This window comes from Pseudomonas sp. TE36184 (assembly GCF_054060055.1).
The window spans coordinates 2,907,553-3,018,428 of sequence record NZ_JBSSCU010000001.1 but is presented as its reverse complement, the minus strand read 5'-3'; the positions used below and the strand labels follow the sequence as shown (position 1 = coordinate 3,018,428).

Genomic DNA, 110,876 nt, shown 5'->3' with positions numbered 1-110,876 from the left:
ATGGAACAGGCCGCGTTCATCGGTGCGCTATTCCAGTTTGGTGGCGTGTTGAGTGCGGTCGGGGTGGGCTGGGCGATGGACCGGTTCAACCCGCACAAGGTCATCGGCACGTTCTACCTGCTGGCCGGGGTATTTGCCTACGCGGTAGGGCAGAGCCTGGGCAATATCACCGTGTTGGCGACCTTGGTGCTGATCGCCGGAATGTGCGTCAACGGTGCGCAATCGGCGATGCCGTCCCTGGCCGCACGCTTCTACCCGACCCAGGGCCGCGCCACCGGCGTGTCATGGATGCTCGGTATCGGCCGCTTCGGCGCGATCCTCGGCGCGTGGATGGGCGCCACCTTGCTGGGCCTGGGCTGGAACTTCGAGCAGGTGCTCACCGCGCTGGTGATCCCCGCCGCATTGGCCACGGCCGCCGTGGTGATCAAAGGCATGGTCAGCCATGCCGACGCCACCTGAAGACACGCGCATTTCCTGTGGGTGCAAGAAAGATTAGCTAGACAACAATCGGTTCGATAATCGAACACTGTGTCGATTATCGGATTGTTTGGCTTTTTGCCCCGGCTTAATCTTCAAGCACTTCGGCGCCACCTTCGCGCCTTTTTCGATCCACACCGGGAGCCCGAACCCATGGCTGAAATTCTTGCGCTGCGTGACGCGGTGAAGCGATTTGTGAACGACGGCGATACTGTCGCACTGGAAGGCTTTACCCACCTGATCCCTACGGCAGCGGGTCATGAAATCATTCGTCAGGGCAAGAAAGACCTGACGCTGGTACGTATGACGCCTGACCTGATCTACGACCAGTTGATCGGCGCCGGCTGCGCCCGCAAGTTGATTTTTTCCTGGGGCGGCAACCCTGGCGTGGGTTCCCTGCATCGCCTGCGTGATGCGGTCGAGAAACACTGGCCGCAACCCCTGGAGATTGAGGAACACAGCCACGCCGACCTGGCCAATGCCTACGTCGCCGGTGCTTCCGGCCTACCGTTCGCGGTGTTGCGCGCCTACGCCGGTTCCGATCTGCCCAAGGTCAACCCGTTGATCAAGACCGTCACCTGCCCATTCACCGGCGAAGTGCTGGCGGCGGTGCCGTCGGTACGTCCGGACGTCAGCGTGATCCACGCGCAAAAGGCCGACCGCAAGGGCAATGTGCTGCTCTGGGGCATTCTTGGCGTGCAGAAGGAAGCGGCGCTGGCCGCCAAGCGTTGCATCGTCACCGTCGAAGAAATCGTCGACGACCTCAACGCGCCGATGAACAGCTGCGTGCTGCCGACCTGGGCGCTGACGGCGGTGTGCCATGTGCCTGGTGGCGCGCACCCGTCCTATGCCCATGGCTATAACCAACGCGATAACCGTTTCTACCAGGCCTGGGACCCGATCGCTCGCGACCGTGGGACGTTTACCGCCTGGATCGACGAATACATCCACGGCACTGCCGATTTCAGTGAATTCCAGGCCAAGCTGGCCGCCGCGCAGGAGGCCAAGTAATGGCTTACTCGACCAATGAAATGATGACCGTCGCCGCTGCACGCCGCCTGAAGAATGATTCGGTGTGTTTTGTCGGCATCGGCCTGCCGTCCAAGGCGGCCAACCTGGCGCGCCTGACGTCCTCGCCGGATGTGGTGCTGATCTACGAGTCCGGCCCGATTGGCGCCAAGCCCAGCGTATTGCCGCTGTCCATTGGTGACGGCGAGTTGGCGGAGACTGCCGACACTGTCGTCCCCACCGGTGAGATCTTTCGCTACTGGCTGCAGGGCGGGCGCATCGACGTCGGTTTTCTCGGCGCGGCCCAGGTCGACCGTTTCGGCAATATCAACACCACCGTGGTCGGCGATTATCACCAGCCCAAAGTGCGCCTGCCGGGTGCCGGTGGCGCGCCGGAAATCGCCGGTTCGGCCAAGAGCGTACTGATCATTCTCAAGCAGTCGGCGCGTTCGTTTGTCGACAAGCTGGACTTCATCACCTCCGTCGGCCACGGTGAAGGCGGCGATTCACGCAAGCGCCTGGGCCTGCCCGGTGCCGGTCCTGTCGGGATTATTACCGACCTGTGCATCATGGAGCCGGAAGAGGGCAGCCATGAGTTCGTGGTCACCGCGCTGCACCCCGGCGTGACCCGCGAGCAAGTGGTCGCGGCCACCGGCTGGGCGATCCGCTTTGCCGATCAGGTCAGCACCACCGCGGAACCGACGGCAGTCGAGCTGACCGCCCTGCGTGATCTCGAAGCCCGTACAGCGGCCGCCCACGGCCAAGCACCCGGAGAAGCCTGATGCGCGACGTATTTATCTGCGATGCAATTCGTACCCCCATCGGCCGTTTCGGCGGTGGCCTGTCCACAGTGCGCGCCGACGACCTGGCGGCACTGCCGATCAAGGCGCTGATCGAACGCAACCCTAGCGTGGATTGGCACGCCGTCGATGAAGTGTTCCTCGGCTGCGCCAACCAGGCCGGTGAAGACAACCGCAACGTCGCGCGTATGGCGCTGTTGTTGGCGGGCCTGCCTTCGAGCATTCCCGGCGTGACCCTCAACCGTTTGTGCGCTTCGGGCATGGACGCGATCGGCACCGCCTTTCGTGCGATTGCCAGCGGTGAAATGGAATTGGCGATTGCCGGCGGCGTCGAGTCGATGTCCCGCGCGCCGTTCGTGATGGGCAAGGCTGACACGGCGTTTTCGCGCAACATGAAGCTTGAAGACACCACCATCGGCTGGCGCTTCATCAACCCGCTGATGAAGGCTCAGTATGGCGTGGATGCGATGCCGCAGACCGCCGATAACGTCGCCGACGACTACCATGTGTCCCGCGCTGACCAGGACGCCTTCGCCCTGCGCAGCCAGCAACGCACCGCCGCCGCCCAGGCCGCCGGGTTCTTCGCCGAAGAAATCGTGCCGGTGCGGGTCGCCCATAAAAAAGGCGAAACCGTGGTGGAACACGATGAGCATCCACGGGCCGACACCACCCTGGAAACCCTGGCCCGGCTCAAACCGGTCAACGGCCCGGACAAGACCGTCACCGCCGGCAATGCGTCGGGTGTGAACGACGGGGCGGCGGCGCTGATTCTTGCGTCTGCCGAGGCCGTGAAAAAACATGGCCTGACCGCCCGTGCCCGAGTGTTGGGCATGGCCAGCGCCGGTGTCGCGCCACGGGTGATGGGTATCGGCCCGGTGCCGGCGGTTCGCAAGCTGGTGGAACGCCTGGGCCTGGCCGTCACCGATTTCGATGTGATCGAACTCAACGAAGCCTTCGCCAGCCAGGGCCTGGCGGTGTTGCGTGAATTGGGCATCGCCGACGATGCGCCCCAGGTCAACCCGAACGGCGGCGCCATCGCCCTCGGCCATCCCCTGGGCATGAGCGGTGCGCGACTGGTGCTGACGGCCCTGCATCAACTTGAAAAAACCGGCGGCCGCAAAGGTCTGGCGACCATGTGTGTTGGAGTGGGCCAGGGCCTGGCGCTGGCGATTGAACGCATCTAATAAGAGAGGACCGCTCCATGAGTGACAAGCCCGGTTACCGGCGCCCGCAAGCGGGTACTCAACCTGATTACCTGCACCCGGCCTACCAGTCGACGAACCTGCGTTCGCCGTCTCAGCCGTTGGTGTTCCTGCCCCATTCCCTGTCGGAAATCACCGGGCCGACCATCGGCGCCGAGCGCATCAACGAGAAGGACAACGACCTGACTGCGCAGCACGACGGCGAGCCGCAGGGCGAGCGCATCATCGTTCACGGGCGCGTGCTCGATGAAAACGGTCTGCCGGTGCCGGGCATCCTCGTGGAGATCTGGCAGGCCAACGCGGCCGGCCGCTACAACCACGCGCGCGATCTGCACGACGCGCCGCTCGACCCGAACTTCACCGGCACCGGGCGTACCGTCACCGACGCCGAGGGCTGGTACCAGTTCCAGACCATCAAGCCCGGCGCCTACCCGTGGGGCAACCACCACAATGCGTGGCGCCCGGCGCATATCCATTTTTCGCTGTTCGGCCCGAGCGTGCTGACGCGCCTGGTCACGCAGATGTATTTCCCCGGCGACCCGCTGCTCGAGTACGACCCGATCTACAACTGCGTACCGGACACCTCGGCCAAGCAACGCCTGATCGCCACGTTCGACCTGGAAAAAACCATTCCTTCCTATGCCCTCGGCTACCGCTGGGACATCGTCCTGCGCGGCCGCGACGCCACGCCGATGGAGAAATGAGATGAGCCTTTACGCGACCACGTCCCACACCGTCGGGCCGTATTACCACATCGGCCTGACCTGGCTGAACCGCGAAGCCCTGGCCAACGCCGCGACCCTCGGCGAACGCGTGGCGATCAGCGGGCAAGTGGTGGATGGCAACGGTGATGTCGTCAACGATGCCATGCTGGAAGTCTGGCAGGCCAATGCCGCCGGCAAGTACGACCACCCGGAGGACGACCAGGACAAAGCGCTGGACCCGAACTTCGAAGGCTTCGGCCGGGTGCCGGTGGATGCTGAAGGGCGCTTCCGCTTTACCACCGTCAAGCCGGGCAGCGTGCCGGGGCTGGCGGGCACGACCCAGGCGCCGCACCTGGTGGTGCTGGTATTTGCCCGTGGCCTGGTGAAACACTTGCTCACGCGGATTTATTTTGACGGTGAGGCGCTGAATGCGGATGACCCGTTGCTCGCGCGCGTGCCCACAGAGCGGCGCAGTACCTTGATTGCCAAGCCGGATGCGGACGGTGTGCATCAGTGGAATGTGGTGTTGCAGGGGACAGATAAGGAAACGGTGTTCTTTGATTACTGAGTTGGCTTGAGAACCTATCGGGGGCAAGCCCCCTCCCACACTTGAATGTATTCACACATCAAAGGTGGGAGGGGGCTTGCCCCCGATGAGGCCATTTCAGGCAACACCTATGTAAATGTCTACAAGCGGAACATGGCTGTTGCAAAGTGTGTCTAGGCTATAACCATTCCCACTGAGTGAAAAAAAATGACAACAACAACCAGTCACTACACCGGAGAAGAGCGCAGCAAACGGATTTTTGCGATTGTCGGGGCATCCTCCGGCAACCTCGTCGAATGGTTCGACTTCTACGTCTACGCCTTCTGCGCCATTTACTTCGCCCCGGCGTTTTTCCCCTCGGACGACCCCACGGTGCAACTGCTCAACACCGCCGGCGTGTTCGCCGCCGGGTTCTTGATGCGGCCCATCGGCGGCTGGCTGTTTGGCCGGGTGGCCGATAAGCACGGGCGCAAAAACTCGATGATGATCTCGGTGCTGATGATGTGCGCCGGTTCCCTGGTCATCGCCTTCCTGCCCACCTACAAAGACATCGGCGCCTGGGCCCCGGCGTTACTGCTGGTGGCGCGGCTGTTCCAGGGCTTGTCGGTGGGCGGCGAATACGGCACCACCGCGACCTACATGAGTGAAGTCGCGCTCAAGGGCCAGCGTGGGTTCTTCGCCTCCTTCCAGTACGTGACCCTGATCGGCGGGCAACTGCTGGCGGTGTCGGTGGTGGTGGTCCTGCAACAGATCCTCAGCGAAGACGAACTGCGCGCCTGGGGCTGGCGGATTCCGTTCGTGATCGGCGCCATCGCGGCGGTGATCTCCCTGCTGCTGCGTCGCAGCCTGAAAGAAACCACCAGCAAGGAAATGCGCGAAGACAAGGACGCCGGCAGCATCGCCGCGCTGTTCCGTGACCATAAAGCGGCCTTTATCACCGTGCTCGGCTATACCGCCGGTGGCTCGCTGATTTTCTACACGTTCACCACCTACATGCAGAAGTACCTGGTGAACACCGCCGGGATGCACGCCAAGACCGCCAGCTACATCATGACCGGCGCGCTGTTCCTTTATATGTGCATGCAGCCGCTGTTCGGCATGCTGGCCGACAAGATCGGTCGCCGTAATTCGATGCTGTGGTTCGGCGCGCTGGGTACCTTGTTTACGGTGCCGATCCTGCTCAGCCTGAAAACCGTCAGCAGTCCGTTCCTGGCGTTTGTGCTGATCACGCTGGCGTTGGCCATTGTCAGTTTCTACACCTCCATCAGCGGCCTGGTGAAAGCGGAAATGTTCCCGCCCCAGGTGCGCGCCCTGGGTGTGGGCCTGGCTTATGCGGTGGCCAACGCAATCTTCGGCGGCTCGGCGGAATACGTGGCCTTGGGTTTGAAATCCTTGGGCATGGAGAACACCTTTTATTGGTACGTCACCGGCATGATGGCGGTGGCTTTCCTGTTCAGCCTGCGCCTGCCGAAACAGGCGGCGTACCTGCATCACGATTTATAAAGGAGGCGTTATGACGCTGCGCACGAGCAACCAACTGTTCGACGCTTACTTCAGCGCTGAGAGCATGGCCGAGGTGTTCTGCGACCAGGGGCGCCTGCAGGGCATGCTGGATTTCGAAGCCGCACTGGCACGGGCCGAGGCCCAGGTCGGGTTGATCCCGCAGGCGGCCGTCGCGCCGATTGCCCAGGCGTGCCTGGCGTCGCTGTATGACGTCGACGCCCTCGGTGTGGCGATTGCCTCGGCGGGCAATTCGGCGATTCCGCTGGTGAAGGCGCTGGGCAAGTGGGTGGCCGGTGAAGACCCGAGTGCCGAACGCTATGTGCATTTGGGCGCGACCAGCCAGGATGTGATGGACACTGGCCTGGTCCTGCAACTGCGGCGCGCGCTGGCGTTGATCGAAGCCGACCTGGCTCGCCTCGGCGATATTCTGGCAGCCCAGGCCCAGCGGTATGCGGCTGTACCGTTGGCCGGGCGGACGTGGTTGCAGCATGCCACGCCGGTCACCCTGGGCATGAAAATCGCCGGTTGGCTGGGCGCGGTGACCCGCAGCCGCCAGCGCTTGATCGAGCTGAAACCGCGCTTGCTGGTGCTGCAATTCGGCGGCGCCTCCGGCACGTTGGCTGCGCTTGGCGAACAGGCAATGCCCGTTGCCCAAGCGTTGGCGGCGCAGTTGCAACTGACCTTGCCCGAGCAACCCTGGCATACCCAGCGTGATCGCCTGGTGGAGTTCGCCAGCGTGTTGGGTCTGATCGCCGGCAGCCTTGGCAAGCTGGGCCGCGATATCAGCCTGCTGATGCAGACCGAGGCGGCGGAAGTATTCGAGCCGGCGGCGCCCGGCAAAGGCGGCTCGTCGACCATGCCGCACAAACGCAACCCGGTGGGCGCCGCCGTGCTGATCAGCGCTGCGACCCGCGTGCCTGGCCTGGTGGCGACGCTGTTCAGCGCCATGCCCCAGGAACACGAACGCAGCCTGGGCCTGTGGCATGCCGAATGGGAAACCCTGCCGGAGATTTGCCGCTTGGTCTCTGGCGCATTGCAACAGGCGCTGCTGGTGAGCGCAGGGCTGGAAGTCGACCCCGAGCGCATGGCGCGCAACCTCGACCTGACCCAGGGCCTGGTGTTGGCCGAAGCCGTCAGCATCGTGCTCGCGCAGCGCCTGGGCCGCGACACCGCGCACCACCTGCTGGAGCAATGCTGCAAACGCGCGGTGGCCGAACAACGCCATCTGCGCGCCGTCCTCGCCGATGAGCCGCTCATTACCGCCGAGTTGTCGGCGACAGACCTGGACCGCCTGCTCGACCCGGCGCACTACCTGGGCCAGGCCCAAACCTGGGTCAGCCGCGCTGTAACCGAACACTTTGCACTGACTGCCTGAGGAGATTGCTGTGGCTTTTGTACAACTCGCCGAGGGCGAACTGCATTACCAACTGGATGGCCCCATCGATGCACCGGTGTTGGTGCTGTCCAATTCGCTGGGCACCGACCTGAATATGTGGGACACCCAGGTCCCGGCCTTTGCCGAGCACTTTCGCGTGCTGCGCTTCGATACCCGTGGCCACGGCCAATCCCTGGTGACCGAAGGCCCCTACAGCATCGAACAACTCGGCCGCGACGTGATTGCGCTGCTGGACGCGCTGGACATCCCGCGCGCGCATTTCTGCGGGCTGTCCATGGGCGGGCTGATCGGCCAATGGCTGGGGATTCACGCGGGGGATCGTTTGCAGCGCCTGGTGGTGTGCAACACTGCGGCCAAGATCGGTACATCAGACGTGTGGAACCCGCGTATCGAGATGGTCCTGCGCGACGGTGCGGCCGCGATGGTGGCGCTGCGCGACGCGTCGATTGCGCGCTGGTTCACCGCCGATTTCGCGGCGGCCAACCCGCAGCAGGCCAAGCGCATTACCGACATGCTCGCGGCCACCTCGCCCCAGGGCTACGCCGCCAATTGCGCAGCGGTGCGCGATGCAGACTTTAGCGAGCAACTGTCGGCGATCCACGTGCCGACCCTGGTGATCGCCGGCACTGAAGACGCTGTCACCCCGCCCGCCGGCAGCCACTTTATCCAGCGTCAGGTACAGGGGGCCGAGTACGCCGAGTTCTACGCCGCCCACCTGTCCAACGTGCAAGCCGGTGCCGCGTTCAGCGACCGGGTCATTCAATTTCTGCTGGCCCGCTGAGGAGTCTTTTGTGGACGAGAAACAACGTTACGCCGACGGCCTGCAAGTGCGCCGCGAAGTGCTGGGCGACGCGCATGTCGACCGCAGCCTGAATGCCTTGACCGAGTTCAACAGCGAATTCCAGGACATGATCACCCGCCACGCCTGGGGCGATATCTGGACCCGCCCCGGCCTGCCCAGGCACACCCGCAGTTTGATCACCATCGCCATGCTGATCGGCATGAACCGCGGCGAAGAACTCAAACTGCACCTGCGCGCCGCCGCCAGCAATGGCGTGACCCGTGCCGAGATCAAGGAAGTGCTGATGCAAAGCGCGATCTACTGCGGGATTCCGGCGGCGAATGCGACGTTTCATCTGGCCGAATCGGTGTGGGATGAATTGGGGGTCGAGTCGCGCGCTTAGTGCGACTCGGCACTGCACTCCTGGCGAGAGGCAACAGGTTGTCGAGGAGCGGTCGCTGACCGTCACGGGGCTGAGCGGTCAGGTCGACTCACAGGGAGCCGTAGCTTTTTCTCAGGGGCAGGCCCATTTCTTCTCGTAACGCGTTTTCGGTCAGTGGGTAAGGATTTGACGTGGTTGGCGCGGTTGCGGGGTCGTTGTCAAAGTCGAAGGGCGGACTGGCAGTTTCCAGGCCGACGACCTGGCGTTCATCATTGGGCTCCTGGGTGCGTGTGCCGTCCGGGCGGATAATTTCCGTATTGCCGAGAAATGTGCTGCCTGTGGCTGCGTTATAAGCGTGACCCAGTTCGTGGTACAGGGTCGTGGTGGTCGGCAGAAACACACGCGACTCGTCCGAGGCTTCTCTGGGGATGACCGGGTTATAGGTCACAAACGATTCTGTCGTGCCCGCGCCACGGACCCCATCGCGGATGATCGTAGGGTCCTGCCATTCTTCCAGGGGAACGCCCTCCGGCGGCACGACGATGTGAGTATCAGTGATATCTTGCATTATCGTGACTTTGACTCCGCTGCGCTCTGCGGCGGCGTCCAGTTCATTCAACATGTTCTGGCTGTTGGGAGAGCCTCGGTAAAACTCCAGGTCATCCTCAACCCGTTGCTTGAATGCCGGGGAACCTTCGATATCAATCGCCTTGCGCCCTGCATTTTCGGGCAATGGCACGGTCTCGATAAACTTGAATCCGAATGGCAATCCCAGGTGATCGCTGCGTTTACCGTACACAACGTCGTCGCTTGAGTTGGAATAGACGCTGTCTTGACCTCTACCCGTGTAGATATGGCTTCGGCCATAAGCGTTTATCTGATCATCGCCTTTGCCGCCGTGCATGATGTTGTGGCCGCTTCCGCCGTGCATCAGGTCGTCATCGTTTCCTCCGTCCATGTAGCTGGTTTTGCTGTCAGGACCGTAACCCGCATACATGCGGTCGTTGCCGTTCCCGCCGTACATGGTGTTATTGCCTGTGCCGCCCATCATGGTGTCATCGCCGTCGTCACCGCTGGCGTAACTGCTTGCGCTGCCCAGTTGGATGATGTCATTACCCGCGCCGCCGTAAACTTGGCTTTTACCACCTCCGGTCTGTATATGATCGTTACCTTCACCTCCATGGATTAGGGTGTAAGCCATCACATCAGGATCAATGCGAACGGTGTCGTCACCTTTGTTCGCCCTGATGGCTATCGCTGTCGCATCGCTGTTAGCAGCGGGCAGTAAATAACTTTTGCCATTTATCACGGCATTGAGTTGGCCGCGTTCGCCTTTGCTGATGTGAATGTCGTCCGCGCCATCGGCAGTATCGATTTTTAGAATCGTCACATTTTTTTTCCCGCTTTCCCCCTGATACGACGTGGTTGTCAGTGTGATATCGACATTTTTGTCACTGACAATCTTGCTGGTCTGGGGGGGAGGGCTGTTTACGAGTGCAGTGGCGCCTGGAGCTGGCGATCCGCCGGGGAGGGCATTAGGTTCGGGCGCTTTAGGCGCAACGGAAGAGGTTTGCATCGTCAATACTCTTTCTTGTGAGCGTCGGTGATTTACCGCCGATCAGTGGTGAAAAAGTTGGAGGGGTTCCCGCATGACGATAACTACTTCATTACAGCATGTATGAAAAAAGACAACGCACTGCCCGATAACGCACATCACTTGGAATCGGCGTCCCACACCCAATTCCACACCCCGGGCAGATGCACTTCTTCACTTGCTTGTTTCACGGTACGCGCCAATGCCGCCCGCTCCAGTGCTGCGTGATCGGTGTAGAACGGCTCGGCGGCGGTCTTCAGGCCGTCGATCCGGGCGCTGTCCATCAGGATCTGCAGGTACTCTTGCAGATGCCGCGCGGTGTAGCGGTTGATGTCGTGGAAGGTCACCACCACCGGTATCACGCCGTCGACTGTCGGCAATTCCCCCAAGGCGATGCGTTCGCGCACCACCGACAGCTGGCGGATCAGGTTCTCGCGGCGGCGCGGGCTGGCGTTGAAGCCCCAGATCTTGCCGTCGTTGGCGCTCAGGTCGGTCAACAACACCTTCATGCCGTGGCGCTGGTAGGCGGCGAAGGTGCGCCGGTCGTAGTTCCAGAAGGGCGGGCGCACCAGCGTCGGCGACACGCCGGTGATCGCGGCGATATCCGCAGCGCCCTGGCTGAGGGTGCGTTCAAGCTCAGCGTCGCTCAACCAGCGATGGTTGGTATGAAAGGCCGTGGCCGTGTGGAACGCCAGCACATGCCCGGCCGCGAACTCACGTTCCATGGTCTTGCGGCCCCGTGAACTGCCGCCGGAGCGCGAGGCTTCGGTCTGCAGAAAGAACACCGCCTTGATGCCCGGCAATACCGGGTTGTTTGCCAGGTCGGCCATCACCGAGCGGGTCGGGTTGTTGTACCCCGAGGCGCTGGGACCGTCATCGAACGTCAGCAGAAAACGGATCGGCGCCTGGGCCTGCAGGCGTTGTTCGGTCTGTGGCGTCAGCGCGATGGGCGCGCTGATGCAGCCGCTGAGGCTCAAGGCCAGGGCAAGCAAGGCGGATGCGATGGCGAAAGATTTCATGGGTGCGCAGGCTCGAATAAAACCCGCTGCTGGATGGGTCAGCAGCGGCAGGCGCGCACGATACCGCAAGATGCTCGGCGTGGGGTTAAAGGCTGACAAACGCGATCTGGTTTAACCTACGTATTGCGCTCGCAGTGGCCTACCCATTTCCTCGTTCAAAGCGTTTTCAGTGAAGGGCTTGGGGTTGGTGGTGATGGCTGGCGTGGCAGGATCGTTGTCAAAATCAAAGGCGGCTGCGCTGCTCTCAAGGCCGACGGCCTGGCGTTCACTGTTAGGTACTTCGTGCGCCTGCCCCTCGAATACTTCCTGCGTGGAACCCGTGAAGGCGGTGCCGTTGGCGGCGTTATAGGCGTGAGCCATTTCGTGGTAGAGCCCGATGATGGGCGGGTGAGTCGTGCCCGCCGAGGGGTTCAGTTGGGACCGGTTGTATTCAATGCGCGCGCGGTCAGCCCGAGACCCGGGTACTCCGTCGACCATGAACCCCCACTTGGGATCGTCGCCGACTACCGGCGCACGTTCGTCCTGCAGCAGGGCCAGGAGTTCCTGGCTGCCGTAGATGTACCCGCTGCCGTTCTCCTGCCGATCTTCCACAATCGTTACCGGGGCGCCGTTGCGATCGGCAGCCGCGTCCATCTCTGCGAGCATCTGCTGGCCTTGGGGAGAGTGGCGTAACAGCGCCAAATCGTCTTCGACCCGTTGGATGAACGCGGCAGATCCCTTGATCGCAAACCCCTTGATTGGGCCGGGGTGGGCAGGCACGGCGGTCAATAGCGAGCCATTGAGGTGGTTGATCGAGTCGCCGGGCTGGGCGTAGATCCGGTCGCCCGGTCGATTGGCGATGACGGTGTCATAACCGTCGCCGGTGTAGAAGGTGCTTCGGTCGTGGCCGATCAAGCGATCGTGCCCGGTGCCGCCATGCAACACCGTGTGGCCGGAGCCGGCGTACAGCCGGTCATTGCCGTTGCCGCCATCCAGATAGCTGGCTTTTCGGCGCGATCCCGCGCCCGCATAGAGGCGGTCATTGCCGTTGTTGCCATAGAGCACGCTGTTGCCGCTGCCGCCCATGAGCAGGTCGTCACCGTCATTGCCCTCGGCGTAGCCAAGGCCGCTGCCAAGGCGCACGACGTCGTTACCGTTGCCGCCGACTACGCGGGTGTCGCCACCGCCGGCCTGGATTCGGTCATTGCCGTCCCCCGCTTCAATCACGATGGGCTGCATGACGTTGGCATCAATGTGTACGTGGTCATTGCCGCCGTGGGTCTTCAGGTACAGGGTCAGCGGTTTGCCATCGTTATCGTGGCTGGCAAAACGATACAACCGGCCATTGAGGCGAATGTTCAACTGATCGTCAGAAGCCTGGCTGATGTGGACCTGGTCCGCGTCGTTGCCGGTTTCCAGGAGCAGGCTGTTGTTCAGGCTGAAGGAATAGCCGCGCTCCCATATCGACTGTCCGCTGGCTTTTAGATTGCCGTCATTCAGGAACGGGTGCAGATAGGTCTGGATCGAAGTGCCTGGGAGGAACTGCAAATGGGCAGGTTTGGCCAGCCCGTAGTGACCAGTGTCGAACGTTGCTACTGGGCGCGCTGCAGGTAAGGGCGGTACGCCATCGAGGAGGCGTGGGAGAAGGCGGGTACTACCGTTGAAAACATCCATGTGTGGTCCTTGTTTAAGCGCCAGGTATCAGCCCTGGCGCTTAACAGTGACCACCCGCAGCAAATCGTTCCCGCCAAGGTGTAATACGGCTTTACAGCAGACTGAGCGGGTAGCTGACGATCAAGCGGTTTTCATCGAACTCATTGTTGCTGAAGTCGCGACGGATGCTGGAATTGCGCCAGCGCAGCGTGAGGTTTTTCAGGGCGCCGCTCTGCAGCGTGTAGCCCAATTCGCTTTCGCGGCCCCACTCCTTGCCGTCGGTGATGGTGCCGGTATGCACGTTGCTGCCGCTGATATAGCGGTTCATCAAAGTCAGGCCCGGCACGCCGAGGGCGGCGAAGTTGTAGTCGTGGCGCACTTGCCAGGATTTCTCCTGGGCATTGTCGTAGCTGGAGTTGTAGCTGTCGTTGGCCAGGGTGCCGCCGCTGGTGCCGTTGACGCGCATCCACGCGCTGTTGCCGGTGAGTTTTTGCAGGCCGACATAGAAGGTGTTGCCGCCGTACTTGGCCGAGAACAGGCCGGACCAGGTCTTGTTGTCCAGGTCGCCGGCGCGGGCGCTGCCGTCGTCCTTGCCGTAGAAGAACCCGAGGTTGGCGCCCAGGGTCCAGTCGCCCACGGGTTGGCTATGGACCAGGTTGACGAACTGCTGGCGGTAGATGTCCTTGAGCTGGGCATTCCACAGGCCGACCTGGGTGCGTTTGTCGTTGAACGTGTATTCGCCGCCCTGGAAGTTGAAGCGGTCGGAGGTGAAGGCGGCTTTGCCGAACATCGACATGTCCGACATGCTGCTGTCGTCCCGCGGGCTGTTGGCGCGGAACTGGCCGCCGTAGAGGGTCAGGCCGTCGATTTCCTTCGAGGTGATCTGCCCGCCGCGCAGGGTTTGCGGCAGGGAACGGCCGTCGTCGGCGCGCAGGATCGGCAGCGTCGGCATCCATTCGCCGACCTTCAGTTCGGTCTTGGAAATACGCGCTTTGAACGCCACGCCGAGACGCCCGAATTCATCCGCAGGGCGGCCATCGTGGTCCAGCGGCAACAGTTGGGTGCCACCGGTGCCGCGCCCGCCATCGAGCTTCAATGAGTACAGCCCCAGCACGTCCACACCGAAACCTACGGTGCCCTGGGTAAAGCCGGACTTGGCATCGAGGATGAAACTCTGCGTCCATTCCTGTGCGCCACCCTGGGTTTTGGTGGGGTTGGTGAAATTGCGGTTGAAGAAGAAATTACGCAGGTTGAGGTTGGCGCTGGCGTCTTCGAGAAAACCGTGTTCTTCGGCGACGACGGGCAGGGCAAGACTGGCGATAGCGGTGGCCAGCAGGAGCCGGCGCGGGTGAAAAGTGCTCATGGTGGTGGGCCTGTTGTTATTGGGTTTATGCAGGTGGCGGCCATGGTGCGGGGCGGTGCGGGGGCGGTTCAATCGGGGGTGGGCGGGTTGTGGGCGATGATCGAACGCAAGTTGCCGGGCGCTGAGGCCCGGCATTTGCGGGTTATCGTTTGGGCAGGTCGAAGTGGGTCCAAGGCACCGCTGGCAGGTAGTGTTGCGCAGCTACGATCAGCGCCACCATCACCACCAGGAATACCACTTGCAGGGGGCTCCAGAAGGCCCAGTGCAAACCGTTCAGCCACGGGTAGCCTTCGCTGAATTTCTGGCTCATCTGACCGATACGCGTCTTGTGCAACAGGTTGATCAGGACCATACCCGCGTAGGTGAACATGCCCAGCACGCCGAGCATCAAGCCGCAGGCCACCAGCATGATCGCCTGCGGTACGCCGTGGCGAATGACCAGCCAGTAGTCATTGGGGTTGATTCGCTTGGGGATCAGGTACTGGCTCAGCCACACATCCAGAACCCGATAGGTTGAACTCATCCCGGCCCACATTTGGGTGACGCGAAAGCCAACGGCCGCCGGCACGAACGCCATCAGCATGAAAATGACCAGCGACATCCCGTCCATTCTGTCTGGCTTATCGTGGGCGATGCTCAGGCCAAGCCCCAGGGCGAAGACGGCCCATAGCCGGATAAACACCTGTGTGTAGATCGGCCGAGGTACGAATTTGCGCCAAAAGAACAGATCTGTTTGAGGCAGGCGCTCGACCAGTTGCGGATAGCGCCAGGTCAGTGTTTGCGCCAGGTGCTGGCAGGCGTTCCACTCGTTTTCGCCAAACCCATCGATCATGCGTTTGTGTTGCGTGGCGGACATCGGCGTCAGCAGCAGGCGCGCGGCCAGGGCATCGGCTGATGTGCGCCGCGTGTCCTGGGCCTTGTCTTGCAAGTTGGCGTAGAAACTTTCCTGCTCGCAACGCGACACCAATTCGCGCCATATCCACGCCGGTTCCGGGTACACGCCTTTCTGGTCGTCCCAGCCGAATGCCTGGCACACCCGCTCGAACAGCGGCACGCTCCATTGGGTTTCATGCAGCAGGTGCAGGACGATGCGCTGCCACTGCTGTTGCAGGTCGAACACCCGCAGCCAGGGTTGGTTGGTGTATTGATTGAGCTGGGTGATGAACTCGCGCTCGGCCTTTTGCTCCAGCAGTTCCAGCAAGGTGCGGCGGTAGTCTTGCAGCAGTTCGCCGGTCAGCGCTTCGTATTGCCAGGACGTCATCGCCACTTGCTGCCAGGGCGTCAGCCATTCCAGGTGTTGGGCGGCCCAACCGGCGATGGCGCTGCGTTCACCCGGTGCTTCGAAACAATGGCGCAACAGGCCGGCCTGGAACGCATCGGTGCAGCCCTGTTGCCGAGCCTGGACCCAGCGTTCATCGAGGTTACGCGCGTTGAGGTCGTCGAGCAGTGCCTGGGCCGGGTCCGGTGTGTGGGCTTCGAAGGGCGCAGGGCTGACGGGGCTGATGTTCATCAGTTCGGCCAGGTCATTCAGGTTTGCGTAGACCGCTTCGGCCACGGGCGCCTGGACGCGTTCTTCCTCTTCGTTATCAGCCCGCCAGCGTGCTTCACTCAGGGCGTGTTCATAGGCCTCGCGCAGGCGCTGGAAGCCTTGGGCGTCGTCGTCCGGGCGGCAGCTTTTCAGCAAGCGCGCATAGCTGCGCTTGATGCTGCGCTCGTCGGCGTCATCTGGCAGTTGCAGTACGGTCCAGCAATCCATCGGTGTTCCCTCAGCGCCAGAACCCGTTGTCGAGTTGCTCAAGTTGACGGGTCAGTTCGCTGCGAGCTTCGCGGATGCGGCGTTCGTCCTGGGTGTCGAGTACCTGCTGGAACTGTGCCGCCCAATGCCCTAGCTGTTCGCGCAGCTCGCCGAGGTTTTCCTGGTAGAGCCGTTCGAGGCGGGCGACGAGCACGGTGTTGACCTGCTGGTCGCGTGGGTGGACCTTCAATTGCGCCAGGGCTTGCAGGCGTTGCTGGATCTCCTGCGGGTTGAGCACGCCGGGGTTGTTCTCGATCACCAGCGAATGTTGCTCGCCGGTCAGCGGGATATTCACCTGGGCTTCCAGCAAACCGTTGTTGTCGTAGGTGAAGCGCACGTCCAGGGAGACTTCACCGGCCTTGCGCTTGGGCACGGGAATATCCAGTTGGCCCAGCTCGATGTTGTCTTTGACCAGGCGGCTTTCACCCTGGTAGATCTTCAGCAGCACGCGGGTCTGGTCATCGTGCAGGGTGACCACGCTTTTGACCCGGCTCACCGGCACGCTGCTGTTGCGTTCGATCAACGGCAGGTAATGGCCGCTTTCGATATGGCCGCCGTACTGGTTCGAGGTTTCGATGCCCAGGGTGTAGGGGCAAACGTCAGTCAGCACCACTTCTTCGAGGGCGGCAGAGCGCGCCTTGAGTGCGGCCTGGATCGCTGCGCCGTGGGCCACCACCTGGTCGGGATCGAGGCTGATGGACGGGAAACGCCCGAACAGGCCTGCGGCAAGCTTACGTACCAGTGGCATGCGCGTGGTACCGCCCACCAGCAGGATTTCATCCAGGTCGCCAACCCGAATCCGCGCATCGCGCAGGGCGCGTTCGATCGGCGCGCGCAGGCGCTCCAGCAGCGGCGTGTAGAGCTTGGCCAGTTCCTGTTGGGTGATGGTTTTCACCCATTGCTGGCCGTCGACACGCAGGGCGAATTCAGCACTGTCATCCTGGCCCAGGGCTTTGCGCACGCGCTCGGCTTCGCGGCGCAGGGCTTGCAGCACAGTGCTGGTGGGCGGGAAACCCGTGGCGTTACGTTGGCTGTCGACAAAGTGTTCGAGCAACAGGGTGTCGAAGTCTTCGCCACCGAGGAAGTTGTCGCCGGCGCTGGCGCGGACTTCCATCACCCCGTCGAACAGCTCGATGATCGACACGTCAAAGGTGCCGCCGCCGAGGTCGAAAACCAGGAACGAGGTTTCTTTATCACGCTGATGCAGGCCGTAGGCGAGGGCCGCGGCGGTCGGTTCGTTGATCAGTTTTTCAACGGTCAGCCCCGCCAATTCACCGGCGATGCGCGTGGCCTTGCGTTGGCCGTCGCTGAAGTAGGCGGGCACGCTGATCACCGCGTCGGTGACCGTTTGGCCGTAGGTACGCTCGATGTCCTCCTTGAGGCTTTTGAGCACCAGCGCCGAGAGTTCTTCGGGGCGAAACGAGCGGTCGCCCAGGCGCACTTCGGTGGCGCTGCCCATGTAGCGCTTGAACAGCGAGGTGGTCAGGTGCGGGTGGGTATGCAGGCGCTCTTTGGCGGCCTGGCCTACCAGGACGCGGCCTTGGTCATCCAGCCCGACCACGCTTGGGGTCAGCAACTGGCCCAGGGCGTTGGGCACCATTTCGGCGGCATCGCCGCGCCAGACTGCCGCAAGACTGTTGGTGGTCCCCAGGTCGATTCCTACGATCATTACGACAAGCTCCCTCTGTGGTCTGTAAGAATCTGTTACTGATTTTACCCTGAAAGGTTGAGCGATAGGCAAGGCGGGAGAGCGTTGTGGTCATAGCAAACACCGATGACCAGGCATAAAAAAACCGCTTCCAGTGAGGGAAGCGGTTTTGTCTACAGCGGTGTGATCAGAACAACTTCAACGCCGGTGCTTCTTCTTTCAACGGCTCGTTCTTCGCCGTTTGCTCGCTCCAGCCACCGCCGAGGGCCTTGTACAGGTTGACCTCGCTGGTCAACTGCGCGAGGCGGTCGGTGATCAGCGATTGCTGGGCACTGAACAGCTGGCGCTGGGCGTCGAGGAACGTCAGGTTGCTGTCGACACCAATGCGGTAGCGACGCTCGGCCAGGCGGTAGTAATCCTGGTTGGCGGCGACGAAACCACGCTGGGCCTCCAACTGCTCCTTGTAGGTCTCACGCGCGGCGAGGCCGTCGGAAACTTCCTGGAAGCCGGTCTGGATGGCCTTCTCGTAGTTTGCCACGTTGATCTCTTTCTGGATCTTCGAGTAGTCCAGGCTGGCGCGCAGGCTGCCGGCGTTGAAGATCGGGATGTTGATCTGCGGGGCGAACGACCAGGTGCCCGAGCCGCCTTTGAACAGACCGCCCAGGTCCGGGCTCATGGTCCCGGCGTTGGCTGTCAGGCTGATGCTCGGGAAGAACGCCGCGCGGGCGGCGCCGATGTTGGCGTTGGCTGCCTTGAGGTTGTACTCGGCCTGCAGGATGTCGGGGCGACGCTGCAACAGGTCCGATGGCAACCCGGTCGGCACTTCGCTGAGCAGGTTATCCGACAGCGGCTTGCTGACGAGATTCGCCGGCAGGCCGGTGCCGAGTAGCAGGGTCAGGCTGTTTTCGTCCTGGGCCACCTGGCGGGTATAGCGTGCCAGGGCCACTCGGGCGTTTTCCACCGAGGTGCGCGCTTGGCTCAGGTCGAGGGCCGAGGACACGCCGACTTCGTTGCTGCGCGAGGTCAGCTTGTAGCTTTGCTCGTATGCGCCCAGGGTTTCCTGGGTCAGCTTGAGCAATTCCTTGTCGGCCTGCCAGGTCAGGTAGGCGGTGGCCACACTGGCCACCAGGCTGATCTGGGTGCTGCGCCGCGCTTCTTCGGTTGCGAAGTATTTCTGCAGCGCTTCCTCGCTCAGGCTGCGGACACGGCCGAACAGGTCCAGCTCATAGGAGCTGATGCCCAGGGTGGCCGAGTACGAACTGCTGATGCCTGCTTTACCGGTTTGCGACATGCGTGCCGGTGTCCGCTGGCGGCTGCCGCTGCCAGTGGCCGATACGGCCGGGAACAGGTCGGCGCGCTGGATGTTGTACTGCGCCGCGTAAGCATCGATGTTCAAGGCCGCGACGCGCAGGTCGCGGTTGTTCACCAGTGCGGTCTGGATCAGCTGTTGCAGGGCAGGGTCATGGAAAAACTGCTTCCAGCCCTGTTCGGCGGCGGCCTGGTTCGGAGCCTGGGCCGACGAATACGCCGGGCCCTGCGGGAACTGCGCGGCCACCGGCGCCTCGGGGCGCTGATAGTCAGGTATCAGCGAGCAGCCACTGAGCACGAATGCCGTGACGGCTAAGGAAAGTAGCGACTTGCTCATTGGCCAGCCTCTTTAGGAGTTTGCTTGGGTTCAGTCTTTTTGCGTTCGCCCATGGCGGACACGGTTGCGAAGAACAGGGGCACCCAGAATATCGCCAGGACCGTGGCGGTGATCATACCGCCGATAACGCCGGTACCGATCGCATGCTGGCTGCCTGAGCCGGCGCCCGAGGAGATCGCCAGCGGCAATACGCCGAGGATGAACGCCATGGAGGTCATGATGATCGGTCGCAGACGCATGCGCGACGCTTCGATCGCCGACTCGACAATGCCTTTGCCTTGTTCGTGAAGCTCTTTGGCGAATTCCACGATCAGGATGGCGTTCTTCGCCGCCAGGCCCACCGTCACCAGCAAGCCCACCTGGAAGAACACGTCGTTGGACAAGCCACGCAGGCTGGTGGCGATCAACGCACCCACCACACCCAGCGGCACGACGAGTACCACCGCGATCGGGATCGACCAGCTTTCGTACAGCGCCGCGAGGCAGAGGAACACCACCAGCAGCGACAGGGCGTACAGCGCAGGTGCCTGGGAGCCGGACAGGCGTTCTTCATACGACAGGCCCGTCCAGGCGTAGCCGACACCCGCCGGCAGTTGCTTGGCGATACGTTCGACTTCGGCCATGGCTTCACCGGTACTGTAGCCCGGTGCCGGGGTACCGAGGATTTCCATCGCCGCCACACCGTTGTAGCGCGAGAGTTTCGGCGAACCGAAGATCCACTTGCCCGAAGCGATGGCCGACAGCGGCACCATCTTCCCGGAGCTGCTGCGCACGAACCATTTGTTCAGGTCTTCAGGGGACATCCGGCTGGCGGCCTCACCCTGCACGTACACCTTCTTCACTCGACCACGGTCGATGAAGTCGTTGACGTAGCTGCCACCCAAGGCAATCGCCAGGGTCTGGTTGATGCTCGACAGCGTAATGCCCTGGGCGCTGGCCTTCTCGTCGTCGACGGTGAGCTCGTACTGCGGCTCATCGTTCACGCCGTTGGGGCGCACACCGGCGAGGATCTTGCTCTGGGCGGCCATGCCCAGGAACTGGTTGCGCGCAGCCATCAACTTGTCATGGCCGACGCCGCCCTGGTCCTGCAGGAACACGTCGAAACCGGTCGCGTTACCCAACTCCAGTACAGACGGTGGCACGATGGCAAACACCATGGCGTCCTGGAACGTCTGCATGAAGTAACCTTGGGCGCGCTTGGCGATCTCGAACACCGAGGTGGACGCGTCACGCTCATCCCACGGTTTGAGCATCACGAATGCCAGGCCCGAGCTTTGACCACGCCCCGCGAAGTTGAAGCCGTTCACGGTAAAGACCGATTTCACGCCCTTGCCTTCGCCGGGTTCGCCTTCCTTGTCGTTGAGCAGGAAGATACGCATGTCGTCGATGACTTTCTGCGTGCGCTCGGCCGTTGAGCCGACCGGCGTCTGCACCTGGGCAAAGATCACGCCCTGGTCTTCGTCGGGCAGGAACGCTGCCGGGATCCGCATGAACAACCAGATCATGCCGGCAAAGATCAGCACGTAAACGAGGAACGCCGGAATCTTGTGCCTGATCATGTTCCCCACGCCGCGCTCGTAGCTCAGTACGCTACGGTCGAAGGTGCGGTTGAACCAGCCGAAGAAACCACGCTTGGGTTGGCCGTGCGTCTCGGGGTCGATCGGCTTGAGCATGGTGGCGCACAAGGCCGGGGTGAAGATCAGCGCAACCAGTACCGACAACGCCATGGCCGAAACGATGGTGATGGAGAACTGTTTGTAGATCACACCGGTGGAGCCGCCGAAGAATGCCATCGGCAACAGTACCGCCGACAGCACCAGGGCAATACCCACCAGGGCGCCCTGGATCTGGCCCATGGACTTGACCGTCGCCTCTTTCGGCGACAGGTGCTCCTCGGCCATCACCCGCTCGACGTTTTCCACCACGACGATGGCGTCGTCCACCAGCAAGCCGATGGCCAGGATCATGCCGAACATGGTCAGGGTGTTGATGGTGAAGCCGAACGCGGCCAGGATCCCGAAGGTACCCAGCAATACCACCGGTACAGTCATGGTGGTGATGATGGTGGCGCGGAAGTTCTGCAGGAACAGGAACATCACCAGGAACACCAGCACGATCGCCTCGACCAGGGTGTGTACCACACCGGAAATCGATTCGGTCACCACTGGAGTGGTGTCATACGGCACCACCGCCTTCATGCCTGGCGGGAAGAACGGTTCCAGGGACGCGACCGTGGCACGGATGGCCTTGGCAGTGTCCAGGGCGTTGGCGCCGGAGGCCAGCTTGATCGCCATACCGGACGCCGGGTTGCCGTTGAACTGCGCGCTGATGCTGTAGGTCTGGCCGCCCAGCTCGATACGCGCGACGTCCTTCAAGCGAACCTGTGAACCGTCGGTGTTGACCTTCATCAGGATATTGCCGAACTGCTCAGTGGTCTGCAGGCGGGTCTTACCGATGATGGTCGCGTTCAATTGGGTGCCGGGCAGGGCAGGCAGGCCGCCCAATTGGCCGGTGGCCACTTGTACGTTCTGTGCCGAGATCGCGGTGCTGACGTCTACCGGGGTCAACTGATAGTTGTTCAGCTTGGCCGGATCGAGCCAGATACGCATGGCGTACTGCGAACCGAATACCTGGAAGTCACCTACACCCGCAGTACGGGAAATCGGGTCCTGGATGTTGGACACGATGTAGTTGGACAGGTCGTCCTTGGTCATGCTGCCGTCTTCCGACACCAGACCGATCACCATCAGGAAGTTCTTCACCGACTTGGTCACGCGGATACCCTGCTGCTGCACTTCTTGCGGCAGCAGCGGGGTCGCCAGGTTCAGTTTGTTCTGCACCTGGACCTGGGCGATGTCCGGGTTGGTACCCTGGTTGAACGTCACGGTGATGGTCATGCTGCCGTCGGAGTTACTGTCCGATGACACATAACGCAGGTTGTCGATACCGTTGAGCTGTTGTTCGATCACCTGCACCACGGTGTCCTGCACGGTTTGTGCGGATGCACCTGGGTAGGTCACCTGGATATCAATGGCGGTCGGCGCAATCGCCGGGTACTGGTTGATGGGCAACTTCAGGATCGACAGTGCCCCGACCAGCATGATCACCAGGGCAATCACCCAGGCGAAAATGGGACGGTCGATAAAAAATTTCGACATGGATTACTCCCCTTTGCCAGCAGCAGCGGCAGCAGGAGCGGCGGTACCGGCAGGCTGGGCGTTGTCGGCGTCCTTGACCTTGACCTGGACGCCCGGCTTGACGTACTGCAAGCCTTCGGTGATCACACGGTCACCGGCGTTCAAGCCTTTTTCCACCAGCCAGTAAGCGCCGGCGGTGCGGTTGGCGACCAGCACGCGCTGCTCAACTTTGTTGTCCGCGTTGACCACCAACGCCGTCGGGATACCCTTGAGGTCTCGGGTCACGCCTTGCTGCGGTGCCAGGATCGCCTTGCTGTTCACACCGGCTTGTAACTGGGCGTGTACGAACATGCCAGGCAGCAGGGTGTGGTCAGGGTTGGGGAACACGGCGCGCAGGGTGACCGAACCGGTGGTCTGGTCAACCGACACTTCGGAGAACTCCAGTTTGCCGTCCAGGCCATAGCTGCTGCCGTCTTCCAGGGTCAGCTTGACCTTGGCGGCATTGGCGCCGGCTTTCTCCAGTTGGCCGCTTTCCAGGTCGCGGCGCAGCTTCAGCATTTCAGCCGAAGACTGCGTGACGTCGACGTAGATCGGGTCCAGTTGCTGGATCACCGCCATGGCATCGGCCTGGGCATTGCTGACCAGCGCGCCTTCGGTGACCGAGGAACGCCCGATACGCCCGGAGATCGGCGCGAACACCTTGGTGTAGCGCACGTTGATCTGGGCGGTTTGCACATTGGCTTCGGCGGTCATGCGGTTGGCCACGGCCGTGTCGTATTCCTGACGGCTGACGGCTTGCTCATCGACCAACTGCTTGTAGCGGTCGGAGATCGACTTGGTCTGGGACAGGCTGGCCTGTGCGCTTTTCAGGGTGGCGTCATAGACCGACGGATCGATCTGATAAAGCTGCTGGCCTTCTTTCACATCCCCGCCTTCCTTGAACAGGCGCTTGAGGATGATGCCATTGACCTGCGGACGGACTTCCGCGATGCGGTAGGCGGTGGTGCGGCCTGGCAGCTCGGACGTCAGGGTAAAGGCTTGCGGTTGAAGGGTGACCACGCCGACCAGAGGAGTTTGCGCGGGCGGAGCCGCCTCTTCCTTTTTGCATCCGCTGAGCAGCGATGCCAGGGCGACGGCAGTGACCAGAGCGGTAACAGCTGGCTTAAGTTGCATGAAGATCCTCGGGTCAGGCGCGCAGACTGCGCACAAGAAGGGTGGAAGGGTAAAAAACAAGCTGTGAGTAGATAAGTAGCTTGCTACGCAATATACTTACGTTCATGGTTGTTTGTAAACTCTTGACAGGCTTCGCGCGGTATTGACACAGCACCGCCCCGAGCCTCGATTTTAGTACGTTCGGCGCCCATGACGGTGTCGTCCCACAATTATTCAGATGCTCGTTAGCGCCTATTAAAGCAGCGTTACCGATAGTCCCACATGTTTTGATTGAGGTTTTATTGCCATGGTCCGTCGCACCAAAGAGGAAGCTCAGGAAACGCGCAGCCAGATTCTCGACGCTGCTGAGCAGGCCTTTTATGAGCGGGGTGTAGCGCGGACCACACTGGCGGACATCGCCGCGCTGGCCGGGGTAACGCGAGGCGCCATCTATTGGCACTTCAGCAATAAGTCCGACCTGTTGCAGGCATTGCTCGAGACCCTGCACGAACCCCTGGACGAGCTGGCCAGGGCCAGTGAAAGCGAGGATGAAGTCGACCCGCTGGGGTGTATGCGCAAGCTGCTGATTCATCTGTTCCATCAAGTGGTCCTGGACCCGAAAACCCGGCGCATCAACGAAATCCTGATTCATAAGTGCGAGTTCACCGATGAGATGTGCGACATGCGCCGTCAACGCCAGACCCACAGCCTGGAGTGCAACCTGCGTATCAGCCTGACCTTGCGTAACGCGGTCCATCGCGGGCAACTCCCGGAAAACCTCGACACCACGCGCGCAGCGGTGTGCATTCATGCCTACATCAATGGCTTGTTGGGCCAATGGCTGCTGGTGCCGGACAGTTTTGAGCTGCACCAGGAGGCTGAGCGTTGGGTCGATGCAGGGCTGGACATGCTGCGCTTGAGCCCTAGCCTGCGCAATTAAGTCAAAATATGTAATTGCATCCAATTGTTTCAACAGTAAAGCCTAAGGGCGGGCAATCGTCCTGCTGACTTATTGGTGGGATGACTTTATATACGGGCTGGCGGGTGGTTGAAAGATAGCCGCCTAAGTATTTTGTAGCGTTTTTGTTGCAAGGCTGTGAAGGAATGTTTCTCCGGACCGCTGAGATCTAATGTGGGAGGGAGCAAGCCCTCTCCCACATTTGATCCGGGGTGTTTTCCCGATCGGCGAAAAAAAGCCCCGGTTCTTGCGAGCCGGGGCTTTTTCGTTTCAACGCATCATAGCGCCAGGGTCGGGTAGTCGATGTAACCGACCGGGCCCTTGGCATAGAAGGTTTCCGGGTGCGCCTGGTTCAGCGGCGCATCGGCTTTCAGGCGTGCCGGCAGGTCCGGGTTGGCAATGAACGGTACGCCAAAGGCCACCGCATCCGCCTTGCCCGAGGCCAGCCAGGCGTTGGCGCTGTCCTTGGTAAAGCGTTCGTTGGCGATGTACACGCCGCCGAAGGCTTCTTTCAATTGCGGGCCGAGGCTGTCAGCGCCTTCTTTTTCACGCGAGCAGATAAAGGCGATGCCGCGTTTGCCCAGTTCGCGGGCGACGTAGGTGAAGGTTTCGGCCAGGTTGTCGTCACCCATGTCGTGGGAGTCGGCGCGCGGTGCCAGGTGGACGCCCACGCGGCCGGCGCCCCAGACTTCGATGGCGGCGTCGGTCACTTCCAGCAGCAGGCGCGCGCGGTTTTCCAGGGAGCCGCCGTAGTTGTCGGTGCGATGGTTGGTGCTGCTTTGCAGGAACTGGTCGAGCAGGTAGCCGTTGGCGCCGTGGATTTCCACGCCGTCGAAACCGGCGGCCTTGGCGTTCTCGGCACCGGTGCGGTAGGCGTCGACGATGTCGGCGATTTCAGCGGTTTCCAGGGCGCGAGGCGTTGGGTAGTCGGCCAGCGGGCGGACCAGGCTGACGTGGCCTTTAGGCTGGATCGCACTCGGTGCCACCGGGGTTTCACCGTTCAGGTAAGAAGGGTGGGAGATCCGGCCGACGTGCCACAGTTGCAGGAAGATCTTGCCGCCCGCGGCATGTACGGCCTTGGTCACATTGGCCCAGCCACGTACCTGATCGTTGGACCAGATGCCCGGGGTGTCCGGGTAGCCCACGCCCATCGGCGTCACGGACGTGGCTTCGCTGAGGATCAGCCCGGCGGAGGCGCGTTGTACGTAGTACTCGGCCATCAGCGCATTGGGCACGCGACCGGCGTCGGCACGGCAGCGGGTCAGCGGCGCCATGATGATGCGGTTCGACAGTTCCAGGTCGCCCAGTGTGATCGGATCGAAAATAGTCGTCATGGGATAACACCCTTCTCTTTAAGTTGATCAGTTGGTCGCAGGGGCCAGGTCGGCATCGCCGCTCTGACGGAAAGTGATCAGGGTCACCAGCAGCGCGAGGATCGCCAGGGCCGCGGCGGCCAGGGGCACGCTGGTCAGGCCGAAACCGTGGGCAATCACGCTGCCGCCGACCCAGGCGCCGAGGGCATTGCCGATGTTGAAGGCGCCGATGTTCAAGGTGGACACCAGGTTCGGCGCGGCCTTGCCGAAGGTCACCACGTTGATCTGCAGCGCAGGCACGGCGGCAAACGAGGCGGTGGCCCAGAGGAACAAGGTGATTTCGGTCGGGATCACCGCGATGCTGGTCCAGGTCAGCGCGGTGGAGACCACCGCCATGCTGATGAACACGCCGATCAGGGTGGCGGCCAGGCGTTTGTCCGCCAGCTTGCCGCCGATGATGTTGCCCACGGTGAGGCCCAGGCCGATCAGCAGCAGGGTCCAGGTCACGCCCTTGGGCGATACGCCGGTGACGTCGCCGAGCAGCGGCGCGACATACGTGAAGAGGGTGAACATGGACGCGGCGAACAGCGCAGTCATGGTCAGCGACAACCAGATGCCGGCGCCCTTGAGGGCGGCCAGTTCGGCGCGCATGTCGAGTTTTTCTTCATCGCGCTTGGCCGGCAGGAAGCGGATCAGGCCGATCAACGCGATCACGCCGATCACGGTCACCGCCCAGAAGGTCGAGCGCCAGCCGGCTTCCTGGCCCAGCGCCGTACCCAAGGGCACGCCCAGTACGTTGGCCAGGGTCAGGCCGGTGAACATCAAGGCCACGGCGGACGCACGCTTGTTGGCCGGCACCAGGTTGGCGGCGACCACCGAACCGATCCCGAAGAACGCACCGTGGCACAGCGCAGTGACCACGCGGGCAAACATCAGCACGTTGTAGTCGCTGGCCAGGGCGCAGAGCAGGTTGCCGATAATGAAAATGCCCATCAACGCGACCAGCGCGGCCTTGCGTGGCAGCCTGGCGGTGGCCAGCGCCATGAACGGCGCGCCGATGGCCACGCCGAGGGCGTAGCCGGTCACCAGCCAGCCGGCGCCGGGAATCGACACGCCCAAGTCCGCCGCCACATCGGGCAGCAAGCCCATGATGACGAACTCGGTGGTGCCGATGGCGAAGGCGCTCAGGGCGAGGATGAGGAGCGAGAGGGGCATGTGCGTGTCCTTGTTACAGTGGTGCGCGGATTTCAGAACTGAGCTCAGTGATGAGCGCAGTGAGGAAGGCTTGGATCGTTTCCTCGTTGCGTTTGAAAAAGTGCCACTGCCCGGCCTTCTGGCTGCTGATCAATCCCGCCCGTTGCAAGGTCGCCAGGTGGGCCGACACGGTCGACTGGGACAAGCCGCAGCGCTGGTCGATCTGCCCGGCGCAGATGCCGTATTCGTGGTTGTGCAGTTGCTCGGGGAATTGCACTTTCGGGTCTTTCAGCCAAGTGAGGATGTCTCGCCGTACTGGGTGCGCCAGGGCTTTTATTATTTCGTCGAGGTCGATGGACATGGCGGTTGCTCGGTGTCGTAAAGCGTTATATCGCGATGAGGCGAACTTTAAATCGGTATATCCCGATATTCCAATATGATTTCGGTCTTAGGCCAGACTGAATCGGTATATCGGGTTATAACGATGCGTTGACGGCAGTGATAGACTGCACACCATGAATTATCTCGCACATCTGCACCTGGGCGGCCAACTTCCTGCGCAACTGCTGGGCAGCCTCTATGGCGACTTCGTCAAAGGCCGCCTGCAAGGCCAGTTCAGCCCGCCGATCGAAGCGGCCATCCAGTTGCATCGTTCCATCGACCGTTTCACCGACAGCCATCCGCAGGTCGGCGAAGCGTTGTCGCGCTTTAGCCTGACGCGCCGGCGTTATGCCGGGATCGTCCTCGATGTGTTTTTCGATCACTGCCTGGCGCGGGATTGGGCGCTGTATGCCGAGCAGCCCCTGGAACACTTCACCTCCCAGGTGTACCGCGTGCTGGCGGCCGAACCGCAGTTGCCGGGGCGGCTGGCGCAGATTGCGCCGTACATGGCGGCGGATGATTGGCTGGGCTCATACCGCGAGTTCGCGGTGATGGAGCCGGTATTGCGGGGGATCTCGCGGCGCCTGACGCAGCCTGAGGAACTGGGCCATGCGATGCAGGAATTGCGCACGTTATACGAACCGTTGAGTGAAGACTTCCGGCTGTTCTATCCAGAGTTGCAAAAATTTGCACAAACCCAACTGACCACTGAGATCTAAATGTGGGAGGGGGCAAGCCCCCTCCCACATTGTTGACTGTGCTCGCTTCAGGCTGCGAATGCCGGCCGAACCGCAATCTGTTCTGCTTCCGGCAGCGGCCCGAACAACGCCTTCTGCACCGCCTGCTGCGCCTGGAACGCCAGCGCCGCGCGTTCCTGCCCGGCACAGGCAATCGGCGTGAGCACATGGATTTCCACATCGCCCTGGTCGTTGGCAAACAGGCGCATCAGGTGCGAGAGCAAATCGTCATCGCCAATGAACGGCGCCAGCGGGTCCACTTGCCCATCGCGCAGATACCGGATCGCCACCGGTTGCAGCGACACATCCGCCTCGATCGCACTGGCCAGCAGGCGCCCGTGAAAGGTGCGCAGGCTGCGCCCGTCGGTGGTGGTGCCTTCGGGGAACATCAGCAGCGGGTGTTGCTGCTCCAGGTGACGGGTCATCTGTTTGCGGATCAGTTGGCTGTCGCCTGAACCGCGGCGAATAAACAGGCTACCGGCCTTCGCCGCCAACCAGCCGGCCACCGGCCAGGTGCGGACTTCGGCCTTGGACAAGAACGACATCGGCGTGACCATGCCCAGCAGCGGGATGTCGGTCCAGGACACGTGATTGCTCACCCACAGCATCGGTGTCTGCGGCAATTCACCGTGTACCGTCACGCGAAAGGGCAGGGCGTTGGTCAGCCGCGACATAAAGAACCGCGACCAACGCTGACGGCGCACCATCGAGTTGGCCACCCCCAGGCGCTCGAACACACCGAACACACTGGCCATGCTCAAGCCCAGCGCCACCACCAACAGTACCCGGGCGATCCGCGCGTACACGCGCACGCGGCCCATCACATGGCCGCCTTGAAGTGGCGCGCATAACGCGGGCACAGCTCATCGCGCTTGAGCAGAATGAACACGTCGGCCACCTGGAAATCTTCATCCCAGCACGGCTCGCCGCAGATCTTCGCGCCCAGGCGCATATACGCCTTGAGCAGCGGCGGCATTTCCGCGATGACGTTGGACGGCAGGTCCAGCGCTGGCAGCGGTTTTTTCGGCTCGGCGCGCAGGTGTTCGTTGCACAGGTAGCGTTCGCGCAGGCGCTGCATGATCGCGTGGGCCTGGATGCCGCCATCGTGCATCGGGATGCTCGCGCAACCCATCAGGTAGCTGTAGCAGCCCTCGTTGAGCACTTCGGCCAACTCGCCCCACAGCACTGCAATGGTGCCGCCGTTGCGGTAGGCCGGGTCGACGCAGGTGCGGCCGATTTCCAGGATCGGGCCCTGCAAGTGCAGCAGGCCATGCAGGCTGAATTCTTCTTCGCTGTAGAACCGGCCCAGGGTGCTGGCGGCCTGGTGATCGAGCAAACGGGTGGTGGCCACCAGTCGACCGCTGTTCAAATCCCGCACGCCGATGTGGCTGCAGTGAACATCATAGTCATCCATGTCCAGGCCCAGTTCCGCGCCTTTCAGCTTGGCGTTGAACTCGCCGCTGAACACGTTGAACCGCAGGGCCTGGGCTTCTTGCAAAGCCTGGGCGCCGATCAGGCGTTCGGCTTGCAGACGGCGTTCATTGCCGGTGTCGCTGATGCGGGCGATCTGAGTCATGGCGAATCTCCGAGTGCCAGCCACGTTCCGGCCGGTCGACTTGTTTGTCCAAACTCAGGCTATGTAGGCTCGGTGTCATCTCCATGAAGTTACGGTGACGCTTAGATGACAGGCACTTATGTCGCCAATCTGTCATCGGCCTCGGCTAGGCTCGCGGGCTTGAATGCCCCCTTGAGTTCGTGTCCATGGTCAGAGGCTTGTTGTGCGTTGCCCTGTTGTTAGCCACCGTCACCACCCGCGCCGAAACCTGGCCTGACAAAGACTGGGCCAAGGGCACGCCGATCGAAGGTCCCGCTGTCGATGCCCTGAATGCCTACGCGTTTCCCCGGCGTGACGACGCCACGCGCCAAGGCATCCGCACCGACGCGCTGCTGGTGATCCGCGATGGTGAAGTCATCTACGAGCGCTACGCCATGCCCACCACCGCGAGCACGCCGCACCTGACCTGGTCGGTCAGCAAAAGCCTGATGGCCACCGTGCTGGGCGTGGCCTACGGCGAAAGCCGCTTCAAACTGAGCGACCCCGCCGCACGTTTCTACCCGCCGATGAAACAGCATCCAAGCGTGACGATGGCCGACTTGCTGCACTGGGCCTCGGGCCTCGATTGGCAGGAAGATTACGAATATGCCCCGCTGAAATCCTCGGTCGTCGCGATGCTCTACACCCGCGGCCGCGCCGACATGGCGGAGTTCGTCGCCGGCATGCACACCGCCCGCGCGCCGGGCGAGGCCTTCCGTTATTCCAGCGGCGACAGCAACCTGCTCTCCGCCGCGCTCAAGGGCATGCTCGGCCACAAGGCCTACATGAGTTACCCGTGGGATGCGCTGTTCAAGCCGCTGGGCATTCATAACGCCACTTGGGAAACCGATGCCGATGAAACCTTCGTCGCCTCGTCCTACGCCTACCTCACCGCCCGCGACCTGGCGCGCGTCGGCCTGCTGATGGCGCGCGACGGTCGCTGGCGGGAGCAACAACTGGTGCCGAAAGCCTGGGTCGATTTCAATCGGCAACCGTTCGATCACTACAAGGCCGGCCAGGACGAAGCCATGCCCGGCGGCCATTGGTGGCTCAACCGCGCCGTGCAGGGCGCCCCAAGACCCTGGCCCGACGCCCCCGCCGACACCTTTGCCGCCCTCGGCCACTGGGGCCAGGCGCTGTACGTCATGCCCGACGAACACCTGGTGATCGTGCGCTACGGCGATGACCGCGACGACAGCTACCGCCACAACGAACTGCTCAAACGCGTGCTGGCGGCGGTGCAGCCATGATCCGTCGTCGGCCGTTTACCAGTCTTTTCCTGCTGCTGTTGCTCGCCGTGCTGGGCTGGGGCTGGCACGAGCGCGTCAACCTGCAAGCTTTCCCCGACATCATCGCGGCGTATACGGCCAAGGAGTACTGCTCGTGCCGGTATGTGCAGAATAATCCCGCCGAGTATTGCCGGGGGTATGTGAAGCAGTACGTGCCGATCAGTGCGTTCACCGATGACCCGGAGCGCAGTGAAGTCAGCGCCAGTGGATTGGGGCGTACCCATACGGCCAGATGGTTGGGCGAACATCAGGGCTGCCGCCTCAACCCCTGACACGTCATCTCCGAGGTGGGGGCGGCTTTGTCAGCTACATTGCGCCCGGCAGGCGGCACAGTTAAGGTTCGTTCAGGTTTTCCGCCCCACGAGTCTTTAATGTTCAACGCGTCTGTCATCAAACCCCTGGCCTTCGCCCTGCTGGCCGCCGCCGCCGTGCCTGCCCACGCGGACTGGTACCTGGACAACGAGTCCTCGCGGCTGTCGTTCGTCACCACCAAAAACACCGAGATTGCCGAGGTGCAGCGCTTCCTGGTGCTGCACGGCAAGGTCGACCGCAACGGTGCGGCGCAGGTGGAAGTGGAGTTGGAGTCGGTCAACAGCGGCATCCCGCTGCGCGATGAGCGCATGCGCAATCAACTGTTCGAGATCAAGACCTTCCCCGAAGCGCTGATCAGCACGCAGATCAACCTGCAACCGATCAACGACCTGGCCCCCGGCGCGCAGTTGGAGCTGCGCCTGCCATTGAGCGTCACGCTGCATGGCAAGACCCACACCTACAACGCCGAGCTGCTGGCCACGCGCCTGGATGATCGGCGTTTCCAGGTGGTGACCCTGGAACCGCTGGTGTTGCGCGCCGAGGATTTTGAGCTGGTGCCGGGTGTGACGGCGTTGCGCAACGCGGCTGGGCTGGCGTCGATCAGTTTGGCGGTGCCGGTGGGTGCGGTACTGATCTTTACGGCGCGCTGACATGAGCGGCGCAGTGTTCCCGTGGCGCAGCGCCAACCGTTTCGAGTTGTTGATCGACGGGCCGAGTTTTTTCCCGCAAATGCTGGTGGACATTGCCCGGGCAGAGCATCAGGTGGATCTGGAGTTATACCTGGTGGAAGCCGGCGCCTGCGCTGAAGTCTTGGTGCAGGCGCTGGCGCAGGCGGCTGAGCGGGGCGTGCGGGTGCGCTGCCTGTTCGATGATTACGGCAGCCTGGCGTTCGCCCTCAGGTTGCGTAAGCGCCTGACCGACGCCGGTGTGGAACTGCGCTTTTACAATCGCCTGGAATGGCGGCGCTGGATGGGCAACCTGTACCGCGACCACCGCAAATTATTGCTGGTCGATCAAGGCATCGCCGTGGTCGGCGGTACCGGCGTCACCGATGAGTTCTGGACACCGGGGCAGGACAGCGCCGACTGGCATGAAGTGATGGTGCAGATCGACGGCCCGCTGGTGCTCGACTGGCAAGCGCTGTTCGACCGGCAATGGTTGGCCAACGACGACCGCCGCGCCTGGAAACCGGCCACCCATTTCGGCTTGCCGCACTTGCCCAAAGTACCGCCGACCGGGTCTGGTCTCGGCCGTGTTGCCTATGCCGACGCGCGCCAACACCGCGATATTCTGCACTCGCTGATCCGCGCGCTGAGCAGCGGCCACCGGCGCATCTGGTTGGCGACCCCGTATTTCCTGCCCACCTGGGGCGTGCGTCGGGCCTTGCGCCGGGCGGCGGGGCGCGGCGTGGACGTGCGCTTGCTGCTGACCGGCCCGCGTACCGATCACCCGTCCGTGCGCTACGCCGGGCACCGTTATTACCCGCGTTTGCTGCGCTCGGGCGTGCAGATCTTTGAATACCAGCCGTGCTTCCTGCACCTGAAGATGGTCTTGGTGGACGATTGGGTCAGCATTGGCTCGTGCAACTTCGACCACTGGAATTTGCGCTTCAACCTGGAAGCCAACCTCGAAGCGTTGGACCCTGCGCTGACGCTGGCCGTGGCCGGCAGTTTCGAACGGGATTTTGCCCAGAGCCAGGCGGTGAGCCTGGAGGCATGGAAGTCGCGGCCGTTGTGGCGGCGGGTGAAGCAGCGGGTGTGGGGGTGGATCGATCGGTTGGTGGTGAACCTGCTCAACCGACGCGGCTGACGCGCCCAACTCACCCAACGCGCTCAACTCGCTTAATTCGCTTAACTCGCTCAACGCGCTTAATTCGCTCAATTCGCTTAACTGTAGGAGCGAGCTTGCTCGCGAAAAACCTGAGAACAACGCGTTCATTCAGCATGAGCGCGTCATCGTTAACGGTCTTTTCGCGAGCAAGCTCGCTCCTACAGAGGGCGGGGGCGGGCGTTAGAGCAGCTCGAAGGTCTGCTGCTGCACATCCTGGGAGTCCAAGCCGATCTGCACATTGAACTCACCCGGTTCCGCCGCGAACTTGAGCTGGGTGTTGTAGAACTTCAAGTCTTCTTCGGTAATGGTGAAGTGCAACGTGCGCTCTTCGCCAGCCTTGAGCATGACTTTCTGGAAGTTCTTCAGCTCCTTGATCGGGCGGATCATCGAGCCGGCCACGTCCTGGATATACAGCTGCACCACGGTTTCGCCGTCGACCTTGCCGGTGTTTTTCACGGTGACGCTGGCGTCGAGCTTACCGCTCTTGTTCAGGGTGGTGGACGACAGCGCCATGTCCGACAGGCTGAACGTGGTGTAGCTCAAGCCATAGCCGAACGGGAACAGCGGCCCGGTGGTGTCATCGAAGTACTGCGAGGTGTAGTTGCCCGGCTTGCCTGGGGTAAACGGCCGGCCGATAGTCAGGTGGTTGTAGTAGGTCGGAATCTGCCCCACCGAACGTGGGAACGTGATCGGCAGCTTGCCCGACGGGTTGTAGTCACCGAACAGCACGTCGGCGATGGCGTTGCCGCCTTCGGTGCCGGCGAACCAGGTTTCCAGGATCGCGTCGGCTTGCTGGTTTTCTTCGAGAATCGACAGCGGACGGCCGTTCATCAGCACCAGCACCAGTGGCTTGCCGGTGGCTTTGAGGGCCTTGATCAGGTCGCGCTGGCTTTGTGGGATGTTCAGGTCGGTGCGGCTGGACGATTCGTGGGACATGCCACGGGACTCGCCCACCGCGGCGACCACCACATCGGCATCCTTGGCGGCCTTGACCGCTTCGTCGATCATCACCTGGGCCGGGCGGGTGTCATCCACCACTTCCGGGGCATCGAAGTTGAGGAAGTTGAGGTAGTCGACCACGGCCTTGTCGTTGGTGATGTTGGCGCCACGGGCATAGATGATCTTGCCCTTTTCACCGATCACCGCGTTGAGGCCGTCGAGCAGGGTCACCGATTGTGCCGGCTTACCGGCGGCGGCCCAACTGCCCATCATGTCGATGGGGGCCTTGGCCAGTGGGCCGACCAGGGCGATGGTCGCGGATTTTTTCAGCGGCAGGGTGTCGTTCTGGTTCTTCAGCAGGACCATGCTGCGGCGTGCTATGTCACGTGCATCGGCGCGGTGCAGACGGCTTTCGGCGTTGGTGTCGGCCGGGTCGTCCTCGGCCTTGCCGATGCGCAGGTACGGGTCTTTGAACAGGCCCATGTCGTACTTGGCGCCGAGCACTTCACGCACGGCGTTGTCGATGTCGCTCTGCTCGATCTCGCCGGACTTGAGCAGCCCCGGCAATTCCTTGCCATACAGCGAGTCGTTCATGCTCATGTCGATGCCGGCCTTGATCGCCAGCTTGGCGGCTTCACGTCCGTCCTTGGCCACGCCGTGCTTGATCAGCTCGAAGATCGCGCCGTGGTCGCTGACGGCCAGGCCCTTGAAGCCCCAGTCCTTGCGCAACAGGTCGTTCATCAGCCAGGTGTTGGCGGTGGCGGGCACGCCGTTGATCGAGTTGAGCGCGACCATCACACCGCCGGCACCGGCCTTGATCGCCGCGTGGTACGGCGGCAGGTAGTCCTGGTACATCTTGACCGGGCTCATGTCGACCACGTTGTAGTCGCGACCGCCTTCCACCGCACCGTACAGGGCGAAGTGCTTGACGCTGGCCATGATGCTGTCGGCATTCGCCGCGCTGCTGCCCTGGAAGGCCTTGACCATCACTTCGGCGATGCGCGACACCAGGTAGGTGTCTTCACCGAAGCCTTCGGAGGTGCGGCCCCAGCGCGGGTCGCGGGAGATGTCGACCATCGGCGCAAAGGTGATGTCGAGGCTGTCGGCTGCGGCTTCCTGGGCGGCAATGCGCCCGGAGCGGCCGATGGCGTTCATGTCCCAGCTGGACGCCAGGGCCAGGCTGATCGGGAAAATCGTGCGGTGGCCGTGGATCACGTCGTAGGCGAAGAACATCGGGATCTTCAACCGGCTGCGCATGGCCGCGTCCTGCATCGGACGGTTTTCCGGGCGGGTGATGGAGTTGAAGGTGCCTCCGATGCGGCCGGCGGCGATTTCCTTGCGGATCAGCTCGCGGGGCATTTCCGGGCCGATGCTGATCAGGCGCAATTGGCCGATCTTTTCATCGAGGGTCATCTGCTTGAGCAGGTCGCTGACGAAGGCGTCCTTGTCTTTAAGCGCAGCAGGCTTTGTTTCTGCCCAGACGGGGTGGGTGGCCAGAGTGGCAACAAGGCCGAGCAAACACAGCTTCTTCATGAATATCCTTTTTCGGCGCACTGCACAGCGGTTAGGCTGATCGGCCAAAATGTGGGGAGCGTCTATTGTTGTTCGGGTGTCGTTCAGAAAAATGCAGCACACTCTGAACTCTTTATCGCGCTGGGCATCTTTTTAGCTGATTGGCTCGATGCATTCCAGTAGTGGGGGCGGATTATGCCCCATGTGCGCGGTTTATAGGGCGAGTCGTCAAATTCCATCAAGGTTGGGCAGGAGAAACACCATGCAAGCAGCACAAGGTTACCGCTGGGGCTTGAAGGCCGCGGCTTTGCTATTGATCAGCACAGTGCTGAGCGGTTGTGGCATCAACACCATTCCGACCCTGGATGAACAGGCCAAGGCGGCCTGGGGCCAGGTGCAGAACCAGTATCAACGGCGTGCCGACCTGATCCCCAACCTGGTGGAGGTGGTCAAGGGTTACGCAACCCATGAACAAGACACCCTCACCGCAGTGATTGAAGCGCGGGCCAAGGCCACGTCGATCCAGGTCGACGCCAGCACCCTGGACAACCCGGAAAAACTCAAGCAGTTCCAGCAAGCCCAGGACGGTTTGAGCAGTGCGCTCAGCCGCTTGATGGTGGTGTCCGAGCGCTACCCGGACCTGAAGGCCAACCAGAACTTCCTGGCCCTGCAGTCGCAATTGGAAGGCACGGAAAACCGTATCGCCGTGGCGCGTCGCGACTTTATCCAGGCGGTGCAGGCGTACAACACCGAGATCCGCACGTTCCCGGGGCGCCTGTGGCACAGCGTGATGTACAGCGATCTGCCGATCCGCGCCACGTTTGAAGCCACCAGTGCCGATGCCGATAAAGCGCCGCAAGTGAAGTTCAAATAAAGCTGCATTGAGGTGTCGATGCGTTTATTACGGATAGGCCTGGCGCTGTGGCTGTTGGCCTGCGCGGGCGTGGCCCAGGCGGCGTTGACCTTCCCGGCGTTGACCGGGCGGGTGGTGGACACTGCGCAGATGATCGACCCGGCGGTGCGCGAGCAGTTGACCCAGCAATTGCAGGCGCTGGAGCAAAGCCGTGGCGACCAGATTGTGGTGGTCACCGTGCCTGACCTGCAGGGTGTGCCGATTGAAGACTATGGTTATCAGTTGGGGCGCCAGTGGGGCATCGGCCAGAAGGGCAAGGACAACGGTGCGCTGTTGATCGTCGCCCGCGATGAGCGCAAATTGCGCATCGAAGTCGGTTATGGCCTGGAAGGCACGCTGACCGATGCGCAGTCGTGGGTGATCATCAATCAGGTGATTGCGCCCAAGTTCAAGGCCGGCAAGTTCAGCCAGGGCATCAGCGACGGCGTCGCCGCGATGATCCAGGTGGTGGGCGGCGAGCCGCTGGCGGTGCCGGCCCATGTGGCGGATGCCAACTTCGCCAAGGATAATCCGGGGTTTTCCATCGGCTTGTTCGTCCTGCTGATCGGCGTGTTGTGGCTGTGCAATCGCCTGGGCCTGCCCGTGTGGGCGATCCTGTTGGCGATTCTCAGCAGCAGTGGCCGTGGCGGTGGGGGAGGCGGCGGCGGTGGCGGTGGTTTTCGCGGCGGCGGTGGCGGTTTCGGCGGTGGCGGGGCTTCGGGCGGCTGGTGATGACAATAACTAAAAACGAGCGTTTACAACCATGGCACTACTGACTGAACACGAACAACGCCAGGTCGCCGAAGCGATCGCCCGGGTCGAGCGACAGACCGACGCCGAGCTGGTGACCGTGCTGGCCGCGCGTGCCGACGATTACGCCTACATCCCATTGCTGTGGGCCAGCCTGATCGCGTTGGTGGTGCCGGGGGTGGTGCATTACTTCTCGGGCTACCTGAGCATGTACACCTTGTTGTTGGCGCAGTGGGCGACATTCATCGTGCTGTGCCTGGTGTTTCGCCTGCCTAAAGTCACTACCCGCTTGATCCCCCGCTCGGTACGCCACTGGCGCGCGTCGAACCTGGCGCGGCGCCAGTTCCTCGAGCAGAACCTCCACCACACGGTGGGCGGCACCGGGGTGTTGATTTTTGTCAGCGAGGCCGAGCGCTATGTGGAGATCCTGGTGGATCACGGGATTTCCAAACGCCTGGATGACAGCAGTTGGGATGGTATCGTCAAGGCGTTTACCCAGCAGGTGAAACAGGGCCAGACATTGGCCGGGTTCATTGCCTGCATCGAAGCCAGCGGAGAGTTGCTCAAGGTGCATGTGCCGCTGACGCACGCGCGCAATGAATTGCCCAATCGCCTGATCGTGCTCGAATAACCCATGTGGGAGGGGGCTTGCCCCCGATGGCGGTGAGTCAGTCAACATCTTCATGGCTGACCCACTGCTATCGGGGGCAAGCCCCCTCCCACATTTGGATCTGCGGTGGGGCCCCCAATCTTACCGTTGATCAAATAACCCCGTGCCCTCAGCCCCCATCCCCCCTAAAATGCCCGGCATTCCCAGCCCGAGGCGTTTTTGTTCATGTCCGTCACCGCTCAACCTGCCCGCCCTGCGCCGGATCATCACGCCCAGTTCATCGAACTGCTCAGCGCAAGCCTTGCGCACAACGCCTTTATCAAACTGGTGCTGGCCAAGTACGTCGGTGAGGAAGCCGAGCTGCAACGGCTGATCATCAAGGCGGTGACGGTCAAGGAGCAGCCCTGCCTGTCCTTCGTCTACCGCTACAAAACCCGCGACATCACCAAGAACCTCCCGGTGGCCGACGGTGTGGCGGCGATTGCCGAGTTGTTGCCGACCTCGTTCAAGAACGCACACTTGCTGGCGCTGACCGACGAAGCCCAGCTGGAATACAGCAAGAAGAACAAAAGCTCGCTGTTCAAAAGCAAGCCGCAGCAATTGCGTGAGGCGCCGTCGGCCGAGCACAACCGCGAGAAGAACCGCTTCCTCGACCTGAGCCGGCCGTTCCTCGCCGACCTGGGCGTGACCGACGCCAAGCACGCGCTGATCCCGTCGATGTCGCGCAAGTGGAAGCAGATCAACAAGTTCATCGAAGTGTTCAGCCATGCGCTGATCGCGTCCCCGCTGAGGCTGGACCAACCGGTGCGCGTCGCTGATTTCGGCTCGGGCAAGGGCTACCTGACTTTCGCCATCCACGACTACCTGCGCAACACCCTCAATGTCGAGGCCGAGGTCACCGGTGTTGAACTGCGCGAAGACATGGTCAGCTTGTGCAACGCCGCCGCCGCCCGCCTCGAACACCCGGGGCTGGTGTTCACCTGCGGCGACGTGCGCAGCGTCGCGCCCAGCGAGCTGGACGTGATGATCGCCCTGCATGCCTGCGACATCGCCACCGATTATGCGATCCACACCGGTATCCGTTCCGGCGCGTCGATCATCATGTGCTCGCCGTGCTGCCACAAACAGATCCGCCTGCAGATCCAGAGCCCGGTGCTGCTGAAGCCGATGCTGCAATACGGTTTGCACCTGGGCCAGCAGGCGGAAATGGTCACCGACAGCCTGCGCGCCTTGTTCCTGGAGGCTTGCGGTTATGAGACCAAGGTGTTCGAGTTCATCTCCCTGGAACACACCAACAAGAACAAGATGATCCTTGCGGTGAAACGCGCCGAACCGGTGGACAACGCGCAGCTACTGGACAAGATTCAGGCGCTCAAGGAGTTCTATCACATCACCGAGCACTGCCTGGAAACCCTGTTGCGTACCGACGGTTACCTCGGCTGAACACGAAGCCAATGTGGGAGGGGGCAAGCCCCCTCCCACCGTTAAATCGCATTGGCCTTTGTAATTGGCGCGGGCTGCACCGCAGTCTTGCGCCCCAGCATCACCGTCACGATCACCCCGCAGGCGAACAGCCAGGTGATCGGCTCGATGTGTTCACCAAAGAACAACGCCGAAAACGCGATGGTGAAGAAGATCTGCAACAGCTGAATCTGGCTGACCCGCGCAATGCCGCCCATGGCCAACCCGGCGTACCACGCAAAGAACCCCAGGAACTGCGAGAACAGCGACACATAACCGAACGCCCACCAGGTGCCCATGGAAATCGCGCCTTGATGCTGCACCGCCAGGTAAGCCACCGGGCCGATCAACAGCGGCGTCGACAGCACCAGCGCCCAGCAGATCACCTGCCAGCCGCCCATCTCCTTGGCCAAGCGCCCACCTTCGGCATAACCCAGGCCGCCCACGGCAATCGCGCCGAGCATCAACAGATCCCCCGCTTGAATACTGCCGGCACCGCTGATCAACGCATAACTCAGCACCAGCGCGCTACCCAAGGCGGCGCAGGCCCAGAAGGCTTTTGACGGCCGTTCGTGGGACAGCCACGCGGCGTACAGCGCCACGCACAAGGGTTGCAGGCCATTGACCAGCGCGCCGTGGGACGCCGGCAGCGTCTGCATGGCCCACGCCGACAACACCGGAAAGCCCAAGATCACCCCGGCAATCACCAGGCACAGGCCGCGCACCTGGCGCCAGCTCGGCCAGCGCTCGCGGCGCCACAGCAACAGCGCCGCCGCCGGGATCGCAGCGAACAACGCACGGCCCAGACCGTTGAGCAGCGGGTGGATTTCCTGCACCACGATACGCGTGAAGGGCAGGGTCAGGCTGAAGATGATGACGCCCAGCAGGCCGAGGGCCATGCCGGTGTTTTCGCGCGAGTTCATGGCGGGAACCGGAATCGAGTGGTCGGAAGTGGACGATCATCTAGCCACAACCTCCGCGAATCGGGGGTCTACAGCTGGGTGCGGATTGATCCGTACAGTTGTAGTAGCGGGGGATTACCCGGCCCGTCGGCACGCGCCTATCTTGACTACTCTTGTCTGCCCAACCGTTGAACTGGAGGAATGCCCCATGGCTGCGAAAAAGATCCTGATGCTGGTCGGCGATTATGTCGAAGACTATGAAGTGATGGTGCCCTTCCAGGCGCTGCTGATGGTCGGTCATATCGTCCATGCGGTGTGCCCCGACAAGTCGGCCGGCGAGACCGTGCGAACCGCGATCCATGACTTTGAAGGCGATCAGACCTACAGCGAAAAGCCCGGTCACCTGTTCGCCCTGAATGCGGATTTCGCCCAGGTCGAAGCCGCCGACTACGATGCGCTGCTGGTGCCCGGTGGTCGTGCGCCGGAATACCTGCGCCTGAATGAAAAAGTCCTGCGACTGGTGCGCGCCTTCGATCAAGCCGGCAAGCCGATTGCTGCGGTGTGCCATGGCGCGCAACTGCTGGCGGCGGCCGGTATCCTCGCCGGTCGCGAGTGCAGTGCCTACCCGGCCTGTGCCCCGGAAGTGCGCCTGGCGGGCGGTTCGTTCATCGATATTCCAGTGACCCACAGCCACGTTCAAGGCAATCTGGTCACGGCGCCGGCCTGGCCGGCGCACCCAAGCTGGCTGGCCGGGTTCCTCGGCCTGCTGGGCACGACAATCACCTTGTAAGCAACGGAGGTCATCGCCATGTGCGAGCTGTACGTCAAGGCCGACCCGATTCTCTATGAGTCTCGCTCGCGCTCCCTGCGCATCTGCGGCGTCGTCACCACCGTGCGCCTGGAGAACCAGTTCTGGGACATCCTCAGAGAAATCGCCAGCGTGGATGGCATGACCACCAATCAACTGATCACCAAGCTGTACGAGGAAGTCATGGACTACCGCGGCGAGGTGGTCAACTTTGCCTCGTTTCTGCGCGTCAGCTGTACCCGCTACTTGAGCAAGCAGCGCACACCGACGGCCGAGTTGAGCCTGGTGCGCAACCGCTAGGCCGCTGTCAGAAGAACCGTGTCACGCTGATCTTCGCGTCGCGCCCCTTGGTGTAGGCACGGTCGCCGCTCAGCGCCGGACGGAAGTTGTTGTTGAACAGGTTGTCCACGGTGAAGTTCACCTCGGTGCCTTTCAGGTAAGCCTGTTGCGGCGCCCATTTGGCGAACAGGCCCTGGGTGTTGTAGCGCTTGTTGCCGTACTGGTCGTAGAACAAGTCGCCGACGCCGGAGCCGGGGCCGCCGGAGTATTTATCGCTGGGCAGGCGATCGGTCGCGCCGATGAATTGCCCCATCCATCCCACCTGGGCATCCCAGGCCGGGATGTGGGTGCCCATGACCAGCACCCATTTGGTCGGTGGAATGTCGCGGGCCGACACATCCGGGCCCCATGGGTTGGTGTAGGCGCCTTCGTGCTTGCCGGTGGCGTAGGCGAACGACACCGAGCCGAACAGGTAGGTGGAGTTATAGAACGATTCCAGCTCGAAACCCTTGATGGTCAGGCCGCCGATGTTGCGGTAATTGGACCTCGGCCCCGGCGGGCACGCGGTGGCGATGGTGCCGCCGTTGATAGCCTGGTTCTGGCAGCCCACGCCCGTGGCCTTGAAGATTTCGTCTTCGACTTTGTTGTGGAACAGGGTGGTGCGCAGTTGCAGGTTATCGTCCTGGGCGATCAGGTTGTCGAAGCGGGTGATGTTGCCCACGGTGATCGAGGTGATGCGCTCGGGGTCGAGGTCGACGCTGGTGGCGGTGCGGCTGCCCAGGCCCTGCACTTCGTACTGTTCGTCGATCACCGGGGCGCGCCAGGTCTGGCTCCAGTTGGCGAACAGGGCGACGTTCGGGGTGACGGTCCAGAACAGCGCCAGGCGCGGCGACCAGCCGGTGTAGGTGCGATCGCTGTAGTCGTGGCCGACGGCCGGGTCGGGGTTGCTGTAGTACGGCGCATCGTTGGCCTCGCCGCGGTTGCGCACATGGTCGTAGCGCAGCGATGGCGTGACGGTCACGTCGCCCAGGGTCAGCGCATCCTGGATGAAGAAGCTGTTGGTATCCACCTTGCCATGGGGCATGAAGCTCGGCTGGAAATGCCCATAGTTGTAGCGCGGCGTGTTGTAGGTGGCGCCGGGCATCCACATCTCGGTTTCGCGGGTGTGCTTGCGGATTTGCCCGCCGACCGTCAGCGCGTGTTGCAACGGCCCGGTGTCGAACAGGCTGACGTTGCGGATGTCGAGATGTTTGTCGGTGTAGGCGGTGTCCATCTTGCGCCCGCCGGTGGCCAACTGGAAAAACGCGGTGGCGTCGCGCTCGTCGGTCTGCTGGGTGTCGGACTGTGAATATTTGACGGTCAGGTCCACCAGCGGGTTGTCCAGGGGCTGGTATTCATACTTGCCCGACCAAGTGGTGTCGAGCGTGTCGCGGTTGGCCAGGAAACGTTTCAACGCGCCTTCGTAGCCGTAGCGGTCGATGTTGGCCTGGGTTGGTGGCGTCGGGTAGCTCGCGGCGGAAAACGGCGTCCACCGGTTGCTGCGGGCGCTCGAGTAAGACAGGCCGACACTGTGCTCATCGGTGAAGTGCGCGTTGACCTTGAACAGCTTGCCGTCCACATCCTGGGCGGTGTTGGGCAGGCGCTGGGGGTTGATCGGGTACTGGTTGTTCTCGTTGGGCAACTTGGCGGCCACCTTCATGTCGCCGCCGTCGCGCTGGGTCAGGTAGGCCAGGGCGTCGAACCGGCCATCGTCGGTGCGGCCATACACGGCGCTGCTGTAGACCTGTTCGTGGTCGTTGCTGGAATAACCGTACTTGAGCATCGCGCCGCTGTTGCGGCCGTCCTTGAGCAGGTCCGGGGCATCCTTGGTGGTCATGTTCACCGTGCCGCCAAAACCGCCGTTGCCGCTGAACGGCGAGTTGGGGCCTTTCTCCACTTCGATGCTCTTGATCAGCTCGGGCTCGATGAACACCGTGCCTTGCTGGTAGCGCTCGAAGCCGCTCTTGGTGGCGCCGTCGACGGTCAGCGGGACGTCTTCGGCGTCACCGAAACCGCGGATGTTGATGGTCTGGCCGCCGGGTTTGAGCGAACCGCCCTGGCTGATCCCAGGCAACGTCTGCAGCAGGCTGGGGATGTTGTTGGCCTGGTAGCGGTCGATGTCCGCCTGGCTCAGGGTCGAGCGGCCAACGGTGCTGGAGTCGACTTGATTGCCGGTGCCGATCACGCTCAAGGCGTCCAGCTGGATCGCGCCGCTGCTGGTGGTCTTGCCCTCATCGGGGCGCACGACGTAGGTGCTGCCGACCTTGATCAGGGTGAACGCGCCATTGTTCAACAGGGTACGAATCGCCACTTCTGCGGTGAAGTCACCGTCGAGCGCCGGCGCCTGGACGTTCTTGAGCTGCTTTTCATCGAACAGCAGCTGGATTTTCGCCTGTTGCGCGACCTGGCTCAGGGACGTGGCCAACGCCTGGGCGGGCAGTTGCAGTGTGAACGACTGCGCATGGGCGCTGAGGCTGAAGGCCAGGCATGTCGCCATTAGGCTCGGTCGAAAAAGCAGGTGCGAAGCGTGGCAAGGCGCGCGAAACATGAAATCCCCCGGGGTGGCCAAACAGCCAAAAAGGTGTGCGGATCGAACACAATCAGGAGGAAGACGGGGCTGAGGAAAAAAACCACACATGCGAATGAAAAATATTCTCATGTGTCTGCTTCGGGGTTATTTTCGGGGTTCGATCCGGACAATGCCATCGGCCGAGGTCACGGTTTTCACCGGCAACAAGGCGGGCAGGGCGTTGAGCAAGGCATCCGGGTCATGCACATCCAGGTTGCCTGACACCTTCAGGTGCGCCACGGCGTGACTCACCTGCAGCGGGGGTTGGGGACGGTACAAACTCAACTCATCGATCAGGCTGGCCAGCTCGCGATTGCGGAACGACAAATGCCCGCTGCGCCAGTCGGCAACCTCCTCGGCGGTGAGGGTTTGTTGTTGCACGGTGCCCTTGGCGTAGTCGAAGCTGGCGCGTTGCTGGGCGCCGAGCAACGCGACCGGTTTGGTCGCATCCGGCGCGAACGCCACCTGGCCGTGGGCAACACTCACCACCAGTTGCTGCTGGCCGCGTCGCACATCGAAAGCGGTGCCCACCACGCGCACCGTCGCTTCGCCGGCTTGCACGTACAGCGGCCATTCCTTGTCGGCCGCCACTTCGATATACAGCTGGCCCTTGTCCAGGTGAACGATGCGTTGGTGGGCGCTGAAGTCCACGCGCAGGCGGGTGTTGGCATTCACGTAGAGGCGGCTGCCATCGGGCAGGTTCAGGGTACGCATGCCCTTGGCGTGGGCTGCGACCTGGGTGTGATACAACTCGCGCGGCGCGCCGAGGGGCGTGGTCAGTACCGCGCAGAGCAGGGCGGCCGCCACGGCCAGGGCCGGGCGCCAGATCACGGCGGTGCGCTTGGGCAGCGCCACGGGCGTGTTCAGTTGCTGCAACTGGGCGAGGTCGGCCCACAGTTGTTCGAATTCGGCATAGGCTTGGGCATGGGCCGGCACCGCCTGCCAGGCGGCGAAGGCCTTGCGGTCGGCGCGTGCGGTGGCGTTGCGGTTGCGTGCAAACCAGCTGGCGGCTTGGGCATCGACGGCGTCGCTCGTTTCGATGTCCGGGGCGTCGATGTCGCTCAGGCGGTTCATGCTGGCTGCTCCGTGCCGGGGTCAGGTTGAAGGCGTCGCTTGCAATGCAGCAGGGCAAAAGCGATGTGCTTTTCCACCATGCTGGTCGAAATACCCATGCGCTCGGCGATCTGCGCCTGGCTCAAGCCTTCGAAGCGATGCAGCATAAGGGCTTCTCGCCTGCGCGGCGAGAGTTCGGCGAGGACTTCTTTCAACTGTTCCAGGCGTTGCAAGCGAAGCGCGGCGGCCATCGGCGGGTTGTGCTCGTCAATGACCGGCTCGGCATCCCTTTCAACCTGATCGGCGTGGACGGCCTGCCGTACCTTCTGTTTGCGCCAGTGATCGCGCAACAGGTTGCGCGCCATCTGGAACAGAAACGCCCGTGGCTGCTCGACCTTGGCCCGGTCGCGGTAGTCCAGCCATTGGGTGAAGACATCCTGGGTCATGTCTGCCGCGTCGCTGGCGTTGTCCGTGCGCTTGCGCAGGAAATACAGAATGTCTGCATAAAACCCGCGAAAGGCATCGTCCGACAGCGGGTCGGATTTGGGACGCGACATGGATATCCTTCTTGGCGAAGCACGACGTAGAAAAGTCGTGAATGATATCGAGAATTATTGTCGTTTGTCTCCAGGCAAATACACTGACCCTGCGCAAGCGGCTCAGGACCTCAGCGTTCGACCGGCACCGACAGTGCCGGATGCCCCAGCGCATGGCTGCGCGCGGCAAAGAATCTCAACGCCACGCCACTGCCATCGAACAACTGCGAATACCGCCGCTTCTGCTGGCGGATAAACCCATCGCTGCGCCCCGATACCGCGATCGCCAGGGTCGTCACCCGGGCCTGGCGAATCGCATCCACCAAGTGTTTATCCTGCGCTCCCAGGTCGTGGCCGAAGATGCACAGCGCCCCTTCATGGCCGAGTAACTGCTCGTAGCAGAATGACAGATAATCGGAGCTGCGGATGGTCTTGAGCTTCTCTTCCACCTTGCCCTCGCTGACAAACAACGGCACATCGTCCAGGGTCTTGATCGTGTTGTTGATCGCAAAACTGCTGAGCAGGGTGCTGTCGGTGGTCGGCAATTTGCGTGCGGTGCCGTCGAGGTTGCGCACCAGGTGCAGGCCGCCGTGCAGGTAGAGGATGCGCGTGGCGTCGGTGCGGGTGTCGCGCAGGTCGAAGCTGGCGTCGGCGCTGCGGAACAGGTCGTCGATGCCGGGGGTGTGCAGGATCGCCCAGTAGTTGAGCAAGTCGTAGTTGCTGGTGAATACCGTGGAGTAGCTGGCCAGTTCCGCGTTGATCGTCGCCAATGTCGACGGCTGCACCAGGCGCCACGGGATGTGTACGGCGTGGATGGTGTTGATCAATGCTTCCTTGATCGCGTAGTAGCGATTGCGCGGCGCCGCCGAACTGACCGCCAGGGCTTTGTTGACCCGGCTGGTGGTCTTCAGCGCGCTCAGGGCCTGCTCGAAGCTGCGGGTCTGCAGGGCGTCGAACACGCTCAGCTCGGATTGGCTCAAGGGTTTTTCTTCAACGGTGCGTGCGTTTTCGAACAGCGAGTCGTAGGCAAAGTCTTCCCAAATCGCTCGGCTGGCGCCGTTGCCGATCAGAATTCCACTGAAGTCGATGGCGCTGCGCAGTGCGCTCCAGTCTTCAAGGTGGGCGTCAATATCCTGAAAATCCTTCATCGCGGCGGGTCTACTCGAAATCGGCGGGTCGGTGACTTTATCACGAGCGAGGGTTGATCCTGATCAAGGTGGGCCCTGTGATGAACGTTGATGCTGTCGGCATAACGCCTCTGAGGATTCGCCATGAGCAGTACCTTCTTCATCCCCGCCGTTAACATCATGGGCACTGACTGCCTTGACGACGCGATGGTCGCCATTCGCAACTACGGTTTTCGCAAGGCCCTGATCGTTACCGACGCCGGCCTGGCGAAGGCGGGCGTGGCCAGCATGATCGCCGAGAAACTGGCGATGCAGGACATCGATTCGGTGATCTACGACGGCGCCAAGCCCAACCCCAATGTGGACAACGTCGAGAAAGGCCTCGCGCTGTTGCAGCAGAGCGCCTGTGATTTCGTGGTGTCCCTGGGCGGCGGCTCGCCCCATGACTGCGCCAAGGGCATCGCACTGTGCGCGACCAATGGCGGGCATATCGGCGACTACGAAGGCGTCGATCAATCGAGCAAGCCGCAACTGCCGCTGGTGGCCATCAACACCACCGCCGGCACCGCCAGCGAGATGACCCGTTTCTGCATCATCACCGACGAAACCCGTCACGTGAAAATGGCCATCGTCGACCGCAACGTCACTCCGCTGCTGTCGGTCAACGACCCGTCGCTGATGGTCGGCATGCCCAAGGGCCTCACCGCCGCCACCGGCATGGACGCCCTGACCCACGCCATCGAAGCCTACGTATCCACCGCCGCCACGCCGATCACCGACGCCTGCGCGATCAAGGCCATCGAACTGATCAGCGCCAACCTGCGCCTGGCGGTACGCGACGGCACCGACAAGGCCGCGCGGGAAAACATGGCCTATGCGCAGTTCCTCGCCGGCATGGCGTTCAACAACGCCTCTCTGGGTTTCGTGCATGCCATGGCCCACCAACTGGGCGGCCTGTACGACTTGCCCCACGGCGTGTGCAACGCGGTATTGCTGCCCCATGTGCAGAGTTTCAACGCCAGCGTCAGTGCCAAGCGCTTGAGCGACGTCGGCCGTGCGCTGGGTGCGGACATCAACGGCAACTCGCCGGAAGAGGGCGCCCAAGCCGCCATCGCCGCCATCCGTACCCTGTCCCAGGACGTCGACATCCCCGCCGGCCTGCGCGAACTGGGCGCCAAGTTGCAGGACATTCCGCTGCTGGCCACCAACGCGTTGAAAGACGCCTGCGGCCTGACCAACCCACGCCGGGCTGATCAGCGTCAGATTGAGGAGATTTTCCGCAGCGCGTTCTGATCCGACCGGCAGCAGGCGACACACGCACATGCGCCGCCCGCCAAGGCCACGCACAACAGCGCCAACGGCCATGCCTGCTGACTCACTAGCAGGCTTGCCACACCACCGATCAATGCCGCTATCAACTGATGCATAAAGCCGCTCAACGCCATGGCGTAGGAGCCGCTGATCGGTGACTCATCATTGGCCACGGACAAACTGATGGGGTAACTCATTGATTGCCCCAGCACCGCCAGGCAATACGGTAACCACAGCAGCAATGCGAGCCCGCTGGCAAACACACTGCCAAGCAGCATGATCGCTGTGCCGAGCAACACTAACCCCACGCCCCAGCCCATCATCATCAAACGGCCCGTGTGCGCGACGAAGCGATTGACCATCAACGCTCCCGCCAGATACGCCCCGCTGATCGGCCAGCCCAGCCAGCCGTACTGCGCGGCACTCCAGTCGAAACGCCCCAGCAGAATCATCGGCGCACAGGTGTTGAACGCAATGATCACCGCATAACCCAACCCACCCGCTAATGCTGCATGCAGGAACGCGGGGTGTCGCAGAATCTGGGTGTAAATGCGCCAGGCTGACGCCGACGAATCGGCCTTCACCAATGTCGGAAAAATCACGCGCGGCAACACCAGCATCAATATGACGGCGCCGATCGCTAGGCTATAAAAGATCGCCTTCCAGCCAAATGCTGCCTGCAACAGCGAACCCAGGAATTGGCCGATGCCCAGGGCGATCACAAAGGTCATCCCCAACCACGACAAGCCTTTGGCCAACAGCGTGCCGCTGAAACTGTCCCGCACCAATACTCGCGCCATCACCGATATGCCGCCCGCGCCCAGGCCTTGAATCAGGCGCAGTGCCAGAAAAGACTCAACATTGAACGCCGACGCAATCGCGACACTCGCCGAGGCATACACCGCCAGCGCCACCAGCAACACCGGCTTTCTGCCAAAGCGTTCGCCCAGGCTGCCCCACAGCAACATCGGAAGTGCCATGCCCACCAGATATGCTGCCAAGGCCAGGGCGACCTGATCTTCGGCGGCCGGTAGAGACTGGGCGATGGCCGGGACTGCCGGCAGGTAGCTGCTGATGCCCACTTGGGAAAGGAATGCGGCGCTGCAGGCGAGGGCTAGGGGGGTGGTATTTTTCAATAAGTATTGTCCTTCACTCCAGGTTTCAAGGGGATTGTTATGCGTCTTATCTGATTATCGTGGTGTTCACAGGTGCCTGGTTTTTAGAGGGGTTAATAATCAATGCGAGTAAGTGAATGTTGTTTTTTAGCTGATGTGAGTGTTAATTATTGATTTCGTGCTTGTTCAGTAGAGTGGTGAGGTACGAGCAAAATAATATTATTGTCGCAGGGTCCATGTCTGCTCGAAGAGTGACGCGTATTGCAGCTTTTCCTCTTGGCACCACTGGGAAAAATACGGAGGATGTAAAAAAGCCTTTTTCCGCAAGATGAATGGTGAGGGTGTTTGCTTTTTCCGCTTTGCCACAGGTGATCAGCCGTATTGCAGCATCTGTACCGGATTGGTCGGTATGTATCAGGCTGTCAAATAATTTTATGTTGAGTAGGAGTTTCTCTTGAAGTGAACACAGTTCTTCCGTTTGATGTATTTTTATTGAGGCTAGTCCTGCACCTATAGCTGCCGAATTTAGGCTTTGAGACCAGTTGCTAGGGCCTCCGTATCGGTGCATCAGGCTCTTTTGTCTTTCGCTACCAAACATGATTAATCCCCCACTAGCACCAAAGGATTTACCTAGAGAGGCTACAATTAACGTCTGATCGTCTAGCGTTTGTATGCGCGGCCGGATGAAACCTCTTCCTCTCTCTCCGAATGCCGATAGCGCATGGGAGTCGTCCATGTAAAGAAATAGTCCGTAACGCGATTTCAAATAAAGTAACCCATCGATGTCCGCAATTCCGCCCATGCTATATATTCCATCGCATACATAGGCGACCTTTTTTCGTTTTTTACATAATTCCTCAATGAAGGAAAGATCATTGTGTGGCGCTGTTTTAACTTCGGTCTCATCAGCGCATGAGGCTTTGATATGGTTCATGGAATAGTGAGAATGCTTGTCGAAAACCATTGTTGGCGAACAGTTATTTGTAAGCACTCCGCTGGCGAGCAAGGGGAGTAGCCCCGAGCTGGCTGAACTGCACGATAAAGTACTCAAGCAGATGGAGTCGAATAGAGTCGAAAGCTCCTGTTCGTACCGTTCCAGGATTTCAAGTTTGCATCGGTTTTTTGAGTTTGCAATTCGGAGGGTTTTAGCCTCCCTTATTCCGCAAATCGCTCCCTCTATTATGTCTTGATGATAATCAAGGCCGAGATATGAGGTTGTGCAGAAGTGATGGAATTCACGTCCGTGCTGGTCGGTCAGGTAGTTGTTGTTTTTGATGGTGACGTTGAGTTCGCATATTCTGCCTGTCTTTGCAAAGTGCCAGTCTGTTTCAGCCAGCTCAATTAGTTTTTTGTAGTTTGAAAATTTGTTTGTGAATGATGTGTTTTCCATTTGCCTATTCGTCCTTGGGCGTTGGCGGAAAACAGTAGCGGGGAAACCATTGTGAAATAAGTCAGACATTTCCCGTACTCGTAACTCAAAATGGAGTTATTTGTGTGAGTAAGGTCCTACTTTTTATGATGGCGAATAGATGTCTCGATAGACGCTTTCTAATCCGTGCCCTTTGCGTCAGAGGAGTATTAGAGTGTGGCGTTTTCGTGGGGGCATGCAATTTATTCAGGTTGTGCGTCACGCGATTAGGTAAGGTGTCAGCGTGCAAACGGATGTGCCGATAGCGTTCAAAAGACTTGTCTGTCGGCTAGGTAAATCTAGCGGGATGAAGGAGGATTTGATGAGAGTTCTGTTATTCGGTGCCACTGGCATGATCGGTCAAGGCGTTCTGCGCGAGTGCCTGCTGGCCGCCGACGTGCAGGAAGTCGTCGCCGTCGGCCGCACGCCGTTGACCCTGGAGCACGCCAAACTGCATCAGGTGCTGCACGCGGACATGCTGGATTTGCAGGCTCTGGAGAACTTGCTGCAAGGTTTCGATGCCTGCTTCTTTTGCCTCGGTGTTTCATCGGCAGGGATGAATGAAACCCGCTATACCCATCTTACCTATGATCTGACCCTGGTCGCCGCCAGCACTCTGGCGCGGCTCAATCCGCAAATGACGTTTATCTATGTGTCCGGCGCCGGCACCGACAGTTCCGAAACGAGCCAGTCGATGTGGGCGCGGGTCAAGGGCAAGACCGAAAATGCCTTGCTGCGCCTGCCGTTCAAGGCGGTGTATGTGTTCCGGCCAGGGCTGATTCAGCCGTTGCACGACGTGCGTTCGAAGACGCCGTTGTACGCGTTGTTCTATACGGTACTCGGGCCGTTGCTCTCGTTGGTGCGTCGGATAAAGCCAGGTTGGGTAGTCAGCACCGAGACCGTTGGCCGTGCGATGTTGGCGGCGGTGCGTCACGGCGCACCACAGCCGGTGGTGGAGCAAGCCGAGATCCATCGCCTGGCCTCTCTGAACAACCGCTGATCAGCTCGTCGTCGCGAGTGCGCGGGCGGGGGTGGCGCTGAACTGAATCAACGCGACGCCACCGATCAACAGCAACGCGCCCAGTACCCGGGGCGTTGTCAGCGGGCGTTCCACCAGGCCGAACAGGCCGAAGTGATCGAGCAGCAGCGAGGCGAGAAGTTGCCCGGCCATGGCCAGCGCGATAAAGCCCGATGCGCCCAGCTTGGGCAGCAACATCAACGCCAACGAGATAAAGCACACGCCAAATGCACCGCCGGCCCACATCCACAGCGGCGCCTTGCCGATAAACGCCAGGCTCGGCAACGGCAGGCGCAAGGCGATGATCACTGGCAGCAGCACGATGATGCTCACCAGCAACGACGCCAGCGTTGCCCACAACGGGTGACCGAGCCCGCGTCCGAGGTTGGCATTGATCGCGCTTTGAAACGGCACCACCGCCCCGGCGATCACCGCCAAAAGCAATAAACCTGCCCACTGCAACGTCGTCATGTTGAATCTCCCAGAGGTTTTGCTGGACTCTAGGCTATTCGTCGCGCAAATTTAAATTCCAAGTTTTTATGCAGGGCATGCAGCTGATGAATGATCTGCGCCGCATCGATCTCAACCTGTTGGTGATCCTCGACGCCTTGCTCAGCGAGCAGCACGTCACTCGCGCCGCTGCACGTTTGCACCTGAGCCAGCCGGCGGTCAGCCACGCTCTGGCGCGCCTGCGCGACATGCTTGGTGATCCGCTGCTGGTGCGTCACGGCGGCAGGTTGCTGCCGACTGCCCGCGCGCTGGAGTTGGCGATACCGTTGGCGCAGGCCTTGGCCCAGGTGCAGGCGCTGCTGGCACCGAATCGCTTTGATCCGGCCTCGGCCACGCGCAAGTTTCGCGTGGCGATGTCGGACTACAGCGCGGCGATTTTCCTGCCGGGGCTGGTGCGAACCTTGCGCCGTGAAGCGCCCGGCATCGATCTGCAGATCATCCAGGCCAGCCGCGAAGGCATGGTGGACGGCGTGCTCAGCGGCGATATCGACCTGGCTGCCGGGGTCTTCCCTGACATGCCTGCTGAATTGCGGACTACGCCGTTATTCGAAGAGCATTACACCTGCCTGGTCGACCGCGCCAGCCTGCCACCCAGCGGCACGCTCGACCTGCCCACCTACCTGTCGCGGCCCCATGTGCTCTTGGAAATGCGCGGCAGCGGCACCCCGGAAATCGAGCGGGCACTGAGTGTGATCCGTGAGCGGCGGCATGTGGCGATCAGCCTGCCGCATTGGGGCGTGGCGCCGCAGTTGATCGAGGGCACGGACCTGATCCTGACCGTCTCGTCGAGGGGCGTGCTCAACATCGACCGTGAGCAACTGTCGACGGTGCCGCCGCCGTTTCATATTCCGTCGTTCGCCTTTGAGCTGGCGTGGCATGCGCGGCGGGGTGGGGATTCGGGGTTGCAGTGGTTGAAGGCGCAGGTGCAGGGTGTATTGTCCGAAGGTTGCCACTAACAGGAACGACCCCATGCTCACCGGCCTCAACCACTTGACCCTGGCCGTCACCGATCTGCCGCGCAGCGTCAGCTTCTACCATGACCTGCTGCAACTTCGCCTCGACGCCACCTGGGACAACGGCGCCTACCTGTCATTGCCCGGCTTGTGGCTGTGCCTGTGCCTCGACCCACTGCGCCCGTCGGTGCCGGCGGCTGAATACACCCACTTTGCCTTCACGGTAGGCGCGAGCAACTTCGCCGCGCTGGTGCAACGCCTGCGTGCCGCCGGCGTAGCAGAGTGGCGCGACAACCGCAGCGAGGGCGCTTCGTTCTATTTTCTCGACCCCGATGGCCACAAGCTCGAAGCCCATGTCGGTGATCTGGCCTCGCGCCTGCAAGCCTGTCGCGCCAAGCCTTATGCCGGCATGCAGTTTTACCCGTAGCGCGGGAACGTGCAGAATCCTTCCACCTCTCAACCGTCAGTCAGAGCCACGCCCATGACCCCATCCTTGCTGCTCGCCGTCCTCGCTTCGGGTTTTATCTACGGTATTACGCCTGGCCCGGGGGTGTTGGCCGTGTTCGGTATCGGCGCGGCCCGGGGGCGTCGCGCCGGGGCCGGTTTTCTGTGCGGGCATTTGCTCGGCGATGTGCTGTGGTGCAGCACCGCGCTGATTGCGATCGTGGGGGCGCGGGAAGTCGGCAGCACTGCGTTCGATGTGCTGGGCGTGCTCAGTGGCGCGTACTTGTTCTGGCTGGGCTGGCGCGCGATCCGTACCCAGCGCCGCAGCAGTGAGGCACCTCAGGGCGCGGCGCGGCATCCGTTCTGGCACGGCATCCTGTTCGGCCTGACCAACCCCAAGGCCTACCCGGTGGCCGTCGCTACGTTTACCGCCTTGCTGTCCAGCCGTGCCGAGTTGCTGACCTGGGCGATGCTGCCATCGTTGATCTTGCTGAGCTTTATCGGTGGGCTGTTGGCCTACGCGATTCTGATCGGCGTGGTGGGCGCGCAGCGGGTACGCACGGTGTATCAGCGTCACGAAATCCTCATCACCAAGCTCTGTGGGGTGATGTTCATCGGCTTCGCCATCAATGCGCTGGCCCACGCGTTGCCGGGCCTGTTCGGCGGTAAACCGGCGTGAGGCGGCGACCGTTCGTCGCACTGGCAAGTTTTTTCTAAACCTTTGCGGCGGTTAAAATTCGAATTCAGAGCGGGGCGTATGTTCTCGCACCTATTTTTGCCCTGGAGGAACCCATCATGAGCCGCATGGCTATCCGGTTACGCACCGCCAGTTTCGCGATGCTGCTGGGCCTCGGCGCCAGCAATGCTTTCGCCCAGTCGCCGGCTGAATTCATCGAGCAGGCTTCGGCCAAAGGCATGGCCGATATCGAAACCAGCCGCATGGCCCACGCCAAGACCTCGTCCCAGGAAATCAAGGACTACACCATCGAGGTGATCAACGAGCGCACCCTGGCCAACCAGCATCTGGCGGCCATCGCCAAGAAGCTCGACCTGCCCGTGGCGCCGCGCGAGAAGATCGTCGACAAAGCCGAAACCCTCATGCCCGAGCTCAAGGACGGTGATTCCTTCGATGCTGCCTACACCGCGCAACAGGTCAAGGAAAACGAAGACGCCATCGCGCTGTTCAAGCAGGAAGGTGCCGCGTCGGATGTCCCGGAAATAAAAGCGCTGGTGGATGAGACGCTGCCCAAGCTGGAAGAGCGTCTGCAAAAGGCCCGCGCCCTGGCATCTACCTACGGTAAAGGCCGTCAAGGCGACGGTTGAGGCTTGCACTCGATATGCAAAACGGCGGTTGGCGCCCATCCAACCGCCGTTTTTTTATGCCGGGTTCAAGTCGGTCCTGGTCGCCGGCGCACTCAGAACCGCAGTTCCGCCTGGCCTGTGCCTTCCAGTGCGAGCAGATACTGCTTGGCCGCAAGCCCGCCGGCAAACCCTGTCAAGCCGCCCGATGCGCCAATGACCCGATGGCACGGCGCAATGATCGAGATCGGATTACGCCCATTGGCCGCGCCCACGGCGCGCACGGCTTTCGGGTTGCCGATCTGCTGGGCGATCTGGCTGTAGCTGCGGGTTTCGCCGAAGGGGATGGTCAGCAGTGCCTGCCAGACTTGTTTCTGAAAGTCGGTGCCGGTGAAGTCCAGCTCCAGCTCGAACCGATGACGGGCACCGGCGAAGTATTCCTGCAACTGGCGCTCGGTTTCCAACAGCACGGGGTTGTCTTTCACTTCGCGCAATTCCCCCAGGCGTACACGGTTCGCGCGCTCTGTTTCCCATAGGATGGCGCTGAGTTTGCCATGGCGGGACACCAGGGTCAGTTCGCCGACGGGGGAGGGCATGAGTGTGTATTCGTAGGCCATCAACGGGCTCCTCGGAGAACGGACGTAAAAGGGTACAGCGCTACGGTAGTTCCATCGACCTGGAGGAAAACTACGTTTCTTGCGGTCAAATTCCGCCGGAACGAGTCTGTCGGCGCATTCAGATGCCGCTATCGATCCTGTTGCAGCACCTTGAGCGCTGCGGACGCGAGGAACCCCGAACGGCTTTTTTCCTCGGGATGGTGCAGTACGTATTCATCGATACGATTGAGCAAATAGCCTGGCAGGGTGATGTTGAGTTTCTGCGCCTTGCCCAGGTATTTGGTGACATCGATGTCCACCACTGCCCACATGCAACCAGCGTACTTGGGGTTGGCTGCATGCAGGGTGACTTTCTGCGCGCTGGGAATCGGCGCACCGTCTTCGGCGAGAATTTCGAAGTGGCCTTCAATCGCTTCACGGGCCATGGCCATGGCGTCGTCCAAGTCGTCACCGGCGGAGTAGCAACCAGGAATGTCCGGGACTTCCACGCCCCAGGCATGGTCTTCGTCACCAGTAGAAATTGCGATGGGGTACAGCACGTTCGTTGTCCTCCAAGGACAGTTAACTCAGCAGTGCCTGTTTCAACATGCTTTTGGCGGTCTTGTCCAACAAGTCCTTCTTCGGATGAGGAATTGTCACCAGCCCCGGTTTCGTCGGGTGCTTGAAGGGGTGATGGCTACCTCTGACGCGCACCAGATACCAGCCGTCGGCGACGATATGGCCTATTAAATATCGGCTATCCACAGCACCTCCTTGTGGTGTGTGTTGGTGGTGGCTATAACCACTGAAGATAAATTATCAACACTCTACCTACCAGCGGTCGGTGAGCGATAGTTCGGTGGGGGGCGAATCAAGCGTATGAGCGCGCAGGACGGGCGTCGGTCAGAGGTATTACTGGGGTTTTCGCAGGAGTGACGCTTCTCCGATGACGGAGAGAAACGCATCAACCAATGCACTCGGTCTTTCAGTCGGGGTCAGCACCAACAACCGCGCACACGCATCCACCTCCACCAACGGCCTGTACGTCACGCCCTTGTTCATCAAGCTCTGCGTGCAGGCCGGCACCAAGGCCACCCCTTGCCCGGCGGCCACCAGGGCGATGATCGAGGTGATCTGGCGCCCCGTTGGCCCCGCGCGCAGGGGCACGCCATGCTGGCGATAAAGCTGCTCGACGGTCTGGTTCAGCCCTGACCCGTAGTCTGCGGGAAACAGTATCACCGGGTACGCGCAGAGCTGCGCCAGGCTGACGGTTGCCTGCTCGGCCAGCGGGCTGTCGCTGGATACCGCCGCCACCAGCCGCTCTTCGCCCAGCGACAGCGCCTGCACGTGGTCGTTTTGCGGTAACAGCCGGCTCAAGCCGATATCCAGCCGCCCATCGGCGACCTGCGCGCCGAGGCTGCCGGAGGCGCATTCCACCAGGGTCAATTGCACATCCGGGAAGCGTTGCGCGAAAGCCTGGATCGCCTGGCTGAACAGATCCGACAGGGCGATTGAACTGACATACCCCAACGCCAATTGCCCGGCCGTTCCGGCCGCGAGTTTGCCGGCGATGACGTGGGCCAATTCGACCTGTTCCAGCACACCCCGGGCATAGGGCAAAAACGCCCGGCCCTGGGCGGTGAGGGCGACCGTGCGGCTGGTGCGATCGAACAGTTTGAAACCCAGCTCTGCCTCCAGCGCGGAAATCTGCCGGGTCAATGGCGGCTGGGCCAGGTGCAGACGCAGGGCGGCGCGGCCGAAATGCAATTCTTCGGCGACCATCAGAAAGTAACGCAGCTTGCGTAGGTCGAGCATCCTGATCCTTGGGTATCAATCGGTGCGAATTCGGTATTGGTTTAAGCCCCGCCCGCCATTCTATAAAGACCTTTCAAAATAAAACGAGAGGTTTCATGAACGCGCGCCTGCATTGTGCCCGCCTTGCCCTGTTCCTGTGTGGCTGCGCGGCGTTTCTCAACCTGTATGCGACCCAGAGCATCCTGCAGACGTTTGCCGCGCACTTTCAGATCAGCGCCAGGACGGCGGGCTGGAGCATCACCGTGACCACGCTGGCGGTGGCGATCAGTGCACCTTTCGTCAGCCGCCTGACCGCACGCCTGGAGCCGCGCAGCGTGATCAGCACGGCCGCGCTGCTGCTGGCGCTGCCGACGTTGATGACTGCCTATGCCGATAGCTTCGCCGAAGTGCTGATGTGGCGCTTTGTCGAAGGCATGTTGATTCCGGTGGTATTCGCCACCAGCGTGGCCTATATCGGCGAGCGCTGGCGTGGTGGGACGGTCACTGAAGTCACCAGCCTGTATGTCGCGGGCACCGTGTTGGGAGGGTTCGCGGGGCGGTTCGTCACCGGTGTGATGACCGAGTACGTGGGCTGGCGCGAAGCCTTTGAGCTGCTGGCCGTGTTGAGCCTGATGGTGGGCGGGTTTATCCAGTTTCTGCTGCCCGCCGGTCGGCCGCGAGCGATGCAGGTTGAAGCGTTTTCGTCGGGGCTGTTTCGCAAACCCTTGGTGGCGGCGTATGCCGTAGGTTTTTGCGTGCTGTTTTCCCAGGTTGCGGCGTTTACCTACGCAGGTTTGTACCTTGGCCTACCGCCTTTTAACTTGGGGCCTGCGGCCTTGGGAACGCTGTACATGGTGTTCTTGCTGGCCCTGGTTGTGATCCCCATCGCCGGGCGCCTGAGCAAAGCACGCCCACCCGCCGAACTGCTGAGTGTCGCGGCGGTGCTTGGCATCAGCGGCTCGGCGCTGACCCTGATGCCGTCGCTGTGGTGCATCGTGATCGGGCTGGCGCTCAGTTCTACCGGTGTGTTTCTGGCCCAGGCTGCCGCCAATGCGTTCATTGCCGGCAGCGCTCGCGAGAACAAGGCGGGGGCCGTGGGGGTCTATCTCACCGCGTACTACCTGGGCGGCAGTTGCGGGGCCGTCGTCCCGGCGCTGATCTGGGAGCGCTGGGGCTGGGCCGGGTGTGTGGCGCTGATCATCGTGTTCCAACTGCTGACGTTGCTGATCGCCTTGACTGGCTGGAAGCCCCTTAAACCTCAATTGATCCGCACACCATGAACGACACCGTCGCTTTGCCTGCTGCTGAAACATCCACCCGCCGCCGCGCGCTCATCGCCGGCTGCAGCGCCCATGCCGTACACGATGGCCTCACCGATGTGATCTACGTTCTGCTGCCTATCTGGCAAGCTCAATTCGCCTTGTCCTACGTCCAGATCGGCCTGTTGCGCGGCGCCTATTCCGGGATGATGGCGGTGTTCCAACTGATGGCCAGCCGCGCCGCCACACGCTGGGGGCGTACTCCGATGCTGGTGGGCGGCACCGTGCTGGCGGGTGTCGCTTACCTGTTGGCCGGGCAAGCCAGCGGGTTGACCGTGCTGTTGTTGGCGCTGCTGCTTGGCGGCCTGGGCGCCAGCACCCAGCACCCGCTGGCTTCCTCGATGATCACGGACGCGTATGAGGAGGGTGGTGGCGTCAAGCAAGCGCTGGCCCACTACAACTTTTCCGGCGACATCGGCAAAACCCTGATTCCCGGCCTGGTTGGCCTGTTGCTCACGCTGATCAGTTGGCGGGCCAGCGCCACACTGTTGGGGCTGCTCGGCCTGGCGGCGGCGGGGTTGCTGTGGTGGCTGATCCCCGGTCAGCCACACGCAGCCGCATCCACAACCAAGCCCCAGCCTTGCACCGCAACCGGCTCCGCCGCCGGCCTGCGCGCATTGATCCTTACCGGCACTATCGACAGCGCCGTGCGAATGGGTTTTCTCACCTTCCTGCCGTTCCTGCTGCAAGCCAAAGGCGCGGGCACGGCCGGTATCGGCCTGGCGTTGACGCTGCTGTTCATCGGCGGTGCATTCGGCAAACTGTTCTGCGGCTATCTCGGCGTGCGTATCGGCATGATGAAAACCGTCTGGCTGACGGAAACCAGCACGGCGCTGCTGATCGTCGCCGCGCTGTATCTGCCGCTGGCTGGGCTGATGCTGATGTTGCCGGTGTTGGGGCTGGTGCTCAATGGCACCTCGTCGGTGCTGTACGGCGCCGTGCCGGACCTGGTCAGCCCCGGCAAACGGGAACGGGCCTTTGCGCTGTTCTACACCGGCACCATTGGCGGCGGAGCGCTGGCGCCGGTGCTGATGGGGGGCGTAGGCGATGCGCTGGGCGTGCCGGTGGCGGTGATGGTGTTGGCGGGGATGTTGCTGGTGACGTTGCCGTTGGTGTGGGAGGTGCGAAGGAGTTTAAGAAACGAGGTTTAAGCGGGTTTGGCTTACGGCAGTCGGTGCTTGTTCGCCTTGCCCCTCGCTGTCTTTATTTGGAAGGGCGTAGGGCTTTATCTATCACAGCGAGGGTTTGTTTTTCTGTTTGCCGAGCTTAGGCGTACCCAACACGCGATTCAGCTCTCCTGCAACGGCGATCAATTGCTGTTCCAGCGCCTCCACTTCGGATTGACTGATTCCGCTGTTGATGACCTGAAGTGTCTTCAGCGGTTTTTTAGGCGTGGGCGCCAGATCATGAACATCCTGAGAAATCAGCGCTTGCCGAAGAATGTTGTTGATGACGGTCTGGTAACCCGTACCGGCGTTTTCAGCCCTTTCGCGAGCCGCCTTGATCACTGAGTCGTCGAGCATGATGGTGATCCGGGTTTTGCCTTTACTGCTGGCGACAGCGCCGCGTTTAGTGTTGCTGAGGTCGTATTCGTCTTTCATGATTCAAGCCTCCAGATACTTCCGTCGTTCATTTCTGGATGCGAGTCTTGCGCTGATAGGTCTCACAAAATACGGGTCCCGATAGGTATAGGCGACCACCAATATTCTTCCTTTCGCGTCCTTCCCGATGATGCACCAGCGATACTCGTCATGGACATGGGTTTGCCATACCAGTGCTGATTCGTCATAAAACACCGGTTCCGTATCCGCCCGGCTCAAGCCGTTGTGCTTGCTTTATTGAGTGTGTTTTTCGCGGCGTCATATTGAATTCTGAAGGTTTTAATTATGCATATTTTATATGTATATAAAAGCGGTTGTCGGGACCGCTGACCTTCAGATCTATGGGCGTTTGAATCTGTCCATCGACGTTGACTTGGAGTGTGGGGAGCAGAGAATTAGCGTGTAGGAGGTGTTACTGACAGAAGCGGCACAGGATCGCGTGCGGTAGGTTTCCCTTTCCAGCCCACCCATACCAAGGGGAAGGCCAGCCAAAGAATGAAATGCACCCTAGAAGGACTGGGCCAACGTAAACGGAATACGCAACGCACCGATGGGGCCTTCACGTGTACCGCACATTTCATCGTGGACGCAGTGCTGCACCAGCACACAAGGAAACGCCGGAACCCGTTGCAACAGGTCGCGCAAATGCGTGGTCGAGCCGATACGCATCGGTTTCGCATCCTCGTCCAGCAGCGTCATCGCCGTATGCTCGAGCCTGACGCGCGCGATGTAGAAACCGCCCTCCAGCGACAGCAGCTCCAGCTCGCGTATCTCACCCTTCACTGCCAGTTCGGTCAGCATTTGCATATTCATGATTCAGCCTCGCAGTGGGTCGTTCATTGGCGACGAAAGAACAGCGTGACCTGGCCCCATTCGACGCCAAACTTGGACATGCTCGAACGGTTGATCAACGTGTCTTCGTCCATCAAGTACATCCAGTCGTCAAAACTGACTTCGTAGACCGAGCCATCCACCGCCAGGTTGAGGCGGTAGCGCCAACGCAATGTGTTGCCGGCCACCTCGCCAATCGCCTCGCCGACCACATCCCCCGCGCGCCCGCGCCAGCGCCCGGGGCCATCCGGTGTCAACGTCCACACCCGCTGCTGGCGCGTGCCATCGCTGTAGAGAAAACGCTCGTCGAGAATCAACGCATCGCCCTCGCGTCGGCTGGCGATATCCACCTCAAAGCGCTTGGTCACTTCCCCCGAACGCTTCTGGAATATGCCCCAGGCCTTGACGGGTTTGCTGAAGAAACGCTCCAGGTCCAACTGCGGTTGCTGATCGGCGTAGTGGTCGACCTCTACGTTGCCGCAACTGCACAGGCTCAATACCAGAAGCAGTGAAACCAGTAGGCGTGCCATGGACCGGCTCCTTGATCGTGTGGGGCGGGGTACTGAGGTTCAAGGATTGATAGTTGTACAAAAATATTGTTTTGTACATGTTTTGCGGTGTTTATTTTGAAGGCTTCCGAGGCTTTGAAGCGCCCGACTCTATATTCCACCCATAAAAATCTATGGTCACCCCCATTTTTGCAATACTGATCAACGGGTGGTGTGGTTGGCTTGCTTAAATCTATCCGGCGTCTGTTTGGGGTATGCCCCAGCGCCACGATGAGAGTCGCGCCTGACGATCCTTAAAAACCGGTCGGCTTCTGAAGCCGATTTTTATGTCAGGATCTTCGCCAGGCCGGTGTGCCGTTCACATCATCTGTTGTTCAGCTATCGCAAAACCTGAAGGGTGAATCGTGGTACTGCAACAACTGCAGGGTCAGGCGTTCAAAGCGTCTGGCCCTGCTTCATATTGCGTATGGCGAGCGGCTATCGCCCAAGCGATACGCGCCAGTTTGTTAGCCAGGGCACAGGCCACGACATTTGAATGTCGTCGACTGAGCAAGGTTTTAACCCAGTCAGCCAGAGCGCCTTTCTGGTGATCCAGCCTCTGCATATAGACCCTGGAACACTGCACCAACAGTTGTCGCAGATGCTTGTCACCCCGCTTGCTGATCCCCAGCAGATTGGCCTTGCCGCCCGTGCTGTACTGCCTGGGCACTAAGCCAACGGAGGCGGCAAAGTCGCGACCGCATCGGTACTGTTTACCATCGCCCATCTCCACAGCCAGCAGGCTGGCGGTGATCGGGCCGACACACGGCATGCTCAGCAAACGACTGCCCAGATCATCGTTGGCCAGTTGGCCCGCCAGTTCTTTATCCAGCGCTTTGATTTGCTCATCCAGATAGACGAAGTGATCGTGCAGGCGCTGCAATAAGACCGTCAGACGAACGGGTAATTCGTGCTCGGCCAAAACGCTCGCCAAACGCTTCATGATGGCCAATCCCTTGGGCAGGCTGATTCCAAACTCCAACAGAAAACCGTGCATCTGATTAGCCGTTTTGGTGCGGTCATGCACCAATGATTCGCGCATCCGATGCAGCACAGACAGGGTTTGCTGGGATTCGGTTTTAGGCGTAACGAAGCGCATGGATGGGCGGGAAGCGGCTTCACAGATCGCCTCAGCGTCGACGAAGTCATTTTTGTTGCCCTTGACGAAGGGCTTAACGAACTGCGGGGAAATCAGCTTGGCCGTGTGTCCCATCGCCATCAGTTGGCGAGCGACAAAATGCGACCCTGCACAGGCCTCCATCACCACGACACAGCTCGGCACATTGCCGAAAAACTGCATCATCTGCGCTCGTGAGCATTTTTTGCGAAACACCTCGCGGCCCGACTTATCCTGGCCGTGCAGGTGGAAAGTATGTTTGCCGAGATCGATACCGATCAGTGCTGACTCGCTCATGATGATGGCCTCCGAAAACAAAACACCCCGTGAAAGCGTAGCCCTCACAGGGTGTTGGGGGTGACCATCTCATTAACCGGCCACCAAGGACCGGTTTTTACATCCCCCGTCAAAACCATCCTGACGCGAGATCAATATCTGAGTGGAGCGGGTGAAGGGAATCGAACCCTCGTTATCAGCTTGGGAAGCTGGAGTAATGCCATTATACGACACCCGCTCAGAGCGGCTGACTTTGTACCAGATGTGCGCCGCGATTTGAAGTTTTTCTTTGAGAAATGTGCAGGTTGCGCGTGTTTGCGTAGGCAACGAGCCGACCGACTGTAGGCGCGGGCATGCTCGCTCCTACAGTCGGCTGTGTTTCAGAGCGCAAAGGCATGCTGCGCCTGGCCCTGGTGATAGCGCAATCGGCTGGTCTGCCGCGTGGGCTTCAGAAAGCCGACCACGGCGTCGCGGCTGTCGCGGCAGGCTGCTTTGTGCTCCATGTCCAGAAAATGCCCGGTCGCCTGGATCGTGCTGAAGCTGCTGTTTGGCACGTATTGCCCGAACTGCTGGGCATCCTCGGCGCTGGTGTATTCGTCCCATTCACCGTTCATGAACAGCACCGGCACGGTGATCTGGCGCGCGGCCTTGAGGTAGCACAGCCGGTCGCTGTTGAGTACGTGGCTGATGTGGAAGTGCATCTGCCCGTATTCATGCTCGGCCAGGCTGCTGACGTGGCGGTAGTTGAAGCGCTTGAACAGCGACGGCAGGTGTTTGCCGATGGTGCTGTTGACCAGGTGGCCGACGCGGTCGCGGTCGAGCTTGCCGAGGTAGTCGACGCCGCGTTCGAGGTAGTCGCGCATGGGCGCGTTGATCACCGGCGAGAACGAGCTGATCACCGCCTTTTCCACGCGGCGCGGGCGCTGGGCGAGGGCGACGAGGGTGGCGGCGCCGCCCCAGGAGAAGGACAACACGTGTTCGGCGGCGAAGTGGTCGATGAGTTCCAGGAGGATCTGGCCTTCGACTTCCTTCGTCAGCATCTGCTCGTGGCGGTTATGGATTTTGGAGCGACCGGCGTAGGGCTGGTCGTACAAAACCACATTGAACTGCGGGTACAGGCTTTTCACGGTTTGGGCGAAGGAGGCCGTGGTGGCCATGGAGCCGTTGACCAGGATGATGGTCTTTTCAGCCGCGTCCGCGCGATAGAACTCCGTGTAAACCCGATACTGACCCTGTATATCCAACACAGCGATTTCTGGCCTCATGTCGTAAGACTCCTGGCAAGCGGGTAGGGCGCGCAGATCACTCTGCACGAGCTTTGTGACAGGTAGGCATACGCCTTGAAGATGAGCGCCCATGTCGCGCCGATGACGGCTGGCCGACGGGTGTTACCAGGGCGGGTTGTTTGCCGGGAAGGCCCGTGGATCAAGCGCGGGCGCGGCAAGGTGTTTCTTGGAGGTTATAGGCGACTCGCCAGTCATCTTTTGGCTGACGTTTTGATTCAAGCAGTCGGTTCGGGATGTCGCAAGTCGCAGGGATGGGTTTTAGCCATCACCGGCCGAACGGTCGTCAGACCTGGCGGATTTCATCGGCGCTCAACGCTCGATACTCACCGGGCGCCAGCGCGTCATCCAACGCCAGCGGCCCCATGCGTTCCCGATGCAAGCGCAGCACCTTGTTGTCGAAGTGCCCGAACATGCGCTTCACCTGGTGATAGCGACCTTCGATGATGCTCAAGCGTGCCAGGCGAGGCGCCAACAGCTCCAGCTGGGCCGGTTGAGTCGTCAGGTCTTCAAACGCGAAATACACGCCCGCCGCGAAGGTGGCGGCGTATTCCGCGCCGATCGGTTGTTCGGTCTCCACCAGGTAGACCTTGGGCAGTTTGGTGGTCGGTTGCGTCAGGCGCCGCGACCACTGGCCGTCGTTGGTGATCAGCATCAGCCCGGTGGTGTTGAAGTCCAGGCGGCCGGCGATGTGCAGCTCGTCCTTGTCCGGTTCGTCCAGCCAATCCAGCACGGTCGGGTGCTGGGGATCGCAGGTGGCGCTGACGCAGCCCTGGGGTTTGTGCAGCATGAAATAGCGCGCCGGTTTACCCGCCTGCAGCACCTCATCGTCCACGCACACCCGGCTGAATTCGCGCACCTCGTGGTGAGGATCGCTGACGGGCACGCCATCGACGCTCACCCGCCGTTCCACCAACAGCAGGCGCACTTGCTGGCGATTGAAACGCGGCAGGTTGCTGAGGAATCGATCAACCCGCATTACAACGGCTCAGCCCCGCGCAACTGTGCATCGACCTGGGCACAGCGCGGGCACAGGCAGGCCTGGTTGCGCAATGCATCGGGCAGGGCTTCGAGCACCGCCGGGTCGATGGTGACGCTGTAGCACCAGCAGGCCTGGTCGGCGGTGCGCGGGTCGGCCAGGGTGCAGTCGTTGCGGGCTCCGCAGGCGGGGCAGAGGGTGGCTGTGGTCATCGTTCGGTTCAGGCTGGATCGGGCAGGGCGCCGAAGGTCCCTGCACGATACAGCGCCGCTCAGTCCCGTTCCAGCACCACGACCCGCTGGCCGGCGCCAATCGCGCTGCCGGGCTGCACGGTGATTTCCCGCACCACTGCGGCGAACGGCGCCGGCAGCGCGATCTCCATTTTCATCGACTCCAGCACCACCAGCACATCGCCGGCCGCGACGCGTTCGCCCACCGCCACCCGGACCTGCCACAGATTGCCCGCGATATGGCTGTCGATGCTGTGCTCGTTGGCCTTCAGCGGTGTGTCCTGCGCGAGCGGCGCTGGCGCTTCCTCGCTGTCGAAGTGCGCCTGGCCGCTGGCGATCCAGCGTTCGCGCTCGGCATTGAACGCCTGTTGCTGGTGCTCACGAAACGCATCGATACCGGTGGCTTCACGCGCCAGAAAATCCTGGTAGTCCGCCAGGTTCAACACGCTGTCCTCGATGTGCAACGCAAAGCGCCCCAGCGGAAAGTCCCGACGAATCTTTACCAGTTCTTCGGCACTCACCGGGTAGAAGCGGATCTGGTCGAAAAACCGCAGCAGCCACGGCTTGCCGTCGAAGGCCGCGACTTCGCGATAGCGGTTCCACATCTGCAACGTGCGCCCGACGAACTGATAGCCGCCGGGGCCTTCCATGCCGTACACGCACAAATACGCGCCGCCGATGCCCACCGAGTTCTCGGCGGTCCAGGTGCGGGCCGGGTTGTATTTGGTGGTCACCAGGCGATGACGCGGGTCCAGCGGCGTGGCCACCGGGGCGCCGAGGTAGACATCGCCCAGGCCCATCACCAGATAGCTCGCTTCGAACACGGTGTGGCGCACCGCGTCGAGGTCGGCGAGGGCGTTGATGCGACGGATGAACTCCAGGTTGCTCGGGCACCACGGCGCGTCCTTGCGCACGGTGGTCATGTATTTGTCGATGGCCAACTGGCACGCCGGGTCATCCCAGGACAACGGCAGGTGGACGATGCGCGAAGGCACTTGCAGGTTGGGCGTGGCGCACACGGCCGTCCATTCGCCGCTGATCAGCGCCAGCAGGTCGGCCAGGGGCAATTGTTCCGGCTGGTAGTGGACCTGCAGCGAGCGGATGCCCGGCGTCAGGTCGATCACGCCGTGCCGTGCGTGGGTTTCGAGGGCCTGCATCAGCGCGTGGGCGCGAAAGCGCAGCACCAGGTCGAGCTCGGGCGCGCCGATTTCCAGCAGCAGGTGGGTGTCGCCGGCCAATCGGGCAACCAGACGCGTATCTTCCTGGCCGATATCCAACACCACAGGCGACGCGGGCCAATGTGGGCGCGGGCTTGCTCGCGATGGCATCGCCTCGGTGTTGCTGTGAGTGCGCGTCGCCTGCATCGCGGGCAAGCCTGGCTCCGGCATTTGATCCCATTTCAGCGCGAGATCGCGGGCGGTCTCGAGGTTCACCGGTTCGAAGCGCAGTTTGTCGCCGGCCTTGAGTTGCCCGAGTTGCCACAGGTCGGCTTCGATCACCGTCACCGGGCACACGAACCCACCCAGGCTCGGCCCGTCCGGCCCGAGGATCACCGGCATGTCCCCGGTGAAATCCACCGCGCCGATCGCATAAGGGTTGTCGTGGATATTCGACGGATGCAGCCCGGCCTCGCCGCCATCGGTGCGCGCCCACAACGGCTTGGGGCCGATCAACCGCACGCCGGTGCGGCTGGAGTTGAAATGCACTTCCCACTGTGTGGCGAAGAAGGTGTCGATGTACTCGGGCCGGAAGTATTCCGGCGCGCCATGGGGGCCGTAAATCACCCGTAGCGTGCGGACCTGTGCCAGCGGTTGCGCGACCAGTTGCCGGCCTGCGGTGACGTCGACCAGCGGCAACAGATGCAGCACGTCGCCCGCGCGCAACGCCCGCCCGCCATGCCCGCCGAACTGGCCCAGGGTGAAGGTGCTTTGGCTGCCCAGGTAGTCCGGCACTTGCAGCCCGCCGCGCAGGCACAGGTAACTGCGCGCGCCGGCCCCGGCGAGGGTGCCGAGGTTCAACAGCGATCCGGCTTCGATCCGCAGCGCGGTGTTCATCGGCACGGGGTGATCGTCCAGCAGCAGCGGAATATCCGCCCCGGTCACCGCCACCACGGCGGCGCAGTTGAAGCGCAACAGCGGCCCGCTCATGGTGATCTCCAAGGCTGCCGCGCCTTCGCGATTGCCCAGCAGACGATTGCCCAGGCGCAGCGCGCGGCTGTCCATCGGCCCCGATGGCGGTACGCCCACGGCCCAATAACCGAGGCGTCCGGGATAGTCCTGCACGCTGGTTTGCGTGCCCGCGCTGAGCACTTCGAACGTGTGGGCAACGTAGACCAGATCTTCCAGGCAGCGCGTCCACGGATGGCCACCGGCAAAGGGCGCGGCCAGCAGGATCTGGCGCAGGTAATCGCGGTTGGTTTCCACGCCGTAGAGCTGGCTGTCGCTCAAGGCGCGATGCAAATCCAGGCGCGCCTGTTCGCGGGTGGGCGCCCAGGTGATGAGCTTGGCGATCATCGGGTCGAAGTACGGCGGGATCTCACAACCGGCTTCAACCCAAGTGTCGATGCGCAAGCCTTCGGCCTGCGGAAAATCCACGCAGGTCAACAGCCCCGGGCTCGGCTGGAAATCGCGGCCTGGATCTTCCGCATACAAGCGTGCCTGGATCGCATGGCCCTGGGGCTTCAACGCCAACTCACTCAATGGCCGCATCTCTCCCGCCGCCAGTTGCACCATCCAGCGCACCAGGTCCACGCCCCACACCTGTTCGGTGACGCCGTGTTCCACCTGCAACCGCGTGTTCACTTCCAGGAAGTAGAAGCGACTGTCTGCGCTATCGAAGATGAATTCCACGGTGCCGGCGCTGCGGTAGTTGACCGCCTTGGCCAGGGTGATGGCGGCCGAGCACAGGGCCTCGGCCATGCCTTCGGGCAGGTTCGGCGCCGGGGTTTCTTCGAGGACTTTCTGGTTGCGCCGCTGCACCGAACAATCGCGCACGCCAAGGGCGATCACCTCGCCCGCGCCGTCGCCGAACACCTGCACCTCCAGGTGGCGAGCGTGCTCGATGTACTTCTCGATAAACACGCCGGCATCGCTGAAGTTGTTCTGGCCCAGGCGCTTGACGGCGTCGAAGCACTCGTTCAACTCCGCGGCGTGGCGGCATACGCGCATGCCGATGCCGCCGCCGCCGGCGGTGCTCTTGAGCATGACCGGGTAGCCCACGCGGTCGGCGGCGAGCATGGCGGCGTCGAGGTTGTCGAGCAGTTCGCTGCCTTCGAGCAAGGGGAGGTGGTGTTGCTTGGCCAGCGCCCGTGCGGTGTGCTTGAGGCCGAATACGCGCAACTGGTGCGGGGTCGGCCCGATAAAGGCGATGCCGGCGTTTTCGCAGGCTTGCGCGAAGGCGGCGTTTTCCGAGAGAAAGCCGTAGCCGGGATGAATCGCCGTGGCGCCGCTGGCCTTGGCGATGGCGAGGATTTTGTCCACCGCCAGGTAGGTGCCGGCCGCGGCGCCTTCACCGAGGCTGTAGGCTTCGTCGGCGTGTTGGATGTGCAGGCTGGCCGCATCGGCTTCGGCGTACACGGCGACGCCCTTTACATGCAGCTCGCGCAAGGTGCGCAGGATGCGGCAGGCGATGGCGCCACGGTTGGCGATCAAGAGTTTTTCGAACATGGCAAAACCCTGCGGGCCGTCCCGCAAAGTGAAGGAGCACTACGGTCGTCCGCAGTGCATGTCGTGAGTGTGGGAGGGGGGGCTCCCGATGGTGGTGAGCCAGTGGGTGCGTGTTTGGCTGACTTGCCGCCATCGGGGGCAAGCCCCCTCCCACAGGGTTCAGCGGTTTTGAAGACACTGCCCGGCTCGGGCCTGGCAGAGTGCAAATAACCAACTGCGCAAGCGCTTGAGTGTCAGTTCCATACGAGTAACTCCGCAGGCGTCGGGTTGTAGGCGTTGCACGGGTTGTTCAATTGCGGGCAGTTGGAGATCAGCACGATCACGTCCATCTCGGCGCGCAGGTCGACGTACTTGCCGGGGGCGGAAATGCCGTCTTCGAAGGTCAACCCGCCGTCGGCCGTGACCGGCACATTCATGAAGAAATTGATGTTCGGGCCAATGTCGCGTTTGCCCAGGCGACCGTCATGGGCGCAGGCCCGCAGGTAGTTGTCGCGGCAGCTGTGCATGTAGCGTTTTTCCAGGGCGTAGCGCACGGTGTTGCTCTCTTGGGCGCAGGCGCCACCGAGGGTGTCGTGGCGCCCGCAGGTGTCTGCGACGAGGGTCAGCATTGGCTGGCCGAGGTTGGAATAGAGCACGCTGCCGGCGCCCAGGTACACGCTGTTCTGGCGGCGCAAGGTGCGTTGCACGTCGTAGCGCTCGCGCGGGTTTTTCACGCTGTAGAACAGCGTGTCGACCGCCTGGTTGCCCTCCAGGTCAAGGATGCGCAGGGTCTGGCCGGCCTTGACCTCCATCAGCCACGGCTCGCCGGCGGGAATGGTGGCGCGGTACACCGCCGTGTCGGGTTGTTTCAGTGCGATAGACATGGCAGCTCCTCAGGCGAACAGACGGTCGGTGTTGATAAAACCGCGCGCGTTTTCCGGGCGCGAGGTGCGGCAGTGTTCGGCGACGCTTGGGTCGGCGTTCATCCAGCTCAGTTTCAGCGGTTGCGGGGCGTAGTCGGGGTTGGGGTCCATCGGATGCTGCAGCGCGGTGAGCACCACCAGGGTGTCCATCGGTGCGTAGAGTTCGATGTAGTCGCCCGCCTTGGAATTGCCCGGCACGAAGTGCAGGCCACCGTTGTCGTCCACGCTGACTTTGCTGAACAGGTTGAGGGTCATCAGCAGGTCGGACAGCCCCAGGCCCCACTTGCCCAATTCCACCAGCAGGTTGTCGGTGCCGTTGCGATAGAAACCGTTGCGCAGTTCCTGATAGCGACCCTGGCCGTACTTCTCGGCCACCTCGGCCGCGCACAGCACGCCGCCGATGCTGTCACTCCAGCCGCAGGTGTCGGCGGTGATGGCGGCCAGCACGCGGCCCATGTCCGAGTACAGGCAATGGCCGCGGGTGAGCTTGGCGGTGTGTTGGCATTTGAGGCTGTCGGGCAGGTTCAGGCGTTCGGTTTTTTCGTTCGCGTTGAGCAGGGTCAGGCTGACGTTGGCGCCGCCGCGCAGGTCGGTGAGGCGCAGCAGTTGACCGCGCTTGAGCACGAAGGAGCGGTGGCCGCCGCCGGGCAGTATTTCTTCGGCGAATGGCGGGAACAGTTGAGTCGAATCGGTCATTTGGAAGTCGCTCCAAGTTCGGCGGCGAGCGCCTTGCGCCGCTCGCCGTTCAAAGGGATGTCGTAGGTGATACGGGCGCCATAGGCGCCGGGGGCGTGGGGGTCGACGCGGACCTTGTCGAACACCAGCAGGCGCGTGCCGAGGCTGAAGCCTTCGCTGAGGTCGTGGGTGACCATGAACACCGTCAGCCGGGTTTCGCGCCACAGCTCCAGCAGCAACTGGTGCATGTCTTTGCGGATGCCCGGGTCGAGGGCGCCGAAGGGTTCGTCCAGCAGCAATACGCGCGGTTTCATGATCAGGGCCTGGGCGATGGCCAGGCGTTGTTGCATGCCGCCGGAGAGCTGCGCCGGGTACTTGTCCAACGCGTGGCCGAGGCCGACTTTGTGCAGCAGCGCGGCGGCCTGTTCGCGCGCGGCTTTTTTGGCTTTGCCGAACAGCCGTCCGAGCAACGGCGCGCGCGGCAGTTCGAGGCCGAGGGCGACGTTGTCGAGCACGCTCAGGTGCGGGAACACCGAGTAGCGCTGGAACACCACGCCACGGCTGGCATCCGGTTCGCCGGCCAGCGGTTGGCCGTCGAGCAGGATGTGGCCCTTGCTCGCGGTTTCCTGGCCCAGCAGCAGGCGCAGAAACGTCGATTTGCCGCAGCCGGAGGTGCCGACCAGGGTGCAGAATTCGCCCTCGGCGACCTGCAGATTCAAACCCTCCAGCACCACCTGATCGCCGTAGCGCTGCCACACATTGTTGACGCTGATAAAGCTCATGCCCGCGCTCCTTCATACCAGGGGAACGCGCGCCGGGTCAGGGCCTTGAGGCCCCAGTCCATCAGCCAGGCGAGCAGGGTGATCCACACCACGTAGGGCAGGATCACGTCCATCGCCAGGTAGCGGCGCACCAGGAAGATCCGGTAGCCCAGGCCGTCGGTGGAGGCGATGGCTTCGGCGGCGATCAGGAACAACCACGCCGAGCCCAGCATCAGCCGCAGCGAGATCAGCAGGCGCGGCAACAGTTGTGGCAACACCACGCGCAGCATCAGGGTCCAGGTCGACGCGCCGAGGGTCTGTGCCTTCACCAGCAGTTCCACAGGAATTTCGCGTGCGCGCTGTTCCAGGTCGCGGGCCAGGCACGGGGTGACGCCGATGACGATGAGCATCACCTTGGACAATTCCCCCAGGCCAAACACGATGAACAGGATCGGCAGGATCGCCAGCGGCGGCACCATCGACAGTACCGTCAGCAACGGCGACAACGGCGCGCCGAACAATGGCAACGTCCCGGCGGCGATGCCCAGGCACAGGCCGGCGAGGGCACTGATGCCCAGGCCGAGCGCGAGGCGGCGCAGGCTCGACGCGCTGTCCTGCCACAGCACGTATTCGCCGGTGCGGCTGTCGGCGCTCAATGCCAGGCGCTTGACCGCCTCGAGCATTTGCCCGGCACTGGGCAGCAGTTTGTCGTTGGGGTTATCCGCCAGGCGCTCGGCCGAGCCCACGAAGTAGGCGAACAGCAGCAGGGCGAACGGCAGCAGCACCAACAACAGGCGGCTGGAGCGGTCCGGGTGACGGTTGATCAGGCGCATGGCCGGGTCCTCTTACAACGTGCCGTCGGCGGCCATCTGCACGTAGCGGGGGTCGAACTGCAGCTTGAGGTTGGCCTTGTCGCCGCTGGTCACGCCATTGGCGAAGCTCATGCCCACGGCGCTGGTGTCCTTGGCCCCTTCACCGAGCAGGCCGTGTTCAAACGAGAACTCGGCGACCTTGCGCATGGTCGCTGGCAACTGCGCGCTGGTGGCGAAGGCCAGGGCTTCCTTGGGCGTGGCGAACAACTTGGTGGTGTCCAGTTGCGACTGGAACCCCTTGAGGTCGGTGCCCGAGGCCTTGGCCATGTGTTCCAGGGCTTCGCTGCTGGCGGCGCCTTTGGCGTTCATCAGGGCGACCACTTCGAACCAGGCGCCGGTGAGGGCTTTGCCCAGGGCCGGGTTGTCTTTGAGGGTCTGGGTGTTGACCACCATCATGTCCATGATTTCGCCGGGCACTTTGCTGGAGTCGAACACCTGGGTGACGCCGGGTTTGGCGTTGATCGCAGAGAGCATCGGGTTCCAGGTCGTCACCGCTTGCACCTGGTCGGTGTTGAAGGCAGCGGCGATGTCGGCGTCGGAGGTGTTGACCACTTTCAGGTCTTTTTCGGTGAGGTCGGCCGACTCCAGCGCGCGGGCCAGCAGGTAGTGCGACACCGACAGTTCCACCAGGTTGACGTTCATGCCCTTGAGGTCGGCGACGGTCTTGCCGCTGCCTTTGATCACCACGCCATCGTTGCCGTTGGAGAAGTCGCTGACCACCAGCGCGGTGCTGTCGACGCCACCGGCGGCGGGGATGGTCAGGGCGTCCATGTTGGTCATGGTGCAGCCGTCGAACTGGCCGGCGGTGTACTGGTTGATGGACTCGACGTAGTCATTGAGTTGCACCACGTCGATGGTGATGCCGTACTTCTTGGCCCACTTGTCGAGGATGCCTTGGCTGCCGGCATACTCCCACGGCATCCAGCCGGCATAGATCGTCCAGCACACGCTGAAGTGGTCTTTGACGGCGGCCTGGGTCTGGACGCTCAGCACAGCAGCAAAGGCGGCGGCGAGCAGGGCGGGTAAACGGATTGAGGGCATGGGGCTTCTCCAGTTGATCGAGGGCGAGCAGGAGCAACGCGGCACCGTGAACGGTGGCTTGTCTCCCGGGCTTTTATCCCGCCGTGTAACCTCAACTGGAGGTCGCCGACTCTCGGACCAGCCACTCGCGTTTCGCGAGCCGGAACCCTAGTCAGCCATTGCAAATTGTGGTGCCGCGAACCTGTGATGAATCCTGCACGCAAGAGGCTAAGCGAGAGTCATGCCAAGTAGGGCGCGGGCGTGTAGGTCGCGGGTTTGCGCGCAACGCCCGACGCTTGAGTGCGTGCGGCTGCGTTGCACTGGTGCGCCGTCGCACTGCAATGAGGCATTCGGTTCGTCCGAAACAGATGTTTCAGTCTGTGTCGAAATCGCACCAGTTTCGCTTTTTGATGTCAGATATTTCGTCATTCAGCAAAAGTTGAATGCCGCCCCCCAGCGTCGCTGGCGGTGCTCTTTCGCGGTCCAGGAGGCCGCCATGTATCGACGACTGCTTCTTATCGCTGTGCTCGGTCTGTCCCTTTCTGCGTGCGTGCCCTATTACGATGGAGGCTCAGGTTATTACCGTTCCGAGGTCTATACCGCGCCCGCGCCGGTGTATTACTACGGCGGCGGCCCGGCGTATCAATATCGGCGTGACTATTACCCGGCGCCGCGTTACTACGCGCCGGCGCCGCGTTATTACCAGCCGGTGCCACGTTATTACCAGCCGGCGCCCCGCATGGGTTACCGGGCTTATCCAAACCAGGGTTGGGGGGATCGCTGGGGCAATGGCGGGCACGGTCGCGGTGGCGATCGTGGCGCTGGTCGCGGCGGTCATCGTTGACCGCTCTTGAAGGCAAGCGGCGCAGGCAGCGCCGCTTTTTCGTAGCATTTAGCAGTACTGTCAGATTTAACAGCTATCGTTTGGGTTTCTAGTGCATTCAACTGGGAGCGGCCGTTGCGCCTCTTTGACCGCCCAGTGAGCGAAGGAACCCCCGATGATCAGACAATTGATGTGCGTTTTACTCCTCATGGTCGGCGGCGTTGCACACGTGCAAGCGGACCAAGGCTGCCCTTATCCCTCGGCAATCAAGTATGTCGATGGCTACTTCCAGGCGACGGTAGGAACACTCGTCTGGCAAAGCCCGAAGATCGGCTATCGGGACTTTGTCGACCAATTCATTGGCGCCATTTTTACCCCGGGCAAGGCACAGGATCGGGAAAACGGCTATGTAGACAAGTGCAGCTACCTGACCGGTGACGGTCAGAGAGTGGACTTGCGGTACGGCAAATCGGCAGAGGTGGAGACGATGTCGCTGACCGGTACTTTGCATTGGCACCTTGCCAGCGACCCCTTCGGCCTGCCGGTGTATATCTGCCAGGACAGTCAGCCGGACAATTGTGCATTCACGGTTAAAAAGCCAAAAAACTGACTGTCAAAAGTAGGAAAAATCCGCGAGCGGATGGCGGCCTTCCCAGGCTTTGTTGAAATGCGCCTGCACCACGGCCTGCGGAATGGCATTGATATCCGGCCAATGCCAATGAGGCTGCTGGTCTTTGTCGATCAACCGCGCGCGGACCCCTTCGCTGAATTCCGGGTGGCGGCAGCAATTGAGGCTCAGGGTGTATTCCATCTGGAACACCTCGGCCAGCGACAGGTGGCGGGCGCGCTGGAGCTGTTCCCACACCAGGTGCGCGGTCAGCGGGCAGCCTTCGCTGAGGGTCTTGCCGGCGCGGCTGAGCAACGGGTCGGCGTGCTCGCGCAACGGGCACAAGGCCCGCCAGGCACTGCGCACGTCACTGACATCCAGCCACTCATCGATCTGCGCCCGGCGTGGTAGCCATTGCGCTTCGGGTTGCTGGTCGATGGCTTCCTGGGCCAAGGCCTTGAGCAGGCTGTTGAGCTGCATCGCGGTCTGTTCCTGCCAGTTCAGTTGCAGCAGGCCTTCGAGCAGTTCGTCTTGCTGGTCGTCGCGCATGAAGCGGTCGGCCAGGCCCAAATCGAGCGCGTCGCGGCCGTTGATGTGCGCGCCGGTCAGGCCAAGGAACAACCCCAGTTTGCCCGGCATGCGTGACAGGAACCAACTGGCGCCCACATCCGGGTACAGGCCGATGCTGATCTCGGGCATGGCCAAGCGGCTGCTGGGGGTGACGATACGCACCGAGGCGCTTTGCAGCAGGCCCATGCCGCCGCCCAGCACATAGCCGTGGCCCCAGCAGATCAACGGTTTGGGGTAGGTGTGCAGGCGATAGTCGAGGCGATATTCCGCGGCAAAAAACTGCGCGGCCAGCTCCGGCACGACGCCGGGTTGTTCACGGCAGGCCATGGCCAGGCTGCGCACTTCGCCGCCGGCGCAAAATGCCTTGGGGCCCTTGCCGCGCAACAGCACGCAGACGATGTTCGGGTCTTTGGCCCAGGCGTCCAGGCGATCGCCCAGGGCCAGGATCATCGGCAGGGAGAGGGCGTTGAGGGCCTTTTCGGCGTCCAGGCTGGCGATGCCGATGCGCGCGCCGCCGCTGCCGGTCAGCTCTTCGAAGTGCAGGTTCATCGTGACCTCAATCGGGAAGGTGAAGGTTGAGTATGATCCCTTCATGGGAAAGTGCCGGTTGTGTGTCAGATCAATTGACAAGCGGGGTCGGCTTTCCTAGGGTTCGCCTCATTCTTTTTTACAAGACCAGTCAATCATGAGCGAAGGCGACCGTATCAAACTCGAACCCAGCTGGAAACACGCCCTGCGCGATGAGTTCGAGCAGCCCTACATGGCCCAGTTGCGTGAGTTCCTGCGCCAGGAACACGCGGCCGGCAAGGAGATCTACCCGCCTGGCCCGCTGATCTTCAACGCGCTCAATTCCACGCCGCTGGACAAGGTCAAGGTGGTGATCCTCGGCCAGGACCCCTACCACGGCCCCGGCCAGGCCCACGGTCTGTGCTTCTCGGTGCAACCGGGCGTGCCGGCGCCGCCGTCGCTGGTCAATATCTATAAAGAGCTCAAGCGCGACCTGAATATCGACATCCCCAACCACGGTTGCCTGCAAAGCTGGGCCGACCAGGGCGTATTGCTGCTCAACACCACCATGACCGTGGAACGCGCCAACGCCAACGCCCATGCGGGCAAGGGCTGGCAGTTTTTTACCGATCGGATCATCGAAGTCGTCAGCGAGCACCAGCCGCATCTGGTGTTCCTGCTGTGGGGCGCGCATGCACAGAGCAAGCAGAAGCTGATCGATGCGACCAAGCATCTGGTGCTGACGTCGGTCCACCCGTCGCCGTTGTCGGCGTATCGCGGGTTTCTGGGCTGCGGGCATTTCAGCCGCACCAACAAGTTTCTTGAGCAGAATGGCGAGACGCCGATTGAGTGGCGGTTGCCGGCGCTATAAGCCCGACTGCGTCGTCTCACAACCTGACTTGCGACACCGTGGCGTTGCCAATATTCGCCACGTATGCGGTCCTACCGTTGGGCGCCACGACGATCCCGCGCGGTTTGTTGAAGCCTTGGATCGAGCCGGTTATCGCCTGAGTACGGGTATTGAGGACACTCACCCGGTCGCCGTCGGTTTCCGTGACGTAGGCGAATTCGAGCATCGTGTGAAACGCCACCTGATAGGGGCTCAGCAAACCGCCCAGTACGGTGCTGGCCTGTGTGGTGGAAGTGTCGCCGATATACAGTTCACCACGGTCACGGTAGGTGATGTAGACGCGTGCGTTGAAGCGAGCGTGGGCAATGGTGGTGGGTTCGCCGGCAACGGTAGGGGTTTGGGTAACGATTCTGTTGGTGCCCAGGTTGATGCTGGTCCATCCATCGAAATCCGAGGCAACGTGCGAGCGAGCGTTGCCGGGTGCTATTGCAATTTCCCGGGGCAAGCCCACTGCGGTGGCGGCAATGCGCTGATGGTTGGCGGTATTGATCACCACCACCTCCGAAGCGCCATGGTCAGCCACATACAGGCGCACACCAGTAGAGTTCAGCGCCATGCCATTGACGGTTGTGAACCCCTTGATGTGATCAATGACGGTATCGGTCGATGTGTCGATCACTCTGATCGGCGTATCGCCTGCCTGGCTATTATCGCTGACATAGAGGCGTTGCTCGGCGGGATGCATGGCGAGCCAAATCGGCGAGCCCACATCGATAATCGTGGTCAGAACGCTGAAGCTCGCCGTGTCGATGACCGTAATACCCTGGGGGAGGGTAGCGCTGGCAACATACAGGCGCGTGCCGTCTGTGTTGAGCACAAGCCGATTGGGGGAGCCCTGCACAGCCACCGTGTTGATGATGGCTGCGGGCTCGTCGATGATTAAAGGGGGAGGTGGCACCATGATCACAATCCTCAGGGGCGCTCTTGCACACCATTGATTGAAGGCTTGGACGTGTGAATGCCGCTAGCTGTAAAGGTTGACAGTTCGGATGAGCGGTAGTGATCTATGAAGGATTCCTTCTTGAAGGTAATCAGGTTTGGCGGTTCCAATGCCTGAACAACGGCTCCGCCAGAAACAACACGAACAACAAGCGCATCACCTGCATTGCCGTCACCAACGGCACCGACAGTTGCAGGGTTTCCGCGGTCAAACTCATCTCGGCAATGCCGCCTGGCATCATGCCCAGGGTCAATGAGCGCAGGTCCAGTTGGGTCATCGCACTCAAGCCCACGGCGGCCAGCGTCGCCAGCACCATGGTCAAGGCGGTGCCGATCAAGGTGCGCGCCATGAACGACGGCGCACTGCGGAAGAACTGACGATTGAAGTGGCAGCCCAACCCGCTGCCGATCAGCCACTGGCCGATCTGGCTGCCGCCGTCGGGCAGGCCTATGTGCAGGTCCCACGCCACACTGGCGGTGGCACTGACCAACAGGGGCCCGAACAGCCACGGGTTCGGCTGACGCAAGCGCTGCCAGCCCCAGGCCACCAGCGCACCGGCGGGAAACAGCAGCGCCAGCCAGGCCCAGCTCACCGGGGCGGGATGAAACTGCGGCGCGCCACCGTCCAGCACGTACTTGAAGATCGCCGGTACGCACAGCACCACCACCAACACCCGCAGGCTTTGCCCCGCCGCGACCCGGCTGAGCACCGCGCCATTGCGCGCGCCGAGGTTGACCATCTCGCCGGAACCGCCGGGCATGCTGGAGAAAAACGCGGTGGCGCGGTCTTCGCCGCTGCGGCGCATCAACCACACGCCGACCACGCTCGACAGGCTGGTGACCAGCGCGCCGAAGAAGATCAAACCGAAGTGGCTCATCACCTGTTCGATCACCAGCGGAGTGAAGTGCAGGCCGATGCCGATGCCCACCACCCATTGGCCGCCTTTGCGCCCGCCGGGAATCTCCGCCAACTGCCACGGCGTGAGGCAACGCACGAGGATGATCGCCAGTAGCGAACCGACCATATACGGCAACGGCCAGCCGACCAGGCTGGCCAGGTAACCGCCGGCCAGGCCGACCAGCGGTGTTCCCCACCAGTGTTTAAAGCTGGCCTCAGACATCGGCCACGGCACGACGCTGCAACGCACGTTTGCGGTAGATGCGCGCCAGCGGTAACAGCAGCATCACGGCGGTCAATACCCAGACACCGAAGGTGATCGGGCTGGACCACAGGATCTCCAGCGCACCGTTGGAGATCGACAGCGCGCGGCGCAGGTTCTGCTCCATCAGGCCGCCGAGGATAAAGCCCAGCAACACCGGCGACAGCGGGAAGTCGAGCTTGCGCAGGATGTAGCCGAAGATGCCGATACCGATCATCAGGAACAGATCGAACGTGGTGGCGTGAACCGCGTACACGCCGATCGCGGTAATGATCGCGATCACCGGCACCAGCGCCCAGTTCGGCACGGCGAGGATGCGCGTGAAGATGCGGATCATCGGGATGTTGAGGATCACCAGCATGATGTTGGCGATGAACAACGAGGCGATCAGGCCCCAGACGATATCCGGTTGCTGTTGGAACAACAGCGGGCCCGGCGTGATGTTGTACAGCGACAGGGCGCCGATCATCACCGCGGTGGTGCCCGAACCCGGCACGCCCAGGGTCAGCATCGGCACCAGCGCACCGCAGGCGGAGGCGCCGATGGCGGTTTCCGGTGCCGCCAGACCGCGCATGTCACCCTGCCCGAATTTACCGCTGGCCCCGGCCAGGCGTTTCTCGGTCATGTAGGCCACGGCTGACGCCAACGTCGCGCCAGCGCCGGGCAATACGCCCATGATGAAACCGAGCAGGCCGCACCGGATGTTCACCACAAATACCGACGAGGCTTCCTTCAGGTTAAACATCATCCGCCCGGTGGCTTTCACTGCTTCCTGGCCACGGTGGGTTTTTTCCAGCAGCAACAGGATTTCGCTGATGGAGAACAGGCCCAGCACCAACACCACGAACTGGATGCCGTCGGTCAGGTGGATGTTATCGCCGGTAAAGCGGTACACGCCGCTGTTGGCGTCGATGCCCACCGCCGACAGGAACAGGCCGATCAGCGCCGCGACGAAGGTCTTCAGCGGTTTATCGCCGGCCATGCCGCCGAGGCAGACAATCGCGAACACCATCAGTACGAAATATTCCGCCGGGCCGAAGGCAATCGCCCACTTGGCCAGCAGCGGGGCAAACAGCACCATGCCGCAGGTGGCGATAAACGCGCCGATGAACGAACTCCACGCCGACAACGACAAGGCCACACCGGCCAGGCCTTTACGGGCCATCGGGTAACCGTCGAGGGTGGTCATCACGGTGGAGGCTTCGCCCGGGATGTTCAGCAGGATCGAGCTGATACGCCCACCGTATTCGCAGCCCAGGTACACGGCCGCCAGCAGGATCAACGCCGACTCCGGCGGCAGGCCCAGGGCGAACGCGATGGGGATCAACAGCGCCACGCCGTTGATCGGGCCCAGGCCCGGCAGCAGGCCGACCACGGTGCCGATCAAGGTGCCGCACAGCGCGGTCACCAGGTTGTAGGGGGACAGTGCCACGCCGAAGCCCTGGCCCAAATAGCCGAAAGTATCCATATCAGTTCTCCAGAACGTCGAGCAGGCCGAGGGGCAGCGGAACATCCATGGCTTTATCGAACAGCAGATAAAGGCCGACGCTCATCAAGGTGATGATCACCGCACCGGGCAACCAGCGGCCGCCATACAGCCGTGCCATCGGAATGCCGATCAACATGCTGCTGAGAATGAAACCGAGGGATTCGAAGGTGGCGGCAAACACGATCAACAGCGCCACGCAGATGCCGATCTTGATCAGGGTGGCGCGGTCCAGCGCGGGTTCTTCCTCAGTGTGTTTGGTCGGCTGCGGGCGAAACAGCATGTAGATCAGCGCCAGGCTCATCAGCCCGAGCATCAGCAGCGGGTAGGCCCGAGGCCCCACGGGTTCGTAGGAAAACGACGCCTGGTAGGGCCAGGCCATCAAGGCCAGGCCCGCGCAGGCCAGCAGCAGCGCGGCGGCGAATATGCGTTGTAAGAGCATGTTGAACTCCTGGGCCACGCCCCTGTTTCAGCAGGGCGTGGCCGCGCGACAGAGGGGCGATTACTGGATCAGGCCGAACTCTTTGGCCAGCACTTTGTAGTCCGCTACCTGCTTCTTCACGTAGGTGTCCAGCTCCGGGCCGGTCATGGCGAACGGGAACAGCTCGCGCTGGTCACGCAGCTTGGCGAAGTCTTCGGAGGCCAGCAGTTTGTCGAAGGCGTCTTTCCACCAGGCGTAGTCGGCATCGCTGACTTTTGGCCCAAGGTAGAAACCGCGCACCACTGGCCAGACGATGTCGTAGCCTTGCTCTCTGGCGGTCGGAATATCCTTCATTTCCGGCTCGTCCAGGCGCGCTTCGGAGAACACCGCGAGCAAGCGCATGTCTCCACTCTGGATATGGGGCATGGAATCGGAGATGTCGGTACTGCCCACCTGGATGTGGTTGCCCATCAGCGCGGTGACAATTTCACCGCCACCTTCCAGCGCCACATAGCGCAGGTCGCGCGGGTTGATCCCGGCGGCCTTGGCGATCAGCGCGGTTTGCATCCAGTCCTGGCTACCCACGGTGCCGCCGGAACCGATGACCACTTTGCTCGGATCTTTCTTCAGCGCCTGCACCAGGTCGTCGAGATTTTTGTAAGGCGAATCGCTTTTCACCGCGATGGCGCCGTAGCTGGTGCCGACCGCTGCCAGCCAACGCACGGCGCTTTCATCGAAGCGCCCGAACTTGCCCTGGGCCAGGTTCAGCAGCGAACCGCTGGACCAGGCCACCAGGGTGCCGCCGTCTGCAGGGCGCTGTGCGACCACGGCGTTGTAGGCCACTGCGCCCACGCCACCGGGCATGTAGGTCACGCGCATCGGCTTGCTCAGCAGCTTCTGGTTGACCAGCGCGCTTTGCGCCAGTTTGCAGGTCAGGTCAAAACCACCGCCAGGGGAGGCCGGGGCGATGCATTCCGGGCGCTTGGGTTCGTCGGCGGCCAGCAGTTGGCCGGCGAACAGCATGCAGCCGGCGGCGAGGGCGAATTTACGCAATGAAAGGGTCATGGTTATCTCCATCGTTGTTGTTATGAGTGGCTATTACCAGGCACTGCTTACCAGAGCGCGACGCTGTAACTGACCAGCAGGCGTACTTCATCCGCATCACGCGCTGAATAGTTGGAACGATAGGTCGCATTGCGCAGGCGCACGGCGACATCCTTGAACGTGCCGCTTTGCACCACGTACTTGATCTCGCTGTTGCGTTCCCACTCCTTGCCGGTCTCGCCGTTCTTGAGCTTGATATGGTCACCCGACAGGTAACGGCTCATGAAACTCAGGCCGGGAATCCCCAGCTTGGCGAAGTCATAGTCGTAGCGCGCCTGCCAGGAGCGTTCCTCGGCGCCGGCAAAATCGTTGATCTGCACGAAGTTGACCAGGTACGGGTCGCTGCCATCCACATACGGAAACGCGCTGTCGCCGGACATGTGCTGGTAGCCGGCGCTGAGCTTATGGCCATTGAGGGCATAGCTGAACAGGCCGTTGAGGGAGGTGTTGTCGATCTTGCCGCCGCGGGCGGCGCCGGTGTCGTCGCTGATCGCCAGGCGCAGGTCGCTGGCGAAGGTGCCGGGGCCCATCGGGCGCGCAGCCACCAGGCCGAGGAAGTGCTGGCGGTACACGTCGTCGAGTTGGGCGAAGTGATAGCTGCCGGTGATCTTGTCGGCGAACTTGTAGTCCACGCCGCCGAAATTGAAGTGCTTGCCGGTGGCGCCGCTGAGGAAACGGCTGTTCTTGTTGTTGAGGGCGATGTCCTCGTAGTTGGTGTCGTCGCGGTCCTTGGCCTTGTCGAGACGGCCACCGGTGAACACCAGGTTCTTGAACTCTTTCGAGGTGATCAGGCCACCGTTGAAGGTTTGCGGCAGGATGCGGCCGTCGTTGGGCTTGAGGATCGGCAGTTCGGGGATCAGCGCGCCGACTTTCAGTTCGGTGGCGGAGATCTTCACTTTGCCGGTCAGGCCCAGCTTGGAATACTCGTTGGCGGCGCGGCCATCGTCGTGGGTGGGCAGCAGGCCGCTGCCGGTGCGGTCGGGGCTGGAGTCGAGCTTGACGCCGAGCATGCCCAGCGCATCCACGCCAAAGCCGACGGTGCCGTCGGTGTAGCCCGATTGCAGGTTGAGCATGAAGCCCTGGGCCCATTCGTCGCGCTTGGATTGCTGGGCGCTGGTGCCGTCGCGAAAGTCGCGGTTGAAGTACATGTTGCGGGTTTCCAGGGTCGCGCTGCTGTCTTCGAAGAAGGCGGCTTGGGCTAGCGGCGAAAAGCCGGCAAGGGTGGCGGCGCTGGCAAGGGCGGTTTGGGTCAGGCGGGAAAAACGCACAGGCGTGCAAGCCTGGGGCTGTGTCGACAGCATCGTTGAGTACTCCGTTATTGTTCTTATTTGACGAAAACGCTTCGAGGCGTTTTTCGGGTGCTACGGATCAGGCAGCTCGGCGGGCATGGCCTACCGTGGCTGGATGCTAAAGGGTGAAGCTTTCACTAACCTTTCAGTTGCCTTTCAATGTTTTCGGGCTTCACAGCCCAGGCCGCGCCTGTAAACTGCCTCGCAGAGCGTGGCGCCGACCACCCCCGAATGAGGTAGAAATCCATGCGTGTCCTCCTGGTTGAAGACCATTTGCAACTGGCCGAAAGTGTCGCCCAGGCGCTCAAGAGCACGGGTCTGACCGTCGATGTGCTGCACGACGGAGTGGCCGCGGACCTGGCCTTGGGCAGTGAGGAATACGCCGCGGCGATCCTCGATGTGGGCTTGCCGCGCATGGACGGTTTCGAGGTGTTGGCGCGCTTGCGGGCGCGTGGGAAAAATCTGCCGGTGCTGATGCTGACGGCGCGCAGTGATGTGAAAGACCGTGTGCATGGCCTGAACCTGGGCGCCGACGATTACCTGGCCAAGCCGTTCGAGCTGACGGAACTGGAGGCGCGGGTCAAGGCGCTGTTGCGGCGCAGCGTGCTCGGCGGCGAGCGCCAGCAGGCGTGCGGCGTGCTGGTCTACGACCTCGACACCCGCCGCTTCACGGTCGGCGGCGAGCTGCTGACCCTCACGTCCCGCGAGCAAGCCGTGCTTGAAGCGCTGATCGCGCGCCCGGGCCGGGTGATGAGCAAGGAGCAACTGGCCGCCCAGGTGTTCGGCCTCGACGAAGAAGCCAGCCCGGATGCGATCGAAATCTACATACACCGCCTGCGCAAGAAACTCGACGGCCAGCCTATCGCCATCGTCACCTTCCGTGGCCTCGGCTACCTGCTGGAAGCGCGCGATGCATAAGCCCAGCAGTCTGCGCTGGCGGCTGCTGTGGAACCTCGCGCTGTTGCTGGTGCTGTTGATGGTCGCCAGCGGCATGAGCGCCTACTGGAACGGCCGCGAAGCCGCCGACACCGCCTATGACCGCACCTTGCTGGCCTCGGCACGCACGATTGCCGCCGGCCTGACCGAGGTCGACGGCAGCTTGAGCGCGAATGTGCCGTATGTGGCCCTGGACACCTTTGCCTACGACAGCGCGGGGCGGATTTATTACCAGGTCAATGACATCGACCAGAAGCTGATTTCCGGTTACGAAAACCTCCCCGGCCCGCCGCCTGGCACGCCGCGCACTGATGATTACCCGGCATTGGCACGGTTTTACAACGCTACGTACCAGGGCCAGGCCGTGCGCGTGGTGAGCCTGCTCAAGGCGGTTTCCGAACCGAACATGAACGGCATGGCGGAAATCCGCGTGGCCGAGACCGATGAAGCCCGCGTCAGCATGGCCCGCAGCCTGATGGCCGACACCTTGCTGCGCCTGGGCATGCTCGCCATCGGCGCGCTATTGCTGGTGTGGTTTGCCGTGAGCGCGGCGTTGCGCCCGCTGGAGCGCTTGCGCACGGCGGTGGAAGAGCGCCAGCCCGACGATCTGCGGCCGTTGCCGCTGGTCGAGGTGCAGCTCGAGTTCGGCCCGCTGGTGCGTTCCATCAACCATTTCACCGAACGCCTGCGGGGCCAGTTCGAGCGCCAGGCACAGTTTATCGCCGATGCGGCCCACGAACTGCGCACGCCGCTGGCCGCGCTCAAGGCGCGCCTGGAACTCGGCCTGCGCGCCGAAGACCCGGCCACCTGGCGCAGCACCCTGGAAACCGCCGCGCAAGGCACCGACCGCCTGACCCATCTGGCCAATCAATTGTTGTCCTTGGCGCGCATCGAAAACGGCGCCCGGGCGATTGCCGAAGGCGGGGCGCAATTGCTCGACCTCAGCCAACTGGCCCGCGAACTGGGCATGGCCATGGCGCCGTTGGCCCATGCGCGTGGGGTCGCGCTGGCGCTGGAAGCCGACGAGCCGGTGTGGCTGCGCGGCGAACCGACGCTGCTCAACGAGCTGTTGAGTAACCTGGTGGATAACGCCCTGGCGCATACGCCGCCTGGCGGCAATGTGATCCTGCGCGTGACGGCACCGGCGGTGCTGGAAGTGGAAGATGATGGCCCGGGCATTCCGCTGGACGAGCGCGACCGCGTGTTCGAACGCTTCTATCGCCGCAGTCAGCAGGGCCTGGGCTCCGGTCTGGGCCTGGCGATTGTCGGCGAAATCTGTCGCGCGCATCTGGCCCAGATCAGCCTGCATGATGGTGAACCGACGGGCTTGAAAGTGCGCGTCAGTTTTGTCGCCGGTTGATCAGTAGAACATCGACCGCGCTTCATCCAGTTCCGCACGCACGCTGTCGCTGTAAAGGTCCAGGCGCAGTTTCTTGACTGCCGGCAGGTTGGTGATCGGTACATCCGCCAGTGGATGCGCGGTGCCGCGATGGCAATACAGCACGGCGACTTGCACCAGGTCGATATAGTCGAGGCTGGCGGAGTCGCGTTCCAGGTCCAGGTATTGGCCCGGCAGCTTGACCAGCATCTCCGGGAAGTCCCAGCCACGCAGGAGTTTGTCGCCGAGCATTGGGTGGCTTTTCTCGATCATGTGGTTGAGGCTGACCGGGTCAGAGAGCAACTCGTAATGGTCTTCGGCATAGGTCAGGATCGGCAGCACACCGATCTGGTGCACCAGGCCTCCGAGCGCTGCCTGGTCCGGCTTGAGCTGGCTGTGGCTGCGGCACAGCGCGTAGCTGACGCCCGCCACTTCCAGGCTGCGGCGCCAGACGTCGCGCATTTTCTGTTCGATCACTTCGGAACGGGCGTGGAAGATCTGCTCCATCACCAGGCCGATCGCCAGGTTGCTGCTGTAGTTGGTGCCCAGCCGGGTGATGGCGGTGTGCAGGTCGGTGACTTCCTGCGTCGCCCGCAACAACGGGCTGTTGACCACTTTGATCAAGCGCGCCGACAGCGCGGTGTCGCGACCGATCACTTTGCTCAAGTGGCTGATGCCGATTTCCGGGTCTTCGGCGGCCTGACGAATGCTCAGGGCCACTTCCGGTAATGTCGGCAGAACCAGGTCATCGTTGTCGATGGCCGCAATCAAAGCCTGTTGGACTTTTTCCGCCAGCTCGTTCATTCATGCTCTCTAAGGTGTTGCAAAGGGGTGCGACGATCAGTGCTGGATCTCTCGATCACGATCCAATTGGTAGGGCAGGTCAAGTAGTTGCAAACCGGGACCTTCGAGGGTGCCTAAATGCACATCACCACTCTCGGCTGCTTCGGCTTGCAGAACCGCCAGAAGTTCCACCATTTGGTCAGCTTTTGCCGCGATCACCACTTCGCCGATCGCGCTGTTGTGGCTGGGAGAAAACAGCGGCGTGCCGGGCTCGGGCAATTCAGCGGCATTCAGGCTCAGGCGGTACAGGCGACGCTTGAGTTTGCCGAGGTATTGCATGCGCGCGACGATTTCCTGGCCGGTGTAGCAGCCTTTCTTGAAACTGACGCCGCCCACGGCCTGCAGGTTGAGCATCTGCGGGATAAACAGCTCGCGGGTCTGCGGCATGACCTGGCCGATACCGGCGCGCACCTGGCCCAGCAGCCATTCGTTCAAGTCAGCCGGTTGCAACTGCGCGGCCAATTGGCTGCGCACGGCTTCGGCTTGCTCGGCGGGCGCCCAGAGTTCGGTGCGACCAGGGGATACGCGGATGGCGATCAATTGTTCGCTGCGGACGACGCTGTCGGTCGCGGCCGGCAGTTCCAGGCCCAGGCTCGCCAGGGCCTGATCCGCGTTCGCCAGGCCGAAACGTGCCCAGGCGGCGCTTTCGTCGGTGAGTTTGGATTTGGAGAACACCGCGTATTTCTTCAGGTCGGCCAGTTGCGGTTCCAGCAGCTCGGTGGCCATGGCCAAGAGCACGCCATCACCTTGCAGCAGGATGCGAAAGCTCGACTGCATGCGCCCTTTTTGCGTGCAGCGCGCGCCGAGGCTGGCCTGGGTGTCGCTCAGGTAGTTGAGGTTGCAGGTGAGTTGGCCCTGCAGGAACTTGGCAGCGTCGGCGCCGCGGACGGCGAGAACGCCTTCGTGGGTCAGTGGGCAGAAGAAAGCAGAGTCGGCCATGGGTCATCGCAGGTCAAAAAGTCTAGGTGCATCATAGAGGGGCGCCCGACAAATGGATAGTTTCTGTAGGGGGCGACCAAAGCCGACTGTTCCGCTGCCTTGGGGCCTGTATACTTGCAATCTATTTGAGGAGCGTTCCATGGTCGAAGATGTAGAACTCAATCGCCTCTACTGGCACAGCCGTCGCGGCATGCTTGAGCTGGACGTGTTGCTGGTGCCATTCGTCAGAGAGGTTTACTCGACCCTTAACGAGGTGGATCGCAACTGTTACGTGCGCCTGCTGGAATGCGAAGATCAGGACATGTTCGGCTGGTTCATGGAACGCTCCGAATCGGAAGACCCGGAGCTGCAGCGCATGGTTCGGATGATCCTGGATCGTGTCCAGCCCAAGTAATCCCGCCTTCGAATGCCGCTGGCAGGCCTCGCGGCTGTTGCTGGCGGCCTATCTCCTGGCCCAGTCGTCCGCACTGGGTGCGCTGCTGCTTGTCGATTTGCCTTATTCAAGCCTTGGCCTGTTGCTGTGCCTGGCTCACGCCGCCTGGGTTATCCCGCGCCATATCCGGCTGACTCACCGTTCGTCGATTCGCGGCCTGCGCCGTGACGAAAGCGGGTGGCAGTTGTGGAGCGAAGCGCGCGGCTGGCACCGCGTGCAACTGCGTCCCGACAGCCTGGCGTTGCCGTTGATCGTGGTGCTGCGCTATCGGGTGCAGGGCGAATGGGCGGTGCGGTCGATCTGTGTGCCCAAGGATTCGCAGGCCGCCGATGTACACCGGCGCCTGCGGGTTCGCCTGAAGTTCAGTCGGCGTAGGTGGTTGGCACCAGAATAGTATCGCGGGCCTCGGGCAGCATCTGCGGGTAGTCGAGGGTGTAATGCAGGCCCCGGCTTTCCTTGCGCTCCATGGCCGAGCGGATCATCAGCTCCGCCACTTGGGCCAGGTTGCGCAATTCGATCAGGTCGCGGCTGACTTTGTAGTTGCTGTAGAACTCGTCGATCTCATCCAGCAACAGTCGCACGCGGTGTTGTGCGCGTTGCAGGCGTTTGTTGGTCCGCACGATCCCTACGTAGTCCCACATGAAGCGTCGCAGTTCGTCCCAGTTGTGGGCGATGATCACGTCTTCGTCCGAATCGGTCACCTGGCTCGCGTCCCAGCGGGGCAGGGCGGCCGGGACGGGGATCTGCGGCAGTTGTTCAAGGATGTCCGCCGCCGCCGAACGCGCATAGACGAAACATTCGAGCAGCGAGTTGCTGGCCATGCGGTTGGCGCCGTGCAGGCCGGTGAAGCTGGTTTCGCCGATCGCGTACAGGCCGGGCACGTCGGTGCGCCCGTGTTGGTCGACCATCACGCCGCCGCAGGTGTAGTGCGCGGCCGGCACCACCGGGATCGGGCCTTTGGTGATGTCGATATTGAAGGCCAGGCAGCGCTCGTAGACCGTCGGGAAGTGAGTCTTGATGAACGCTTCGGGCTTGTGGCTGATGTCCAGGTAGACGCAGTCGATGCCCAGGCGCTTCATTTCATGGTCGATGGCGCGGGCGACGATATCGCGCGGGGCCAGTTCGGCGCGCGGGTCGAAGCGTTGCATGAAGCGCTCGCCATTCGGCAGTTTCAGGTGCGCGCCTTCGCCGCGCAGGGCTTCGGTGATCAGGAAGCTCTTGGCCAGCGGGTGATACAGGCAGGTGGGGTGGAACTGGTTGAACTCCAGGTTGGCCACCCGGCAGCCCGAGCGCCAGGCCATGGCGATGCCGTCGCCACAGGCACCGTCGGGGTTGCTGGTATAGAGGTAGACCTTGGCCGCGCCGCCCGAGGCGAGAATGGTGAAGCGCGCGCCGTAGGTGTCGACTTCGCCGCTGTTGCGGTTGAGCACATAGGCGCCGAGGCAGCGCTCGCCCGACAGGCCCAGGCGTTTCTCGGTGATCAGGTCGACGGCGACCCGTTGCTCAAGCAGTTCGATGTTCGGGCGTTGGCGGGCTTGTTCGAGCAGGGTCCTGAAGATCGCGGCCCCGGTGGCGTCGGCGGCGTGGATGATGCGGCGATGGCTGTGCCCGCCTTCGCGGGTCAGGTGGAACTCGAAGCCGCCGTCATCGCTGCCGGCGTGATCGTCACGGGTAAACGGCACGCCCTGGTCGATCAGCCATTGAATGGCTTCGCGGCTATGTTCGACGGTAAAGCGCACCGCATCTTCGTGGCACAGGCCGCCGCCGGCGTTGAGGGTGTCTTCGACGTGGGACTGCACTGTGTCGGTGTCGTCCAGCACGGCGGCAACACCGCCCTGGGCCCAGAATGTCGAGCCATTGGCCAGGTCGCCTTTGCTCAGCACCGCAATGCGCAGGTGGCTGGGGAGGGTCAGCGCAAGGCTCAGGCCGGCTGCGCCGCTGCCGATCACCAGGACATCGTGTTGAAACTGTTGGCTCATTTGAAGGATTCCGCAAAAAGCGATCCACAGGGGCTGGCGCAAACAGGACGCCTGGATCGGCGAATCAAAGGGTCACACGGGCTACTAGTATATAGAGGGGGGGAGCGGCACAATAGCCGCGCATTCGTGGCAATGTGAAATTACGGTGCACGGCCAAGGTAAATGGACCGGTTATTGAAGTGGGAACTTTTTGCATAAGCCCCGACTCAATAGCAGGTTGCCCGAAAGCTGGGAAAACGTTGAGTTTATTGGCCCGTCGGGAGCATTGGACGCGTCAGGAAACCGGCGACAAGATTATTCGCGCAGCCGGCATTGCCCGCGCTGCGTTTTTCGTGTGTGCCAAATCAGTGCATGCCGGAAACTTGCTTGGAGGGGAGAACTTTTGCGGAAAGTCCGAGTCTATGTTTGCAAGCCTGATCGTTCAGTTATGCAAGCCTCCTTCAAGTACAACGAGGAGTGTTCATGCTAACCCAGGAAGAGGATCAGCAGCTGGTCGAGCGCGTTCAACGCGGCGACAAGCGAGCTTTTGATCTGCTAGTGCTGAAATACCAGCACAAAATTCTCGGGTTGATCGTGCGGTTTGTGCACGACACCCATGAAGCGCAGGACGTTGCACAGGAAGCCTTTATCAAGGCATACCGTGCGCTGGGCAATTTCCGCGGTGACAGCGCGTTTTACACGTGGCTCTACCGCATCGCCATCAACACGGCGAAGAACTATCTGGTGTCTCGCGGACGCCGCCCACCAGATAGTGATGTCAGTTCGGAAGATGCAGAATTTTACGATGGTGATCACGGCCTCAAAGATCTCGAGTCGCCGGAGCGTGCATTGCTGCGCGACGAGATCGAAGGCACCGTTCATCGCACTATTCAGCAACTGCCAGAAGATTTACGGACGGCGTTAACTTTACGTGAATTCGATGGTCTGAGTTATGAAGACATTGCGAGCGTCATGCAGTGTCCGGTGGGGACTGTAAGGTCACGGATTTTCCGGGCCCGGGAAGCCATCGATAAAGCCTTGCAACCGTTGTTGCAGGAAAACTAAAGACAGCGGCGACAGCCAAGAGAGGAACCGCCATGAGTCGTGATGCCCTGCAGGAATCGCTGTCCGCAGTGATGGATAACGAAGCGGATGAACTGGAACTTCGTCGGGTGCTCAATGCATTCGGTGATGCCGAAACCCGTGATACCTGGTCTCGTTACCAAGTCGCTCGGGCGGTGATGCACAAGGATCTTCTAATCCCTCGTCTGGATATTGCTGCGGCCGTTTCTGCTGCACTGGCTGATGAAGCCGTTCCGGCAAAAGCTGCGCGGGGGCCATGGCGTAGCCTGGGTCGCCTGGCAGTGGCCGCTTCGGTGACTGTTGCCGTTCTGGCTGGTGTTCGCCTGTACAACCAGGACGAAATCGCCGGTGCCGAACTGGCCCAGCAGACTCAGCAACCGATCATGGCTGGCCCGCAAGTCAAGGGCCCCGCCGTACTGGCAGGCTACAAGGAAAGCTCCGACACTACCGGCCCGATGGCGAACGGTGTGCTTCAAGGGCAATCCGGCTGGCAGGATCAGCGTCTTCCAGGCTACCTGCGCCAACACGCACAGGAATCGGCCTTGAAAGGCACTGAAAGCGCTCTGCCTTATGCTCGCGCGGCAAGCCTGGAAAACCGTTGAACCGTTGAGGAGCACTATGCGCGCCATACCGCTCCTTACGCTTTTGCTCAGTGGTTGGTTTGCACTCCCCGCCCACGCCGATGATGCCCAAGACTGGTTGACTCGACTTGGGCGTGCTGAGCAACAGCAAAGCTTCCAAGGTACGTTCGTCTACGAGCGTAACGGCAATTTTTCTACCCACGACATCTGGCATCGTGTCCAGGACGGTCAGGTTCGCGAGCGGCTTTTGCAGCTCGACGGTTCGGCTCAGGAAGTCGTGCGGGTAGACGGTCGGACGCAATGCGTCAGCGGCACTCTTGTCGCCGGCCTCGGCAATTCGCGTGATGCCCCTTCACGTGCGCTTGATCCGCAAAAAATCGCGCAATTCTATGAACTGGCCGTCATCGGCAAATCTCGCGTGGCCGGTCGAAATGCGGTGATTGTGTCGATCACTCCGCGTGACCAATACCGCTATGGTTTTGAGTTGCACCTGGACCGCGAAACCGCGTTGTCCCTTAAATCCCTGCTGGTGAACGATCAGGGGCAGTTGCTGGAGCGTTTCCAGTTCACGCGATTGAACACCTCGGTCACGCCGGATGATCGCGACTTGCAACCCACAGGCGATTGCACGCCTATTGCAGTGGCCACGGCTAAAGCGCCCGAGGTGCAACCTGCCCAGGACTGGCATCTGGAATGGTTGCCGCCGGGTTTCCAGTTGACCAGCAGCAATGCGCGCAAAGACACCCAGACCAAAGCGACGGTCGACAGTCGGATGTATGAAGATGGGCTGGCGCGGTTTTCGGTATTTCTTGAGCCGATCGGCGAATCCGGCGTTACCGAAACCCGTACCCAGTTGGGCCCGACGGTCGCGGTGTCGCGTCGGCTGAATACGGTGGATGGCGAAATGATGGTCACGGTAGTGGGCGAAATCCCCATGGGCACCGCCGAGCGCATCGCGCTGTCGGTGCGCGGTGAAAAAAAACCAGCCGCCAAGCCGTGAATCGTTAATCTTATGTTCATCCTGGCCTTTCACCCTACGTCCATGCGAGGTTGGCTGCCGAGCGTCATGAAATGTCCGGTCCAGCATTTTCACTTGCAAAAATCTCTCATATTTTTTATAGGTCAGGGCTTGTCGGCGCTGACCATGTTTTGTTCGCGGAACGGAGATGTCGGTCACAGTTTCCGGCGTTTCCAGAACCCTGTCGCCCAACCCTGCTCGTCGTAACGGGAGCTGTATGTCGATACCACGCTTGAAGTCCTATTTATCCATAGTCGCCACATTGTTGGTGTTGGGTCAGGCCGTGCCCGCGCAAGCGGTCGAGCTGCCTGATTTCACCCAATTGGTCGAGCAGGCCTCGCCTGCCGTGGTGAACATCAGTACCACGCAAAAACTGCCCGAGCGCAAAGTCTCCGACCAGCAGATGCCGGACCTGGAAGGCCTGCCGCCGATGCTGCGCGAGTTCTTCGAGCGTGGCATGCCGCAACAACGCGCGCCCCGTGGCGGTGGCGGTGGCCAGCGTGAAGCGCAGTCCCTGGGCTCAGGCTTCATCATCTCGCCCGATGGCTACATCCTGACCAACAACCATGTGATTGCCGACGCTGACGAGATCCTCGTCCGTCTGGCTGACCGCAGCGAGTTGAAAGCCAAGCTGGTCGGCACTGACCCACGTTCCGACGTGGCGTTGCTGAAGATCGACGGCAAGGACCTGCCTGTGCTGAAACTGGGCAAGTCCCAGGACCTGAAGGCCGGGCAATGGGTCGTGGCGATCGGTTCGCCGTTTGGCTTTGACCACACCGTGACCCAAGGCATCGTCAGCGCCATCGGCCGCAGCCTGCCCAACGAAAACTACGTGCCGTTCATCCAGACCGACGTACCGATCAACCCGGGTAACTCCGGTGGCCCGCTGTTCAACCTGAACGGCGAGGTGGTCGGCATCAACTCGCAGATCTACACGCGCTCCGGTGGCTTCATGGGCGTGTCGTTCGCCATCCCGATCGACGTGGCCATGGACGTTTCCAACCAACTCAAAAGCGGCGGCAAAGTCAGCCGTGGCTGGTTGGGCGTGGTGATCCAGGAAGTGAACAAGGACCTGGCCGAGTCCTTCGGCCTCGACAAGCCGGCCGGTGCGCTGGTCGCTCAGATCCAGGACGACGGCCCGGCAGCCAAGGGCGGCCTGCAAGTCGGCGACGTGATTCTGAGCATGAACGGCCAGCCGATCGTCATGTCGGCAGACCTGCCGCATTTGGTGGGCGCGCTCAAGGCGGGCAGCAAAGCCAAGCTGGAAGTGATCCGTGAAGGCAAACGCCAGAACGTTGAACTGACCGTCGGCGCCATTCCGGAAGAAGGCGCGACCCTTGATGCCCTCGGTAGCGCCAAGCCGGGCGCCGAGCGCAGCAGCAATCGCCTGGGTATTGCCGTGGCCGAGCTGACGGACGAGCAGAAGAAGGCCTTCGACCTGAAAAGCGGCGTGGTGATCAAGGAAGTGCAGGACGGTCCTGCCGCGTTGATCGGCCTGCAGCCAGGCGATGTGATCACTCACCTGAACAATCAGGCCATCGACAGCACCAAGCAGTTCACCGACATCGCCAAGGCGCTGCCGAAGAACCGTTCGGTCTCGATGCGCGTCCTGCGTCAGGGCCGTGCCAGCTTCATTACCTTCAAGCTGGCTGAGTAACACCGGCGCATCAAAAAGCCCCGCCTTCGTTTAACGAGGACGGGGCTTTTTTGTGGGCGGTGGGTTTAGCCCATCATTCCTTTCACCAAGCGTTCCTGTTCGATCAGCTCACGCTGGCGTGCGTCGATACGTGACGACAGTGGGAAGTTGCTGCCGGCACGGCGCTTGGCGAAGTCCAGTTGTTGAATGGCTTGCTGGAAGTCGCCGACCAGGGCGAAGTACTCGGCGCGCGCCTGGTGCAGGCCGATGATATTGCCGGACAAGCCGCGCGTTTCGGCGACCTGGTACCACACGTCCGGATCGTCCGGGCGCGACTTGAGCAAACCGTCCAGGGCCTTTTCCGCATCGGCGGTGCGGTTCTGTTTGAGTAAAAGGTCCACTCGCACCTGGTTCAGCGGATAGTTGCCGGGGTACTGGGTGAGCATCCGGTCAGTGCGTTGCTGGGCATCCGGCAAGCGGTTGTTGGTGATGTCCAGTTCGATCTGCGCCAGGTTGTAGGTAATGTCGTTGGGCGACTTGGCCAACAGCGGGGCCAGGTTTTCCCGGGCTTCCTTGAGCTTGGTCCCCTTGATTTGGGCGATGGCCAGACCATAGCGCGCCACGTCGCTTTTCGGGTTTTCGTCCAGTTGGGCCTGGAAGCGCTTGGCGGCGAGGCCTGGCGTGTCTTCGTATTTCAGCTGCACCCGTGCGCGAATCAATTGATAACGCAGGCTGTCTTCGGTGCCGCCGAGCTTGGCCTGTTCGGCGCGGTTGCGGGTGTCGGCGATGCGCGATTCGGTCACCGGGTGAGTCAGCAGGAATTCCGGCGGCTTGGCGTCGAAGCGGTATTGACGCATCAGGCGCTCGAACATGGTCGGCATGGAGCGTGGGTCGTAACCGGCTTTCTCCAGGTTGAGGATGCCGATGCGGTCGGCCTCTTGTTCATTCTGGCGCGAGAACCGCCGTTGTTCCTGGATCGCCGCGGCCTGGGTGCCGGCAATTGCAGCAATGCCGGCGTCGCCCGCACCGGCTGCGGCGGCAATGATGCCGCCGAGCATCGCGGCCATCATCGGGATCTGCATGCGCTGTTGCGCTTCGACGCCGCGCGCGAAGTGACGCTGGGACAAGTGAGCCAATTCGTGGGCCAGCACCGAGGCGTATTCACCTTCGGTCTGGGCGTTGAGGAACAGCCCGCCGTTGACCCCGACGATACCGCCAGGCGCGGCAAAGGCGTTGAGCTGCGGGCTGTCGATCAGGATGAACTCCAGGCGACGGTCATTGACCTGGCTGGTCTCCACCAGTTTGTACACGCTGGTTTCGACGTAATCCTTGAGCTGCGGATCGTTGAGCTGCGCCACCTGGCCGCGTAAGTAGGCAAGCCAGGCGCGACCCAGTTGGTATTCCTGTTGTGGCGAGACAATGGCTGAGCTGGCGTCGCCAAGTGACGGCAGGTCGTCGGCAAAGGCCGGGGAGGCCAGCAGGCAGGCCAGCGTCAGCAGGGTGGGGCGCAAAAAAGTCATGCACAGAGCCTTTCGACAAAGAGCTTACTGTAGCCGGACACTGAGCGTCGGACCAGATATTCTAAGCAACCTGAACGCTTGCCCGGAGTAAAACCATGACCGACGCTGTAGCCTTTGATGCCGAACTCGATGCCAGCGGCCTCAATTGCCCGTTGCCTTTGCTCAAGGCCAAACTCGAACTCAATCGATTGGCCAGCGGCGCGGTGCTCAAAGTCATCGCCACGGATGCGGGTTCCCAGCGTGATTTCCGCACCTTTGCCAGGCTGGCCGGTCATACCCTGGTGCATGAAGAAGACGCCGCCGGTGTCTACCGTTATTGGTTGCGCAAGGCCTGAAGCGTCCGCTTCCCACCACCCGAGGTTGATTGATGTTCAAAGTGTTACGAGACTGGATTCAGCGCTACTTCTCCGACGAGGAAGCCGTGGTGCTGGCGGTCCTGCTGTTCCTGGCCTTTACCGCCGTCCTCACCCTGGGTGGCATGCTCGCCCCGGTACTGGCGGGGATGGTGCTGGCCTACCTGATGCAGGGGTTGGTCACCACCCTGGAGCGTCTGCGCTTACCGGGCGCGGCGGCAGTGGGGCTGGTATTTGCTTTGTTCATGGGGCTGTTGCTGGTATTTATCGTGGTGGTCGTGCCACTGCTGTGGCACCAGTTGATCACCCTGTTCAATGAGTTGCCCGGCATGCTCGCCAAATGGCAGTCTCTATTGCTGCTGTTGCCGGAGCGCTACCCGCATCTGGTGTCGGATGAGCAGGTATTGCAAGCCATCGAAGTGGCACGCGGCGAGATCGGAAAGTTCGGGCAGTGGGCGGTGACCTTTTCCCTGTCCAGCCTGCCGTTGCTGGTCAACATCATGATCTACCTGGTGCTGGTGCCGATCCTGGTGTTTTTCTTCCTCAAGGACCGCGCGATGATCGGCCGCTGGGTAAGTGGCTATCTGCCGCGTGAGCGTGCGCTGATCACCCGGGTGGCCGAGGAGATGAACCGGCAGATCGCCAACTACATTCGCGGCAAGGTGATCGAGATCATCATCTGTGGCGGCGTGACCTACATCGCCTTTATTGCCCTGGACCTGAACTACGCGGCGCTGCTGGCATTGTTGGTGGGCATTTCAGTGGTGGTGCCGTATGTCGGCGCGGTGGTGGTGACGGTGCCGGTCACGTTGATCGCCTTGTTCCAGTGGGGCTGGAGCGACCAGTTTATCTACCTGATGGCGGTGTACGGCATCATCCAGACCCTGGACGGCAACGTACTGGTGCCGCTGCTGTTCTCGGAGGCGGTCAACCTGCATCCGGTGGCGATCATCTGCGCGGTATTGTTGTTCGGCGGGTTGTGGGGGTTCTGGGGCGTGTTCTTTGCGATCCCTCTGGCGACGCTGTTCAAGGCGGTGCTGGATGCATGGCCGCGGCAGGAACCGGTGGTGGCGCCCTTACTCTGAAGCGAGGGGAGGGCGCGTGCGCCCTCTCCCGATGATGCTCACGCGTTATGCAAAGCCTGGGCGGCCGCCAGCACGGCGTCCACATGCCCTGGCACTTTCACGCCACGCCATTCCTGGCGCAGCACGCCATCCTTGTCGATCAGGAAGGTGCTGCGATCCACGCCCAGGTATTCCTTGCCATACAGCTTCTTCAGCTTGATCACGTCAAACAGCTGGCAAACCGCTTCGTCCTTGTCGCTGATCAGCTCGAACGGGAATTCCTGCTTGCCCTTGAAGTTCTCATGGGACTTCACGCTGTCGCGCGACACGCCAAACACTTCGGTGTTGGCTGCCTTGAACGCCGCGTACTGGTCACGGAAACCCTGGCCTTCGGTGGTGCAACCCGGGGTGCTGTCCTTCGGGTAGAAGTAGATCACCACTTGCTTGCCCTTGAGGGCAGCGAGGCTGAAGGTCTGGCCGCTGGTGGCCTGGGCTTCGAAATCGGCTACGGGTTTGTCGATGACTACCGCCATGGGGGCTTCCTTACATTGGGTTCTGTGGGCGCCACGGCTCGATCAATGCGTCGAGGTTCAGGGCATCGGCGAAGTCGAGGAACTGGTCGCGCAGCCAACTGATCTGCACGCCGGCCGGCAAGGTCACGGTAAACGTGGCGTTGAGCATGGTGCCGCCGGTTTGCGGTGCCTGGTAGGTGTCGCAGGTGAGGTTTTCCAGCTCGACGTTATGGTCGATGAAGAACTGGCACAACTCGTTGACGATGTCCGAGCGGTAGGCCGAACTGACATATGCCACATAAGGCAGGGCCTGCGGGCGGTTTTCCAGCGCGGCACTGCGTACCACATTGACGGTGAAGTCGTGCTTCTTGGCCAGGCCCGGCAGGCCGGTCTCCAGGCGTGCCAGGGCGTCCCAGGTGCCGGAAATCTGCAGCACCAGCGCACTGCACTCGCCATGGCGGGTGAGACGGGAGGTGACGACGGCGCAGCGGTTTTCATGGCTGGCGCGGCACAGGACGTTGGTCAGCTCCATGGGGTTGGCGCCGAGGGCACTGATAACAAGGAATTGTTCGCGAACTGTGGGGGTGGACATGCAGCCTTCCTAAAACGATGAGCGGTCGATACGGTGAGGGCTGTATCGATCAAAGCATGAAGGGTAGCGAAAAGCGTCGCCAAGGGATAGGAGGTGGCGTTTTCATTGCGTGATCGGCGGGTTTTTACCCCGTCTCGGCCCGCACTTTCGCGCAATGATGGCAATGCCCGTCGTTTAGTTGCGCCAGAACGCATCCTCAGGCGGTACTTCGCTTGTACAAGCATCTTGGCGCCAGTACCATTACGGCTCTCTTTTTCCGGCAGGAGCGGTTGCATGATTGCGGGCAGTATGGTGGCACTGGTCACACCCATGGATGCACAAGGTCGTCTCGACTGGGATAGCCTGGGCAAACTGGTGGACTTCCACCTGCAAGAGGGCACCAACGCCATTGTGGCGGTCGGCACCACAGGTGAGTCGGCCACTCTCGACGTGGAAGAACACATCCAGGTCATCGAGTTCGTGGTCAAGCGTGTCGCGGGCCGTATCGCCGTGATCGCCGGTACGGGCGCCAACTCGACGCGTGAAGCGATCGAGCTGACCAGGAACGCCAAGAAAGCCGGCGCCGACGCCTGCCTGCTGGTGACCCCGTACTACAACAAGCCGACCCAGGAAGGCCTGTACCAGCACTTCCGCACCATTGCCGAAGCGGTCGATATCCCGCAGATCCTCTATAACGTGCCAGGTCGCACCGCGTGCGACATGAAGGCCGAGACCGTGATCCGCCTGTCCACTGTGCCGAACATCATCGGCATCAAGGAAGCCACCGGCGACCTGCAGCGCGCCAAGGACATCCTGGCAGGCGTGAGCAGCGACTTCCTGGTGTATTCCGGCGACGATGCCACTGCTGTCGAGCTGATCCTGCTGGGCGGCAAGGGCAACATCTCGGTGACCGCCAACGTGGCCCCGCGTGCCATGAGCGACATGTGCGCCGCCGCCCTCGCCGGCGATGCCGTGACCGCACGTGCGATTCACGAAAAACTGATGCCGCTCAACAAGACACTGTTTATCGAATCCAACCCTATTCCCGTGAAATGGGCGCTGTTCGAGATGGGCATGATGCCGGACGGTATCCGTCTGCCGCTCACCCGCCTCAGCGAAGCCTGTCACGAACCGCTGCGACAGGCCCTGCGCCAGTCCGGCGTCCTGGTTTAATTGAGGAAGCACTACGCATGAAGCGATTGGCCGGACTTTCCGCACTTGCCTTGATTATCTCCAGCACCAGCGGCTGCGGTTGGATCTGGGGCCCGGAAGGCTACTTCCGTGACCGCGGCAGCGATTACCTGGAAGCACAAGCAACCAAACCGATGCAACTGCCGCCGGACGTCAATGTCGCCAAGCGCCTTGACCCGTTGCTGCCGATTCCGCGCAATGTCGCCGACGACACCGCCAAGGGTGAATACGTGGTGCCGCGTCCACAACCGATCTCGGCCGTGGCGAATACCAGCGACTACAGCCTGCAGAAGAAGCGGCGATTCGCGTTGGATCGTGGCACAGCGCCCACCTGCCGAAGTCTGGCCGGTGGCGGTGCAGTTCTTCCAGGACAATGGCTTCCGCATCGACGAGCAGCGCCCGCAGACCGGTGAGTTCACCACGGCGTGGCAGCAGGGCAGCGAGCTGTCCGCCAGCATGGCCAAGCGTTTGCAGTCCGGCGGTATCGCCGCTGACAGCGAAGCCCGTGTACGTGTACGCATCGAGCCTGGCGTGCAGCGCAATACCAGTGAAGTCTATGTGGTCAGCGCCGAGCGTCCTGCCGGCAGCACATCCAACGTCGAGTTCACCAATCGCTCGGTCAACACCGGCGTCGACGCCGCACTGGTCGACGAGATGCTGGCCAGCATGAGCCGTATTTCCGAGAAGGGCGGTTCGATCTCCCTGCTCGCCGCACGCGATTACGACACCCCGAGCCGCGTCAGCCTCACCGAAGACGGCAGCGGCAACGTGGTGCTGAACCTGGGTGAAGACCTGGACCGTGCCTGGGCCAGTGTCGGTCGCGCGTTGGAACAAGGCCCTTGGCGTGTTGAAGACATCAACCGCAGCCTGGGCCTGTACTACATCAACGTGGCGGAAAAAGCCGAGAAGAAAGACGCCGAGCCAGGCTTCTTCAGCAAATTGTTCGGCAGCGCGCCGACCAAGGAAGAGATCGAAACCCGCGCCGAGCGTTATCAGATTCGTTTGAGCAAGGTTGGCGACAGCGTGCAAGTCACCGTCGAGAAGAACATCAACACCGTTGCGCCAGCTGAAACAGCGCGCAAAGTGTTGGGCGTGATTCAGGACAACCTGGGCTGATCCGATGCGTTTTGCCGTTCTCGGCAGCGGTAGCCAAGGGAACGGCACGCTGGTCGCTCAAGACGACACGTATGTGCTGGTGGATTGTGGTTTCTCGTTAAGGGAAACCGAGCGGCGCCTGCTGCGCCTGGGGGTTCACCCCTCGCAGCTGAGCGCGATTCTGGTGACCCACGAACATGCCGACCATGTGCATGGCGTGGGTTTGCTGTCTCGGCGCTACAATCTTCCGGTGTACCTGAGTCGCGGCACCTTGCGCGGGATGCGCAAACCCATTGAACCCGCAGGCTTCCTGGCCGGTGGCGAGCAGCTGCAGATCGGTGCCTTGAGCATCGATGTGATTGCCGTGGCGCATGACGCCCAGGAGCCGACGCAGTATGTATTCAGTGGCGGCGAGCGACGTTTCGGCGTACTCACCGACCTGGGTTCCTACTGCGCCAAGGTGCTGGACGGTTACCGGAATCTCGATGCATTGATGATCGAGTCCAACCACTGCCGAGACCTGTTGGCTCGCGGTCATTACCCGTACTTTCTCAAGCAACGGGTGGGCGGCGAACTCGGGCATTTGAACAACCACCAGGCGGCGTACCTGGTGTATGAGTTGGGCTGGCAAGACCTGCAACACCTGGTCCTGGCCCACCTGAGCAGCAAGAACAACCTGCCGCAGCTGGCCCGGCAATGTTTTGTCGATACCCTTGGGTGCGACCCGGACTGGCTGCAACTGGCCGATCAAGATTCAGGGCTCGACTGGCGACACATCGCCTAGCCCACCTCACTCAAAGCGGAGCCCATCATGGAAAAACGTGAAGAACTCTACCGCGGCAAAGCCAAGTCGGTATACAAAACCGACGACGCCAACCGCCTGATCCTGCTGTTTCGCAACGACACTTCGGCGTTCGACGGCAAGCGCATCGAACAACTGGATCGCAAGGGCATGGTGAACAACAAGTTCAACGCCTTCATCATGCAGAAACTCGAAGCGGCCGGCATTCCGACCCAATTCGACAAACTGCTGAGCGACAACGAGTGCCTGGTCAAGAAGCTGGACATGATCCCGGTCGAATGCGTCGTGCGTAACTACGCCGCCGGCAGCCTGGTCAAGCGCCTGGGCGTGGAGGAGGGCCTCAAGCTCAACCCTTACACGTTCGAGCTGTTCCTGAAGGACGACGCCAAGGGCGACCCGTTCATCAACGAATCCCACGTCGTGGCGTTCGGCTGGGGCACCGCCGAGCAACTGGCGCGCATGAAGGAACTGTCCCTCAAGGTCAACGACGTGCTGAGCAAGCTGTTCGACGACGCCGGCCTCTTGCTGGTCGACTTCAAGCTTGAATTCGGCGTGTTCCACGACGGCTCCATCGTCCTGGGCGACGAATTCAGCCCGGACGGCTGCCGCCTGTGGGACAAGGACACCAAGAAGAAGATGGACAAGGACCGCTTCCGCCAAGGCCTCGGTGATGTGATCGAAGCCTACGAAGAAGTCGCCAAGCGCCTCGGCGTACCGCTGTAATCGACGCAAGCATCTGATAGCACGGAAAAAAATCGCTTCGGCGCTTTGCTTTCCAGAGACAGGCTGTTATGATGCGCGCCGTTGGAGAGATGCCAGAGTGGCCGAATGGGACGGATTCGAAATCCGTTGTACCTTCACCGGTACCTAGGGTTCGAATCCCTATCTCTCCGCCATTATTGAATACGACTAAGCCCCTGAAATGGTTGAACATTTCAGGGGCTTTTTCGTTGTTGGGGTTTGGTTTAGGGCAATTCTCAAGGCTCGCCCAGCAGCCTTCCATCACTCATAAGGATTTGGTGATGCGATACCCGCTACCGCGCCTTGTTGCGCGGCTCTCCCACCGCTGCCTACTCAAGCAATGTGGTGGCCTCCGTAGAAGGCACAGCAGGCGTTATTCAGTACGCCGAAGCGCGCACGTACCTGCAGCTTTTGGATCGGGGTGAAAAAACCATGAACTCCCCCCGAAAGCGAATATCACTTCGAGCTGAAAGATGCTTACTTTGTTCGAGTCCGTGTTGATGCTGCCAAACGCGCACCGATTCTCTTTCGAATGTCTTGCCAAAACTGGGGGGGGTGCCCCGTGGTACGCCGGGCTCAAGGGATCTACTCGTGGGAGTTGGTCCCGATCACATGGCACGCGAGGTGGAAGCCGCATTGGCCTGGTTGCAACATCAAGGTGAGTAGGGCCAGCGGTTAGCCAAATTGGCGAGCTTGCGCTATCTACCGGAACGGGAGCTGTCCGTTGCTGAGCAGATGCGGCAGCTGGGACTGGAGCCATCGGCGGATAGGACTTATCGCAACTGGGTCCAGCGACTGCATGATCGAATGATTGCTGAGTTATCGAGACGCTCTGAGAGACGCGGTACTTGACCATCTGTCAGGACAGTTTGCGCCGATAGTGCGTCAAAGTTTTATCACTGTGTCGTTGCGGAAAAACACTTGAAACGCCTACTTTGTAGATTTTCTGTTAGAGAGTAAAAAGATCTCAGGTTGGTTGCTGCATCCCCGCATAGGACGGATCCCCATCGCTATCGAGTTATAAAGGTTGGACGAGTGATGTCATATTTTGTTGAGGTTGACCAAATAAGAGAGCGCCTTTAGATCCTTCGGGATCTCAGTCGCTGTAAATAGTTTTGCAGGTTCAAAGCTAATGAAACCCAATGCTTCTTTGATGACCTGACTTTTGTCTCCTGCTAGTAAAGCACTGGCCAACGAAAAAGTGCTTTCGATGTTAAGGCTGATGTTGAAGCTGGAAGCAACTCTTCGTAGTAGGCCTTTCGTAGCTGAGGCATTGACGTTGGTTATGGATTTTTTGAGGTTTGCTATTGCTGTCACTAAACCTCTCTCGGTGTCTGGCTGAGAAAGAATCAGTTGGTAGATGTCGTCTAGATGATTTCGAAATTCTAATAGTTCATCTTTTCTCTTGTCTTTGTAGTTTAATATGTCGTCGAAAGATGATTCTGGGCTTGGAATCGGTAGGCATTCATAAATTTTTATTTCGATCCCTGGGTTCTTCGTAAGCTGGTTCTCGCTCGGAGAGAGCTTGTGATTCGCCAGGCTCCACTGCCCAGGTTGGACACTATGGCGTATCTTCAGGGCATTTTCGATTAGGTTTAGTTTTGTGTGCTTTGGCTGAAATGTAGAGCCCTCGTCGTGCAGCGTGTGCTCTAAGATCCCAGCGCTCTCGAGAAATTTATCGTCAGGTGTTGATTCAAAACCTATTCTGGTAGTTTTTGGGATGTCAATTTTGTCAAAGTAAAGTAAGTATTTTTTAAAGGTGTCAGGGTGAATGGTTCCTAAGTAGCTAATATTTTTATGTGCGTCGAGATCTAGTGAGGGTGCTATAACTATCCCTCTCATGTTGTTTTCAATAGTCATGTTGTGTGTACTTTATAAGTTGGGTCTGATTTTAAGTTAAGTTATCAGGGGTTGCTGATTGAGTCTAGTGAAGGCGTTTAAAAGTTCTAATTGATAACGTTTCGCACGCATCAAATTTCCCCGGCGATGAGCGAGAGTAAACCCAGGCTCTATAGCTACCACTGGCAAAATACTCGACTCGGCTGGCTCCGGGATCATCCACTTTGTGCTGAATGCTCTCGTCGCGGTCGCACCGGCGCCGCAGTGATCGTGGACCCTTTGATCCCCACCACGGCGACGTACATCTCTTCTGTGGCCGCGACGGCTTCTCCAACGACCCGATCATGGCGGGTGTCTGACTGCAAAATTTTTTTATGATTTCAGTTTGGCGTTTCTGAGTGTGGGGGAGTATCAGGACACGGCAAACAGATGAAACGCACTTGTGTGAGTCCCACCGTGGGACTAGGATCATTCTATGAGAATCATCGCGATCAGCCAGCTCAAGACTTTTTGGCAGAAATATCCGGATTCAGAGCAATCCCTCCTTGCCTGGATTGACGAGGTCAAGAAAGCGAACTGGCAGACGCCCGCAGACATCAAAGGCCAATTTCGCCATGCGAGCGTTCTCAAGAGCCGCCGGGTCGTGTTCAACATCAAGGGCAATGACTACCGGCTAGTGGTCGCTGTGGCCTACCGCTACAGCGCTCTCTATATCAAATTTGTCGGCACACATAAGTAGTACGACGCCGTTGACGCAGATACTGTTGAAATGGAGTAACCCATGAACATTCGCCCCATTCGTACCGAACAGGATTACCAAGAAGCGCTGAAGGCTGTCTCGCCGCTGTTCGATAATGAGCCAGAGCCAGGGACTCCTGAAGGGGATTACCTAGAGGTAATGATTACGCTGATCGAAGCTTATGAAGCGAAACACTTCCCGGTTGACCTGCCCAACCCGGTGGATGCCATACGTTTCAGGATGGAGCAGTCCGGTTTGTCAGCGACAGACCTTGTGCCTGCCATCGGGCGCAAGAATCGGGTTTATGAGGTTCTGAACGGGAAGCGAGCTCTTACGCTGCCGATGATTTGGAAACTGCATGAGATGTTTGGGATTCCGGCGGAGAGTTTGATTAAGCCGGTAAAAACTCTGTAGTACTGAGCTAGTTTGATTTGCTGAAAAATCCGGGCTTCTGATAAGAGTGCCGGATTTTTTTTGCCTGCCGTTCATGGCTGACCGACATCGGTGGCCGCAAGGACTTTTTCAACAACCCGATCATGGCGGGCGTCTGACCGTGAAACGCTGGAAACCCGGACGGCTGCGCGCCGCCTTGCAGCAGTGGCTCGGCGTGCCCATCGGCTTGGCTGAAAGGGCCTTCTGGCAAGAGTGGTTCAGCACCTCCAGCAGTGGCAAAGCCGTGTCGGTCGATTCCGCCATGCGGCGGGACAGCATCTTCGGAGCTTCGCTGTCAGCGGAAGAGGCCGCAGCGAAGGTCTTCGCCAAACGTCCTATGAGCCTGCTCGTAGTCTAGAAAAGGCTTCGGGGTGTGATCAATCCAGCGAGGCGACTCTAACGGTGTAATGTAAGAGTCGCAAAGCTATTCAGCTGGATGGGTTATTTTTTGAAAATTTGTTTTTTGGGCGGATGAATTTTTTCGTGGAGTTTTTTTGCAACATCTGATCTGGATATTCGCACCAATATACAGAACACGGAGAAAATCGAAATTGCGACGATTGCCAGAAGAAGCCCTCGTTGCCCCTTGAGCCCATTGTTTACATGCTCACGGTATTTGTCCTCGCCAAAGAGCGAGCAGATGATGTTGATGTTTTTTTCTGAGAACTCGTGATTGATAAATTTTTTAAGTGATTCCGGTGACTGGCACTCTTTCTCTGTTAGCGTTGGGTTGGATTTGAAAAAGCTGAATTTAGCATCGCCCTCGGATAGATAAAATGACGGAGCTTCCGGAGCGTCTTTCAATGAAACCATCAGGTATTTTGCGTTCGTAAGTGGTACTGAAATGCTGATAATTACGAAGAAAAAGAAGAGTAGCGCAAAAAACGCACATTGAGCTTTTTTCGAAAACAGGGCCTCTTTAAATTTTAGGCTGTTAAAGTTTTTCCAGTCTATATATTTTCTTGCTCGTGCAACATCTCTATGGCAGAAGCCATTTTTCTTGATCCATTCCTCGGCGAGTTTGGTGTCAGCCAAGTTCTGTGCGGGTATGTTGAACTCGAATCGGTAGTATTCAACTTCCCTGAGGTTTTTTCGTACTTGTTCGTAGTCTTCGGTTTCAAATTTTGTGGAGCCGCCGAAAAAGCGCCACATTAAGTCGCGTAGGAATATCAGTGAGCCTGAACGTGAATAAATGTACAAGGCTAACAAGCAGATGGCGATACCGCTACCTAAGCTTGCCAGTGTTGCATAGTTTTCAAATGTCCAGTTTACGATGTTGTCGTTGAAGTTTTGCTGTGACACAGAGTCATCCTTGATTTAGTTCTGATGGAAGGTTTAATTGGCTTTTTAGCCATTAAGCAATAGGCATTTTTAACTCGTCCTTAAGTTTTTTGTGTCTGCGGCGATAGAGGTTTATACCCTACAGGGAGGATAACCCATGTCCGACACCACCCGCGACCAGTTCAAACAGGTTTCCTCCGAGCTGGAGTGTGCCTCCGGCGCCTTCAGCAAACAGGCCGAGGAGACCATGAGCGAAGCGCGCAAGGCTGGCGGTTTATCCGAGCAAACCAAGGCCTCCGTGCCTGAGGAATCCGTTGCCTGGATCTCTGGGCTGCAGTTGACCAGAAAATGCAAGGACGCTTCCAGGTTTAGCCACTTCGCACCGGGTTGGATATTAGAGATACCTTGCGAAGGTCTGCACTTCAGTCAGCGCTCGACATTGAGTTTTTGACATGCCACGAACCATTCAATTGTCTTTGAGCCAATTATCTATGTGCGAATGATGCATGGGCTGTGAAAAGTAATAACCTTGGACAAAAAAACAACCCAGGCTAATCAAGGCTTCCAATTCCTCGCGAGTTTCCACGCCCTCGGCTATACATTCCAGTTGCATGTCACTGCTCAAAGCAACTAGAGACTTTACAATTTTGTAGCGGGTGGGGTTTTCGTCAATGCCAGTAATAAAGGTTCGATCTATTTTTATTTTAGTGAGCGCCAGCGAAAGTAGTTGGCTAAGGCTGGAGTATCCAGTGCCGAAATCGTCAAGGGCCACTCCGCAACCTAGCCGACAGAACCTGTCAATAGTATGTTGCACTTTAACAACATCCTGCATGATCGCTGTTTCGGTTATTTCCAGGTCCAGTCGCCTGGCGTCGAAATGGCTGGCCTTGATGATTTCGATTATTTGTCCGGCGATTTCGTCTGAAGCACAGTCGTGCGCGGACAAGTTAAAAGAAAGGCAAATGTGGCGGGGCCAGTCAGAGGCAATCAGCAATGCCTTGCCGAGCAGGTGAGTGGTCAGGCGATTTATCAGGCCGATCCGCTCGGCAATCGGAATGAACTGGCCGGGAGGCACGTCACCTAGCTCTGGGCTGTTCCAGCGTGCCAATGCCTCGAACGCTACGGTGCGCCAGCTGCGCAAATCAATCACCGGCTGAAAAACCAGGCTGAATTCGTGCTCGATACCGCCCTGGCGTAACGCCTGTTCGATCATGCCTTGTCGTGTCAGTTGTTGAAGGTGGGAAGGTGTGAGCATGAACGTTTACCCCCCAGTTACCCAACCATAGGCAATAGGAGCGGTGTTTTTTGACCTGTAACGACAAATAAATGCTGGGTGCTTCTCAAACGCGGGTACCTGCAGGCACCAAAAATCAATCGCATTTTCCGGCAGGCATAATTTTCGGCGTCCATGGGAAAATTCCTTAGCAATTCAACATCGTTCAGATAGTCAAAAAATGACTATACTGAAATTGGCTAGAAAATAATAGCAATCTAGCCTTTTTATGATCTTCCTGGGGAGGTGAATAGGTGTAAGCATTTGATTTTAAGTGATATTTCAGATGAAGCAAAGTGCCACTATACGTATAGGCAAGCGAATCAAGCACTTACGACTAGACAATAAATGGACACAGGCCGCCCTTGCCGAAGCACTGGGGTGTGAGTCGATGACAGTGAGTCGTTACGAGAGGGGCGAATACGCCCCTAGCATCGAGATGTTGGAGCGAATCGCTGACGTCCTGGGCGTGGGACTGGATGCTTTTTTCACGAGCCGGGATCACGCTGAACCAACCGCCGCGAACCTTCGCCACTGCCTATGCGACATTGCCTATCAGGCAGATGAAACGTCGCTGAAAGAAATTATTGGCGCCGCAAAAAGGATCCTGAAGAATCGAGAGCCATAGCAGTGCTCGGTTCAATTCACCTGATAGGTGGCGCAGGATACTGAGTAGAGTCAGGCGCGGTTTATTGTTTTTGAATGTGGTTGTTTACGCTTCATTAAGTATAGGAACGTATGATGTTATTCCTGTTCCTGCTGCTAGATGAATGCATCAGGGATGTGTTCGTTGGTATTTATGAACTTTTTTAAAGTTCGGCCTGGCCGGTGTGACAGGTGTCATTAATTGGCGAAGCAAAAACGATTTTTTCAACGAGCTGAACTTTAGTTGACGAGGAAAGAGTCTACAAAGTTCGCCGAAGTCCAGGATGAACAAGCCAAGGCCCTATTGAGTTCACCTGAGAGAACCGTCTGATAAATCGCTGAATACATTCGTCTACCGCGCCAGACGAGCCAACAGACTGTCGATAAACACCGTTTCTGCGCGACTCATCTTCTGCTCCCGATGCCACAACACATGGATATCCACATCCGCAATCCCCTCGTCCGGCGGTAATCGCCAGAGCAGTCCGTTCTGCACATCCTCCGCCACCACATGAATCGGCAGGCAGCCCAGGCCAAACCCGGCGATGACCAGGCGGCGCACTTCTTCCAGGCTGGATGACGACGCCACGATCCGCCCGCTGAACCCCTGCTGATCGCGGAATATGGTCAACGGCGAGAGCATCCCGCCGATCTGGTCGCTGGTAAAACTGACGAAGTTTTCCGACTGCAAGTCCCCTTCGGCCAAGCCGCTGCGGCCGAACAGTGGGTGGTGTTTGCCGCAGAAAAAACCATAGCGCTGGTGCAGGAACAGATGTTGTTCCAGGCGCGGCTGTGGCCGGCGGTTGAGGCTCAGGCCCAGGGTGGCGGTTTTTTCCAGCAGCGCGGCGACGATGTCGGAGCTGCGCATTACCTCGACCTCCAGGTCGACCCGCGGGTGTTCGCGGTGAAACTCGGCCAGGAACTCATCGAAGGTGTTGGAGTTGATGCGGCTGATCATCAGCAGGCGCACTTTGCCGATCACTTCATCGCCGGGTTTTTGCAGGGCGTTGCTCATCTGCGAGACCTGGCCGTACATCTCGCCAGCGATGGCGAAGATCTGTTCGCCGGCCTCGGTCAGTACGAAGCGCGGGCCACGGCGGGCGATGAGTTGGCAGTCGAGTTGTTCTTCGAGGCGTTTGAGGGCCTGGCTGATGGCCGGCTGAGTCAGGTGCAGGCGTGCGGCGGCGCGGCTGATGCTCAGTTCCTGGCCAATGACGCGGAAGGTGCGCAGCAGGTTCCAGTCCAGGCGGTCGTTGAGCAGCGGGTGAATATCGCGACGGGTTTCGGGCATGGCGCGGCTCAATAATAAGCAGGATTTATAATTGGAATAATAAATAGAAAATTGACTAATCATAGCCCCGCGACGATAAATCACCCTCAACAAGCGCCATCAGAGCGCATGCGTTCGACCTTTCTCCTGCCAAAAAAATAACCAAAGGAGCCCGCCCCATGAAGCCTTCCGCTTCGCCCCAGCCTCGCCGTGCTGCGGCCGCCGCTTTCATCGGCACCATGATCGAGTGGTACGACTTTTATATCTACGCCACCGCCGCCGCGTTGGTGTTCGGTCAGCTGTTTTTTCCTTCCGAAGATAAATTGTTCAGCACCATGGCCGCGTTCGGCACCTTTGCCGTGGGCTTTTTCGCGCGGCCGCTGGGCGGCATTGTGTTCGGGCATATCGGCGATCGCATCGGCCGCAAGAAGTCGCTGGTGATCACTCTGGTCATGATGGGCGTGGTCACGGTGTGTATCGGGTTGTTGCCGAGCTACGCGCAGATCGGCGTCGCGGCGCCGGTCCTGCTGGTGCTGTTGCGCATCGTGCAGGGCATCGCCGTCGGTGGCGAGTGGGGCGGGGCGGTGTTGATGGCCGGAGAGCACGCGCCAAAGGGCCGCCGCAATTTCTTTGCCTCCTTTGCTCAGTTGGGCAGCCCGGCGGGCTTGATTCTGTCGCTGCTGGCGTTCAGCGCGGTGACCCGTTTGCCCGAAGAAGACCTGCTCAGTTGGGGCTGGCGTCTGCCGTTCCTGGCCAGCGCCTTGCTGTTGGTCGTTGGCCTGGCGATTCGCCTGGGGGTGAACGAGTCGCCTGAGTTCCTCGAAGACAAAGCCTTGGCCGAAAAGGCACGGGCGCTCAAGCCGGACCAGGCCCCGGTGATCGAGGTGCTGAAAACCGCCTGGCGCCCGCTGCTGCTGTGCATCGGTGCCAACACCCTGGGCATCGCCGGCGTGTATTTCACCAACACTTTTATGATTGCCTACAGCACTCAGCAACTGGGCCTACCGCGCTCGTTGATTTTGGAGTGCCTGTTCGTCGTCGCCATCATCCAGTTCTGCGTACAGCCCCTGGCGGCCTGGGTCGCGGAGAAGGTCGGCGCCACGCGTTTCCTCTGCGCGATGACGGTGCTGGCGATGGCGTCGCCTTACCCGATGTTCGTGCTGGTCAGCAGCGGTGAGGCGCCGTTGATCATCCTCGGCATCGCCCTGGCGGTGGTGTGCATGGCCTCGTTTTATGCGGTGATCGCGGGCTTTGTCAGCGGCCTGTTTGAAACCCGCGTGCGCTACACCGCGATTTCCCTGGCCTATCAGGTGTGCGGTGCGCTGGCCGGTGGCCTGACGCCGTTGATCGGCACCTGGCTGGCCCACGAATACCAAGGCCAATGGTGGCCGATGGCAGTGTTTTACAGCCTGATCGCGGCGGTCTCGCTGGTGAGCGTATTGGCCTTGTCGCGCCGCCACGCCACCGCCCACCGCCTGGAAATGGCCCCTGGTGTTTAATGGAGCGGGTGCAATGTTGAAGATTAAGGGT

Annotated in this window: 109 protein-coding genes, 2 tRNA genes, 3 pseudogenes and 1 riboswitch (2 of these 115 only partly in view); of the genes and pseudogenes, 55 read left to right on the top strand and 59 right to left on the bottom strand. The window is 61.0% G+C overall.

Annotation, left to right across the window (positions count from 1 at the left end; genetic code table 11):
• The 10 genes from ACVWZP_RS13500 to pcaC form a co-directional block, all read left to right on the top strand.
• Positions 1–459 carry the final stretch of an MFS transporter gene (locus tag ACVWZP_RS13500; RefSeq protein WP_046384428.1) on the top strand. It extends 882 nt beyond the left edge of the window, so 459 of the gene's 1,341 nt are visible here — the last part of the coding sequence; the start codon falls outside the window, past its left edge; the stop codon is at positions 457–459.
• Between the two features lie 171 nt (positions 460–630).
• On the top strand, positions 631–1,488 hold the full coding sequence (locus ACVWZP_RS13495) for a CoA transferase subunit A (protein ID WP_017844816.1): 858 nt from the start codon (positions 631–633) through the stop codon (positions 1,486–1,488).
• Positions 1,488–2,267 carry a CoA-transferase subunit beta gene (locus tag ACVWZP_RS13490; protein ID WP_017844817.1) on the top strand — a complete coding sequence of 260 codons (780 nt, stop codon included), beginning with the start codon at positions 1,488–1,490 and terminating at the stop codon, positions 2,265–2,267. Before ACVWZP_RS13495 ends, ACVWZP_RS13490 begins: the two co-directional genes overlap by 1 nt.
• Positions 2,264–3,469, top strand: a complete 1,206-nt coding sequence (gene pcaF, locus ACVWZP_RS13485) for a 3-oxoadipyl-CoA thiolase (protein ID WP_169850589.1) — start codon at positions 2,264–2,266, stop codon at positions 3,467–3,469. Before ACVWZP_RS13490 ends, pcaF begins: the two co-directional genes overlap by 4 nt.
• A gap of 17 nt (positions 3,470–3,486) precedes the next feature.
• Positions 3,487–4,191, top strand: coding sequence for a protocatechuate 3,4-dioxygenase subunit beta (pcaH, locus tag ACVWZP_RS13480; protein ID WP_017844819.1), 705 nt, complete (start codon positions 3,487–3,489; stop codon positions 4,189–4,191).
• 1 nt (position 4,192) lies between these two features.
• A complete protein-coding gene (pcaG, locus tag ACVWZP_RS13475) occupies positions 4,193–4,759 on the top strand; it encodes a protocatechuate 3,4-dioxygenase subunit alpha (RefSeq protein ID WP_102617393.1) in 567 nt (188 codons plus the stop codon).
• 186 nt (positions 4,760–4,945) lie between these two features.
• On the top strand, positions 4,946–6,241 hold the full coding sequence (locus tag ACVWZP_RS13470; RefSeq protein ID WP_017844821.1) for an MFS family transporter: 1,296 nt from the start codon (positions 4,946–4,948) through the stop codon (positions 6,239–6,241).
• Between the two features lie 10 nt (positions 6,242–6,251).
• The gene (locus ACVWZP_RS13465) at positions 6,252–7,616 is read left to right on the top strand and encodes a 3-carboxy-cis,cis-muconate cycloisomerase (protein WP_046384424.1); all 1,365 of its coding nucleotides are present in this window, start codon (positions 6,252–6,254) and stop codon (positions 7,614–7,616) included.
• 10 nt (positions 7,617–7,626) lie between these two features.
• Positions 7,627–8,418: a 3-oxoadipate enol-lactonase gene (gene pcaD / locus ACVWZP_RS13460; RefSeq protein WP_046384423.1), complete on the top strand. Its 792-nt coding sequence runs from the start codon at positions 7,627–7,629 to the stop codon at positions 8,416–8,418.
• Between the two features lie 10 nt (positions 8,419–8,428).
• The gene (pcaC, locus tag ACVWZP_RS13455) at positions 8,429–8,821 is read left to right on the top strand and encodes a 4-carboxymuconolactone decarboxylase (RefSeq protein WP_017844824.1); all 393 of its coding nucleotides are present in this window, start codon (positions 8,429–8,431) and stop codon (positions 8,819–8,821) included.
• Between the two features lie 88 nt (positions 8,822–8,909).
• Here the strand turns inward: pcaC and ACVWZP_RS13450 are convergent, their stop codons facing one another.
• From ACVWZP_RS13450 to ACVWZP_RS13410, 9 genes are all read right to left on the bottom strand, one after another.
• Positions 8,910–10,376, bottom strand: a complete 1,467-nt coding sequence (locus ACVWZP_RS13450) for a M91 family zinc metallopeptidase (protein ID WP_457369851.1) — start codon at positions 10,374–10,376, stop codon at positions 8,910–8,912.
• Between the two features lie 137 nt (positions 10,377–10,513).
• Positions 10,514–11,413, bottom strand: coding sequence for a polysaccharide deacetylase family protein (locus tag ACVWZP_RS13445; protein WP_128191906.1), 900 nt, complete (start codon positions 11,411–11,413; stop codon positions 10,514–10,516).
• 111 nt (positions 11,414–11,524) lie between these two features.
• Positions 11,525–12,940: a M91 family zinc metallopeptidase gene (locus ACVWZP_RS13440; RefSeq protein ID WP_457369850.1), complete on the bottom strand. Its 1,416-nt coding sequence runs from the start codon at positions 12,938–12,940 to the stop codon at positions 11,525–11,527.
• Between the two features lie 217 nt (positions 12,941–13,157).
• Positions 13,158–14,408: an OprD family porin gene (locus tag ACVWZP_RS13435; RefSeq protein WP_457369849.1), complete on the bottom strand. Its 1,251-nt coding sequence runs from the start codon at positions 14,406–14,408 to the stop codon at positions 13,158–13,160.
• A 142-nt stretch (positions 14,409–14,550) separates the two neighbouring features.
• Positions 14,551–16,164 carry a J domain-containing protein gene (locus ACVWZP_RS13430; RefSeq protein WP_046384420.1) on the bottom strand — a complete coding sequence of 538 codons (1,614 nt, stop codon included), beginning with the start codon at positions 16,162–16,164 and terminating at the stop codon, positions 14,551–14,553.
• Positions 16,165–16,174: 10 nt separating this feature from the next.
• On the bottom strand, positions 16,175–17,872 hold the full coding sequence (locus ACVWZP_RS13425; RefSeq protein WP_046384419.1) for a molecular chaperone HscC: 1,698 nt from the start codon (positions 17,870–17,872) through the stop codon (positions 16,175–16,177).
• Between the two features lie 166 nt (positions 17,873–18,038).
• On the bottom strand, positions 18,039–19,496 hold the full coding sequence (gene adeC / locus ACVWZP_RS13420) for an AdeC/AdeK/OprM family multidrug efflux complex outer membrane factor (RefSeq protein WP_046384418.1): 1,458 nt from the start codon (positions 19,494–19,496) through the stop codon (positions 18,039–18,041).
• Complete coding sequence (locus ACVWZP_RS13415; RefSeq protein ID WP_046384417.1) at positions 19,493–22,654, bottom strand: efflux RND transporter permease subunit; 3,162 nt, start codon at positions 22,652–22,654, stop codon at positions 19,493–19,495. Before ACVWZP_RS13415 ends, adeC begins: the two co-directional genes overlap by 4 nt.
• Before the next feature lie 3 nt (positions 22,655–22,657).
• Entirely contained in the window at positions 22,658–23,806 is a 1,149-nt protein-coding gene (locus ACVWZP_RS13410; RefSeq protein WP_201021965.1) for an efflux RND transporter periplasmic adaptor subunit, read from the bottom strand.
• Between the two features lie 286 nt (positions 23,807–24,092).
• On the opposite strand from ACVWZP_RS13410, the gene ACVWZP_RS13405 reads away from it, so the two are divergent.
• Complete coding sequence (locus ACVWZP_RS13405; RefSeq protein WP_046384415.1) at positions 24,093–24,725, top strand: TetR family transcriptional regulator; 633 nt, start codon at positions 24,093–24,095, stop codon at positions 24,723–24,725.
• A gap of 296 nt (positions 24,726–25,021) precedes the next feature.
• Here the strand turns inward: ACVWZP_RS13405 and ACVWZP_RS13400 are convergent, their stop codons facing one another.
• From ACVWZP_RS13400 to ACVWZP_RS13390, 3 genes are read right to left on the bottom strand one after another with little or no spacing between them, the layout of a single operon-like run.
• The gene (locus tag ACVWZP_RS13400) at positions 25,022–26,077 is read right to left on the bottom strand and encodes an alkene reductase (RefSeq protein WP_017844836.1); all 1,056 of its coding nucleotides are present in this window, start codon (positions 26,075–26,077) and stop codon (positions 25,022–25,024) included.
• Positions 26,078–26,104: 27 nt separating this feature from the next.
• On the bottom strand, positions 26,105–27,271 hold the full coding sequence (locus ACVWZP_RS13395; RefSeq protein WP_017844837.1) for an MFS transporter: 1,167 nt from the start codon (positions 27,269–27,271) through the stop codon (positions 26,105–26,107).
• Between the two features lie 13 nt (positions 27,272–27,284).
• Positions 27,285–27,611 (bottom strand): ArsR/SmtB family transcription factor, encoded by a 327-nt coding sequence (locus ACVWZP_RS13390; protein ID WP_017844838.1) that lies wholly within the window; start codon positions 27,609–27,611, stop codon positions 27,285–27,287.
• Positions 27,612–27,765: 154 nt separating this feature from the next.
• On the opposite strand from ACVWZP_RS13390, the gene ACVWZP_RS13385 reads away from it, so the two are divergent.
• The gene (locus ACVWZP_RS13385; protein ID WP_017844839.1) at positions 27,766–28,350 is read left to right on the top strand and encodes an acyl carrier protein phosphodiesterase; all 585 of its coding nucleotides are present in this window, start codon (positions 27,766–27,768) and stop codon (positions 28,348–28,350) included.
• A gap of 47 nt (positions 28,351–28,397) precedes the next feature.
• Here the strand turns inward: ACVWZP_RS13385 and ACVWZP_RS13380 are convergent, their stop codons facing one another.
• Both ACVWZP_RS13380 and olsB read right to left on the bottom strand, forming a co-directional pair.
• Positions 28,398–29,189: a lysophospholipid acyltransferase family protein gene (locus ACVWZP_RS13380; protein WP_057004749.1), complete on the bottom strand. Its 792-nt coding sequence runs from the start codon at positions 29,187–29,189 to the stop codon at positions 28,398–28,400.
• The gene (olsB, locus tag ACVWZP_RS13375) at positions 29,189–29,944 is read right to left on the bottom strand and encodes an L-ornithine N(alpha)-acyltransferase (protein WP_017844841.1); all 756 of its coding nucleotides are present in this window, start codon (positions 29,942–29,944) and stop codon (positions 29,189–29,191) included. Before olsB ends, ACVWZP_RS13380 begins: the two co-directional genes overlap by 1 nt.
• Positions 29,945–30,129: 185 nt before the next feature.
• Here olsB and ACVWZP_RS13370 point away from each other — a divergent pair, with 185 nt between their 5' ends.
• The 4 genes from ACVWZP_RS13370 (at position 30,130) to ACVWZP_RS13355 (ending at position 33,372) form a co-directional block, all read left to right on the top strand.
• Complete coding sequence (locus tag ACVWZP_RS13370; RefSeq protein ID WP_046384412.1) at positions 30,130–31,212, top strand: serine hydrolase domain-containing protein; 1,083 nt, start codon at positions 30,130–30,132, stop codon at positions 31,210–31,212.
• Positions 31,209–31,523: a hypothetical protein gene (locus ACVWZP_RS13365; protein ID WP_017844843.1), complete on the top strand. Its 315-nt coding sequence runs from the start codon at positions 31,209–31,211 to the stop codon at positions 31,521–31,523. Before ACVWZP_RS13370 ends, ACVWZP_RS13365 begins: the two co-directional genes overlap by 4 nt.
• 99 nt (positions 31,524–31,622) lie before the next feature.
• Complete coding sequence (locus tag ACVWZP_RS13360) at positions 31,623–32,213, top strand: YceI family protein (protein ID WP_017844844.1); 591 nt, start codon at positions 31,623–31,625, stop codon at positions 32,211–32,213.
• A 1-nt stretch (position 32,214) separates the two neighbouring features.
• A complete protein-coding gene (locus ACVWZP_RS13355) occupies positions 32,215–33,372 on the top strand; it encodes a phospholipase D-like domain-containing protein (RefSeq protein WP_102618806.1) in 1,158 nt (385 codons plus the stop codon).
• A gap of 201 nt (positions 33,373–33,573) precedes the next feature.
• Here the strand turns inward: ACVWZP_RS13355 and bglX are convergent, their stop codons facing one another.
• On the bottom strand, positions 33,574–35,865 hold the full coding sequence (bglX, locus tag ACVWZP_RS13350; protein ID WP_017844847.1) for a beta-glucosidase BglX: 2,292 nt from the start codon (positions 35,863–35,865) through the stop codon (positions 33,574–33,576).
• A 241-nt stretch (positions 35,866–36,106) separates the two neighbouring features.
• Between bglX and ACVWZP_RS13345 the strand changes: the two genes are divergently transcribed.
• From ACVWZP_RS13345 to ACVWZP_RS13330, 4 genes are all read left to right on the top strand, one after another.
• Positions 36,107–36,718, top strand: coding sequence for a LemA family protein (locus ACVWZP_RS13345; RefSeq protein WP_046384408.1), 612 nt, complete (start codon positions 36,107–36,109; stop codon positions 36,716–36,718).
• 18 nt (positions 36,719–36,736) lie between these two features.
• Entirely contained in the window at positions 36,737–37,468 is a 732-nt protein-coding gene (locus ACVWZP_RS13340; protein WP_079443018.1) for a TPM domain-containing protein, read from the top strand.
• Positions 37,469–37,499: 31 nt separating this feature from the next.
• Entirely contained in the window at positions 37,500–38,117 is a 618-nt protein-coding gene (locus tag ACVWZP_RS13335) for a TPM domain-containing protein (RefSeq protein ID WP_046384406.1), read from the top strand.
• A 204-nt stretch (positions 38,118–38,321) separates the two neighbouring features.
• A complete protein-coding gene (locus ACVWZP_RS13330) occupies positions 38,322–39,539 on the top strand; it encodes a class I SAM-dependent methyltransferase (RefSeq protein WP_046384405.1) in 1,218 nt (405 codons plus the stop codon).
• Positions 39,540–39,580: 41 nt separating this feature from the next.
• Here the strand turns inward: ACVWZP_RS13330 and ACVWZP_RS13325 are convergent, their stop codons facing one another.
• A complete protein-coding gene (locus tag ACVWZP_RS13325; protein ID WP_017844852.1) occupies positions 39,581–40,480 on the bottom strand; it encodes a DMT family transporter in 900 nt (299 codons plus the stop codon).
• A gap of 187 nt (positions 40,481–40,667) precedes the next feature.
• On the opposite strand from ACVWZP_RS13325, the gene ACVWZP_RS13320 reads away from it, so the two are divergent.
• Both ACVWZP_RS13320 and ACVWZP_RS13315 read left to right on the top strand, forming a co-directional pair.
• A complete protein-coding gene (locus ACVWZP_RS13320) occupies positions 40,668–41,249 on the top strand; it encodes a DJ-1/PfpI family protein (protein WP_017844853.1) in 582 nt (193 codons plus the stop codon).
• A gap of 18 nt (positions 41,250–41,267) precedes the next feature.
• Positions 41,268–41,567, top strand: coding sequence for a ribbon-helix-helix domain-containing protein (locus tag ACVWZP_RS13315; protein WP_457369848.1), 300 nt, complete (start codon positions 41,268–41,270; stop codon positions 41,565–41,567).
• Positions 41,568–41,574: 7 nt separating this feature from the next.
• Here the strand turns inward: ACVWZP_RS13315 and ACVWZP_RS13310 are convergent, their stop codons facing one another.
• The 4 genes from ACVWZP_RS13310 to ACVWZP_RS13295 all read right to left on the bottom strand — a co-directional run bounded on the left by ACVWZP_RS13310 (position 41,575) and on the right by ACVWZP_RS13295 (position 46,891).
• The gene (locus tag ACVWZP_RS13310) at positions 41,575–44,133 is read right to left on the bottom strand and encodes a TonB-dependent receptor (RefSeq protein WP_057004756.1); all 2,559 of its coding nucleotides are present in this window, start codon (positions 44,131–44,133) and stop codon (positions 41,575–41,577) included.
• A 126-nt stretch (positions 44,134–44,259) separates the two neighbouring features.
• Positions 44,260–45,228 (bottom strand): FecR family protein, encoded by a 969-nt coding sequence (locus tag ACVWZP_RS13305; RefSeq protein WP_046384403.1) that lies wholly within the window; start codon positions 45,226–45,228, stop codon positions 44,260–44,262.
• Entirely contained in the window at positions 45,225–45,764 is a 540-nt protein-coding gene (locus ACVWZP_RS13300; protein WP_017844857.1) for an RNA polymerase sigma factor, read from the bottom strand. Before ACVWZP_RS13300 ends, ACVWZP_RS13305 begins: the two co-directional genes overlap by 4 nt.
• A gap of 110 nt (positions 45,765–45,874) precedes the next feature.
• Positions 45,875–46,891: a DUF4917 family protein gene (locus tag ACVWZP_RS13295; RefSeq protein WP_017844858.1), complete on the bottom strand. Its 1,017-nt coding sequence runs from the start codon at positions 46,889–46,891 to the stop codon at positions 45,875–45,877.
• 123 nt (positions 46,892–47,014) lie between these two features.
• Between ACVWZP_RS13295 and yiaY the strand changes: the two genes are divergently transcribed.
• Entirely contained in the window at positions 47,015–48,163 is a 1,149-nt protein-coding gene (yiaY, locus tag ACVWZP_RS13290) for an L-threonine dehydrogenase (protein WP_017844859.1), read from the top strand.
• Here yiaY and ACVWZP_RS13285 read toward each other — a convergent pair.
• Positions 48,130–49,317, bottom strand: coding sequence for an MFS transporter (locus ACVWZP_RS13285; protein WP_108526019.1), 1,188 nt, complete (start codon positions 49,315–49,317; stop codon positions 48,130–48,132). The two genes, yiaY and ACVWZP_RS13285, sit on opposite strands and share 34 nt — an antisense overlap.
• A gap of 142 nt (positions 49,318–49,459) precedes the next feature.
• A complete protein-coding gene (locus ACVWZP_RS13280; RefSeq protein ID WP_079443023.1) occupies positions 49,460–50,686 on the bottom strand; it encodes an aminotransferase class I/II-fold pyridoxal phosphate-dependent enzyme in 1,227 nt (408 codons plus the stop codon).
• A gap of 340 nt (positions 50,687–51,026) precedes the next feature.
• Here ACVWZP_RS13280 and ACVWZP_RS13275 point away from each other — a divergent pair, with 340 nt between their 5' ends.
• Entirely contained in the window at positions 51,027–51,704 is a 678-nt protein-coding gene (locus ACVWZP_RS13275) for an NAD(P)H-binding protein (protein ID WP_126589327.1), read from the top strand.
• Here the strand turns inward: ACVWZP_RS13275 and ACVWZP_RS13270 are convergent, their stop codons facing one another.
• Positions 51,705–52,193, bottom strand: a complete 489-nt coding sequence (locus tag ACVWZP_RS13270; RefSeq protein ID WP_046384399.1) for a DMT family transporter — start codon at positions 52,191–52,193, stop codon at positions 51,705–51,707.
• A gap of 77 nt (positions 52,194–52,270) precedes the next feature.
• Here ACVWZP_RS13270 and ACVWZP_RS13265 point away from each other — a divergent pair, with 77 nt between their 5' ends.
• From ACVWZP_RS13265 to ACVWZP_RS13250, 4 genes are all read left to right on the top strand, one after another.
• Complete coding sequence (locus tag ACVWZP_RS13265; RefSeq protein ID WP_376740634.1) at positions 52,271–53,188, top strand: LysR family transcriptional regulator; 918 nt, start codon at positions 52,271–52,273, stop codon at positions 53,186–53,188.
• A gap of 13 nt (positions 53,189–53,201) precedes the next feature.
• Positions 53,202–53,612 carry a fosfomycin resistance glutathione transferase gene (fos, locus tag ACVWZP_RS13260; RefSeq protein ID WP_046384397.1) on the top strand — a complete coding sequence of 137 codons (411 nt, stop codon included), beginning with the start codon at positions 53,202–53,204 and terminating at the stop codon, positions 53,610–53,612.
• 54 nt (positions 53,613–53,666) lie between these two features.
• On the top strand, positions 53,667–54,308 hold the full coding sequence (locus tag ACVWZP_RS13255; protein WP_288075359.1) for a LysE family translocator: 642 nt from the start codon (positions 53,667–53,669) through the stop codon (positions 54,306–54,308).
• Positions 54,309–54,424: 116 nt separating this feature from the next.
• Positions 54,425–54,952 (top strand): DUF4142 domain-containing protein, encoded by a 528-nt coding sequence (locus ACVWZP_RS13250; protein ID WP_017844866.1) that lies wholly within the window; start codon positions 54,425–54,427, stop codon positions 54,950–54,952.
• A 92-nt stretch (positions 54,953–55,044) separates the two neighbouring features.
• On the opposite strand, the gene ACVWZP_RS13245 is transcribed toward ACVWZP_RS13250, so the two are convergent.
• The 4 genes from ACVWZP_RS13245 to ACVWZP_RS13230 all read right to left on the bottom strand — a co-directional run bounded on the left by ACVWZP_RS13245 (position 55,045) and on the right by ACVWZP_RS13230 (position 57,339).
• Positions 55,045–55,545, bottom strand: a complete 501-nt coding sequence (locus tag ACVWZP_RS13245; RefSeq protein WP_046490294.1) for a methylated-DNA--[protein]-cysteine S-methyltransferase — start codon at positions 55,543–55,545, stop codon at positions 55,045–55,047.
• A 128-nt stretch (positions 55,546–55,673) separates the two neighbouring features.
• Complete coding sequence (locus ACVWZP_RS13240; RefSeq protein WP_079443027.1) at positions 55,674–56,084, bottom strand: type II toxin-antitoxin system HicB family antitoxin; 411 nt, start codon at positions 56,082–56,084, stop codon at positions 55,674–55,676.
• A 22-nt stretch (positions 56,085–56,106) separates the two neighbouring features.
• The gene (locus tag ACVWZP_RS13235; RefSeq protein ID WP_057004762.1) at positions 56,107–56,289 is read right to left on the bottom strand and encodes a type II toxin-antitoxin system HicA family toxin; all 183 of its coding nucleotides are present in this window, start codon (positions 56,287–56,289) and stop codon (positions 56,107–56,109) included.
• Between the two features lie 147 nt (positions 56,290–56,436).
• A complete protein-coding gene (locus ACVWZP_RS13230) occupies positions 56,437–57,339 on the bottom strand; it encodes a LysR family transcriptional regulator (protein WP_046384393.1) in 903 nt (300 codons plus the stop codon).
• Positions 57,340–57,434: 95 nt separating this feature from the next.
• On the opposite strand from ACVWZP_RS13230, the gene ACVWZP_RS13225 reads away from it, so the two are divergent.
• Together ACVWZP_RS13225 and ACVWZP_RS13220 are read left to right on the top strand one after the other, a co-directional pair.
• Positions 57,435–58,598 carry an MFS transporter gene (locus tag ACVWZP_RS13225; protein WP_201021971.1) on the top strand — a complete coding sequence of 388 codons (1,164 nt, stop codon included), beginning with the start codon at positions 57,435–57,437 and terminating at the stop codon, positions 58,596–58,598.
• Positions 58,595–59,788, top strand: a complete 1,194-nt coding sequence (locus ACVWZP_RS13220; RefSeq protein ID WP_108526029.1) for an MFS transporter — start codon at positions 58,595–58,597, stop codon at positions 59,786–59,788. Before ACVWZP_RS13225 ends, ACVWZP_RS13220 begins: the two co-directional genes overlap by 4 nt.
• An 81-nt stretch (positions 59,789–59,869) precedes the next feature.
• Here the strand turns inward: ACVWZP_RS13220 and ACVWZP_RS13215 are convergent, their stop codons facing one another.
• The 15 genes and pseudogenes from ACVWZP_RS13215 to ACVWZP_RS13145 form a co-directional block, all read right to left on the bottom strand.
• Entirely contained in the window at positions 59,870–60,238 is a 369-nt protein-coding gene (locus ACVWZP_RS13215; RefSeq protein WP_457369847.1) for a BrnA antitoxin family protein, read from the bottom strand.
• A 3-nt stretch (positions 60,239–60,241) separates the two neighbouring features.
• Positions 60,242–60,522: pseudogene (locus ACVWZP_RS13210) on the bottom strand (BrnT family toxin).
• 223 nt (positions 60,523–60,745) lie between these two features.
• Complete coding sequence (locus ACVWZP_RS13205) at positions 60,746–61,051, bottom strand: DUF6482 family protein (protein ID WP_017844869.1); 306 nt, start codon at positions 61,049–61,051, stop codon at positions 60,746–60,748.
• A gap of 23 nt (positions 61,052–61,074) precedes the next feature.
• Positions 61,075–61,599 carry a DUF3833 domain-containing protein gene (locus ACVWZP_RS13200; RefSeq protein WP_457369846.1) on the bottom strand — a complete coding sequence of 175 codons (525 nt, stop codon included), beginning with the start codon at positions 61,597–61,599 and terminating at the stop codon, positions 61,075–61,077.
• A 406-nt stretch (positions 61,600–62,005) separates the two neighbouring features.
• The gene (locus ACVWZP_RS13195) at positions 62,006–63,031 is read right to left on the bottom strand and encodes an IS110 family RNA-guided transposase (RefSeq protein WP_079443074.1); all 1,026 of its coding nucleotides are present in this window, start codon (positions 63,029–63,031) and stop codon (positions 62,006–62,008) included.
• A gap of 143 nt (positions 63,032–63,174) precedes the next feature.
• A tRNA-Gly gene (locus tag ACVWZP_RS13190) sits at positions 63,175–63,248 on the bottom strand.
• Positions 63,249–63,390: 142 nt separating this feature from the next.
• Positions 63,391–64,275, bottom strand: coding sequence for an alpha/beta fold hydrolase (locus ACVWZP_RS13185; RefSeq protein WP_046384388.1), 885 nt, complete (start codon positions 64,273–64,275; stop codon positions 63,391–63,393).
• A 304-nt stretch (positions 64,276–64,579) separates the two neighbouring features.
• Entirely contained in the window at positions 64,580–65,272 is a 693-nt protein-coding gene (locus ACVWZP_RS13180; protein ID WP_017844881.1) for a pseudouridine synthase, read from the bottom strand.
• The gene (locus tag ACVWZP_RS13175; protein ID WP_017844882.1) at positions 65,272–65,484 is read right to left on the bottom strand and encodes a cysteine-rich CWC family protein; all 213 of its coding nucleotides are present in this window, start codon (positions 65,482–65,484) and stop codon (positions 65,272–65,274) included. Before ACVWZP_RS13175 ends, ACVWZP_RS13180 begins: the two co-directional genes overlap by 1 nt.
• A gap of 59 nt (positions 65,485–65,543) precedes the next feature.
• The gene (gene uca / locus ACVWZP_RS13170; RefSeq protein ID WP_457369845.1) at positions 65,544–69,167 is read right to left on the bottom strand and encodes an urea carboxylase; all 3,624 of its coding nucleotides are present in this window, start codon (positions 69,165–69,167) and stop codon (positions 65,544–65,546) included.
• Positions 69,168–69,400: 233 nt separating this feature from the next.
• Positions 69,401–70,030 (bottom strand): urea amidolyase associated protein UAAP2, encoded by a 630-nt coding sequence (locus ACVWZP_RS13165; RefSeq protein ID WP_046384385.1) that lies wholly within the window; start codon positions 70,028–70,030, stop codon positions 69,401–69,403.
• Between the two features lie 9 nt (positions 70,031–70,039).
• Positions 70,040–70,765 (bottom strand): urea amidolyase associated protein UAAP1, encoded by a 726-nt coding sequence (locus ACVWZP_RS13160; protein WP_017844885.1) that lies wholly within the window; start codon positions 70,763–70,765, stop codon positions 70,040–70,042.
• A complete protein-coding gene (locus tag ACVWZP_RS13155) occupies positions 70,762–71,526 on the bottom strand; it encodes an ABC transporter ATP-binding protein (protein ID WP_017844886.1) in 765 nt (254 codons plus the stop codon). Before ACVWZP_RS13155 ends, ACVWZP_RS13160 begins: the two co-directional genes overlap by 4 nt.
• Entirely contained in the window at positions 71,523–72,338 is an 816-nt protein-coding gene (locus ACVWZP_RS13150; RefSeq protein WP_046384383.1) for an ABC transporter permease, read from the bottom strand. The genes ACVWZP_RS13155 and ACVWZP_RS13150 overlap by 4 nt, the downstream gene beginning before the upstream one ends.
• Positions 72,339–72,350: 12 nt before the next feature.
• The gene (locus ACVWZP_RS13145; RefSeq protein WP_046384382.1) at positions 72,351–73,418 is read right to left on the bottom strand and encodes a putative urea ABC transporter substrate-binding protein; all 1,068 of its coding nucleotides are present in this window, start codon (positions 73,416–73,418) and stop codon (positions 72,351–72,353) included.
• Positions 73,419–73,478: 60 nt separating this feature from the next.
• Positions 73,479–73,580: riboswitch (guanidine-I (ykkC/yxkD leader) on the bottom strand.
• Between the two features lie 313 nt (positions 73,581–73,893).
• Between ACVWZP_RS13145 and ACVWZP_RS13140 the strand changes: the two genes are divergently transcribed.
• Together ACVWZP_RS13140 and ACVWZP_RS13135 are read left to right on the top strand one after the other, a co-directional pair.
• Entirely contained in the window at positions 73,894–74,241 is a 348-nt protein-coding gene (locus ACVWZP_RS13140; protein WP_301555884.1) for a hypothetical protein, read from the top strand.
• Between the two features lie 154 nt (positions 74,242–74,395).
• The gene (locus ACVWZP_RS13135; protein ID WP_457369844.1) at positions 74,396–74,830 is read left to right on the top strand and encodes a DUF3757 domain-containing protein; all 435 of its coding nucleotides are present in this window, start codon (positions 74,396–74,398) and stop codon (positions 74,828–74,830) included.
• Between the two features lie 3 nt (positions 74,831–74,833).
• On the opposite strand, the gene ACVWZP_RS13130 is transcribed toward ACVWZP_RS13135, so the two are convergent.
• On the bottom strand, positions 74,834–75,946 hold the full coding sequence (locus ACVWZP_RS13130) for an enoyl-CoA hydratase/isomerase family protein (protein ID WP_457369843.1): 1,113 nt from the start codon (positions 75,944–75,946) through the stop codon (positions 74,834–74,836).
• Between the two features lie 136 nt (positions 75,947–76,082).
• On the opposite strand from ACVWZP_RS13130, the gene ung reads away from it, so the two are divergent.
• Complete coding sequence (ung, locus tag ACVWZP_RS13125; RefSeq protein WP_046384379.1) at positions 76,083–76,775, top strand: uracil-DNA glycosylase; 693 nt, start codon at positions 76,083–76,085, stop codon at positions 76,773–76,775.
• Positions 76,776–76,791: 16 nt separating this feature from the next.
• Here the strand turns inward: ung and ACVWZP_RS13120 are convergent, their stop codons facing one another.
• The 6 genes from ACVWZP_RS13120 to ACVWZP_RS13095 form a co-directional block, all read right to left on the bottom strand.
• A complete protein-coding gene (locus tag ACVWZP_RS13120) occupies positions 76,792–77,715 on the bottom strand; it encodes a YncE family protein (protein WP_046384378.1) in 924 nt (307 codons plus the stop codon).
• A 130-nt stretch (positions 77,716–77,845) separates the two neighbouring features.
• Positions 77,846–78,874, bottom strand: coding sequence for an AbrB family transcriptional regulator (locus tag ACVWZP_RS13115; RefSeq protein WP_457369842.1), 1,029 nt, complete (start codon positions 78,872–78,874; stop codon positions 77,846–77,848).
• Positions 78,867–80,381 (bottom strand): tripartite tricarboxylate transporter permease, encoded by a 1,515-nt coding sequence (locus tag ACVWZP_RS13110; protein WP_046384377.1) that lies wholly within the window; start codon positions 80,379–80,381, stop codon positions 78,867–78,869. Before ACVWZP_RS13110 ends, ACVWZP_RS13115 begins: the two co-directional genes overlap by 8 nt.
• A gap of 1 nt (position 80,382) precedes the next feature.
• Positions 80,383–80,841: a tripartite tricarboxylate transporter TctB family protein gene (locus ACVWZP_RS13105; RefSeq protein ID WP_046384376.1), complete on the bottom strand. Its 459-nt coding sequence runs from the start codon at positions 80,839–80,841 to the stop codon at positions 80,383–80,385.
• 60 nt (positions 80,842–80,901) lie between these two features.
• A complete protein-coding gene (locus tag ACVWZP_RS13100; RefSeq protein ID WP_164887021.1) occupies positions 80,902–81,891 on the bottom strand; it encodes a Bug family tripartite tricarboxylate transporter substrate binding protein in 990 nt (329 codons plus the stop codon).
• Between the two features lie 41 nt (positions 81,892–81,932).
• Complete coding sequence (locus tag ACVWZP_RS13095; protein WP_424801314.1) at positions 81,933–83,225, bottom strand: OprD family porin; 1,293 nt, start codon at positions 83,223–83,225, stop codon at positions 81,933–81,935.
• A gap of 234 nt (positions 83,226–83,459) precedes the next feature.
• On the opposite strand from ACVWZP_RS13095, the gene ACVWZP_RS13090 reads away from it, so the two are divergent.
• Complete coding sequence (locus tag ACVWZP_RS13090; protein WP_017844905.1) at positions 83,460–84,131, top strand: response regulator; 672 nt, start codon at positions 83,460–83,462, stop codon at positions 84,129–84,131.
• Entirely contained in the window at positions 84,124–85,509 is a 1,386-nt protein-coding gene (locus tag ACVWZP_RS13085) for a sensor histidine kinase (RefSeq protein ID WP_017844906.1), read from the top strand. The genes ACVWZP_RS13090 and ACVWZP_RS13085 overlap by 8 nt, the downstream gene beginning before the upstream one ends.
• Here the strand turns inward: ACVWZP_RS13085 and ACVWZP_RS13080 are convergent, their stop codons facing one another.
• Together ACVWZP_RS13080 and ygfZ are read right to left on the bottom strand one after the other, a co-directional pair.
• On the bottom strand, positions 85,510–86,331 hold the full coding sequence (locus ACVWZP_RS13080) for an HDOD domain-containing protein (protein ID WP_017844907.1): 822 nt from the start codon (positions 86,329–86,331) through the stop codon (positions 85,510–85,512).
• A 36-nt stretch (positions 86,332–86,367) separates the two neighbouring features.
• Entirely contained in the window at positions 86,368–87,309 is a 942-nt protein-coding gene (gene ygfZ / locus ACVWZP_RS13075) for a CAF17-like 4Fe-4S cluster assembly/insertion protein YgfZ (protein ID WP_457369841.1), read from the bottom strand.
• 139 nt (positions 87,310–87,448) lie between these two features.
• On the opposite strand from ygfZ, the gene ACVWZP_RS13070 reads away from it, so the two are divergent.
• A complete protein-coding gene (locus ACVWZP_RS13070) occupies positions 87,449–87,703 on the top strand; it encodes an FAD assembly factor SdhE (protein WP_046384372.1) in 255 nt (84 codons plus the stop codon).
• A complete protein-coding gene (locus tag ACVWZP_RS13065) occupies positions 87,687–88,136 on the top strand; it encodes a protein YgfX (protein WP_017844909.1) in 450 nt (149 codons plus the stop codon). The genes ACVWZP_RS13070 and ACVWZP_RS13065 overlap by 17 nt, the downstream gene beginning before the upstream one ends.
• Here ACVWZP_RS13065 and nadB read toward each other — a convergent pair.
• Entirely contained in the window at positions 88,105–89,721 is a 1,617-nt protein-coding gene (nadB, locus tag ACVWZP_RS13060; protein ID WP_017844910.1) for an L-aspartate oxidase, read from the bottom strand. The genes ACVWZP_RS13065 and nadB overlap by 32 nt on opposite strands.
• A 462-nt stretch (positions 89,722–90,183) precedes the next feature.
• Between nadB and rpoE the strand changes: the two genes are divergently transcribed.
• The 4 genes from rpoE to ACVWZP_RS13040 all read left to right on the top strand — a co-directional run bounded on the left by rpoE (position 90,184) and on the right by ACVWZP_RS13040 (position 94,039).
• The gene (gene rpoE, locus ACVWZP_RS13055; RefSeq protein ID WP_003172477.1) at positions 90,184–90,765 is read left to right on the top strand and encodes an RNA polymerase sigma factor RpoE; all 582 of its coding nucleotides are present in this window, start codon (positions 90,184–90,186) and stop codon (positions 90,763–90,765) included.
• A 32-nt stretch (positions 90,766–90,797) separates the two neighbouring features.
• Positions 90,798–91,385, top strand: a complete 588-nt coding sequence (locus ACVWZP_RS13050; protein ID WP_046384370.1) for a sigma-E factor negative regulatory protein — start codon at positions 90,798–90,800, stop codon at positions 91,383–91,385.
• Between the two features lie 16 nt (positions 91,386–91,401).
• On the top strand, positions 91,402–92,364 hold the full coding sequence (locus ACVWZP_RS13045) for a MucB/RseB C-terminal domain-containing protein (RefSeq protein WP_457369840.1): 963 nt from the start codon (positions 91,402–91,404) through the stop codon (positions 92,362–92,364).
• 235 nt (positions 92,365–92,599) lie between these two features.
• Positions 92,600–94,039, top strand: a complete 1,440-nt coding sequence (locus tag ACVWZP_RS13040) for a DegQ family serine endoprotease (protein WP_108524274.1) — start codon at positions 92,600–92,602, stop codon at positions 94,037–94,039.
• A gap of 65 nt (positions 94,040–94,104) precedes the next feature.
• Here ACVWZP_RS13040 and ACVWZP_RS13035 read toward each other — a convergent pair whose 3' ends face one another.
• Positions 94,105–95,538 (bottom strand): M48 family metalloprotease, encoded by a 1,434-nt coding sequence (locus tag ACVWZP_RS13035; RefSeq protein WP_057004971.1) that lies wholly within the window; start codon positions 95,536–95,538, stop codon positions 94,105–94,107.
• 95 nt (positions 95,539–95,633) lie between these two features.
• On the opposite strand from ACVWZP_RS13035, the gene ACVWZP_RS13030 reads away from it, so the two are divergent.
• Both ACVWZP_RS13030 and ACVWZP_RS13025 read left to right on the top strand, forming a co-directional pair.
• On the top strand, positions 95,634–95,873 hold the full coding sequence (locus ACVWZP_RS13030) for a sulfurtransferase TusA family protein (protein ID WP_017844915.1): 240 nt from the start codon (positions 95,634–95,636) through the stop codon (positions 95,871–95,873).
• Positions 95,874–95,905: 32 nt separating this feature from the next.
• Positions 95,906–96,976: an AI-2E family transporter gene (locus tag ACVWZP_RS13025; RefSeq protein WP_017844916.1), complete on the top strand. Its 1,071-nt coding sequence runs from the start codon at positions 95,906–95,908 to the stop codon at positions 96,974–96,976.
• 38 nt (positions 96,977–97,014) lie between these two features.
• Here ACVWZP_RS13025 and ACVWZP_RS13020 read toward each other — a convergent pair whose 3' ends face one another.
• Together ACVWZP_RS13020 and ACVWZP_RS13015 are read right to left on the bottom strand one after the other, a co-directional pair.
• Positions 97,015–97,488, bottom strand: coding sequence for a peroxiredoxin (locus ACVWZP_RS13020; protein WP_046384366.1), 474 nt, complete (start codon positions 97,486–97,488; stop codon positions 97,015–97,017).
• Positions 97,489–97,498: 10 nt separating this feature from the next.
• Entirely contained in the window at positions 97,499–98,059 is a 561-nt protein-coding gene (locus ACVWZP_RS13015; RefSeq protein WP_003172487.1) for a glycine cleavage system protein R, read from the bottom strand.
• 273 nt (positions 98,060–98,332) lie between these two features.
• Between ACVWZP_RS13015 and dapA the strand changes: the two genes are divergently transcribed.
• From dapA to ACVWZP_RS12990, 5 genes and pseudogenes are all read left to right on the top strand, one after another.
• Positions 98,333–99,211 carry a 4-hydroxy-tetrahydrodipicolinate synthase gene (dapA, locus tag ACVWZP_RS13010; RefSeq protein WP_017844918.1) on the top strand — a complete coding sequence of 293 codons (879 nt, stop codon included), beginning with the start codon at positions 98,333–98,335 and terminating at the stop codon, positions 99,209–99,211.
• A 17-nt stretch (positions 99,212–99,228) separates the two neighbouring features.
• Positions 99,229–100,345 (top strand): annotated as a pseudogene (gene bamC / locus ACVWZP_RS13005) (outer membrane protein assembly factor BamC).
• A 4-nt stretch (positions 100,346–100,349) separates the two neighbouring features.
• Entirely contained in the window at positions 100,350–101,108 is a 759-nt protein-coding gene (locus tag ACVWZP_RS13000) for an MBL fold metallo-hydrolase (protein WP_457369839.1), read from the top strand.
• Positions 101,109–101,135: 27 nt separating this feature from the next.
• Positions 101,136–101,849: a phosphoribosylaminoimidazolesuccinocarboxamide synthase gene (gene purC / locus ACVWZP_RS12995; protein WP_017844921.1), complete on the top strand. Its 714-nt coding sequence runs from the start codon at positions 101,136–101,138 to the stop codon at positions 101,847–101,849.
• Between the two features lie 83 nt (positions 101,850–101,932).
• Positions 101,933–102,022, top strand: a tRNA-Ser gene (locus tag ACVWZP_RS12990).
• A gap of 886 nt (positions 102,023–102,908) precedes the next feature.
• On the opposite strand, the gene ACVWZP_RS12985 is transcribed toward ACVWZP_RS12990, so the two are convergent.
• Positions 102,909–103,727: a DUF6236 family protein gene (locus tag ACVWZP_RS12985; protein ID WP_169865059.1), complete on the bottom strand. Its 819-nt coding sequence runs from the start codon at positions 103,725–103,727 to the stop codon at positions 102,909–102,911.
• 454 nt (positions 103,728–104,181) lie between these two features.
• On the opposite strand from ACVWZP_RS12985, the gene ACVWZP_RS12980 reads away from it, so the two are divergent.
• The 3 genes from ACVWZP_RS12980 (at position 104,182) to ACVWZP_RS12970 (ending at position 105,235) form a co-directional block, all read left to right on the top strand.
• Positions 104,182–104,445: a type II toxin-antitoxin system HigB family toxin gene (locus tag ACVWZP_RS12980; protein ID WP_457369838.1), complete on the top strand. Its 264-nt coding sequence runs from the start codon at positions 104,182–104,184 to the stop codon at positions 104,443–104,445.
• A gap of 42 nt (positions 104,446–104,487) precedes the next feature.
• Entirely contained in the window at positions 104,488–104,859 is a 372-nt protein-coding gene (locus tag ACVWZP_RS12975) for a helix-turn-helix domain-containing protein (protein ID WP_057004975.1), read from the top strand.
• A gap of 139 nt (positions 104,860–104,998) precedes the next feature.
• Positions 104,999–105,235, top strand: coding sequence for a hypothetical protein (locus tag ACVWZP_RS12970; protein ID WP_457369837.1), 237 nt, complete (start codon positions 104,999–105,001; stop codon positions 105,233–105,235).
• Between the two features lie 83 nt (positions 105,236–105,318).
• Here the strand turns inward: ACVWZP_RS12970 and ACVWZP_RS12965 are convergent, their stop codons facing one another.
• Positions 105,319–106,179 carry a DUF6216 family protein gene (locus ACVWZP_RS12965; protein ID WP_411220506.1) on the bottom strand — a complete coding sequence of 287 codons (861 nt, stop codon included), beginning with the start codon at positions 106,177–106,179 and terminating at the stop codon, positions 105,319–105,321.
• A 136-nt stretch (positions 106,180–106,315) separates the two neighbouring features.
• Here ACVWZP_RS12965 and ACVWZP_RS12960 point away from each other — a divergent pair, with 136 nt between their 5' ends.
• Positions 106,316–106,609 (top strand): hypothetical protein, encoded by a 294-nt coding sequence (locus ACVWZP_RS12960; RefSeq protein ID WP_457369836.1) that lies wholly within the window; start codon positions 106,316–106,318, stop codon positions 106,607–106,609.
• Positions 106,610–106,624: 15 nt separating this feature from the next.
• On the opposite strand, the pseudogene ACVWZP_RS12955 reads toward ACVWZP_RS12960, so the two are convergent.
• A pseudogene (locus tag ACVWZP_RS12955) lies at positions 106,625–107,419 on the bottom strand (EAL domain-containing protein); the annotation flags it as partial.
• 298 nt (positions 107,420–107,717) lie between these two features.
• Here ACVWZP_RS12955 and ACVWZP_RS12950 point away from each other — a divergent pair.
• On the top strand, positions 107,718–108,059 hold the full coding sequence (locus tag ACVWZP_RS12950; RefSeq protein ID WP_057004978.1) for a helix-turn-helix domain-containing protein: 342 nt from the start codon (positions 107,718–107,720) through the stop codon (positions 108,057–108,059).
• 369 nt (positions 108,060–108,428) lie between these two features.
• On the opposite strand, the gene ACVWZP_RS12945 is transcribed toward ACVWZP_RS12950, so the two are convergent.
• Positions 108,429–109,367 carry a LysR family transcriptional regulator gene (locus tag ACVWZP_RS12945; protein WP_017848707.1) on the bottom strand — a complete coding sequence of 313 codons (939 nt, stop codon included), beginning with the start codon at positions 109,365–109,367 and terminating at the stop codon, positions 108,429–108,431.
• 158 nt (positions 109,368–109,525) lie between these two features.
• On the opposite strand from ACVWZP_RS12945, the gene ACVWZP_RS12940 reads away from it, so the two are divergent.
• Both ACVWZP_RS12940 and ACVWZP_RS12935 read left to right on the top strand, forming a co-directional pair.
• Positions 109,526–110,845, top strand: coding sequence for an MFS transporter (locus tag ACVWZP_RS12940; RefSeq protein ID WP_102617684.1), 1,320 nt, complete (start codon positions 109,526–109,528; stop codon positions 110,843–110,845).
• A gap of 13 nt (positions 110,846–110,858) precedes the next feature.
• Positions 110,859–110,876, top strand: partial view of a Zn-dependent hydrolase gene (locus tag ACVWZP_RS12935; RefSeq protein ID WP_232566361.1) — the 5' portion only. It continues 1,212 nt past the right edge of the window; the window shows 18 of its 1,230 coding nt (coding positions 1–18); the start codon lies at positions 110,859–110,861; its stop codon lies beyond the right edge, outside the window.

Bases quoted from the DNA above. Each gene is read 5' to 3' on its own strand.
- ygfZ (WP_457369841.1), bottom strand. From the start codon at position 87,309: ATGGCCGACTCTGCTTTCTTCTGCCCACTGACCCACGAAGGCGTTCTC.
- ACVWZP_RS13400 (WP_017844836.1), bottom strand. From the start codon at position 26,077: ATGACGACTATTTTCGATCCGATCACACTGGGCGACCTGGAACTGTCG.
- ACVWZP_RS13410 (WP_201021965.1), bottom strand. From the start codon at position 23,806: ATGCAACTTAAGCCAGCTGTTACCGCTCTGGTCACTGCCGTCGCCCTG.
- ACVWZP_RS13335 (WP_046384406.1), top strand. From the start codon at position 37,500: ATGGCACTACTGACTGAACACGAACAACGCCAGGTCGCCGAAGCGATC.
- ACVWZP_RS13165 (WP_046384385.1), bottom strand. From the start codon at position 70,030: ATGTCTATCGCACTGAAACAACCCGACACGGCGGTGTACCGCGCCACC.
- ACVWZP_RS13040 (WP_108524274.1), top strand. From the start codon at position 92,600: ATGTCGATACCACGCTTGAAGTCCTATTTATCCATAGTCGCCACATTG.
- ACVWZP_RS13490 (WP_017844817.1), top strand. From the start codon at position 1,488: ATGGCTTACTCGACCAATGAAATGATGACCGTCGCCGCTGCACGCCGC.
- ACVWZP_RS13020 (WP_046384366.1), bottom strand. From the start codon at position 97,488: ATGGCGGTAGTCATCGACAAACCCGTAGCCGATTTCGAAGCCCAGGCC.
- yiaY (WP_017844859.1), top strand. From the start codon at position 47,015: ATGAGCAGTACCTTCTTCATCCCCGCCGTTAACATCATGGGCACTGAC.
- ACVWZP_RS13200 (WP_457369846.1), bottom strand. From the start codon at position 61,599: ATGGCACGCCTACTGGTTTCACTGCTTCTGGTATTGAGCCTGTGCAGT.
- ACVWZP_RS13320 (WP_017844853.1), top strand. From the start codon at position 40,668: ATGGCTGCGAAAAAGATCCTGATGCTGGTCGGCGATTATGTCGAAGAC.
- ACVWZP_RS13340 (WP_079443018.1), top strand. From the start codon at position 36,737: ATGCGTTTATTACGGATAGGCCTGGCGCTGTGGCTGTTGGCCTGCGCG.
- ACVWZP_RS13445 (WP_128191906.1), bottom strand. From the start codon at position 11,413: ATGAAATCTTTCGCCATCGCATCCGCCTTGCTTGCCCTGGCCTTGAGC.
- ACVWZP_RS13395 (WP_017844837.1), bottom strand. From the start codon at position 27,271: ATGCCCCTCTCGCTCCTCATCCTCGCCCTGAGCGCCTTCGCCATCGGC.
- ACVWZP_RS13390 (WP_017844838.1), bottom strand. From the start codon at position 27,611: ATGTCCATCGACCTCGACGAAATAATAAAAGCCCTGGCGCACCCAGTA.
- ACVWZP_RS13435 (WP_457369849.1), bottom strand. From the start codon at position 14,408: ATGAGCACTTTTCACCCGCGCCGGCTCCTGCTGGCCACCGCTATCGCC.
- pcaG (WP_102617393.1), top strand. From the start codon at position 4,193: ATGAGCCTTTACGCGACCACGTCCCACACCGTCGGGCCGTATTACCAC.
- ACVWZP_RS12945 (WP_017848707.1), bottom strand. From the start codon at position 109,367: ATGCCCGAAACCCGTCGCGATATTCACCCGCTGCTCAACGACCGCCTG.
- pcaH (WP_017844819.1), top strand. From the start codon at position 3,487: ATGAGTGACAAGCCCGGTTACCGGCGCCCGCAAGCGGGTACTCAACCT.
- ACVWZP_RS13430 (WP_046384420.1), bottom strand. From the start codon at position 16,164: ATGGATTGCTGGACCGTACTGCAACTGCCAGATGACGCCGACGAGCGC.
- ung (WP_046384379.1), top strand. From the start codon at position 76,083: ATGAGCGAAGGCGACCGTATCAAACTCGAACCCAGCTGGAAACACGCC.
- ACVWZP_RS12980 (WP_457369838.1), top strand. From the start codon at position 104,182: ATGAGAATCATCGCGATCAGCCAGCTCAAGACTTTTTGGCAGAAATAT.
- ACVWZP_RS13160 (WP_017844885.1), bottom strand. From the start codon at position 70,765: ATGACCGATTCGACTCAACTGTTCCCGCCATTCGCCGAAGAAATACTG.
- ACVWZP_RS13115 (WP_457369842.1), bottom strand. From the start codon at position 78,874: ATGTCTGAGGCCAGCTTTAAACACTGGTGGGGAACACCGCTGGTCGGC.
- ACVWZP_RS13000 (WP_457369839.1), top strand. From the start codon at position 100,350: ATGCGTTTTGCCGTTCTCGGCAGCGGTAGCCAAGGGAACGGCACGCTG.
- ACVWZP_RS13130 (WP_457369843.1), bottom strand. From the start codon at position 75,946: ATGAACCTGCACTTCGAAGAGCTGACCGGCAGCGGCGGCGCGCGCATC.
- ACVWZP_RS12950 (WP_057004978.1), top strand. From the start codon at position 107,718: ATGAAGCAAAGTGCCACTATACGTATAGGCAAGCGAATCAAGCACTTA.
- ACVWZP_RS13120 (WP_046384378.1), bottom strand. From the start codon at position 77,715: ATGGTGCCACCTCCCCCTTTAATCATCGACGAGCCCGCAGCCATCATC.
- ACVWZP_RS13405 (WP_046384415.1), top strand. From the start codon at position 24,093: ATGGTCCGTCGCACCAAAGAGGAAGCTCAGGAAACGCGCAGCCAGATT.
- ACVWZP_RS13315 (WP_457369848.1), top strand. From the start codon at position 41,268: ATGTGCGAGCTGTACGTCAAGGCCGACCCGATTCTCTATGAGTCTCGC.
- ACVWZP_RS13070 (WP_046384372.1), top strand. From the start codon at position 87,449: ATGGTCGAAGATGTAGAACTCAATCGCCTCTACTGGCACAGCCGTCGC.
- ACVWZP_RS13310 (WP_057004756.1), bottom strand. From the start codon at position 44,133: ATGTTTCGCGCGCCTTGCCACGCTTCGCACCTGCTTTTTCGACCGAGC.
- ACVWZP_RS12975 (WP_057004975.1), top strand. From the start codon at position 104,488: ATGAACATTCGCCCCATTCGTACCGAACAGGATTACCAAGAAGCGCTG.
- ACVWZP_RS13050 (WP_046384370.1), top strand. From the start codon at position 90,798: ATGAGTCGTGATGCCCTGCAGGAATCGCTGTCCGCAGTGATGGATAAC.
- ACVWZP_RS13225 (WP_201021971.1), top strand. From the start codon at position 57,435: ATGAACGCGCGCCTGCATTGTGCCCGCCTTGCCCTGTTCCTGTGTGGC.
- ACVWZP_RS13150 (WP_046384383.1), bottom strand. From the start codon at position 72,338: ATGCGCCTGATCAACCGTCACCCGGACCGCTCCAGCCGCCTGTTGTTG.
- purC (WP_017844921.1), top strand. From the start codon at position 101,136: ATGGAAAAACGTGAAGAACTCTACCGCGGCAAAGCCAAGTCGGTATAC.
- rpoE (WP_003172477.1), top strand. From the start codon at position 90,184: ATGCTAACCCAGGAAGAGGATCAGCAGCTGGTCGAGCGCGTTCAACGC.
- ACVWZP_RS12985 (WP_169865059.1), bottom strand. From the start codon at position 103,727: ATGACTATTGAAAACAACATGAGAGGGATAGTTATAGCACCCTCACTA.
- ACVWZP_RS13495 (WP_017844816.1), top strand. From the start codon at position 631: ATGGCTGAAATTCTTGCGCTGCGTGACGCGGTGAAGCGATTTGTGAAC.
- fos (WP_046384397.1), top strand. From the start codon at position 53,202: ATGCTCACCGGCCTCAACCACTTGACCCTGGCCGTCACCGATCTGCCG.
- ACVWZP_RS13015 (WP_003172487.1), bottom strand. From the start codon at position 98,059: ATGTCCACCCCCACAGTTCGCGAACAATTCCTTGTTATCAGTGCCCTC.
- ACVWZP_RS13370 (WP_046384412.1), top strand. From the start codon at position 30,130: ATGGTCAGAGGCTTGTTGTGCGTTGCCCTGTTGTTAGCCACCGTCACC.
- ACVWZP_RS13365 (WP_017844843.1), top strand. From the start codon at position 31,209: ATGATCCGTCGTCGGCCGTTTACCAGTCTTTTCCTGCTGCTGTTGCTC.
- ACVWZP_RS13090 (WP_017844905.1), top strand. From the start codon at position 83,460: ATGCGTGTCCTCCTGGTTGAAGACCATTTGCAACTGGCCGAAAGTGTC.
- ACVWZP_RS13245 (WP_046490294.1), bottom strand. From the start codon at position 55,545: ATGGCCTACGAATACACACTCATGCCCTCCCCCGTCGGCGAACTGACC.
- ACVWZP_RS12960 (WP_457369836.1), top strand. From the start codon at position 106,316: ATGTCCGACACCACCCGCGACCAGTTCAAACAGGTTTCCTCCGAGCTG.
- ACVWZP_RS13275 (WP_126589327.1), top strand. From the start codon at position 51,027: ATGAGAGTTCTGTTATTCGGTGCCACTGGCATGATCGGTCAAGGCGTT.
- olsB (WP_017844841.1), bottom strand. From the start codon at position 29,944: ATGACTCAGATCGCCCGCATCAGCGACACCGGCAATGAACGCCGTCTG.
- ACVWZP_RS13095 (WP_424801314.1), bottom strand. From the start codon at position 83,225: ATGCTGTCGACACAGCCCCAGGCTTGCACGCCTGTGCGTTTTTCCCGC.
- ACVWZP_RS13175 (WP_017844882.1), bottom strand. From the start codon at position 65,484: ATGACCACAGCCACCCTCTGCCCCGCCTGCGGAGCCCGCAACGACTGC.
- ACVWZP_RS13105 (WP_046384376.1), bottom strand. From the start codon at position 80,841: ATGCTCTTACAACGCATATTCGCCGCCGCGCTGCTGCTGGCCTGCGCG.
- ACVWZP_RS13325 (WP_017844852.1), bottom strand. From the start codon at position 40,480: ATGAACTCGCGCGAAAACACCGGCATGGCCCTCGGCCTGCTGGGCGTC.
- ACVWZP_RS13045 (WP_457369840.1), top strand. From the start codon at position 91,402: ATGCGCGCCATACCGCTCCTTACGCTTTTGCTCAGTGGTTGGTTTGCA.
- ACVWZP_RS13300 (WP_017844857.1), bottom strand. From the start codon at position 45,764: ATGTCGCGTCCCAAATCCGACCCGCTGTCGGACGATGCCTTTCGCGGG.
- ACVWZP_RS13250 (WP_017844866.1), top strand. From the start codon at position 54,425: ATGAGCCGCATGGCTATCCGGTTACGCACCGCCAGTTTCGCGATGCTG.
- ACVWZP_RS13270 (WP_046384399.1), bottom strand. From the start codon at position 52,193: ATGACGACGTTGCAGTGGGCAGGTTTATTGCTTTTGGCGGTGATCGCC.
- adeC (WP_046384418.1), bottom strand. From the start codon at position 19,496: ATGAGCAAGTCGCTACTTTCCTTAGCCGTCACGGCATTCGTGCTCAGT.
- bglX (WP_017844847.1), bottom strand. From the start codon at position 35,865: ATGAAGAAGCTGTGTTTGCTCGGCCTTGTTGCCACTCTGGCCACCCAC.
- ACVWZP_RS13135 (WP_457369844.1), top strand. From the start codon at position 74,396: ATGATCAGACAATTGATGTGCGTTTTACTCCTCATGGTCGGCGGCGTT.
- ACVWZP_RS13230 (WP_046384393.1), bottom strand. From the start codon at position 57,339: ATGCTCGACCTACGCAAGCTGCGTTACTTTCTGATGGTCGCCGAAGAA.
- ACVWZP_RS13470 (WP_017844821.1), top strand. From the start codon at position 4,946: ATGACAACAACAACCAGTCACTACACCGGAGAAGAGCGCAGCAAACGG.
- ACVWZP_RS13140 (WP_301555884.1), top strand. From the start codon at position 73,894: ATGTATCGACGACTGCTTCTTATCGCTGTGCTCGGTCTGTCCCTTTCT.
- ACVWZP_RS13265 (WP_376740634.1), top strand. From the start codon at position 52,271: ATGCAGCTGATGAATGATCTGCGCCGCATCGATCTCAACCTGTTGGTG.
- ACVWZP_RS13080 (WP_017844907.1), bottom strand. From the start codon at position 86,331: ATGAACGAGCTGGCGGAAAAAGTCCAACAGGCTTTGATTGCGGCCATC.
- ACVWZP_RS13215 (WP_457369847.1), bottom strand. From the start codon at position 60,238: ATGAAAGACGAATACGACCTCAGCAACACTAAACGCGGCGCTGTCGCC.
- ACVWZP_RS13425 (WP_046384419.1), bottom strand. From the start codon at position 17,872: ATGATCGTAGGAATCGACCTGGGGACCACCAACAGTCTTGCGGCAGTC.
- ACVWZP_RS13110 (WP_046384377.1), bottom strand. From the start codon at position 80,381: ATGGATACTTTCGGCTATTTGGGCCAGGGCTTCGGCGTGGCACTGTCC.
- ACVWZP_RS13415 (WP_046384417.1), bottom strand. From the start codon at position 22,654: ATGTCGAAATTTTTTATCGACCGTCCCATTTTCGCCTGGGTGATTGCC.
- ACVWZP_RS13195 (WP_079443074.1), bottom strand. From the start codon at position 63,031: ATGAGCGAGTCAGCACTGATCGGTATCGATCTCGGCAAACATACTTTC.
- ACVWZP_RS13185 (WP_046384388.1), bottom strand. From the start codon at position 64,275: ATGAGGCCAGAAATCGCTGTGTTGGATATACAGGGTCAGTATCGGGTT.
- ACVWZP_RS13035 (WP_057004971.1), bottom strand. From the start codon at position 95,538: ATGACTTTTTTGCGCCCCACCCTGCTGACGCTGGCCTGCCTGCTGGCC.
- ACVWZP_RS13355 (WP_102618806.1), top strand. From the start codon at position 32,215: ATGAGCGGCGCAGTGTTCCCGTGGCGCAGCGCCAACCGTTTCGAGTTG.
- ACVWZP_RS12940 (WP_102617684.1), top strand. From the start codon at position 109,526: ATGAAGCCTTCCGCTTCGCCCCAGCCTCGCCGTGCTGCGGCCGCCGCT.
- ACVWZP_RS13030 (WP_017844915.1), top strand. From the start codon at position 95,634: ATGACCGACGCTGTAGCCTTTGATGCCGAACTCGATGCCAGCGGCCTC.
- ACVWZP_RS13085 (WP_017844906.1), top strand. From the start codon at position 84,124: ATGCATAAGCCCAGCAGTCTGCGCTGGCGGCTGCTGTGGAACCTCGCG.
- ACVWZP_RS13205 (WP_017844869.1), bottom strand. From the start codon at position 61,051: ATGAATATGCAAATGCTGACCGAACTGGCAGTGAAGGGTGAGATACGC.
- ACVWZP_RS13450 (WP_457369851.1), bottom strand. From the start codon at position 10,376: ATGCAAACCTCTTCCGTTGCGCCTAAAGCGCCCGAACCTAATGCCCTC.
- ACVWZP_RS13155 (WP_017844886.1), bottom strand. From the start codon at position 71,526: ATGAGCTTTATCAGCGTCAACAATGTGTGGCAGCGCTACGGCGATCAG.
- ACVWZP_RS13255 (WP_288075359.1), top strand. From the start codon at position 53,667: ATGACCCCATCCTTGCTGCTCGCCGTCCTCGCTTCGGGTTTTATCTAC.
- ACVWZP_RS13180 (WP_017844881.1), bottom strand. From the start codon at position 65,272: ATGCGGGTTGATCGATTCCTCAGCAACCTGCCGCGTTTCAATCGCCAG.
- ACVWZP_RS13280 (WP_079443023.1), bottom strand. From the start codon at position 50,686: ATGGAAAACACATCATTCACAAACAAATTTTCAAACTACAAAAAACTA.
- ACVWZP_RS13295 (WP_017844858.1), bottom strand. From the start codon at position 46,891: ATGAAGGATTTTCAGGATATTGACGCCCACCTTGAAGACTGGAGCGCA.
- nadB (WP_017844910.1), bottom strand. From the start codon at position 89,721: ATGAGCCAACAGTTTCAACACGATGTCCTGGTGATCGGCAGCGGCGCA.
- ACVWZP_RS13305 (WP_046384403.1), bottom strand. From the start codon at position 45,228: ATGAACCGCCTGAGCGACATCGACGCCCCGGACATCGAAACGAGCGAC.
- ACVWZP_RS13345 (WP_046384408.1), top strand. From the start codon at position 36,107: ATGCAAGCAGCACAAGGTTACCGCTGGGGCTTGAAGGCCGCGGCTTTG.
- uca (WP_457369845.1), bottom strand. From the start codon at position 69,167: ATGTTCGAAAAACTCTTGATCGCCAACCGTGGCGCCATCGCCTGCCGC.
- ACVWZP_RS13025 (WP_017844916.1), top strand. From the start codon at position 95,906: ATGTTCAAAGTGTTACGAGACTGGATTCAGCGCTACTTCTCCGACGAG.
- ACVWZP_RS13220 (WP_108526029.1), top strand. From the start codon at position 58,595: ATGAACGACACCGTCGCTTTGCCTGCTGCTGAAACATCCACCCGCCGC.
- ACVWZP_RS13145 (WP_046384382.1), bottom strand. From the start codon at position 73,418: ATGCCCTCAATCCGTTTACCCGCCCTGCTCGCCGCCGCCTTTGCTGCT.
- dapA (WP_017844918.1), top strand. From the start codon at position 98,333: ATGATTGCGGGCAGTATGGTGGCACTGGTCACACCCATGGATGCACAA.
- ACVWZP_RS13385 (WP_017844839.1), top strand. From the start codon at position 27,766: ATGAATTATCTCGCACATCTGCACCTGGGCGGCCAACTTCCTGCGCAA.
- ACVWZP_RS13360 (WP_017844844.1), top strand. From the start codon at position 31,623: ATGTTCAACGCGTCTGTCATCAAACCCCTGGCCTTCGCCCTGCTGGCC.
- ACVWZP_RS13330 (WP_046384405.1), top strand. From the start codon at position 38,322: ATGTCCGTCACCGCTCAACCTGCCCGCCCTGCGCCGGATCATCACGCC.
- ACVWZP_RS13380 (WP_057004749.1), bottom strand. From the start codon at position 29,189: ATGGGCCGCGTGCGCGTGTACGCGCGGATCGCCCGGGTACTGTTGGTG.
- ACVWZP_RS13465 (WP_046384424.1), top strand. From the start codon at position 6,252: ATGACGCTGCGCACGAGCAACCAACTGTTCGACGCTTACTTCAGCGCT.